Genomic DNA, 115,343 nt, shown 5'->3' with positions numbered 1-115,343 from the left:
TGTCCGCGACCGGCGAGGAACTCGACGACCGGCGGCGGGGCCAGATGCTCGACGAGGCACTGGAGATTCTCACCGCCGCGTGGTCCGGCAGGCCGGTGCACCATCCCAGCCGGCACTACACCGTCGACGGCATCTCCTTCCTGCCCCGACCGGTTCAGCGCCCCGGCGTGCCGGTGTGGGCCGCGGGACTTCCCGGTAACGTCAAACCACTGCGGCGCGCCGCCCGGCACGACGGTTTCGTCCCGGTCAATCTCGAACACCCGGACCAGCTCGCCGACGTCGTCACCACCATCAGCGGTCTCCGCCGGCCAAGGACGACCTCGTACGACATCGCCGTACCTCTCCCACCCGGCGCCGATCCTGGTCCCTACGCAAAGGCGGGCGCCACGTGGTGGCTGGCGGAGTTCGCACCGGAGACAGTGTCACTGGACCAGGTGAGAGGCGTACTCCACGACGGTCCGGTCGACATCGACATCGACATCGACATCGAGAGGATCAGGTGACGGTGATGTCCGACCTGTTCGACTACGACGCGGAACTGCGCCCGCACAACGGACTCTTCCGCGCCGCTGCCCGCGTCGGTCCTGGTGACCGTGTGCTCGACATCGGCTGCGGCACAGGTCAGTCCACGCGCGAGGCTGCCCGCGCCACCATCACCGGAAGCGCGGTAGGCGTCGATCTCTCCGCACCCATGCTCGAACGGGCCCGTCGGCTGAGCGACGAGCAGGGACTGACCAACATCACCTATGAGCAGGCGGACGCCCAGGTTCACCGCTTTCCGCCGACGCACTTCGACCTCTGCATCAGCAGGTTCGGCACGATGTTCTTCACCGACCCGGTCGCCGCGTTCACGAACATCGGGCGCGCTCTGCGCCCCGGCGCGCGCCTGGTGCTGCTGGTCTGGCAGGAGCGTGACCGCAATGAGTGGGCCACCGCTATCCGCCGTACCCTCACCGGCACATCAGCCGCACCCCACGGTCCGGACCCGTTCTCGCTCGCCGACCCGGCCGTCACGGAGGGCATCCTGACGGCGGCCGGCTTCACGGAGGTCAGCTTCACCGACGTGCACGAGCCCGTCTGCTACGGCCCGGACAGCGCCACCGCCTTCAACGCCGTGCTCCGCCTGTGGGAAGTCAAAGACCTCCTTGCCGCACTCGACGCCACGGCCACCGAGCAGGCACGCACACGGCTACGCACCATCCTCGACGCCCACAACACCGACGGCGGCGTGTACTTCGACTCGCGTGCCTGGATCGTCACAGCGCGCCACAGTCGCTGACCATCGGCACCTGAGGTGCGAGGAGTCCACCACGCACCGGGCCCGGTCCAGCCGTGAGTCCACGTTCAACTCGGCCTCCAACGCCTCACGTCACGCCCGGGCCGAAACCCTGTACCAGGGCTGCGCGGTCAGGCCGCTCAGGTGCCGGCGATCAGCGTGCTCCTCGTCGTCGCGCAACCCCCTGTCACACCGCTGGGGCCAGGTGTTACGTCCACTGGTGGCCGGGGGGGTCCAGGGCGAAGCCTGGTTTCGGTTCGGCGTGGACGTCCGCGCCCCTCCCCCACTCCCTGGACGAGTGCATCCGGAGTCGGGGATGATCAGTGGCATGCGGACGGTCCTGCGCGGAGCCCTGGTGACGCTTCGGCCGGCGACGGTGGACGATATCCCGTCTCTGGTCGCTATCCGGAGCACGCCCGAGGTGTACGCGCGTTGGCGGGGTGGCGACGACCTGACGGCCGCCGTGGCCGAGGAGCTCGAAGATCCCGGGGCGCAGACCTTCGCGATCGAGCACGGCGGCCGGGTGGCCGGCGCGGTCCAGTGGGGCGCCGAGGACGAGCCGGACTACCGGCACGCCAACATCGACATCTATCTCGACCCCGCGGTGCACGGGCGCGGCCTCGGCACTGACGCCGTCCGTACCCTGGCACGCCATCTGATCGATGATCACGGATTCCGCCGGCTGGTGATCGACCCGGCCGCAGACAATGCCGCTGCGATCCGGTGCTACCACAAGGTCGGCTTCCGCCCGGTGGGCATCATGCGGCAGTACGAGCGCGGCCCGGACGGCAGCTGGCACGACGGGCTGCTGATGGACCTGCTGGCGGAGGAGCTGGAGTAGGTCTGCCGTTCGGCCATGGTCCGGCCAGCGCGACCTGCGACGGCCACGGTGTACCAGTGGACGCCCCCGCGTGCTTGTCGGCCCGTGGGAGCAGTCCGCTGCAGGAAACGGTCAGGCGAGTCATCGCCCGGGGGTGGTCCGTCCCGTTCCTGACGCTCGTGAGGCGTCGGTGAGGTCGGCTCCGGTTGCCGCGTCACGATGGGAGTGGACGGTGCCGTGCCAGTCCAGGCACATGACGGTCGCGTCGTCCTGCAGGTGGCCGTCGTTGGCGTCGACGATCGCCCCGATGAGGGTGCGGGCGGCTTCGCGTGGATGCAGTGCGCGGGTGCGCACGATCAGGTCGGACAGATCGAGGCTGCCCGCGTTGCGCTCCAGCATGCCGTCGGTCAGCATCACCAGCCGGTCGCCCGGCCGCAGGTCCAACGACTGGACCTGGTAGGTGTGTGGGATGGGGAAGCCGAACGGCGTGTCGATCTTCGGGGTGATTTCCTGTACCTGTCCATCTCGCATCCGCAGCGGCCAGGGGTGCCCGGCGTTGACGAACTCGGTCTTGCCGTCGATCAGGCTGATACGCAGGAGTTGGCCGGTGACGTAGCCCTGGCGGCCGTGCTCGTGCATGGCCTGGTCGGCCTGGCGGGCCTGTTCGGCGAGGTCGGCACCGGCTCGCCGTGCCCGCCGCAGGGCGCCCACCAGGAGGCTGGCCAGCAGCGCGGCGTCAACATCGTGCCCCATGGCGTCGGTGACGGAGAGCTGAACACTGTCCCGGTCGATGACGTAGTCGAAGGTGTCGCCCCCCACGTGGTCGGCCGGTTCCAGCGCCCCGGCGACCGCGAACTGCGCGGCCTCGCACGCCAGCGAATCCGGGAGCAGCCGGTGCTGGATCTCCGCGGCCAGGCTCAGCGGAGTGGTGCGGCGGCCCCACTGGTACACGTCGGTGTAGGACCGGTTCGCGATGACGATGTACGCCAGCGCGTGAGCGGTCTCGCCGATCTCCCGCATCACCTCCGCGTCCGGCGCCACGGGCAGGAACAGTTCGAGGAGCCCGATGGCGTCCCCGCGGTTGGTCACCGGGGCGACGATCCGCACCAGCGCGCCCTCGCCCTTGTCCTCCAGGCTCGGCCTTTGGGTGCGGATGACGTCGTCGTACAGGGTGCCCCGCAGCTTGATCCGCCGGGCGGGTTCGTCGGTATCGACGCTGCCGGCCGCCCCCAGCCGTACGACTGAGCTACCGGTGAAGTCGGTGATCAGGAACGACACCGACACGGCCCCGATGTGCTCCTTGAGCATGCGCGCGACCACGTCGAGGGACTCCACCGGCGCCGCGGCCTCCGCCGCCTCCAGCGTCCCCGCCAGAGTCATCGCCCTGCCCAGGCGACTATCGTCTTCGGGAAGACGAAAGACCTGCCCGCCGTCCGGCGCTCTTGCGGTCACAGCGACTCCCTCAATTGCTCGATCACGCTCGGGACGCTGCCCCGCATACGCGAAAGAGCTGTGCCAAGCCCCATGCCGGACAGGTCAATTGCACCATGGGCCCCGGGTCCGCTCCGCCTGCCGTCCAGTCTCGGGCCATGTGCGGCCAGGTCCCTGCCAGGCCCGAGTCCTGCGCTTCGGCATGCCTTGGACGCCGTCATGTGACTGCGAGGAGAATGGCGGTGTAGTGCGCGGTGAAGGCTGCGATGGTCAGGGCGTGGAAAACCTCGTGGAAGCCGAACCAGGCCGGTGAGGGATCGGGGCGCTTGAGTCCGTAGACGACGGCGCCCGCGGTGTAGAGCAGACCGCCGACGATGACGAGTACGACGACCGCGGTGCCGCCGGTGCGCGCGAAGTCGGGCAGGTTGAAGACGGCCACCCAGCCCAGGGCGATGTAGCACGGGGTGTACAGCCACCGGGGAGCCCCGATCCACAGGATACGGAAGGCTATGCCGGCCAGGGCGCCCGCCCACACCACGACCAGCAGCACCAGCTGCCGGTGCGCGGGCAGCAGCAGTACCGCCAGCGGCGTGTAGGTGCCGGCGATGATCAGGAAGATGTTCGCGTGGTCCAGCCGCCGCAGGACCGCTTCCCCGCGCGCACCCCACGTTCCGCGGTGGTATACCGCGCTGGTGCCGAACAGCAGGCAGGCGGACACCGCGTACACCGAGCAGGCCGCCACTGCCGCCGCCGAGCGCGAAACGGCGATCAGGACGATGCCGCCGACCAGCGCGAGGGGGAACACGCCTGCGTGCAGCCAGCCGCGCAGCCTCGGCTTCAGCACAGCAGCCGCGCGCTCTGCGACGCCTTCCAGACCGGCGGCTGCCTGTCCGCCCGTCAGCCGTCCGGTCGCGCCGGAAGGCACGTTGACGGGCTGGCCGCGCGGGGTGTCGGGCGTGGGGCCGGGGACGGGCTGGGAATCCCGTCCGGGTGCCGGCGGCTCAGTATCTTCGGCGATCATGCGCTCATATTCTCGCATCGGCGGATGGGGCGGTCCGGCACGTCTCCGCGGGCCCAGGGGCGGATAAAGGCTGTGTGTCAGGATGCGGCGCGACGGAATTCGGCGTTGATGCGCTGGGCTTCCTCGAGTTGGTCTTCGAGGATGATGATGCGGCAGGCGGCCTCGACGGGGGTGCCCTGGTCGACGAGTTCCCGGGCCCGGGCGGCGATGCGCAGCTGGTAGCGGGAGTAGCGGCGGTGCCCGCCCGCGGAGCGCAGCGGGGTGATGAGGCGCGCTTCGCCGATGGCGCGCAGGAAGCCCTGCGTGGTGCCGAGCATCTCGGCGGCCCGGCCCATGGTGTAGGCGGGGTAGTCATCGTCGTCGATACGGCCGTACGAATCCTCTGCTGTCACGTACACCTCTCTGTCGAGTATCTGTCGAACGCGTGGAGGGGCCCTGGCGCCGTACGGCGCCAGGGCCCGAAGGAACTGCTACACCATCTGCCGACCTTTGTACCGCATCGGCCTTCTGCCTCCGCTGACCCGACCGGGATGCTGTCGGGTATGCGGGGATCGCGGTTGCTCGACCGGAGACCACCTCACTATCGATGTCCTGCGGTACCCGGGCTCAAGACTCCGCCCGGGCGATCCTGATGGCGCTCGGCTCCTCCGCTCTTCCCTGGGTGATCAACTGCTTGCCATACGGGAACTGCGTACTGCTGGGTACTGCGAACTGCGACCACGTGTACTGCTGCCCGCCAGTTCGTGTCTGCCGGGCCCTGCTGTCTCTCTGAGCTACGAGAGAAACCATAGCTACACAGCCGCCCCATGTCTACTCTCGCCAACATAGATTTTCGCTTGTCGGTGCTGAGGTATGGCCTCGTGGAACCGCGCGCCCCGGGTCAGGCGCGAGGAGGTCGTGGCTGCTCGCCCTCTGCGGACAGGGCGATGCGAGCCGTGATGCGCTTGCCGACCGGCTCCTGCTCGATGAACAGGTCCTCGGTGACGGCTTTGACGATCTCCAGTCCGTGCTGGCCGACCCTGCCGGGATCGGCCGCCCGGGCCGCGGGAACGGTGGGCTCGCTGTCCCACACGACGACGTCCACAGCGCGGGCGTCGATGCGCAGTTCGAGCAGAACGGGGCCGGGGGCGTACTTGCGGGCATTGGTGACCAGCTCGCTGACCACCAACTGGACGAAATCCCTCACGCGTGCGGCCACTGGCAGGTGATGGTCCGCGTGAGCCTGATCGAGAAAGGCAAGGGCATGGTGGCGGGCCTCGGCGATACAGCCGTCGTCCCCGCCCAGGGCGAAGCCGGCGCGCATCAGGTATGCGTTCGGCGCCGTACAGGCGCCATCGCCGGCATGACATCCCACGTGTTCGACCTCACTCCCCCGTTCACGCATGCCAGTACCCGCGACGGCGTCATGCATGCCACCAGGGATGTTGTCCGGCACCGCTCGCGCCGGGGGCAGATGTCGAGCGGCTCAGGGCCGTCTCCGCCGCGCGGTCTCCTTTGGGGTGACGCGGCTCCACGGAGGGCCTGGCAATGCGCGCAGGCCATCGGCTGCCTGCTTTGCGGCGGTCAGATCCTTGCCGAGGGCCGAAGGCGGCGCCATAGGGCTTGGCCATCGGCTGGATGTCGAACGTCCACAGCCGAACGGTCGCTTCCCAGCACAGTCGCACCAGGTGATCCAGCGCGGTGCATCCTCGTTCGTGTCGATTGTTCAGGCGTTCGAGCTGAGCGGCGCCGAGTTCCACGGCGTCGGCGGCGGTGTTCTCCTCGACGCGCGAGACGCGCCGGGTGCCGGGGATGGGGATGGGGATGGGGGCGATGTCGTCGCCGCGGGTCAGCAGCCATGAATCGCGCGACAGGAACTCCGCTCACATCTGCGGGACACTGGAAAGCGAGGGCCGCCATAAAGTCCGTCCAGGCCATGGCATCTCGGTGCCCACGGTTCGGCGCCCAACGGCGGAACTGCCTTCTGCCCGCTGCGATGGCGCTTGTACCCGACCAGGGAGCCTGCTGGCCTGCTGAGACAGGGGTGTCCGGATGACGTCTCGCCGGGCACACGATGAACGACCTGCTCGGCCGTATGCAGCAGCGGCACAGGCAACCGGGCGCCACGCGGCCGATGCTGGGCGTACCCCTCCCCCGGCCCGCCCGAGGAGTTCCCATGCCGCTGTCCCGTCTCCCCCATCTGCATCTGCCGGTCAGCGCCGTGCTGGCCGGCGCCTGTCTGGCAGCCCTGGTGTACGCACCCGCCGAAGCCGACACGCCCCGCCCCGGCCCTGACCGCGCACTTCAGAGCCAGCTCGAACAACTGGTCCGCGCGCCGGGCGGCCCGCCCGGCGTCATCGCCGTGCTCCAGCGAGGGGAGTCACGCCGGATTCTGCGGGCCGGAGTCTCCGACGTCGATACCGGCAGGCCGGTTGAACCGACCGACCACATGCGTATCGCCAGTACCGCGAAGGCGTTCAGCGGCGCTGTGACACTGCGGCTCGTGGACAGAGGCGCGCTCGGACTCGATGACACCATCGGCCGAAGGCTGCCCGCGCTCCCACGTGCCTGGCACTCGGTGACACTGCGCGAGCTGCTGACCCACACCAGCGGCCTGCCGGACTTCAGCCGGAGTCCGGACTTCCTCAGGATCCTCAAGGCCGATCTGCACCATCGCTTCGACTCCCGGCGGCTGCTCGACTTCGTGGCCGGCGAGCCGCTGCTGTTCCGCCCCGGTTCGCGGTACCAGTACTCCAACTCGGACAACATCGCCGTGGCCCTGATGGCCGAGGCGGCGACCGGGAAGCACTACGAGGAGCTGTTGCGGCAGTTGGTGTACCGCCCGCTCGGCCTGCACGACACAAGCCTCCCCCAGGGCTTCGAGATGCCGGAGCCGTACATGCGCGGCTACGACGTCCCCGTCCAGCCGCCGGCCGCGCCGGAGGACATCAGCGAGCTGGTCGGCGCCTCAGGAGTGTGGGCGTCGGGCGGAATCGTCTCCACTCCGAGGGACATGACCAGGTTCATCCGCGGTTACACGAGCGGCGCGCTGATCTCCCGGGCGACACTGCGCGAGCAGCGCCGTTGGGTCGACGGCGCCTCGGAACCGGCGGGTCCGGGCAGGAACAAGGCGGGGGCGGCGATCTTCCGCTACACCACGAGATGTGGCGTGGTGCTCGGCCACACCGGAAACACACCCGGCTACACCCAGCTGATCGCCGCGACACCCGACGGTGAGCGGTCGTTGACGTTCTCGCTCACCACGCAGGTGAACAAGGCGACGAAGCCGCAGCTCCTGGAGAAGCTCCGCGAGGTCGAGGAGAACTTCGTGTGCGCGCTGCTCCGGGACTGACCGCTGCCTGGGGTCATGTCTCTCCCCGCCCTTCCACGGCTCCGCCGCCCGAGAGGGGGCTACGGCCGACGACCCGGTGCGGCCACACAGCCACTCCAGCCGGGCAAAAGCCCCTGGGTTCAGGGATCCCGAAGGCAGTCGGCGGCGAGGCCCATGTCACGCCAGGGGACAGCGACTCGAACACGGCAAGGTCGCAGAACCCATGGGCTTCACCCGCTACCCACGTTGCCCGTAGCGCCGCCAGCCGCGTCCGCCGTCGCGGGAGATCCAGAGCCCTTCGCCCTTCACCAGGTCGTACGTCGACGTCGTCGCGTCCGCGACGCCGTAGAGGGTCGTGCCGTCGACGGTGAACGACGTGAACTCCACCGGCGTCCTCAGCTCGTGGAAGGCGCTGTTGGTGCGGTCGTCGGCGAGCCAGTACCGGCCGCCTTCCTCGCCGACGAGCAGCCGTCCGTCCGTAAGCAGTTCCAGGACCAGCGACTCTGGACCACCTTTCAGGTCCTTCCAGCCAATGCCGCCCGCGAGGACCGTCCGCCAGTTCGCGCCGTCGTCCGTCGTCAGCCACAGGCCCCGTACGCCCTCGCCCCTGATGAGGGACAGCGCCGCGGTGCCACCCCGCGCGGCAAGGACGCCTCCCGTGTACAGCTTGGGAACGGCCACCGAGCCGAGGGTCCGGGCGCCGCGCTGCCATACGACGCGGTTGGGGTCAGCGGTCAGGGGCTGGTCGAGGCTCCAGACCGTGCCCCGCTCGTCGACGGCGAGGCGGATGGCGTCGTCCGGCACTCCGGCCGGGGGCGCCACGGTGCGCGTCGCGGGGCGGTATACGAGGGTCGGCTCCAGCTCGGCGAGCAGAATGTCGCCGGCGCGGGTGCGCAACGGGGTCTCGGTGAGGACTGTCTGGTGCTGCTTGCCGTGTACGTCGAGGCTCCACGCTCCGTCCGCCCCCTCCCCCTCGTCCCGCGGGACCCGTACGAAGCCTCCGCCTATCCCCTTGAACGCGGGCGGCACGTCCTCCGCGTTCGCGTGCTCCGCATGCTCGGCGACCGTACGGCCGTCGGCGTCGACGATGCGCCAGGCGGTGGCAGCCGGCCCCTCGTCGTCCTCGACGTTGTCGGCCTCGTACGTCAGAAGCAGCGAGCCGTCGTCCGCGCGAACCACGCCGTAGGGTGCGCCGGCCATTTCGATGACGTCGGCGGGGCGCGGGTGGGGATCTTCGATGACGCGCTTGTACTTCGCCTCGCGGCCCTCCGGCTCCCCGTCGCCGGAGCCGCCCGTGCCGCAGGCGGTCATCAGCGCCAGCGCCGTACCCGCCACGAGTCCGATCGCCCGCGCCCGGCGTTTCCTCAGCCACACCATTGCCGCATCCTCACATGAGGCGGCGGGCCGACTTCACACCGCGATGATCTGCCACTGCTGCTGGGCCGCCCGGTTGTACGTCTCCTGCTCGATGCCGGCGCCATTGGCGGTCGAGGCGCCGTCGACGTTGAGTGACAGTCCGCTGAGCCGGTTGCTGAGGTAGAAGTAGCCGTCCCCGGTGGGGGTCACGGCCCAGTGCTGCTGGAAGACGCTGTCGTCCGACCAGATGCCCACCCTGCCGCCGTCCACGCGCGAGAGGCCGGCCACCTCCATGAGCTTGCCGCTGCCGACACTCCTGATCTTGTAGTAGCCGTCGCCGGTGGAGACGAAGGTCCACTTCTGGTTGGCCTGGTTCAGCCAGGGCCACTGGAGGACGTCGGTCCCGTTGGCGGTTCCTGCCCCGCTCACGTCGGCCACCTGGCCGCTGTTGCGGTTCACCAGGCGGTAGACGGTTCCGTCCCCCGGCAGGACACGCGACACCAGGGCCGGTTTGGCCGCCCTGCCGCCTATCCGGACGGCGCCCACGTTGACGTATCCGCCGGTGCCGGCGGTGGCCTGGATCCGCACGAAGCCAACGTTCCTGGCGCTCCACTCGGCCACCTTGGTGACGCGGTCGGCGGCCCAGGAACCGGTGGCGACCTGGGTGAAGGTCGTAGCGTCGGTGCTGGTGGAGATGGCGTACGAGGTGATGTCGCCGTCGGTGGAGTTGTTGCGGTTCCACTGTTTGGGCAGGTACTCCAGGGTGGAGACGTCGCTCCACACCCCGCCCAGGTCGATCGTGATCGAGTGCGGCTGGGACGGGGACAGTCCCCAGGTCGACCAGCAGGTCTCGAAGTCCTTGTCGCTCAGCCCGTCGATCGCGTTCATCGGGCCCTCGCCGGTATGGAATCCGGTCGCGTAGGCGCTGACGGGTGTCACGGGGTGCTCGGCGCGTGGCGGTTGCGCCGGCAGGGGCGCCCTGGAGGTGTCGGGGCTCCATGCTGCCCCGGCTTCGGCGAGCCGGTTGACGACGTTGGTGTCCAGCTTGCCGTCGCGGTTGGGCGGGCAGTTGAGGATGAAGGAGGTGTACTTCGGTTCCAGGTCCGACAGATGGGTCAGGATCGACGCCTTGCTCATCAGGCTTTCGGACGGCGTGGACGGATGCCAGAACCATCCGTTGCTGATCGTCTGCCCCTGCATGGAGGCGAAGGTGTTTCCGGTCGGCGAGGTGATGCCCAGCGGCTCCTCGAAATAGATCGCGTCGCCGAGGAACGGTACGGCCAGCCCACCATGGTCGATCATGACGATGTCCGGCTGGAGCGACTTCACGTGCTCGCGGATCCGCTGGTAGGACACGGCCTGCTGGCCCATCTGCCACGCGTAGCCGTCGGTGATGAACATGTCGATGGTGCCGTAGCCGGTGAGCAGTTCGGTGATCTGGTTCAGCATGTAGGTGAGGTCACCGGGCTGGATCGTCTGGTCGGCGGCTACGCCGTGCCGGCTGTCGTACGCCTGCACACTGTAGGTGCGGTCCCAGATCGAGTAGTAGAGGCCCACTTTCAGTCCCTTGGCCCGGAACGCGTCGACGTACTGGGCGACGATGTCCTGCTTATATGAGCTCTGGGCGACGTTGTAGCTGTTGTACGCGGTCGGCCACAGGCAGAAGCCGTCGTGGTGCTTGGTCGTCAGCACGCCGTAGCTCATCTTCGCCGCCGCTGCGGCTGCCGCCCACTGGGCACAGTCCACCGCCGTGGGGGCGAACAGAGCGGGGTTCCGGTTCGGGGCCGCCCACTCCTCGTTGGTGAACGTGCCCATGTTGAAGTGGTTGAACATGCCGAACCGCATGTCCACCATGTCGCTCAGGTTGGTCCGGGCCTCGGCGGCTGCCGCCTCGGACACCGGGCCCGAGAGGGCGGGGACGACGGGCAGCACCGTCGCGGCGGCAGCGGCTCCGGCCGCCCCGAGCACCGTGCGGCGGGACAGACTTCCTGACGACATGCGCTCACTCCCAGTCCTGTGGCCTCACCGCCATGTGGGCCGTGCCGCGCGAGACGTTACGCATGAAGTTCGACCATGTGACAGCAGCATGTCAACGGTTTGAATGGATGAAAAGCCAATGCCGCAGAGCGCATTAGTCGCTATAGCCGATATTGAGGCACTAAATTGCCGACATACATGGCATGTTTATCTCTCGGTCGCACCCTCGTCCGGCAGGGACTGCTCGGCCCAGATCGTCTTGCCGGCGGCCGTCTGGCGGCTGCCCCAGCGCTCGGCCACCTGAGCGACGAGCAACAGTCCGCGGCCTCCCTCGTCGAAGGTGCGGGCCCGCCGCAGATGCGGGGCGGTGTTGCTGCAGTCGGAGACTTCGCAGATGAGGGCATCGGCACGGATGAGTCGCAGTTGGATGGGGCCTTCGCCGTAACGGATGGCGTTGGTGACCAGCTCGCTGACGATCAGCTCGGTGGCGAACTCGAGCTCGGCCAGCCCCCAGTCGGCCAGCTGTCGGCCCGCCATGCGGCGGGCCCCGGCGACGGCCGCGGGGTCCATCGGCAGCTGCCAGGTGTGTACCTGGTCCACGCCGAGGGCCGAGGTGCGGGCCAGGAGCAGGACGATGTCGTCGGCAGGGGGATCGGGCTGCACCTTGCGCAGCACCTCGTCGCAGGCTTCCTCCAGACTCGCGGCGGGGGCGCGCAGCGCTTCGCTCAGCAGGTCCAGCCCGACGTCGATGTCGCGGCCCGGGGCCTCGATGAGGCCGTCGGTGTAGAGAGCGAGCAGGCTGCCCTCGCCCATGTCGATCCGGGCGGACTCGAAGGGCAGTCCGCCCAGGCCGAGCGGTGGCCCGGCCGGCAGGTCCAGCACCTGCGCGGTGCCGTCGGAGGTCACCAGGACAGGCGGCGGATGCCCGGCCCGCGCCAGGTCGCAACAGCCGGTGACGGGGTCGTAGACGGCATAGAGGCAGGTGGCGCCGACCTCGCCCGAGGCCCGCTCCGCCTGCCGTCGCGCATCCGGGCCCTCCTCCCGGTCGAGGCGGATCACCAGGTCGTCCAGCCGGGTGAGCAGTTCGTCGGGTGCGAAATCGGCGTCGGCGAGAGTCCGTACCGCGGAACGCAGACGGCCCATCGTGGCCGAGGCGTGCACACCATGGCCCACCACGTCGCCCACCACCAGCGCGACCCGTCCCCCGGACAGTGAGATCACGTCGAACCAGTCCCCGCCGATCTCGTCCCCCGGGCCGGCGGGAAGGTACCGGTAGGCGAGGTCGACCGCGTCCAGCTCCGGCAGCCGCTCGGGCAACAGGCTGCGCTGAAGCGCGAGCGCGGTCCGGCGCTCACGGGTGTAGCGGCGCGCGTTGTCGATACTCACCGCCGCCCGGGCGGCGATCTCCTCGGCGAGCAGCAGGTCGTCCGGGCCGAAGGCGTCCGCGGTCCGGTGCCGTATGAGGTGCATGACACCGAGGGTGATCCCCCGCGCGCGCAGTGGCACCATCATCACCGAGTGGATCTTGAACCGCCTCACGCTCTCGGCTCGGGCCGGGGAGGCCGTCGACCACGCGCTCAGCAGCGGGTCGCCCGCACGGTAGTAGGCGCCGCGGCCGGTGATGAGCGCCTCGGCCGGTGGTGAGCCGGGAGGGTAGACGTCGGTGCCGCCCGCGGAGACGACGGCTTCCGGACATCCCGGAAGCACCGACCGCTGCGCGGTACGGCGGCAGACGACCGGTGTGGCGGGCGGTACCGGTTGCGGCTCATGTCCCTGGACGACCGATTCCAGCAGGTCGACGGTGACGAAGTCGGCGAATCCCGTCACGGCCACCTCCGCCAGTTCCTCGGCCGTCCAGGTCACGTCGAGAGTGGTGCCGATGCGCACACTGGCGTCGTTCAGCACCGCGAGGCGACGCCGCGCCAAGTACTGCTCGGTGATGTCGATCACCAGCGCCGACACTCCCAGCACCGCGCCGGCCGGGTCCTTCAGCGGGGAGAGGAACACCGACCACGCGTGATCGCGGATCTCACCGGAGGCACGAAAAGGCTGCTCCTCGCGGAAGATCGTCTCACCGGTGCGCACCACCTCGCGCTGAAGGCGGTCGATCTCGTCCAGGGGCGGAGTGGGATAGATCTCCCACAACGTCCGGCCCCGCATCTCCTCCGGGCTCAGCCCCATGGCCTGGCTCATCACCTGGTTGCAGGTGACGAACCGCGCCTCACTGTCGTAGATGGCCACGGGCAGCGGGAGCTGTGCGAGCGTGAGGTCCCACAACTCCGCCGCGTCTGCTTCCGTCGGCCCGGAGGGGTGGGTGACCGCCGCCGGGGTGACGACCCAGTGCGTCCTGCCTCGCCCGTCTGCCAGCGGCGTGCCCCGGAGCTGCACGGTGACACTGTCTCCGTGCCTGTCTCGCAGCGCCAGATCGCACGTCCACAGCTCCCCGGCGGCAAGGCGCGGCCTCATCGCGGAGGGCAGCTTCGCGGCAAGCAGGCCGAGGGCCCGGCGGCCCAGCACCTCCTCGGGCTCGTACCCGAGCAGTCGCCCGGCTCCGGCACTGCACGCCATGACAGTCCCGCGGGCGTCGATCACGACCGCGAAGTCCTCGGGCGCTCCTGCGCCCGCTCCGTCTGTGGTCGTGTCGGGCTCGTTGTCCATAGGCGTATCCCGACCTCGTACCTGCCGCGAACCGGCACCGCGCCGCGCCGCCCGTCAGGGGCGCTGTTCCCAGCATCCCGCTACGGCACACAGCGCTCAACCCGACCACGGCGGGCCCGCCGACCGGCGGGATGTCGTCGCCGCCCCGTCCGACCTGTGGGTCGTCCCGCGGGCGCGGTTGCTGGACGGGCCGAGGTGGGAGGCATGGCCGAGGCGGCGGACGACTTCGGTGGCGTGCACGTGGCGGAGCAGGCGGGGAGGTGCCGCGTCAGGCCGGGCGGAGGACGCAGAACTCGTTGCCTTCCGGGTCTCCCAACACTCCGTTCTAGCGGTTCTGGAGTGTCGGCATGGTGGCATCGGTCCTGGTCAAGCCCCGTAGCGGGGAACCGTCCGTCCCTACCGAGGGGATGACGACCACTCGCAACCCCCTAGCCGGGACGGTCTACACCGAGACGCTACGGGGCGTGCGGTGCGTCCGGCTCTCGGTACTCACGGACGAGACCACCAGCCCCGAGCGGCAGCGCGAAGCCGACGACATAGCGGCGGGCTCGCTCAATATCGCGTTCGGCGAGGGTGACGGGCTCCGCGAAGCCGTGGACCTTGACGTGTCCGCGAGCAAGGTTTCCCCGTTCGACCGTCCCGCGCTCGGGCAGTGGCTCGCCCGTCCCGACGAGTTCGACGCGCTTGTCTGGTGGCGCTTCGACCGTGCCATCCGGTCCATGAGCGACATGCACGACCTAGCGAAGTGGGCGAAGCAACACCGCAAGATGTTGGTCTTTGCCGAGGGCATCGGCGGGGGTCGGCTGGTGTTCGACTTCCGCAACCCCATGGACCCCATGTCCGAACTCATGATGATGATGCTTGCCTTTGCCGCCCAAGTGGAGTCGCAGAGCATCAGCGACCGAGTAACCGGAGCCATGGCAGCCATGCGCCGGATGCCGCTTCGGTGGCGGGGTGGCGGCAAGCCCCCGTACGGCTGCATGCCCGCCCCCATGCCCAAGGAACATGGCGGGGTCGGCTGGACGCTCGTACCCGACCCGGACGCCGTACTGATCATTGAGCGAATCGTTCGAGAGCTGTTGGAAGGCAAGACCGCTTCCGCCGTGGCAATCGGGCTCAATGAGGACCAGGTTCCGAGCCCGCGTGATCACTGGGCAGTGAAGCAGAACCGTGCCAAGGGTGGACGGCCCGGCGGAGCCAAGGGACTCATCCGAGACGCGTTCAACTGGAACCCCACCGTGCTAACCCGGATGCTCAAGAACCCGACGTTGCTCGGCTGGAAGATGCACCAGGGCAAGCCAGTCCGGGACGACCAGGGCAACCCGATCATGAGCACCGAAACACCGATCATGACCCGCGAGGAGTTCGACCGTATCGGCGCACTGCTCGGCTCCCGCAGCATCGAGAACGGGGACCGCACGGACACCGACGCGCTTTTGTTGCGCGTGATCCACTGCGACTCGTGCGGGGGCCGCATGTACCTGAACAAACAGAAGAGCAAGAAGAACCAAGCCCCTGTCTACAAGTGCAACTTTCACGCGCGGGGCGGCAACTGCGACGCTCCCGCGCACATCCGGGGTGACTGGGTGGACGAGCACGTAACCGCCGAGTTCCTGCGACTGGTCGGACCGATCCAGACGAAACACGTAGTCGAGATTCCGGGCTATGACCCCGAGCCCGAGCTACGCGCCACCCTCGCCGAGTTCGAGGAACACCAGAAGCAAGAGGGACGCCAGAAGTCCCGGCACGCGCGGCAGGCATGGCAGGAACGTGCGGACGCGTTGGACAACCGCATAGCCGAGCTGGAGACCCGCGAAAAGGTCCAACCGCAACGCGTCGTGACCCCCACGGGCCGCACGTTCGCGGACGAGTGGACAGCCGCAGACACAGCGGGCCGACGAGCCATGCTCATTGAAGCGGGGGTGCGGCTGGACGTCCGGCGCGGCACCCGTGGTGGATGGCGGAAGCTGGACACGTCCCGCGTGGACTTCACCATGACGGGTGAGCTGGACCCCGCCGCGGAAGGTGTGGCCGTAGCCGCTGCGGACGTGACAGCCGAAGCCAACCGCACGGACATGCCCGCAATACCCGGTGTCGTGGCACGGCTCGCGCAGACCACGGCCGAACCGGTGCACACCCTCGCCGACCGGGTTCCGGTCCTCGCGTAGCCCCTGTACGGCCCCGAGACGGCCCCGGTAGTCCACGTGACTGCCGGGGCTGTCTTGTGCCCGCACACGGACGCTCGGGGGTCTGGGACGGCAGCACGACCAGCGGGCAGCCCATGACGGTATGACGGATAGACCTACTTTTTTGAATGCACATAGAAAAATAGAGAGAAAACCAAAACGGCATCCGAACCGTCATCCCGTCATGGCCCCGAACGGCGGGGAGACCTTCCGTCCCTACTACTCCCGGAAGCAAGTAGACGAGCGGGAGCAACGCCCCGAGGGCGGGAGACCTTCCGTCCCTACTACTTCCGAGAGAGGGACCAGGGACTACCGCGCACCCCGCTAGCCCGGAAACGGCGGACCGAGTGCCCACCCTCACCAACAGCTCTGCCCGTGCACCACGCACCCGTTCGGGGTGGCCGCAGGGGTCGTGAGGCAGAGCGCGGGGAGATCACACCGCCCATGAGTAACCGGCTCGTCCGCGAGTCGCTGAAACGGGTTGTAAGCCCGTGTGGTCTCCCCAACATGTCCGGACCGGCCGAGCCGGCGAGGACGAACGCCAAGCCCACTGACCCAACGGAAGAGGTGCGCGGTACCGGCCCCGACTCGGGGATGTCGGCCGCAGAGTTCCCCGGTTCAAGTCCGGGGGTGGGCACGCAATAACGAGCACCAGGACGACGACCAGGGGGTGAGCATGCGGTGTGTTGACTGCACCGAGCCCGCCACTCACCGGGGCCGCTGCGAGGGTCACCACCAGGTCTACGAACGGCGTGCTTCGGTTCGTGCTCGGCGGGTCCGCCGTGCGGTGCTGGTCCGGGTGTTCTCGGGGGCTACTCGGCTCCGTGCTCTGGTCGGTGCCCATGGTGGTGCCCGCTGTGCACGGTGCGGGTCGCTCGTCCTCGCGGACCTGGTGGACGTGGACCACGTGCAGCCGCTCGCCCTCGGTGGCGAGGACACGGACACGAACGTTCAACCCCTTTGCCACGGCTGCCACTTGGCCAAGACTGGCGAGGACTTTGGGGCTGCCACGCCCCGCACAGACACCGCCCTAGACCCGCCCTAACCCGGCTCGTCCTGGTGCGGAAGGGGTGCGGTGTAGGCGTGCACTCTGCCCCGAGTAGGTGCGGGTGGTCCCCGTGCTGAAACCGGGCGGTAGAGACGGTTCGATTCCGTCCATCCCGCTCATTGATGAGTCCACCATGCGCCACCGAATCCGACCGCTGTAGCGATCAGCGAGACGAGCCACACGGGCACGCGCTGAACAGTCAAGTGCAGCCCCCCGCAGCGGAGTTCGAAAGCCGGTTGTGTCGCCCTGTTGCCTGCCATGAGTCAAGCGCACCACGCGCACTAGAGGCACGGCCAGAGCCCCGGTGTTACATCGCTGTTGTGACATTCCCGTCTGTCTGACGCGATACCCCCGCCCGGAGGTGATCCCCCATGCCCCGCAAGCCCCGCCCCCCTTGCTCGGTACCCGGCTGCCCGGAACTGACCACGGGCGGACGCTGCCCCAAGCACGCCAAGGAAGCGGAGCAGCAGCGCGGGACGACCACGGCCAAGGGATACGGGGTCAAGTGGGAACGCATCCGGGCGCGCTACCTCTACAGGCATCCGTGGTGCGCGCTCTGCTCCGTTGTTGCGACGGTTGCCGACCACTTCCCCGAGTCTCGCCGTTCGCTGGTCGCACGTGGTGTGTCCGATCCGGACGCGTGGTCTCGGCTCCGTCCGCTGTGCACAACGTGCCATAACCGCGAGACCGCGAAGCACCAGCCCGGCGGATGGGCTGCCGAACGGGTCAAGCCGCGCTTGCCCGAGCCCCCGACCAGGGCGTGACCCCCCTCCCTCGCCCCAAAAGAACGGCAGGGAGGCAAAAAACTTGCATGGATCAATGAACTAAAACGGTGGGCGCAAGGAATTCGAACCTAGGTCCCGCCATGCCATTTTCGGGGGGAATTGGTGTCGAAGGATCTAAAGAAAGCATGCATTAAGTGCGGTGCAGTCCGCCCGTTGGGGGATTACTACTCGCATCGAAAAGGTGGCATACGTGGCGAGTGCAAGCCGTGTGCACGAACGTACGGCGTTGCCCGATATGCAGCGAAGGTAGGTCGGCCGATATGGAAGCCTGACCCGCCTAGGGCTGTTCAATGCGGGCATTGCGGGACGGAGTTCGAGACTCGCAGATCTGTTGCGGTTTATTGCTCTGTCCCGTGCTCCACCAGGGGAAGTCAAGCGCGCCACCGAGTCAGAGCAGAGCGCAAGATGCGGGTAGCTGCTGCGGGCAAGCGCGGAAAGCGTGTCTGGCAGTCAGGGCAGTGCGTGCGCTGTTCGGCTCCGTTTGTGTCATCTGCCAAGTATCAAGCCTATTGCTCGAACGAGTGCCAACGCAGTGATGCACGGGACGTAAGGCGAGCGCGAGAGCGTGCCGCATTCGTAGCCCCCGTTTACAGAGCCCGGGTATTCACTCGGGACAAGTACACCTGCCAACTCTGTGGAGAGTCATTGGAAATGGATTCCCGAGTCCCTTCCCCTATGGCGCCGACCCTCGATCACATCGTGCCGCTTGCTCGTGGTGGGTCTCACGAACCGGCCAACGTTCAAGCGGCTCACTTTCTCTGCAACAACAAGAAGAACGATCGCTAGCCGAGGAGGTCCAGGAATGAGCGTTCCGGGGCGAAAGCCGAAATCTCACATGCAAGCCGTCCGTGAAGGCACGTTCCGCGAGGACCGCAATTCCGAGGGCGCGCGTTTCGCCCCGCTGGAACCCGTCGAACCAGACTGGTCCGAGTTGCTGCCCGGCTCGCTCTCGGTGGATGTGCGAGAGAAGGCAGCGGACGTATGGGCGAGGACGATTCCCGCCCTGGTGGTGGCAGCCGGCCTAACCGACTCGCAGCGGGAAACGGCCATTGAGTATTGCGTAACAGTCGCTCGTCTGTGGCAGGCAGAGCGGGAGCTATCTCGAACCGGACTGGTAGTCGAGACAGAGCGCGGGAACGTTAAGAGTCCATGGGTGACGATTGCCCACCAGTATCGGAGTCATTTCCGCTCGCTGGTGGGAGAGTTGGGGCTTAGTCCCGCGTCGGCAACCCGGATCACCCCGCCGGAATTCAGCGGGGGCGACGATGGAGACATATTCGACTGACGATCTGCCCGTCCCGCTGGACGCGCTGTACGAACTCGGCTTGTCCGAGGACGAGATAGCCGAAGCGCGGGAGTCCCGCCCGTTGGTCGTTGCTCATCAGGCAGCGGACGCACCGGGCGCGTATTTCGACGTGGCAGCCGCTCGGCGAGCCATTGACGCTATCCAGTCGTTCAAGCACACCAAAGGCCGTTGGGGTAACGCGAGGCTGCGGCTGGCACCCTGGCAAGTGGTGTGGGTGATCGCCCCGATCTTCGGTTGGCTCGCGTATGAACCCGAGTTGGGGCGTGCGGTGCGGGTCATCCGCTCGGCGTGGATTGAGGTTCCGCGGAAGAACGGCAAGTCCACCTTGTCCAGCGGTATCGGTCTGGTGCTGTTGCTCGCGGATCGGGAGATCGGGGCGGAGGTATACGCGGCTGCCGGATCGCTTCCACAAGCCGAACGCGTCTTTGACGACGCTAAGCGTATGGCTCTGACTTCCCGAGCCGTACGGGGCCGCGTAGAGGTTCTGCGGGGGCTTATCCGAGTCCCGCGGACCGGCGGTATCTTCCGCGCGCTGTCCAAGATTGCCGAGACTGCCCATGGGCTGAACGTGTCCGGCGCGATTGTTGATGAAGTCCATGTGCACAAGCGCCGGGACCTTATCGACGCTATCGAGACCGGGACGGGTGCCCGAGATCAGCCGTTGGTCATCTACATTACGACTGCCGATGAGGGCACCGAGGGCAGCATTTACGACGAGAAACACACCTACACCCGCCGTTGCGCGGACGGGATCGTTACCGACCCTGGTCACTACGGGGTCATTTGGGCTGCCGAGGAGAAAGACGACCCGTTCGCCGAGAGCACGTGGCGGAAGGCGAATCCGGGGCTTGGCGCTTCCCCCTCGCTCGCCTACATGCGGCGGGAAGCCAACAAGGCCAAGTCCACCCCGAGTTACTTTCCTACGTTCTGCCGCTTGTCCCTCAATCGCCGTATGCGAGCTGCTAGCCGTTGGCTGCCGCTCTCACTGTGGGACGAGAACAACGGGGCGGTCAATGACAAGTCGTTCCGGTACCGGCGGGCCTGGGGCGGGGTGGACCTATCCGCAGTGTCCGACCTTTCGGCTTGGGTCCTCGCGGTTGAATCCCGTGTGCCTGGTGTTGAGTTGGAACTGATCTCTCGGTTCTGGTTGCCCGAGGAACGCGCGGACGAGTTGGAGCAACAGCTACAGGTTCCGATCCGGCAATGGGCTTCGGACGGTCTGCTCACGCTCACCGAGGGCGACGCGATCGATTACGACGCGATTGAACAGCAGATCATTGCGGACTGTCGCCGGCTGGACGTCCAGCGGATCAGCTATGACCGGATGTTTGCCGGGCAGCTCGTCCAGCGCATCGAGGCCAAGACGCGCGGGGTCGACGTGGTTCCGATCGCACAGACCTACTTGGGCATGTCGCCCGGTTGCAAGGAACTTGAACGACTCTTGCGCGAGGGGCGGATACGTCACGGGGGTAACCCGGTGCTCCGCTGGAACGCGTCCGTGGTGGAGGTCTATCGGGACGGCAACGACAACATGCGACCGGTCAAGCCGGACCGCGGGAAGTCATCCGCCCGTATCGACGGCATCGCCGCTGCGGTCATGGCACTGGACGGCTACGTGCGAAGACCGCTGAAACGTCCTCGCGCTGCGAGTGCCTAACACCCCGTTCGGGTTCCTGCCGACGGGGCTTTTTCATGCCCAAGGGGGGATGCATGGCGGAGACTCCGCTACAGATGACGGTCCGGCTCCGCGCGAAGATTGAGCGCCGGAAGAACGAAGCCCGCAAGTGGTCGGACGCGTACGAGGGTAGACGGCCGCTGCTGTTCGCGAGCCCCGAGTTCAACGCCCAAGCCGGGGAGCTGTTCAAGGATTTTTCCGATAACTGGTGCGCGACCGTACCGGACGCCACTGTTGAACGGCTTATGCCGATCGGCTTCCGGCTGGAAGACGGGTCTATTGATCACGCCGCGGGGAAGGCGTGGCGCCGCTCGGAATGTGATGTTGAGATTGGTCTAGCGCTGCTGGAAGCGCTGATTACCGGTCGGTCCTATGCCCTGGTGTGGAAGCCGGACGGCATCAACACAGAGATCACGTTCGAGCATGCCGCGAATGCGATTGTCGAGTATGTGCCTGGTCGTCGTCGGCTCCGCTCGGCGGGTCTCAAGACGTGGCGTGACGGGCAATGGGAGTTCGCAACGCTGTTCACCCCGGACATGGTGTACCGGTGGCAGCGGCGAGGACGTAGTCAGGAGTGGACTGGCCGCACCGTGGGACTGTCCCGCGGCGAGCCGTCGCACATTCCCAACCGGCTCGGCGTGGTGCCGCTGGTCGAACTCCCCAACCGGGCACGGCTGCACGGGAAACCGCGCTCCGAGCTTGTGACGGTGCTGCCGCTACAGGATGCGGTCAACACCTTGTGGGCCCACCTGATGACCGCGAGCGACTACCTAGCGCTTCCGGCTCGGGCAGTGCTCGGCATGGACCGGCCCGTACGGGAGATCGTTGACCCGGAGTCCGGGGAAGTCGTCGGCGAGGAGGACGAGCCGCTAGACCGGTTCCGTTCGGACCGTCTGCTGTGGCTGGAGAAGGACACCGCGCGTATCGCGGAGTTCTCTGCCGCTGATCTCGGCAACTATCTCAAGGTCATTGACGCTGCGGTTGAACACATCGCTTCGCAGACTCGCACCCCCGCCACGTACCTGACGGGGCAGCTCGTCAACGTCTCGGCGGACGCTCTCGCGGCTTCCGAAGCCGGTCTAGTCGCAAAGGTCATGGAGCGCCAACGGCACTTCGGTGCGGGGCTCCGCGAGATCATGCGGCTTGAAGCGCTGGCAGCCGGCGAGGACAAGCGCGCGGCTTCCCTCGCGCTCGGTTCCGTGGTGTGGCGTGACCCCCAGTTCCGTTCGGACTCGCAGTACTCGGATGCCCTGGTCAAGTTGAAGTCCATCGGTGTCCCGGACGAGGCGCTGTGGGAGCGGATTCCCGGTGTCACCCCGGACGAGATCGACCGGTGGAAGCGGATGCGCAACGACCAGGCCGCGGCAATTCTCGGCGGAAGCATCGCCGATCTGTACGGCCCGAAGCCCGACCAGGACGAGCCCGCAGACGAGTTGCCGGACGCCGCGTAATGAGCCGTGCGTCAGAGCTAGCGGCAGCCCGGTACTTGGAGACGCAGAGCATCGCGCGGGGCGTTGTGGCAGCCGTCCAAGCTCTTTGGCGGGACGTGACTCCGGACCGCATCTTGTCCGCCATGCAGGGCGAAACCGGGCGGCAGATCCTCGCCGCTGTGATGGCGGGGCAGCTCTCCGCGGCACAAGGGGCGCAAGCCTTTGTCACGGCTTCCATGCTCGCCCAAGGTGCGGCAGCCGGACCGGTCGCCATGCTCAATCCGGGGGCTCTGGTCGGCATTGCGTCGGACGCTCGTCCGCTCGCAACGCTGCTGTACCTTCCGGCGATTCGCACCGCGCAAGCCCTCGCGGCAGGACAGTCCGCGGAAGTCGCTTCCCTTGCCGGGCTGAATCAGATCGCAACCATGGTGGGCACGCAGATAGCGGACACCGCGAGGGCGGCAACGTTCGTGTCCATGGCTGCCGAGCCCCGGTGTATCTCGTATGTGCGGGTGGTCAAGCTGCCCGCATGCGTCCGCTGCATTCTGCTGTCCGGTCGTCAGTACAGCTACTCAACAGGCTTCAAGAGGCACCCCCGCTGTGACTGCGGTATGGAGCCCATGACGGATGCCGAGTGGAAGCAGACGAGCACCCCGGAAGCCCTGGTGCGGCAAATGAGCCCCGAGGAACAGCGGAAGCGGCTCGGACCCGCAGGGGTCAAAGCCCTTGAATCCGGGGCGGACTTGGGGCAGATCGTCAATGCCCGCCGAGGAATGGCTACGGCTGTCACCGGACGGGGACCGCTAAAGGTCACCACGGAAGGCACCACGAAACGCGGGATCGGCGGCAAAGCGTTCAACTCGGGTTTTGAAAAGACCCCCGGCAACCGATACGAGCGGGCTAAGGAAGCCCGGTTGATGCCGGAAACCATCTTCAAACTCGCTGGTGACAACCGCGAGCACCAAATAGCCATGTTGAAGAAACACGGATACATCACATAGGAGGGGCACCCATGCCCAACGACCCAAACCCGAACGGTCCGGAGCCGAAGCCCGGCGAGGGCGACCAGGGCGAGCCCAAGAACGACCAGGGCACCAAGCCCGGCGACCAGGGCGAACCGAAGCCGGGCGACCAGGGCGGGGACGAGTTGTCCGCCGAGCGCACCGCGCGAACGGCTGCCGAGAAGCGCGCCGAGACCGCCGAAGCGGAAGCAACTCGGCTCCGCCGGTCGAACGCTGCACAGAAGCCGGGCGACCTTGACGCGCTCCGCGAGGAGATCCGAACCGAGTTCACGGGGCAGCTCGTCCGCGCCGAGATTCGAGCGGCTGCCGCTGGTCGGCTCCGTGATCCGGCGGACGCTCTCGCCCTGGTGGACGTCGCCGGACTGATCGGCGAGAGCGGGGACGTGGACACCGCCGCGGTAACTGCCGCGCTGGACCAGCTCGTCAAGGACAAGCCGTATCTTGCGCTCGCTGCGGACACCGCTTCGACGAGCCCGGCCCCGTGGGGTGACGTGGGCTCGGGGCAGCGCGGAAGCACCGAAGCGAAGGACGAGCCCGCCACCCCGTTTGACCGGCTCCGGGACGCGTACGGCACGGCCGGCTAACTCCGCATCACACCAATTCCGAGGGTCACACGCAACGTGTGCCCCTTTTTTCATGCCCAAATGGAGGGGTAATCCATGGCGCTTTCGCTCGCCGAGTCCGCCAAGCTCAGCTCCACGAATCTCCAGCGTGGCGTAATTGAGCTGTTCGTTCAGGAGTCCAGCATTCTGGACCGAATCCCGCTGATGCCCATCGAGGGCAACAGCTACAGCTACAACGAGGAAGCGACGCTGCCGGGCGTGGCTTTCCGAAGCGTCAACGAGGCGTACACCGAGAGCACCGGCACGGTGAACCAGAAGTCGGAAAGCCTGGTCATTCTCGGCGGGGATGCCGACGTTGACCGTTTCATCGTCCAGACCCGCGGCAACCTGAACGACCAGCGGGCCGTACAGACCCGCATGAAGGTCAAGGCAGCCGCGTACAAGTTCCAGGACACGTTTTTCAACGGTGACGTGGCGACGGACGCCAAGTCCTTTGACGGTCTGCGTAAGCGACTGACCGGCGCTCAGGTCATTTCGTCCGGTGTCAATGGGCTCGGGCCGGTCGCTGGTGGTCACGAGTTCCTTGACCTTCTGGACACTCTCGTTGGCTCCGTGCCGGGCCTGAACAGCTCGAACGGCGCTCTGTACGCCAACCGGCAGATCATCGCGAAGATTCGTTCCAGCACTCGCCGGCTCGGCGGCTTCGACATGGTCAAGGAGGCGATTACCGGAAAGCTCGTCGCCACCTACAACGGCGTTCCGCTGCTCGACCCCGGCCAGACTGCCGCGGGTGCGGACATCCTCCCGCAGACCGAGACGCAGGGCACGGCAGCGGACGCGTCCAGCATCTACGCCGTGCGCTTCGGCCAGACCGAGGACGACCAGGCCGTGACCGGTCTCACCAACGGCGGGGTCATGGTCGATGACCTCGGACAGCTTGAGACCAAGCCCGCCTACCGCACCCGCATCGAGTTCTACTGCGGGCTCGCCGTGTTCGGTGGCAAGGGTGCCGCGCGCCTTAACGGCGTCCTCGCCAAGTAGCCGGAAGGGGTACGGAATTGCCGCCGCGTAAGCGTGCCGCAGCGTCCGCCCCGAAGATCCCGCACACGGATTCGTGCAACGCCCCGACCCGGATCGAGAGCTTCCCGGTTCTCGACTCGGACGGGGTGGCACGAACCGTCACGCGGTGTCTGGCGTGCGCCGCTCAGACAGTCAAGTAAGAGGGGGCCGGTATGGAACTGCCCGCCCTCGCCACGTCGGGCCAGTTGGCCGCGTGGATGCAACGCGAGCCGGACGAGCTGCCCGCGTCGGCTTCGATGGTGCTGGACGTGGCGTCCGCCATCGTGCGCCGCGAAGCCCGGCAGTCATTCACCAGGGGCACCAGCTCGGCACTGCTGTACCCGCGCGAGGGGTGGGCGGTGCTTCCGCAACGTCCCGTGGTCTCCGTACAGGGGGTCACGGTCGCCGGTAAGCCGCTCGCCCCGGACCGGTGGCAGCTCGTCCGGGACCGGTTGCGCGTGCCCGACGACCAGCCCGTGACCGTCACGTACACGCACGGGTATGCAGCCGTGCCCGGTGACGTGCTCGCGGTTGTGCTCACCCTCTCGGGCCGAGTGCTCACGAACCCCGCCGATCTCCGTCAAGAGTCGGTCGGCTCCGCGAGCGTCACCTACTCCGCCGAGACCATCGGGGCATCCCTCGCCCCCGCGGACCGGGACCTACTCGCCCGGTACCGCAAGCGCGTATCGGTGGTGGGGCTGCGGTGAGCGTCCACTACTCCCAAACCGTCGTGCTCGTACGCGCGCCGTTCGTGGTGGACCGGTACGGCAACACCACGTCCGTACGCGATTGGGCGAACGCCACCAGGACGACCGTCCGGCGGGTTGCTGTCCAGCCCGACGCGTCCACCGAGGACGGCGGAGACCGCCCCGTTGTGGTCTCCGGGTGGCGGCTGATCACCCGCCGCGGAGTCGATATCGACCTAGCACCAGGGGACCGGGTGGTTGCGCTCGGGCGGTTGCTGGACGTGGACGGAGACGTTGCCCGCTGGACGCTCTCGGGCCGACACCACCACACCGAAGCCCGCCTAAAGGAGGTGTCCGGATGAGCCGACGCTTTCGCCCGAACCGGTCTGGGATCAACAGCCTTATGCGCACGCCCGAAACCGGGGCCGAAGTGCGCCGTATCGCCGAACGCATCGCGGAATCTGCGGGCTCGGACGGGGGCGGCTTCCGCACCGACTCGGCACTAGGCACCCGCCGTTGGCGTGCTGCCGTGATCGGCAACTACGAGAAACAGCGGGATGCGGAAGGCACTCGGCGGGCACTGCTCCGCGGGCTGGACGGTGCCGATTGAGCCGCCCCGTAGTCGTCATGCCGGATGCCGTGGCCGTGGTGACGGGCTATCTCCGATCTGCTCTCGCGGCAGCCGGCGAGCCCGTCCCCGTGGTGTCCCGCATCCCCTCGCCCCGCCCCTCGCGGTTCGTCCGCGTGGAACGGCTCGGCGGACTGCAACAGACGGTCGTGTCGGACCGGGCCCGGCTGGACTTCCACGCGTGGGCAGCCACCGAAGCGGACGCGCACGACCTTTGCGCCCTGGTCCGCGGGTTACTCGGGGCGATTCCCGGTGTCCGTGACGGGGTGACGGTCTACACCGTGACGGAAGTCGGGGGCCCGCAGTGGCTTCCCGACCCCGAGTCGACACAGCCTCGCTATGCGTTCGCTGCGGAAGTCCACATGCGCGGGGTTCCGCTTAAGTGACCCCGGCTTAGGGAACTCCGCTTCCGTCGTTGCCTATTGCTATCTGTGCCGCTTCGGAGAAATCCACCAGAGTCACAGCTAGTTCCATACTCAATTGCTCAACTTCTCCGATAAGCCGTAGGTAGTGCTGGTATGCACTGTTGGGATTTGCGGTTTCCTCTGATGCCCCAGGCAGTTCGCCAGTTCCAGCGCAGCTTTCAATCTTGAATACGAGCGCTTGCGACTTTCGGTGAACAGACCGACTCACGGTGAGCACAGATGCTGGCCCGAGCAGGCTGATCTCTAGCCATGCTTCCTCGATGTGCGTCAACTTTTCGGCCGCAGCGTCAGCCATATCTGAATCGTAAGCGCCCATGAGGAAGACGTTCGATAGGGCGTCGCCATGGCGGATGAGCGACTTATAGGCGTCATAACGGGGCTGCCGCTGATCCTTGCGATATGCGGCACGGGCGGTTATTCGCGTGTTCTCGCGTTGCCACCAACCTGTTGCAAATGCCGCCCCGATGGTTGCCACCGAGCCAGCCAGTGCACCGCTTACCGCGGCTATTCCTGCGTCCATAGGGCAACTCTATCGCTTGCCGGACGAGCGCATTCCACCTATTACCACACAAAGGGACACCCATGCCTCTAAACGCTAACGCCGTGCGCGTTGCGATTACCGGTGCCGCGTACGTGGCTCCGCTTACCTCCGTCAAGCCGACCGACGCAACAACCGCATGGCCGAGCACCGCAACCGATATCGGCTGGATCTCGGATGACGGCATTACCGAGTCCAACTCTGCCGACACCACGGAAATCAAGGGATGGCAGGGCGGGCAGACCGTCCGAAAGGTCATCAGCTCGTCCGAGATGACGTTTCAGTTCACCGCCATCGAGACGAGCAAGACCGTTCTTGAGCTGTACCACAAGGGTTCCAAGGTGGTCACCACGTCCGGCAAGTCCGTGCTTGCGGTCAAGGCACCGGGACCGGACCGGCGACAGTTCGGATTCGACGTGATCGACGGTAATTCGCATGTCCGCATTGTCGTCCCGGACGGCGAGGTTACCGAGACCGGCGATATCACGTACAAGGGTGACGAAGCCATTGCGTACGAGCTGACCATTACCGCCTATCCCGGTACGGATGGCGTGGTGGCAATCAAGTACAGCGATGACCCGTCCTGGGGTGCGGAACCCGCAGCTTAAGCGACCCGCCGAGCGTTCCTTTATCCCTAGGAGAAAATCACAGTGAGCGATACTTTCAACCTTGACGTATGGATCAATGAGGCTCGGCGTGAGCCTTTCCGGTTCGAGGTTTCCGGCCGTACCTTCGCGCTTGTTCCGGCGGGTGAGCTGGACAAGAGCATTCTGAAGAGTGTCAACGTCAGTGCGCCGAGCCCCGAGGACATTGAGTCCTTGCTTACTGCGGGTCTCGGTGACCAGTGGGCCCGCTTCGATGAACTGCCCCTGCCCCTCGCCGCGCTCGGTGAACTGTTCCGGCAGTGGCAGAACCATGAGGGTGCCCCGGTGGGGGAATCGCCGGCCTCTGCCGACTCCTGACAGAGCACGGGGAGGCCATAGAAGCCGACTTCCAACGCTACTACCGCACCGATATTCGAGACCTGTTCCGGCCCGATTCCGGGCTCACATGGCGGCGGGTGCGCGCCCTGGTGGTGAACCTTCCCGCCGATTCCGCGCTAGGTCGGGAAATGGCCGGAGAAGATTCCGGCTGGACCCTGGAAACACAGCTACTCGCCGCACTGCATGACCGGCTCGCCGAAGCCAATTGGCAGCGAGGGAATGCCGGGGCCAAGTCCCCGAGCCGTCGCCCCCTGCCGATTCCGCGGCCCGGTATCCGTTCGGATCGCATCGGCCGGACCACACGAAGCCCCCAGGAAGTTGCCGCATATCTCGTGCAGTTCCAGCCGGGAACGGGGGGCGACTAATGGCCGTGGAAGTCGGAATGGGCTATGTGTCGCTCGTTCCGGAAGTACAGGGATTCGCCGGGGAACTGCAAAGGCAGGTAACCGGCCCGTCCGAAGCGGCGGGACAAGAGGGCGGGCAGACAGCCGGCGAGGGCTTCACCGGGGAAATGGGTGGAGTCCTTAAGGGCGGGCTTGCTGCCGTAGGTATCGCGGCGGCGGCAGTTCTCGCAAAAGGGTTCATGGATGCGCTGGACCAGACAGCCATTAACGGCAAGATCCAGGCATCCCTAGGCAGCACACCAGCCGAAGCGAAACGTTACGGCGAAGCTGCCGGACAGTTGTACGCCCATGGCATCACGGATTCCGTGGAGGATGCCGCGGCGGCGGTCTCCGGAATCATGCGAGCGGGCATCCTTCCGCCGGAGGCGACTAACGCCCAAATCGAAGAGATAACCGGCAAGGTGTCAGACCTCGCCGATACCTTCGAACTGGACCTAGGGCAGACAAGTAATGCCGTCGGGCAGATCCTTAAAAACGGTCTGGCAAAGGACGGCACGGAAGCCCTGGATATCCTCACGGCGGGGATGCAAAAGATGGGTCCGCGTGCCGATGACATGGCGGACACGTTCAACGAGTACAGCACCAAATTCCGTGATCTCGGGTTGTCCGCTGCGGATGCCGTGGGGCTCATGTCCCAGGGAATGCAGGCGGGTGCGCGGGATACGGATACGATCGCTGACTCGCTGAAAGAATTTCAGATCCGGGCGACGGATGGCAGCGCGTCCAGCACGGCGGCATACGAGGCAATCGGACTTAGTGCCGAGGAGATGACCCGCAAGATAGCCGCGGGAGGTCCCGGTGCCCGCGAGGGATTGCAGCAAGTCCTAGACGGCATCAAAGCCATAAAGGACCCCGCCGAAAAGAACGCGGCGGCTGTCGGGCTTTTCGGAACGAAAGCCGAGGATCTCGGGCAAGCCCTTTACGCTCTGGACCCGTCCACTGCTGTCAAGGCAATGGGTGAAACCGCCGGGGCTGCCGACCGCATGGGCGACGCGCTACACAACAACGCGTCGGCCAAGATTGAACAGTTCAAGCGGACTGCCCAAGTTGCTCTGTCGAATTTCATCGGCAACGAAGTGTTGCCGCCGCTCATATCCTTTGCGTCGACCGCCAAGGATGTACTAGGGCCCGCTCTCAGCACCGCAAAGGATGTGGTCGGGGGGTTCTTCGGCTCGTTCGCTTCGGGTGCCGGGGGTGCGTCCATAGCCGGGCTCGGACAGATGGTCATGGGGCTTGGTATCTCCATTCGCGATACTCTCGCACCGAGTGCGTCCGCGCTGGTGACGCAATTCCAAACCAGCGTTCTCCCCGCTCTGCAAGGCGTTTGGTCCGTCGTGTCCGGGCAGATCATCCCGGCAGTCATGGCGCTTTACGGGGCCATTTACGGGGCGCTCGCTCCGGTCTTTACGAACCTTGCCCTGATCTTCACACAGTACCTTTACCCCGCCGCTATGCGGATCTATACGGCGATCCTGGAGAACCTACAGCCGATCCTTTCGGCACTGGCCAAATTCGTGACCACACGGGTTGTGCCCGCCGTGCAGATGATCGGCCAGAAACTTTCTGATCTCGTACAGAAAGCACAGCCCGTCATTGCCGTAGTGGCCACGATCATTACGTGGGTCGCACAGCTTGCGGCCAAAATTCTTGGGGCCGCCATTCCGGTCCTGCTGCGGCTCGCCGGCCCGGTGTTCTCAGCGTTGTTCACGGCGTTGGGTACCGGTATCGACTGGATCGGCAACGTCATCGGGTTCGTCGGAAAGCTCGGCACGGCGTTCGTCGACAGCGTTCGTTTCATTGCCGAGTTCGGACGGCAGTCCCGTAAGAAGATCGGGGAGTTCACGGACTATATGCGCGGGCTGCCGGGCCGGATCGGAAAAGCGCTCGGCAGCTTCGGGCGACTTCTGGTCGACCAGGGCGCGGACCTGGTGCGCGGTCTGTGGGAAGGCGTCCGCAATATGGGCGGATGGCTCCGGGACAAGCTGATCTCTTGGGCCAAGTCTTCCATCCCCGGACCGATCGCCGACGCACTTGGGATCAACTCTCCGTCCACGCTCATGCGGGACCAGATCGGCAAGTGGATTCCCGCGGGTGTCATCGATGGAATCGACCAGGGGCAGCGGAAGTTGGACGCTCGCATTCGCATGATGGTGCAAGCCCCGAGCCACTTCCGCGTGCCGAAGTGGACAGCCCCCGCACCGAAGTACGACCCAACGCAGCATGAAGATTTCTGGGACTTCCTGACGGAGGTCAAGAAGCTGAATATGCGGGACATCGTGTTGCGCGTCGGGGAGCAGGAACTAGCCCGCGTTGCGGCGCTCGGAAAACGTCAACTCGACAGGAGGTGAAGGCAGTTGAGTATGTGGATCGGTCGTCCCGGAAGTCTGCGTGAGATCCGGGACGGTGCGTCCAGGTTCGAGCGTTCGCCCGATCTCGGGGTGTCGGAGTTCCGGGCGCTGGGCGGGGGTGTGACCACGTGGGTTGCGCCCGTCAAGCCCCGGCGGCTGGTGCTGTCCTGGTCGGCCATGGAAGGGGACGACGTGGCGCACCTTGACCGGCTCGCCCGGCGGATCGGGGGGAACGGTCCGATAGCCGTGCTGGACCCGCTCGCCGGGAATCTGTTCAAGCCCGCTCAGGCGGACGCCACTACGGACGCGTTGATCACGGCGTGGTTCCTGGCGTCCGCTGCGGGAACGGGCTCGGTCGCATTCGACCCCGGGGCGCTGGTGTTCACGTTCAAGCCCACCACGGCAGACGGGTCGGTCGGGTGGGCGGGGACCGTGTTCGGAAACTATCCGGCTGCCCCCGGCATGCGGGTGAGTCTCGCGGCTCCGCCCGCCTTTCCTGCCACGTCCACAGTCAAGATCGATTGGAAGACGACGAGCGGAACCTACGTCGCCACGTCGTCGGCAGTCGGACGGGTGTTGAACGCGGTTGCTCCCGCGGGGGTGGGCTCGTTCACGCCCGTGGTGGTGCCCGGAGCCGTGGGGACGTACTCGCTCGCAGGTGCGTGTGTGGCCGTCGACAGTACGGCCGTGGCGGGCCGACCGGGCGAGGGCTGCCCCGGTTACAGCATTACCGACTACACCCATGCGGCAACACCGGGGAACGGCGCTTACCGGGACATCGGGTTGACGCTGGTGGAGGTGACCGGTGCGGCCGGCTGACAGTGCATTGATCGCTGCGTTGAAGACGGGCGAGCGGCAGCTAGCGCAGCAGACGCGATTGGGAGGCAAGGACATGTCCGCGCAAGTCCAGTCGTGGTCTCTGGAACAGAGTTACGGCACCGACTTGCCCGACGCGATGCGCGCATTCAGCGGCTCGTCCAGTGCGTCACTGTCGCTGACGCTCGCCGGGACCGACACCACCAGTGCACCCGCGCTGTACGGGCCGTGGGCTCCGCGCTCGTCGGGGGATGCTGTGCGCCCGGGACAGTCGATCGTCCACCGTTGGGGACTCGGGGGCAGCACTATTCCGGGCTTCCGCGGCAGTCTCCGGGCCCGCTCGGCACAGTCCGGATCGGACGCCGTACAGGTGTCTGCGCTGGACGGAGCCGAGCGGCTACGGATGCCCGCACAGCTTCCGCGCCCCTCGGGGGGCATCGACTCGGACACGCCGTTCGGGGCGTCAACCAACTGGGTTGCCAGTCCCGGATGGTGCGTGGACCACCTGCTACGCAACGCGGGAATCCACACGTGTCCGCCCCCGCGTACGGGTGCACTGCTGTACGCGAGTCTGCACGGGGGCGCAGCGGCCAACGTCGGCTATCTCAAGAGCCTTTCGGGCGACTGGTCGCAGTGGACCAAGACGAACGCACCATGGGAGTGCGCCGTACAGGGCTCGTCCGCCGGAACGACCAAGGCGGAGTACGCACCGCTGGTGCGGGCGGTCAACCGCAACCACACGGACGGCTTCTGGTACGAGGTGTGGATAGACAACACCGGGGTCACGTCCGGGGACCGCAGCGTTGACCTTTCTCTGTCGTGGGTGCCCGCCATCCTGACCCCGGTTTACACCACGCTCCGGGCCGACTTTGCCGCTGGAACGGTGACGTTCTTCAACGGCACCAGCGCCACCCCGGCAAGTAACTCGTCAACGACGTGGACAGTTGCCGCGCTGACGCAGCAGTCCGGGCGCTGGCACTTCGGCATGTGGCTCACGTTCTCGTCCACGGGTGTCCCCACCGTTGAAGGGACGGTGCAGTACCCGAACGGCAGCGGTCTCATCCTGCTGCCGGGAACCGTCGGCAGCGCCGTGCCCGCGGGTGCCATGGGAAACGTGATCCTGCGTATCGGCGGGATGCGGGTGGAAGCCCTACAGGTCTCGCAGTTGGCCGCGAAGCCAGCGACGCGTGACGAGATCATGCAGAACGGGACGTGGAAGAGAACGGCCACCCTGGACGTGCCGGACATTCCCTTGCGCGTGATCCCCGTAGTCAACGGGAGCGCATGGGAAGCGATCACGTCGATTGCTCGGGCCACGCTGTCCACGGCGGAGTTCGACGGGGACGGCATCTTTCGGTGGCGTAGCCGTAGCCGCTGGTCGACCGCCCCGAGCGCGGAAAACCTCACGGTGACGTCGGAACGCGAGTTGGCAGCGCTGACGATCACGGAGGAGATTGACGCGTGCCGTAACCACTGCTCGGTGAAGTGGGCGAACTGGTCCAAGGTCAAGGCCAACAAGGCATGGACCAAGGCAGCCGCGAACGTCTTTCAGATTCCCGCCGGGGGCTCGTTCAGCATCGCGTGGAGCATCGGGGACGACGAGTTGGACACTCCGCCCCCGTTCACGTACACCGATGCACTGCCCGACTGCATACGGTTCGTCAACGCCAACACCGACGCTGCGGCCATGGTCTACGGGGCGGTGGAAGTCGGGACGCGTCGGGAGAACGGCACGCTGGTGCTCTCGATGCGCAACCGCAGTGCTTCCGCGGTGTGGCTGCGTGGGGCGACCAGTGGCGCGGCTTCGGTCGTGCTGCTGACACCGAGCATCGACAGTGGGGCAGCACCCGCAGACAACTGGTCGGCTGCCTGGAACACGACCAGCCAACAGGCGTACGGGGTGCAGGCATTCGAGCACGACCCCGGCGGTTGGGTGCAGGACTCGGCTTCGGCCGCATCCCTTGCCACGGCGTTGCGCACGGCGGGTGCGTATCCGTATCCGCTGCTCGGCAACGTGGAGATCCTGCCCGACCCCCGGCTACAGCTCGGGGACGTGGTGCGCGTGGTCGATACGACCGGGGCCGCGCTGAACACGCTTGCGTGGGTGATCGGGATACGGACAGCCGGCGAGGGGACCGCCGTGCGACAGACGTTGACGCTGCGGGCTACCGCGTACAACGGGGTTCCCGTGGATGCCGGACTGACCCCGGACCCGCCCGTTGATCCGGCGGTGACTGTGTAAAGGGGGGATGGATGACACAGGAAGAGATCGAGGCACTGGCCCGGCAGATTGCCGCGTTACTGCCCGGCTATCTGCTCTACCGGGACCCGCCGCAAGTGGCGGTCGGCTCGCCGGAATCGGAAGTCGGGGCGGGCTCCACGGAGATCACGGCCGTGGAGGTGGACCAGGTGGCGCCCGATGAGTGACGACCAGGACGAGCCGCTAGGGGTCCGGATCGGTGCGCGCGAGATCTACGACGAAGTGGTGGGGCTCCGCGAGGACGTGCGCTCTCTCGGGCAGGCAGGGGAGAACGTGACCGAGACGCTAGAGGATCACGAGACGCGCATTCGGGACCTGGAATCCGAGCGGGGGAAGTTCGTTCTTCCCGTCGCCGTGGTGACCGCCGTTGCGACCGTGGTTGCCGCCGGGCTCGCCGTGGCCAAACTCGCGCAGTAGGCAGCCGACCGGCTGAACAAGTCGAAGAACACCAGCCCCGTCCGGGCGATATCCGGGCGGGGCTTTTTCATGCCCTGGAGGGGACAGCATGGCCAAGTTTTCGGGTGCCACGTGGCGACCGATTCCCATCAACTACACCGAGGGTGGACAGAGTTCGGTCCGTGGCCTGGTGGTGCACATCATGGCGGGCACGCTCGCCGGAACCGACTCGTGGTTCCGCAACCCCAAGGCGCGCGCGTCCAGCCACTTCGGCACCGGTAAGGCGGGTGCGCTCTATCAGTGGGTGGACACCGCGGACCGCGCATGGGCTCAGGCGGGTGGCAACACGTCGTGGCTGTCCATCGAGGACGAGGGGCAGGGCGGGGACGAGCTGACGTCCGCGCAGATGGACCGGATTGCGGAAGTGTTCGCATGGGTCCACAAGACGTACGGCGTGCCGCTTCAGGTGGCGTCCGGCCCGAACGGCAAGGGGCTCGGCTATCACGCCATGGGCGGTTCCGCATGGGGCAGTCACCCGAGCTGCCCCGGCTCGCGGATCATCGCTCAGCTTCCCGAGATCGTGACGCGCGCCAAGCGCATTGCCGCGCCTGCGGCCCCGACGTTCGCCCCGTTCCCCGGTGCCGCGTTCTTCAGGAACGCTCCCCGTTCGGCGCTGATCACGGCCATGGGCAAGCGGCTCGTTGCCGAGGGATGCGGCAAGTACGCGACCGGTCCCGGTCCCCAGTGGACCGAAGCCGACCGGAAGTCCTACGCGGCTTGGCAGCGCGAGCGCGGGTTCACCGGATCGGCTGCCGATGGCTGGCCCGGCAAGACCACGTGGGACGCACTGCGGGTTCCGAGGGTCTGACAACTCCCCGTGAGCGGTGCCCCGTCCGGCGGGGACCAGCTCGGGAACGCAAATCCAAAACGTTCACGCACAGCAACAACAGGGGGAACCCATGCCGCAGTTCATCAAGACCCATCCGGCCCGTATCTACGCCGTATTCGTCGCCGCTCTCGCGCTTGTCGTCCACTACGTGCCGGATCTTCCGTCCGCGCTGATTCTCGGTCTCGCCGCTGCGGTGCTCGGTACCGGTGAGGCTGTCCAGCGCACCGAGGACGCCAAGACCGCCACGGCCGGCGAGCACCAGGGCGACGACCAGGCGACCGCCGAGTGAGCTTCCGCCATGTAGCACTCATGGGCCGGGCGGGTTCCGGTAAGGACGCCGTGGGGGCTCGGCTCGTCTCGCGGTTCGTGTTCGCTCGCGTCGCGTTCGCGGACCCGTTGCGGGACATGGCTCTGTCCGTGGACCCGTTCATTGGTTACGAGCCCACGGGTTACGGGCCACTGCCGATCCGGCTGTCTGACGACGTGCGCCGCCATGGGTGGGACCGAGCCAAGCAACGGCCCGAGGTGCGACGCACGTTGCAGCGGCTCGGGCAGTCCGTCCGGGACCAGGACGAGGATTTTTGGCTTCGGCTCGCCCTCGCAAAAGTGGACGTGGCCGAGCGGTGGAACCTGCCCGTGGTCGTGACGGACTGCCGGTACGAGAACGAAGCCGAAGCGCTCACCGCTCGCGGGTTCCTTCTGGTCCGCGTGGACCGTCCGGGCGAGCACGGACCAGCCGGCGAGGACGAGCGGCAGCACACCAGCGAGACCGAGCTAGCCGACTATCCGGCGGACGCCGTGCTCACCAACGGGGGCACCCTCGCCGAGCTGCACGCACTCGCGGACCGGCTCGCGGTTCCCCGCTGACACCAGCGCGAGGGATGACGGGATGACGCTCCGACCCCCTCTTTGGTTTTCTCTCTATTTTTTTAGACGCATACCAAAAAAGGGTCCTAACCGTCATCCGTCATCCCTCGCCGATCACCCACCAGAACGATTACGAGGGGACAGCCATGCCCGGAGCCATCCGGACTATCAAGCGCGGGGGCTCGCGCTTCTACATAAGCCCCGAGACCGCCGAAAAAGTGCCGGGCGTAACGTCCGTGGTCGGAATGCTTCCCAAGCCGTTCCTGACCTTCTGGGCGGCTCGCATGACCGCAGAAACGGCAGTCGAGAACCTGGACGCCGTACGGGCTATCGCCGGGCGCGACCCCGCCGGGGCTGTTGACTTCCTGCGGAACAGTCACACCCGATACACCAATCTGCGGGCAAAGGTCGGCTCGGATGCGCACGACCTTTTCGAGCGCATGATCCGGCTGGAGGAGATCGGCCGAGTCCATCCGGACATGGAGCCGTACCGGCTCGGTTTCGCCGAGTTCCTGCTAGCTGTGCGTCCCGAGCTGATCAGAGCCGAAGACGTGTGCTGGTCGGACGAGCACGGCTACGCGGGCAGCTTTGACGCGATCATTCGGCTACGGCTCGGCGAGGACGGAAAGCCCGACCACGAAAACGGCGAATGGCACACGCTGTTGGTGGACTGGAAGACGAGCAAGAGCGCGTATCCGGACGTGGCACTACAGCTCTCCGCGTACGCCCATGCCGACCGGGTTATTTCTGCGGACGGACAGTCCGAGCCCATGCCCAAGGTGGACGGCGCGGCGGTTCTCCACATCACACCGGACGGTTGGGTTTTCAAGCCAGTTCGCATTGACGAGGAAATCTTTAACGTGTTCCTCACGCTGCGGCACGTGTTCCAGTGGGACCGCGAAATCTCCAAGACCGTGTTCGGCAGCCCGATTGCGCAGAGCGTCCGACGACTCATCACCGGGACGCAGCGACGCGGCTAAATCCCGCACCAGCACCAGGACGAGCACACAAATGGCTCGTCCTTTTTTCATGCCCAAAATCAGGGGGAATTCACAGTATGGCTATTCGCATCTTCGAGACCGACCCGGACGCGCTGCCGAAGGGCACGTTTTCGGATGACACCGTGGGCCGATTCCACTCGGGCCGGTCGGTCAACGGTATTCCGGAAGCTCTCGCTGACTGGAAGGTGACGACCGGTGACCCGGACGTTGCCGCGGCTATCGCTCAGCTCATGGGCGGGCAGCCGGAAGAGACGGACAGCACGTCGGAAAACTACATCGAGATTCTGACGGGTACGAACCGCGTAAAGGTGGTTCTGTCCGGGGCTTCGGCGGTCTCGTCCGATATGAAGCTCTGGAACGGCAACGTCCTTATCCATCACTGTGACGGGGTGGAGTTCCTTTCCCCGGAGACCGACATGGGTAAGCCGTGCGGTTGCCCGCCGCTCATGGAGGACCGGAAGGCGGCTCACAAGGCAAAGCGGGGTCCGGGGCCGAGCATTTCGGTTCTGTTCCGGCTCGCCGAGGATTACGACCTTGGCCTTTTCCGTTTCCAGACGGGCTCTTGGAAGCTCGCCGAGGTCCTGCACGAAATCGCGAACGCTCTGGACAAGGTGGACGGCGAAGCCCTCGCCGAACTGTCCATTGAGCTGGTGGAGTACACCACCAAGAAGGGGCGGGACGTCTCGTACTTCAAGCCGGTAATCAAGGTTCTGAAGTCCTGGAACGACGCCATTGCCGAGCCCAAGACGCTCTGACCGGGCGGCCGGCTAGGGGGCTCCGAGACGTTCTCGGGGCCCCTTCAATGGGGGAGAAATCACATAGCAATTCTAGAACTGTGCGCCGGTTACGGCGGAATCGGGCGGGCTGTCGAGGCTCTGACCGGCGACAGGATCAAATACGTTGCGGAAATCGACCCGTACGCGTCCCTGATCCTCGCGACCCGCTACCCGCACGCACCGAACATCGGGGACATTACCGAATTCGACTGGTCCACCCTCGCGGGAAAGGTGGACATCATCACGGCGGGGTTTCCCTGCCAGGACATCAGCAATGCGGGGAAGCGGGCGGGGATTCATGGCGAGAGGTCGGGTATTTGGGAAAGCGTCCTCGGGGCCGTTCGCGTTCTTCGACCACGGCTCCTTTTCTTGGAGAACGTATCCGCCATCCGAAACCGGGGCTTGGCGCACGTACTCGCGGGATTGGCCGCGAGCGGGTACGACGCGCGATGGTGTTGCTTCCGCGCGTCCGCAACTGGAGCCGCCCACCATAGAGATCGATGGTTCTGCATCGCTACCCCTGCTACCGACTCCGTTGGCATCCGACGCGTCTAAGGGTCCGGATTTCGCGCGAGACGGGAGACAGGGAAGCGGCGGGCAGGATCTCGTTACCGCGGTGGCAAGGCTTTTCGACAAGGACCGTGCAACACGGCTTTTCAAGACACCCACGGCCAATTTGGGGACCAATGGTGCCCCGCAGCATCCGGACAAGCGCCGCGAGGGCGGGCATGGGCCGACACTCGATGACGAGGTTTCGTTCCTTCTGCCCGTTGACCCGGAAGTTGCCGAGGAAACCCCCGGGGCTTTCCATTCCCCGCCGGAATGGTGGGCCGAGTTTGGGCCCGCAGTACACCGCTGGGAAACCGTCATGGGCTCGCCGGCTCCGATTCCGGTGGAGTTCGGCCCCCGTGGCGGTCGTCGGCTCTCGTCCGTTTTTGCGGAATGGCTCATGGGGTTGCCGCGGGGCTGGATCACTCACATTCCGGGACTCAACCGTGCCAGGCAGCTAAAGGCAGCCGGTAACGGTGTCGTGTCGCAACAGGCGTTCACGGCGTATCTGCATTTGCTGAATCACAAGGAGGGAAAGACGGATGGGTAAGCGGGGGGTCGTTACCGATTACGCGGGCGAGGAGGTTTACCGGGGTGACCTGGTGGCCTACGCGGCACGGCAGGGAAACCGCGTGCGCCTCACGGATGCCGTGGTTGACAAGGTGACTACGCGGCTTGTGGACGGACGCTTGCGCGCCATGCTGCGAGTCCAGCCGACCGGGGTGGAGTCGGGTTTCACCAAGCGTCGCTCTCTCCGTAAGGAGTGGATTTCCGCCGAACACGTCCGGCTCATCATTCCGAGCGTGACGGACGAGCGCGTTTAAGCAACAGACCAGGCAAGGGCCGGGCGACCGATACGGGTTGTCCGGCCCTTTGCTGTGTGGGGGGACCAATGGAACTTGAGATAACTGCCGAACGTGCCCCGGCACTTGGGGACGTGCGGCAGCTCGGGCGGGGCGACACGCTTCGACTCCGGGCCGGATGGATGACTCGGGCGGACTGGCTGCGCTACCTCGCGGCAGCCGCTCACGCCGTGGCACGTGGTGCACGCGTCCACCAGGGGGCCGACCATGGCTAACCCGAACAAGGCGCGCGGGACCATGTGGGAATCCGCAGTGCGGAACTTCCTTAACGCTTTCCTTGACCTGGTCGACGGCAACGGGGTGTTCCGCGACCCGTTCGACGGCATGAACGTCCGCAGACCCGCGCAGGAAGGCGCACGCGATATCGGGGACGTGCACGCTGCCCCGTTCATTCTCGAATGTAAGGACGTGCGGAGTCCCGCCGTACCGACGTGGCTTCGGCAAGCCCGAGTGGAAGCCGTGCATGCGGGCTTCCCGTATGGCGTGGTCGTGCACAAGGTGCGCGGGCTCGGGGTCCGCTCGGGACGTGTGCATTTTGACGTACGTACGTGGACCCGGACACGTACAGCGCTCGGGCTGTCCTCGCGGGACATGTGCGACCGGTACGGGTTCACCGCTTCGCTGCGGGGTCTCGACTCGGGCCGCTGGTATCTGACGACCGATGTTGAGCGGTTCGCGCGGCTACTCGCCGACATACGGGCGGGGGTGGCTGGTCGTGCTGTTCGCTGATCTGCTCTCGCGCTTCGGCTCCGCCGACGAGCACCAGGACGGCGGATACTCCGCGCTCTGCCCCGGACACCAGGACTCGCGCCCGAGCTTGCGCATATGGCGCGGCGAGGACAACAAGGTTCGGATCACGTGCCGGGCCGGCTGCCGCACCGAGGACGTCATCACAGCGGTACGGCTGTCCTGGTCCGATCTGTTCGACGTGACGGGCCCCGGTGCCACGGTGTCCGCCGAGCGTCCCGAGCTGGTCCCCGCGCGACTGGTCGCCGGGCTCGCCGCGTACACCGACCGAACGTCGGCAGCTCTCGGGGACTACTCCGCCGAGTGGGCCGGGAAGGCTCGGGCCTACCTCGCCGACCGGTTCGGCCTCGACCTGGAGACCGCCGCAGAACTTCGGATCGGCGTGGACCAGGGCGACCAAGGCGACGGCTTCCCCTACCTCTCTCGCCAGTACCGGACGCACCCTCGCGTGACCGTGCCCCTGTACGGGTTCGACGGGATAGCGCGAGGGCTACAGGGGAGGGACCTTTCCGGGCAGTGCCCGGCACGGTGGCTGTCTCTGATCAATCCACGCGGTCACCGCTGGTCCCCGTTCGGGGTGTTCCGCGGTGCTGGGGGATACGGGACGGTCCTGGTCTGCGAGGGACCGGGGGACGCGCTCACCGCTGTTGCGTGCGGCTATGACGCCGTGGCGATTCGGGGGGCTGCACTCGCCGGCTCGCCCGAGCTGGTTGCCGAACTCGCCGAGGGTCTGCGGGACTCGCTCGTCATCCTCGCCGGGGACGCCGATACGGCGGGCAACGGCTTCTCTGCTCGGCTCGCTGCGGGTCTGGCCGGACACGGCGTGAACGCGCTACGGCTCGAACTGCCCCGCGAGGGCGACGACTTGACCGCATGGCGCGAGCGGGACCCCGAGCGGTTCGCGCCCGAGCTGCACCGTGCAGTCAAGGCAGCGAAGCCCGTTCGCGACACCGCCGATGCGGAAGCCGAAGCACGGTCCGCCGAGCTTGCCGAGCGCACCGGGGCCGACACCGTGACGCGCGACCAGGGGGCCGAAGCCGCGGAGATCCTTGCCCGCCTGGTGGGACAGCTCGGCGAGTCCGACGCGATGAACGCTCACGCGCTCGTCGCCTGGTGCGGGGGACGCATCCGGTACGCGCCGGGGCTCGGCTTCTATTCGTGGGACGGCTCGGTGTGGGTGCGCTCTGACACCCGCGTACGGCAGGAGATCCACCGTATGGGGGCCGCGCTCGTCCTCGCCGGGCAGACGCAAGCCGCCCGCGGGTTCACCATGACGAGCCGAATAGACGCGCTCATGACGGAACTTCGGTCGGTGCCCATGGTCCGTGTGGAAGCCGTGGATTTCGACAACCGGCCCGATCTGCTCGCGTTCCGCAACGGTGTGGTTGATCTCCGCACGGGGCATGTCCGTCCGCACGAAATGCGCGACATGCTGACGTACGGACTGGATATCGACTACCGGCCCGAAGCCGAGTGCCCACGGTGGGAATCCTTCCTCGCCGAGATCTTCCCCGGCATGCCGGACATGCCCGCCTACATTCAGCGGCTCATCGGCTACGGGATCACCGGGCACGTCACGGAACAAGCCTTTGCGGTCATGTGGGGGAAGGGGGCGAACGGTAAGAGCGTTCTGGTGGACACTCTCACGGCCGTGTTCCGGGCTATCAGCAAGACCACGCCGTTCGCCACGTTCGAGGCAAAAGCGAGCGGCGGAATTCCGAACGATATTGCCTCGCTCCGCGGTGCTCGGCTCGTCATGGCGTCCGAGGGTGAGAGCGGGGCACCCATGTCCGAAGCAATCTTGAAGCGGGTCACCGGTAAGGACATGATCAGTGCCCGCTATCTCCGCCGTGAGTTCTTCGAGTTCAAGCCGAGCTTTCTCCTGTTGCTCGCCACGAACCACAAGCCCAAGTTCAAGTCACAGGACGAGGGGCTTTGGCGACGCGTCAAGTTGCTGCCTTTCGTGCGTTTTTTCGCACCCCATGAGCGGGACCACTCGCTAGACGTGCGCCTGTTGGCGGAAGCCGAGGGCATCGCAGCGTGGGCCGTACGCGGCTCCGTCCAGTGGTACGCGGGCGGGCTGCAAGACCCGCAGGTCATCACAGGTGCAAGCCGCGAGTACCGCGAGACGTCGGACCAGCTCGCCGGCTTCTTTCCGGGGGTCTTGGAGCGCACCGACGACGACCAGGTGATGAACGGGACCGAAGCGTTTAACACCTATTTGGAGTGGTGCGAAGCCGAGAACCTTCCGGCTCGCGAGCGCTGGACTCGGCGCACCTTTTACGACGCCATGGAAGAGCGCGGGGTGTCTCGCCGAAAGACCATGCTGGGAATCGCTCTGGTCGGTCTCCGCGCTGCCGACGAAAGCCCGGATGTTGCCGGTCCGGGAATCTTCGGAAGCTGATCACTGACCATTTACGCGGGTCGTCCACCTAATTCCGGTGGGCGGCCCGTTTTGTTTTAGGGGGAGGAATGCGCGAGTTTCGCCATGACATAGCCGGCGAGCGGGTCACGGTCCACGTTCCCGAGGACACCGCGGACCTGAAAAAGTTTTGGGAATGGCTGTACCAGGCGCGAGAGCGGGGACCGATCGCGCTGGACACCGAGACAACCGGGCTGGATATCTACTCGCCCGGCTACAGGCTCCGGACCGTCCAGTTCGGGGACGCACACGATGCGTGGGTATTGCTGTACGAGCGTGGGGGTTACTTCGCGTCGTACGCGCGGGAAGCAATCCAGCGTTGCCGCCAAGTGCTCATCCATAACGCTGCGTTCGACTGGTTGGTTTTGGATCGGCACGCGGGCATTCCGCTGGAAGATCTCGCACCGTGGACGGTCGATACCCGCATTTTGGCAAGCCTGGTCGACCCGCGGCAGCCGCAAGAGGGCGGCATAGGAACGGGGTTGAAGCCGCTTTCCGCTCACTGGGTGGACCCCGCGGCACCGGACACACAGAGCGGGCTCACAGCAGTGTTCCGCTCCCTCGGTCTCACCAAAGAGACAGGGTGGGCGGGCATCCCGCTCACAGAGCCGACGTACCTCCTGTACGCGGGGCTGGACGTGATCCTGACGGCTCGTCTCGAACCGGTGCTACGGCGAGAGCTTGCCCGGCTGGAAGTGCGGGACCAGCTCGTCACGTACGAGCACGAGATAGCTCGGCTCTGCGCCGTGATGATGCGCACGGGCCTGGTGCTCGATACGGAGTACACCGCAGACCTTGACCGCCGGTTGGGCGAGGACGCGAGCACGTACGCGGACCGGGCCCGGCGGTACGGAGTCGACAACGTCAACAGCACGGCCCAACTCGCCGAAGCGTTCGCGGGCATGGGGGAAGTGCTCACCGAGCACACCGCGAGCGGGTCCGTGAAGGTGGACAAGAACGTCTTGCTCGCCCTCGCGGACATGTCGTTGCAGTGGCAGCCGCTCGACACCCGCACGCCCAACCCGCTCGCCCTCGCCGTGCTCCGCAGCAAGCGGGCCGGGAAGTGGCGCAAGGCGTACACACGGACGTTCCTGGAAACCGTGGACGGCTCGGGCCGGGTTCACCCGTTCATCAACTCGCTACAGGCGAGGACCGGCCGCATGTCGATCACCCGCCCCGCACTCCAGACTCTCCCGAGTTCCGATTTCATGATCCGTCGGTGTCTGCTCGCCGACCCCGGACACGTGATCGTTTCAACGGACTTCAAGGCTGTTGAAATGCGGGTGCTCGCCGCCCTCGCCGACGTCAAGCGCATGAAAGAGGCAATCGCCAAGGGTGAGGACTTGCACGACTTCACCGCGCGGCTCGTTTTCGGCGAGAGCTTCACCAAGGCTCACCGAAAGCTCTGCAAGGGCGTCGGTCTGTCGAAAATCTACGGTGGCGGAGCCGAGACGACTGCCCGGCAGACGGGTGCACCCATCGAGGATGTGCGAAGCGCGTTCCGGGCTTACGACCGGGTGTATCCGGAGATTCGCCGGGCGGCTTCCCGGTGGCAGCGCGAAGCCTTCCAGACGGGAATGGTATTGGTGTCTGTCACCGGTCGCCGGCTGCCGCTGGACCGGGACCGCACATACGCCGTGACGAACTATCTGTGCCAGAGCACCGCACGGGACGTCCTCGGGCAATCCATGCTGAACATGGAATCGGCCGGGCTGCTCGAATACTGCCGCTTGCCTATCCATGACGAAGTATTGGCGTCGGTGCCCGAGCGAGAAGCCAAAGAATTTGCTCGCGAATTTGAGGCTGCCATGACGTTCCCGATTTTCGGAGTCCCCATCGATGCGGAAGCCGAGATAGGTGGTCGGTCGTGGGGTTCGCTGTACGGGGCCGACCACTAGTCACACCCCGTGATTTTCCCACGCAGAGTAATCGAGAAAAACCGGCAAGCGACGCGCCCGTTTCCTCTTTAGTTGCACGCGCATGGATCACGGAGTGGTGACGGTATCCGCCACCCCTTCACAATTGCGCACTCGGTGCAATCAGTTCAGGTAACGAGATGGCCGAGCGTTACAAAACGTTGCGGCTGGTGCGTCAATCTCCCAGTTAAGTACCGATACAAGTAGATACATCCCTCTTATGTGCTTTGTTGTGCCGCTGGCATATCCATAAGTTCGTTGCCATGCAGTGATTTGGCAATGCGCAAGCCCCGTCCTGCTAATCCGGGACGGGGCATTTTCATGCCCTTTTGCAAGGCGCATTGCATTCGAGCCGTAGGGCCCTTTGGCGACCCCTCGCGCTCCGTTCCGGGAGACCCTCCGTCCCTACGGAGGGGCAACCAAATCTTCCACCCGGAACGGTGCCCCTTGACTCAGCTCACCCATGACCAGATTTCCGCCGCGAAGGAAAACGACCTTGACGCGGTGACCGCAGTAATACGCGAGACCGAAGCGCTTGTTTCTGCCCGAGGGCGGAAGATAGCCGGAATCAACGGCGACAGCGATTTGATTGATGATCTGACCCAAACCGGGCGTATCACGGTGTGGCAGGCAATCGGCACCTTTACCGGAACCGAACCTGCACAGTTCATGGCGCACATTGACCGTGCTGTGACTCGGTCCATGGAAGATGCCCGGCGGGAAGCCATCCGCCCCGGTGTCGCCACTCGCGTTTCCAAGGCTTTCGAGGACGCCATTACAAAGGCCGGTGGTGACCCGTACGACGCCGAGCGAATAGCGACCACGGACGCCATGGGGAGCGACAAGATGAGCCCCGAGCTTGCGCGAGCGGCACGGCTTTCCTGGCTCGGTCTCGATTCGTTGGACCGGCCGTTCAGTGGCCCTCTGTTGGGTCCGGGCGTGACGCTCGGGGACGTGGTGGCGGGCGAGATGGAAGCCCCCGCCGAGTTGGTGAGCGCGTCCGATGTGGCATCGCACCGCCGGGAGGTGATCCGGGACCAGGTGCACCGCTCGTTGGGTCTGCTGTCCGAACGGCAGCGCCACGTACTCAAGGCGGACCACGGGATAACTCCCGTCCCTCACTTCGGGGACGGTCCGGATGCGCTGCTTGCCGACGACATGGGCGTGACCGTTGACCAGGTCAAGAGAACCCGATTCAAGGGCAAGACTCGGTTTGCCGAGCTGTACCGAGCTGGTGCGCGCACATGGTGACCATGACAACCGGCGACGGGGGCACCGTGACCGTGACCCGCTGCGGTGAGCTGGTGGACATCCACGTTCGAGACAGCTCGGGGCGGACCGTCGCGACCGTGACCCGCCGAGCCGGCGAGGCTGCGCTACTACTCTCAGGCTCTCGCAGAAAACCCCAGAACCGGCCGATCCTGTGAACGTATACATGCCCACGGACGGTTACGACTCTGCGCCTCGGAGGGGTCCCCGCCGCACCCCTCAAAGTGATTGAGTGACGCAAGTAATGGTTCACATCACGGTGCGACCACAACCAAATCAGTGGTCAACGCGTCGCAGTAGGGGCAGAGTTGGCCAAAGTGTCGGATGTGAACCGACCGGTAGTTTGCCCTTCCTATACTCGAACGTCTGTACTAATGTGACTACATGGTTACGCACAGCAAGGAGTTCTACGTACGAACGACTGTGATCGTTCCCATGCTTGAGGGGAACAACGGCGGGTGGATGGCTTGTCCTGAGCTGCCCGACGTGTTGGGGGAAGACACCGTGCGGTCATGTGACGACCTGCGGTTGATCGTGGAAACACAAGGGGGCGTCGTGGCGAGACTGCTACGCGTAATAGCGCAGTACACCGGGTTTCGGCTGTTGGTCCGGGATCGCCGCACGGGGGCACTCGCCGGCTCCGTCGAATGGGTACGCAACGACGCAGGGGTGTGGGTCCAGTGGGACGAACCCGTGACCGCGTGTGCCTACGGACAGCACCGCCCTCCGGTGCTGCTCGCCGCATGAGTACGAGTGCCCGCAGATTTGTGGACAGCCGCGAGGAACGCACAGACGCTGACGCGCTTGCCGTCCGCATGGCTGCCGTGCTGGTCCGGGCCTAACTCACCGAGCGGTTCGGCGTGTTCGTGCAGCGCATCCCCGTTGCGCGTCTTGAGGAAGGCTGGGGGGTCTACCTCACGGACCGCATGCCCGACCAGGAACCACCCGCGGGGCTGACGTTTCGCGCCCCTACGCGCGTAGCGTTCGACCGCGCTGCCTAGCCGCGGTAGTTGCCCCGCCATGTCCCTTTCCCGGGGGTGTGGCGGGGCTTTCGCCGTTGCGTACGAGGGAACAGCGAAGCCCCACCATGCCGAGCACGATGGGGCTGCCTTGACCGGATCGGGCGGACCGACTTGTCAGACGGCCCCGAACTCTCCAGCTTTGATGCTCGCCACGAAGGAAGCGAACGAACCAGCGGGGAAATCCAGTACCGGACCAGTCGGGTTCTTGGAGTCACGGACGGGGACCACGCCGCACGTGGCGACGAGGTTTGCGGCGACCTCGATGCACTGGCCGCCGTTGCTGCTGTATGAGGACGTGAACCACTGCGAGTCTTCGGTCGTCACGGGGTGCCCTTTCGTAACTGTTCGATCATGGCCACGGACACCGCCTGTGAAGCGGCTTCGGCCTGTAGCTGATGGTAGGCGGTCAGCATGGGCTGTACGAACCGCATATCCCGCTCTAGTCGCCCTTGCTGGGCAGATTCCGAGTACGCGATTTGGGACCGCTCCGGGAGCGTCAGGAGGGTAACCGGCAGGTCGAACGACCGTCTCTCTCCAAGATCGAACGGGGCGACCTGAAGCACGGTGTTCGGCAGCTCGGCAAAGGCAACGAGCTTGTCCAACTGGGTGTCCATGGCTTCCGGGCCACCGACGGACCGACGGATGCAACTTTCGTCCAACACGGCGTAGACGAACGGCGGGGGTGTCCGTACTAGCGACGCTTGCCGCTCGGCAAGAAGAGTTAGCCGTTCTTTTGCCTGTTGCTCCGTGATCGCCCCACGCCGTACGGCACCCCGCGCGATAGCTGCCGCGTACTCCGGTGTCTGGAGCAAGCCCGGAACGATCCCGAGTTCAAAGAGTCTGATCTCTGTGGCTCGTACCTCTTGCCTCACGTACTCCGGGAACCCCTCCAGTAGGGCGGTGTTCTGTAGGGCGTGCACCATGCGTTGGAACATGTCGCCCGTCCCGAACGCTCTGTCAGCACTCATCGCGAAGCGCTCAGTTGGAGGGCGCCGACCAGTTTCGACCGCAGAAATATGCGTCCCGGTGCAGCCCATGCGCGTCCCTAGCTCGTCCTGCGTCCACCCGCGTTCGTCGCGAAGCTGCCGTAGACGCTGGCCGAAGCGTGCGGAGGGGGATTCCTCGGGGTCGAGTTCCTTCCGGTTCACCATGCAGAGTCCTAACTCTCCGAGCAAAACGCGCAAGTTGAAGACAGCGCGACACTAGGCCACGCTGGGCCGCCCGAGTAGCTGAAGCGCTACGGAGAGGAGCGGCGGTGTCTGCGCAGAACGTTCCCACAGATGGGCCGGAACCCGTCCACGTTCCAGAGCCCGGCACGCTCATGGTGGACGCGCAAGACCGGATCGGCGAATTTCGCGGCGCGTGGTGTGGGCTCTGGTCTCTTCGGCCGGTCACGGGCGGTACCGAATGGACCGTGAACCCTGGGGACGTGCAGCCGGCGAGTCCCCAACAGCGATTGCGGGCCGAGACTTCCCGGGCGAACGCGCGAAGCCGGGGTGAGCGGTTGTGACCACTGCGACCGCTCGCGTGTTCCGGTTTGTCCAGTGGACGTTACGTCCCGACCAGGACGACGACGCCCGACCGCTCTTGTACGCATTCCGCTGTCTCGGTCTTATCGAACGCCCGTGGGTGATGTGGCGGGAGGGTTCGATGTGAACAGGACACCGGTGCTGGCGGACTACCGGTGTGAAGTGCTCGCCGCAGGGCTTGTGTATGGCAAGGGCTTCGAGATGCCCTACGTCCTAGCCGCCTTCCAGACCATTTCACCCGTGCTGGCGCTTCGGTGGCTCCGCGGCGAAGCACTACACATTGCGGACCGACTCGACCCCGACCCGACGCGTTCGGCGTGGGTACAGCCGACCATGCGTCAAGATTCGACGCTCGCCCCGGACTGCCCGACAGAACTCCGTTTCTGGTGCGCAAGCCGTGAACAGCAACGAGCCGCCCGCGAGCGGATCAAGAGTGGCGACCCGTTGTTCGTCGTCGTCCCCGACATGGACTGTCGATTCACGTTTTCTGTGTGGCCTGTCCGGGTGCCCCCGCCGGAAGGTTCTCCCCACCAGCCCCCGCCCTGGTCGTCCGAGCTATCCAAGGACCGTGCGTGCGGTCTGGCTCCCTCCCCGTCTGCGACCAGGGCGGGTCACCTCTGCGGGGCTCTGCCGCTTTGAGACTCCGCCTCCTGCCATTGACTCGCGCTCTGGGGCAGGGGGCGGGCACTACCCCGGTCGGCTGTCTGTATGACGGCGGCAGCCGGCCGGGCTGTACCAACTCACACCAGCAGACGGAGAACTGAGCCATGGGCAAGGGCAAGAACACCGTTGCGGCTGCGGCGGCAGCCATCAAGCGAGACACGGTCACGAATCCGGCACCCCGCCCCGACCAGACGCAGGGGGCGTTAGCGGATCGCCACATCCGCCATCACACCCCGGACAGCCTGTATGGCGACGACTCGGCAACCGACAATAAGAAGGGAACCGACGCATGACCACGATCATCGAACCGCCCGCCGTATCCCCGCTCGCCGGAATCCAGTCCCTTGAACTGGAGATCACCGGAAAGTGCCAACTCACGTGCACGCACTGTCTGTCCGAGTCCAGCCCGCAAGCCACGCATGGGGTGATGACTCCCGCGGACTGGCGAGCGGTCATCCTCGATGCTGCCGCACTCGGCATCCGAACCATCCAGCTCATCGGCGGAGAGCCGACCGTCCACCCGCAGTGGCGCACGTTCGCCGACCTGGCACTCACGCTCGGGCTCCACGTGGAGATCTACAGCAACCTTTTCTACGTGCGCGAGGAATGGTGGGACCTGTTCACTCGCGAGGGGGTCACGCTCGCGACGAGTTACTACAGTGACGACCCTGAGGAACACGACCGGATCACGGGCCGAACAGGCAGTTACGTCCGGACCCGGTGCAACGTCCGGGAAGCGATCAACCGTGGCGTCACGTTGCGGGCCGGAATCGTGGACATCCTGCCGGGACAGCGGGTAGCCGAAGCCCGCGCCGAACTGGAGTCCATGGGGGTCCAGCGCATCAACACGGACCGGGTGCGGGCGGTCGGGCGTGCGGCACTGCCCGGTTGGAAGCCGACCCTTGACGAGATGTGCGGGCGGTGCACGCGTGGACGAGCCGCAATCCTGCCTAACGGAGACCTCGCCGGCTGCGTGCTTTCGCGCGACTTCCCGGCGGGCAACGTACGGGAAACCCGGCTCGCCGAGTTGCTCGGCGGGAAGGCTTGGGCGCAACTCGGCGCGAGTATCCCGATGCCCGTCCGCAACGCGTGCGGGCCCGACGACTCGAACGACTGCGATCCGGCGAGCACTCCGTCATGTGATCCGCAGTGATCACGCTCACCAGCAAAGGGACCCCGATGGACACATGGCAGCACCATGCGGAACGGCTCGCCTCTCAGGTGACGGACCCCGACTCCCGATGGCTTGCCCCCGTAGCGAGGGTGGCCCGTCACGAGTTGGTGCCGCGCTGGTGGGAGCGGGACAAGACGGGAGGGTGGCAGCTTCGCGACGGAGCGACCGACCATGAGGCATGGATGCGAGCCGCGTACGCGGACCGCTCGCTGATCATCCGGGTTGGCTCGCTCCACGCTGACGACGCGAAGCCCGGAGACCGCCCCGAGGGGCTGCCCACGTCTTCCGCCACGCTGCCGAGCCTGGTGGTTCGGATGCTGCGGCATGGGCGACTCGGGCCGGGACTGTCGTTCCTGGACTTGGGCACCGGAGCCGGCGGGCTCACCGCGTACGCCTGTCATCGGCTCGGGGATCAGCACGTGACAAGCGTGGACGTCGACTCCTACCTGACCAACGCGGCGGGGGCACGACTCGCCACCATGGGGTTACACCCCGAGTTCGTCACTGCGGACGTGACCGACCACCTACCGGGCGCGTACGAGCGGATCGTTTCCACGGTCGGGCTGCCCGCTGGTCGGGGGCTCGCTCCCGTTGTCGGTGCTCTGATGCCGGGCGGACGCATCGCCACCACCCTCGGGCGAACCTGCCTGATCATCACCGGGTGGAAGCACGGCGACGGGGACGTGATCGGACAGGTGGAACGGGACATGGCCGGGTTCATGCTCACCCGGTCCGGGGACGACTTCCCGCCCGCCCTCGCCGAGTTGTTCGCCCTCGCGCGTGACGCTGGTGGAGAGGAGACAACCACGGGCGGCTATCCCGTGGTGGACCTGGACAACGCCTGGGAACTGCGCTCCATGCTGGAAGTCACGACGCCCGGTGTGGAACTCGCCTACGAACAGCGCGACCGGACCCGTACCGCCTACATGGTCCATCCGGACGGTTCATGGGCCCGAGCATCCGCCGATGGAGCCAACCCGCCGGAAGTCCACCAGGGCGGGCCGCAACGTCTGTGGACTGCGCTAGAGCGCATCCGCGACCGGCTCAACGCGGAAGGCTTGTTGCCGTTGCTCGGCGCGCGGGTTCGCATCACGCCCGATGGTGTGTGTCATCTGTCCCGCGGGAACTGGCACGCGACCATGGGCGCGCAATAGTCCACGTGCGCTGAACGTCCCCCCGACCGTTCGGCGCACTTTCCCGGCGACGTCCACGAGCGTCGCCGCCCGCCCCGCTCGTGCGCTGCCCCCTGTAGCGCATGGGCGGGGCTCCCTCTTTTTCTCGCCCCCGCCAAGGAAGACCCCGCATGTTGCAGTGCACGGCCGTTGCCGTCATACCGCCCCCGTCTGTCTTTGCTGGAGACCCCTCGGAACCTTCCTATGTCTCGTGTGCGCTTGCGGAAGAGCACGACGAGATGCACGCCAGTTTCTTAGACGTCATAGACGGATCGGCAGTGTGGTTCGTGTGGCGGAGTCTCTGCGGGCGGTTCCTGCTCATGCCCTGGTGCGAGGCACCAGCCGAGAACGGCGACGCGTGCACGTTGTACCGAGACCACCCCGCGGGGCACTCGTGGGAAGTAACTGACCCGACGATTGATGCACTGTGCGACGAGTTGGCGCGCCAACACCCGCACTTGTTCCCCGACCGGGAGACGAACGAGGACTAGCCGTCCTGACTATTGCCTTCGCCGGACGCCGAGCGTTCCACCACGAACGAACCCTTCCCCCACACGGTTTCGACGAGCCCCCGTTCCCGGAGCACCCGCACGGCTCGGCGGGCAGTCTCGCGGGCTACGCCGAACCGCTTGCACAACTCGGCATCGGACGGGATCGGTTCGCCCGGCCCGTATTCCCCCGCCCTGATTTCTGCGGTGAGCGCGTCCAGAACCCGCATGTAGGGGGCGTGCGGAGTGTGCGGGTCAGTCGGTCGCTCAGGCATGAGGCAGAGCGTAGACAAGCGGCCAAACTTGGGCGACTTAGACGTGCAGACCAGTTAGACAGGTAGACGAGTTAGACGTGTTGGCTTAGCGTCGTCCCTGAAACAAGAAACGCCCCGACAAACCGCGTAGGACCGGTTCGCCGGGGCTCCGACCGAACAGCTATCTAGGAGCTGAACGACGTATGCGCGACTCTATCGCCCGCGCCCTGGTGTGGGCCCTGCGGTTGCTGCTGCCCGCCCGGGGACGCCACCGGACCGCACAGCCCGCCCCCGTCACCGAGCCCGCCCCTACGGAAAACCCGTGGATGAAGCCGTGGACCGGACCGAGTTCCGCCGAAGTCCGTGAGATCTTCCGAGCGGAAGAGACCATGCGACTCACTCCCGTGCAGCGCGAACGGTCCTGGGCTGCCGAGTTCGCAGCGCGCGGAGTGGACTACGACTACCGGTATCCCGGCGACCACTTCGCACAGTTCGGGGTGACGGCATGACCGCCGAGGAACTGTTCCCGGAAGTCTCGCCCACCCCCTCGGGGGCTCTGTGCTGCCACTGCGGCCGTTGGTCAGTAGCTGCCGTGGCGTGCCGTCATATCGAGCGTGTGAGCGGCCCTGGGGTGACCCTGTACGCCTGCCCCGAGTGTCTGCCAGTCGTCGGCGTAGGCCCCACGGTCAACGAAGTGATCCACGGCATCCCATCGCTGCCCAAGCGCACGGCGTGATAGGCAAGTCATGATCGAGACCCTTGGGAGGGGCCGCATGAAGCGGAAGACATGGATCATCACGGGCGTTGCCGTCCTCGCGTTCGGCGGGGTGCTCTCGCTGTTCGAAGACGAGCCCGCCAAGACTTCGGCCGAGAATGCGAAGCCGACCGCTACGGCATCGGCAACACAGGACGCGAAGCCGTCGACCAGCACGCCCGAACCGAGTTCGGGGATTCCCTCGCCGGACACAGCACAGACCGCAACACTCATCCGAGCATTGAACGCCATAGATCCGGGGTTGGCCGCGAAGGAAGAGAGAGCCGTTAACCGGTCCCGCAACGTGTGCTTAGACGTCAAGGGCGGCAAGGAAGCCGCAACCGTCCAGAGCAACGCCAAAGCCCGCTTCGAGGGTGGCACGGTCCCGAGCCTCACCGAGGACCAGGCGGCGGACATCGTGACCGCCGTGAAGTCGTCGTTCTGCAACTGACCAGACAGCAAAACGCCCCGCTCGGACACTCGTCCGGGTGGGGCTTCTGCGTTACCGGTCATACCGCATGTCCGCCCCGCTACCGTGCCCCCCATGACTGTCACCGCCTATGAAGCGCTCGCCGTTGACATGCTCCGCCGGACAGAGACGGCAATCGACACAATCGCCGGTCTGTCCGTGGACACCGGCATCACGTTCAAGATCAGTGACATCGTGCAACGGGTCGAGGACGAGCTACCTGCCGACTACCCGGAGAGCAGCACGGGCGACTACACCCGCCGGGACATGCTCGCGGAAATGGCGCGCGATCTCCTGTCGGGCGAGGCGTACGACGAGTGACCCGCAGACAGCAAAACGCCCCGTGCGGCCCAAGTGCCGTGCGGGGCTTCTGTGTTCTCTGACGTGCGCGTATGCTCAGAACTGGTAGTTAGCAGTGTTGGGGTCGGTCAGAATCTTCCACGGGAAGTCGCCACGGCCTACGTCGGCGAGCCTCGCGCCGAGGGTTTCGAGCCGGGCCACCTCCGCCGCTTGATCGTCACCGAGGGAAGGCACCACGTCGAGATGGACGCGGTGCCACACGTCCTTCAGGTGGGGCGTGCGGAGCAACTCCAGATACGGGCCGACCCCCTTGGCGGAGCGCAGCAGCGCACGATCGGCTGTCACCTCGTGCAGGGTCCAGTCCATCGCCTCCTCCCAGAACCGGGCCATGGCCCGCGGGTCGGCGCAGTCGACGACCACCGCGGCGATCGGCCCGGTGTCCCGGTAGACCTCCCGAGGCTCCAGGACGCAGAACACGTTGCCCTCCGGGTCGGCGAGAGCTGTCCACGGGTGGTCGTCCCGGCCCGCGTCGGCGGGCGTCGCGCCGAGCTCCTTCAGGCGTGCGACCAACTCCGCTTGGTGGGCCGAGGAGTTGGTGGCGAGTTCGATGTGCACACGGTCTTTTACTGTTTCCGGGTCCGGGACGGCGATGACATCGACGCAGATGCCGGCCGGGTCCGACCAGGTGAAACCCGCAGGCTTCACGCTGGTCGCACCGGGTTCCGCGCTGGAGACACCCCAGCCGAGCGCCTCCCCCCAGAACCGGCCCACCGCCGAGTCGTCCCGGGCTTTGAAGTTCACCTGAACAAGTTGCAGCGCCATGCCGCCAACCCTATGTCCGACGTTTGAACTGACAGCCCCGGTAGCCGAATTCACACGCCTGCTGTCCCGTTCGCGTCGTCCCTGTCCGGGAGCGTGCCCGTGCGGGCCACGTCGGCGTACCAGCGCGCGCTGGCCTTGGGGATGCGCTTGCCGGTCGGGTAGTCGACGTAGACGGCACCGAAGCGCTTGCTGTAGCCGTAGCCCCACTCGAAGTTGTCAAGCAGGGACCACAGGAAGTAGCCGCGCACGTCTACGCCGGCCACGATCGCCTGCCGTACGGCCGACAAGTGGTCGTGCAGATAGGCGATGCGTTCGGGGTCGGCCACCTCGCCCTCCGGGTTCACGTAGTCGTCGAAGGCGGCCCCGTTCTCGGTGATCATCAACGGCATCGCGGGGAAGTCCGCATGCAGGCGCGTCAGCAGTTCGTACAGGCCGCTCGGGTCGACCGCCCAGCCCATCGCCGTGGTGTTGCCCGGGGGCCGGTGGAACGCGACCCGGTCGGCGCCCGGCCAGGGCGTGTGCTCGCTCGCCCCGTGGCCGTCGGAGTTGTGGCCGGCCTCGTCGGCGGCGGAAACGAGGGTGGGCGAGTAGTAGTTGACGCCCAGGAAGTCCAGTGGCTGGTGGATCGTGGCGGTGTCGCCGTCCCGTACGAAGGACCAGTCGGTCAGACCGGCCGTGTCCTGGAGGAGGTCCACCGGGTACTCGCCCTCCAGCACGGGGCCGGTGAAGACGCGGTTGGCCAGCGCGTCGATCCGGCGGACCGCGTCGAGGTCGGCTGCGGCCTCGGTCAGCGGACGTACGTGGTGGACGTTGAGCGTGACGGACGCCCGTGCGCCGGCGGGCAGTTCGGCGCGCAGTGCCTGAACGGCCTTGCCGTGGGCGAGGTTGAGATGGTGCGCCGCGCGCAGGGCCGCGACCGGGTCGGTGCGGCCGGGCGCGTGGACGCCCGAGCCGTACCCGAGGAAGGCGCTGCACCAGGGCTCGTTGAGGGTGGTCCAGGTCTTCACCCGGTCCCCCAGCGCGCGGGCCGCCAGGGTCGCGTAGTCGGCGAACCGGTCGGCGGTGACGCGCTCCGGCCAGCCGCCCGCGTCCTCCAACTCCTGCGGCAGGTCCCAGTGGTAGAGCGTGACGACCGGCTCGATGCCCTTCTCGAGCAGCGCGTCGGTCAGGGCGCGGTAGAAGTCGAGCCCCTTCTCGACGGCCGGGCCCCGGCCGGTCGGCTGCACCCGCGGCCACGACAGGGAGAACCGGTAGGCGCTCACGCCGAGGTCGGCCATGATCTCGACGTCCTCGCGCCAGCGGTGGTAGTGGTCGGTGGCGACGTCACCGGTGTCACCGTTGCGCACCATGCCGGGTGTGTGGGAATAGGTGTCCCAGATCGAGGGGGTGCGGCCGTCCACGGCGGCGGCGCCCTCGATCTGGTACGCGGCGGTCGCCGTGCCCCAGGTGAATCCCGGCGGGAAACTGGTGACGGTGGTGTTCTCCGGGGCGGGCGCGACACGTCGGGCAGTGGTGGTCACGTGGGTCCTTCCAGCTGTACTGCGGGGCGGGAACGGCGAGTTGGGGTGCGGTGGCGGGCGTGGGCGGATCCCGGCTGCGGGGTGACGGCGAGGCGCTCATCCCTTGACGGCTCCCTGCATGATTCCACCGACGATCTGACGGCCGAAGACGATGAACATGGCGAGCAGGGGCAGCGTGCCGAGCAGGGCGCCCGCCATGATGAGTGACTGGTCGCGCACGTATCCCGCGCTGAGCTGGGTGAGCGCGACGGGGACTGTCGGATTGGACATGTCGAGCACGATGAACGGCCAGAAGAAGTCGTTCCAGGCGTGCACGAACGTGATCATGAACAGGACGGCCATGGGCGGCCGGGCGATGGGCAGCACGATGCTCCAGAAGATACGCAGGGAGTGCGCACCGTCCACCCGCCCGGCCTCGACGAGTTCGTCGGGCAGCGCTTCGGTCAGGTACTGCCGCATGAAGAACACGCCGACGGCGCTGACGAGCGTGGGGAAGATGACGGCGGGCAGCTTCTGGCCCAGACCCAGCTCGGTCATCATCATGAACAGCGGTACGACGCCGAGTTGGGGCGGCACCAGCATCGTGCCGATGACGAGCATCAGCAGGATGTTGCGGCCCTTGAAGCGGAGTTTGGCGAACGCGAAGCCGGCGAGGGTGGCGAACAGCACCGTGGACAGGGCGATCACTCCCGCCACGATCAGGCTGTTGAGCATGGCCTTGCCCAGCGCGGCGTCGTCCCATGCCTTGCCGAGGTTCTCCAGGAGGTGGGGACCGGGCAGGAACGGCGGCGGTGTCTGGGTGACGCGCGTGTTGTCGGTCGACGCCGCCACCATCGTCCAGTAGAGCGGGAAGAGGGAGAACAGCGCCGCGACTCCCAGCAGGATGTAGGCGACGGGGCCCGCGTGGTGCTGTCGTCCGGCGCGCGGGTGCGCGAACAGTCGCCGGCTGCGTCCGCCGGACGGGGTGGCCCCGCGGCTCTTCCGCGCGGTTTCGGGGGGTGCGTCCGCCGCCCGGACCGGGATGCTGTCAGTGGTCATGGAGATCTCCCGGTCAGGCCTTGCGCGCCACGACGCGCTGGACCACTCGTTGGACGACGAACACGACAATGAGCAGCAGGAACATCGCCCAGGCGACCGTGGCGGCCCGGCCCATCTGGTAGTTCTTCCAGCCCTCCTCGTACAGCAGCAGTCCCAGCGTCTGGTACTGGTTGTCCGCTCCCCCGGTGATGCCGTTCGGGCCCTGGCCGAAGATCAGGGGCTCACCGAAGAGCTGGGTGGCGCCGATCGTGGACAGGACGATGGTGAACACGATGGTGGACCGGATACCGGGGACGGTGACCATCAGGAACTGCTGCCACCGCGAGGCGCCGTCGATGGCCGCGGCCTCGTACCGGTCGCGCGGGATCGCCTGCATCGCGGCGAGGTAGAGCAGGGCGTTGTAGCCGGTCCAGCGCCAGATGACGATCGAGGAAATGGCCGTCTGCGCGGCCCACTTGTTGTTCTCCCAGTCGATGTTGTCGACACCGAACAGGCTCAGCATCCAGTTGATCATGCCGAAGTCGCGCTCGAAGAGCATCGTGAACACGAGGGCCGCGGCACCCACCGACGTGGCGTACGGCGTCAGGGCGGCGACGCGGAAGAACGTCGAACCGCGCAGCTGGTAGTTGAGCAGATGAGCCAGTCCGAGGGCCATCAGCAGCTGTGGCACGGTCGACAGGACGCCGATGGTGAGGGTGTTGAGCAGCGCGTTCCAGAAGCGGTCGTCGTCCCACAGGGCCGTGTAGTTGTCGAAGCCGACCCACTCCATGAGGTTCAGGGTGGACAGTTCGACGCGGTGCAGGGAGATCCACGAGGTGTAGATCAGCGGATAGAAGCTGAAGGCGGCGAAGACGACGAAGAACGGGGCGACGAAGGCGTACGGGGCGCCCCGTACGTCGAGACGGTGCAGTAGCGTGCTGCGCCGCCGGCGGTCCCCGCCGGTGCCGGTCCCGGCCGGCGGGGCGGTGCCGGGCGCACCGTCTGAGGGTGTCGAGGTGGAGATGGCCACCGGAGGGCGTCCTTCCTGGACGGTGAGGGAGGCGGTCGGGGGCCCGGCGACCCACACGGGCAGTGCGTGGGGCGCCGGGCGGCTGCGGAGACGGGTGGCAGGTGACGGGCGACGGGACCCGAGGTCAGCCGATGGCCTTCCCGATGCGCTTGTCAGTGGTCTTCCACGCCTGCTCCGGGCTCTTGTTCTGTGCCTCGATCAAGGTCAGCCCCTGGGAGAAGATGTCCTTGATGGTGCCGTCCTTGCGGCCGAGGACCTGCTCGTCGGGGATCTCCTGGGCCGCGGCGGCGAAGATCTTCCCGATGGGCGCGCCGCTGAAGTAGTCCGACTTGGCGTCGACCACGTCGGGCAGCCCCAGCGCGGTCTGGGACGAGGGGAAGTTGCCGATCTCCTTGAAGAGGTAGGCCTGCTGCTCAGGGGCGGTGAGCCAGGCGACGAGGTCCTGCGCCTCCTTCTTGACGGGACTCTTCTCCATCACTCCGAGGAACGCTCCGCCCCAGTTGGCGCCTTTGGGTGCCTTGGCGACGTCCCACTTGCCCTTGTTCGCCGGGCCCGCCTTCTCGCTGATGTGCGCGAGCATCCACGCCGGGCAGACGGCCGTGGCGAAGGTGCCGTTGGCCAGGCCCGGGTCCCAACCGGGCTGGAACTGGCGCAGCTTGGCGGTCAGACCGGAGGTGGCCGCCTCGGAGGCCAGCTTCCACGCGTCCTTCACGACGGGGTTGGTGGCGTAGATCAGCTCACCCTTCTTGTCGTAGAACTGCTGGGAGTTGCCGTAGATCATGGCGTTGAACAGCCCGCTGGACGTGTCCATGAAGGCGACCTTGTCGGCCTTCGAGTCCTGCTTGAACCGCTTGCCCACGTCGACGTACTTCGACCAGTCGCCGTCCCACAGCTTGGCGACCTCCTCGCGGTCGGTGGGCAGGCCGGCCTGTTCGAAGAGGTCCTTGCGGTAACAGACCGCCATCGGGCCGATGTCGGTGCCGAGGCCGATGACCTTCTTGTCCGCGGTGGTGACCTGGCTCTGCTTCCACGGAAGGAAGTGGTCGGTGCCGGGCACACCGGCCAGATCGACGAACTTGTCCTGCTGGGTGTCGGACAGTTCCTTGGCCCGACCAATCTCTATGCCCTGGATGTCCTTCAGTCCGCTGCCTGCGGCCAAGTGGGTCTGCAGGGCGGTGTAGTAGGTCTGCTCGTCGCCCGCGACGTCGGCCTTGATGACGACGTTCGGGTGCTCCTTCATGTACCTGTCGAGCAGCCCGGTCTCCTTGAAGCCCATGACGCCGAACAGGCCCATGGTGATGGTGACCTTGCCGTCCTTCTTTCCCCCGCCCGTCCCGCCGCTGTCGCTGCCCCCACAGCTCACGATCAGCCCTAGAGCCGACACAGTCGACACTGCGGCGACGACTCTTGTGTGTAACTTCCTTCGGAACTTGTCCATTTGGTCCTCCTGGCGGCGGCGCTGACGCACCGGAGTTCGAGTCCCACGGTCCGCCCCGTAGGCACTATTTGTCCGTTGGGCACGTTCCCAAAGCGCGATGGGAACGTGCCCACTCGGAAGCCCGAAGCTTCGTCGCCTCGAAAGACGTCTGTCAAGAAGTTGAACTCACTTGGTTGCCGAAGGGTGTTGTACCGCTTCGTTCGGGATCTGCGGGCGCATTCCGGGGGTCTGGCACAATGCGCAGGTGAAAGCCGCCAGGCAGCGCGCGAGCGAGGGAGACGTCATGGGGGGCCGGCAACGTCCGACCATCAAGACCGTGGCCGCGCGCGCCGGCGTCGGACGCACCACGGTTTCACGAGTCATCAACGGCTCGGAGCTCGTCAGCGAGCAGGCCCGGGCCGCCGTGCTCGCCGCCATCGCCGAGCTGAACTACGTACCGAACTCGGTGGCCCGGGGGCTGGTGACGAGCAGGACGAACTCCGTGGCCCTGGTGATCCCCGAGTCGGCGAGCAGGCTGGGCTCCGAACCCTACTTCGCCGCGGTCATCCGCGGGGTCAGCACCGCCCTCGCGGAAACCCGGACGCAGCTCCAACTGGTGCTCGTACGCGACCAGTCCGAGCGCGACCAGCTCACCGAGTCGGTGGCGGAGCGGCGCGTCGACGGCGTGCTCCTGGTCTCGGTGCACGAACACGACCCGCTGCCGGGGCTGCTGGAGGACATGGGGCTGCCGACTGTGCTCGCCGGCCGCCGCTCCCCCGCCGAGTCGCTCAGCCATGTGCACTCCGACAACGCGGGTGGAGCCGCGGCTGCCGTCAGGCACCTGCTCGCACGAGGGCGGCGGACCATCACCACGATCAGCGGTCCCCTCGACATGGACGTGGCGCGCAGCCGGCTCCAGGGCTGGCGGGAGGCCCTCGAGAAGGCAGGTCACGAGGTCACCGATCGGCTGGTGGTCTCGGCCGACTTCACCGAGGAGGGCGGCGAGGCCGCGATGCGTTCACTCCTTGGACAAGTGCCGGGACTCGACGCCGTGTTCGTCGCCTCGGACGTGATGGCGGCGGGTGCGCTGGCGGAGTTGCGCAGACAGAAGCGCGGTGTCCCCGACGACGTGGCGGTGGTCGGATTCGACGACTCCATCATTGCCCGGCACTGCAGTCCGCCCCTCACCAGCGTGCGTCAGCCCATCGAGGAGATCGGCAGCATGATCGCCCACATCCTCCTCAGGGAGATCGGCGATCCTGAGCAGCCGCGTCAGCATGTCGTTCTTCCCACCGAACTCGTGGTGCGCGAATCTTCATGAGTTCGCCAGGAGTGGCCGTAGTTGATGCCCTCCGGGGGCGCCGGGCGGCCGTGTGCCGCCCGGCGCCGTGACACCGTCATCCTCGCCGCTGATCCTCCAAGTCACGTTGGCGGACTCCCGTAACGGCGCAGGCGGTGCCGTTGAGGGTGTACGAGTCCGGAGAGGCGGTGTTGCCGGTGTGGGTGGCCTGGAAGCCCAGGCCGACCGACGCGCCGGGCGCGATGGTCCCGTTGTGGGAGACGCTCGTTGCCGTCACCCGGCCGGAGGCGGGCGAGTAGCCGGCGTTCCAGCCGGAGGTGATGGTCTGGCCGCCGGGCAGGGTGAAGGCCAGGGACCAGCCGTTGATCGCGGTGGCACCGGTGTTGGTGACGGTGAGGTTCGCCGTCAGACCGGAGTTCCAGGCACTGACGGTGCCGGTGACCTGGCAGGTCGCGGTGTCGGGCGGCGGGGTGGAGGTCTGGAACTGCGTGAAGAACTTCCACACCTCCGCCGGCAGCCAGGTCCTGGAGCCGCTGTCGCCGCCTGCCCCGTCCTGCGGAGCGGCGATGTGTCCTTCGTCGAACGCGGCCCAGGCGACCGGGTGCCCGGCCGAGCACCCCGAGTAGGTGGTGATCCGGTGTGTCAGGCTGCCCTGCGCCGGCTCGGGCGGGTTCTGGGCGGTGCAGCCGTTGTTCCTGACGAACCTGTCCCGCAGGGTCCGTCCGCCGGCGATGCTGAGGACGCTGTCCCTGAGGCCGTGCACTCCGAGGTAGGCGATGGGCTGAGTGCCGCCGCTGCAGCCGCTGAGCAGCCCGCCGCTCTGGACCGCGACCGCGCGGAAGACCGTCGCCCGGGAACAGGCGAGGGAGTACGACATGGCGGCTCCGTAGCTGAAGCCCAGGGCGAACCGCTGTGTCGTGTCGACGCACAGGTCGGCCTCGATGCGCCTGAGGATGTCGTCGACGAGGGTGACGTCCTCCCCGCCTGCGTTGCCCCAGCCGTTGTTGAGGCCCTGGGGTGCGACGAAGACGGTGCTGTTGTTCGCCAGCCGCTGGAGCCCGTAGTAGGCCCAGGTGCCCGTTTCCACCGTCCGGCCCGTCGCGACGTCGGTGGAGGTGCCGCCCAGCCAGTGGAACCCGAAGACCAGCCGGTACGCGCGGTTGCGGTCGTAGCCGTCCGGGATCCGCAGGATGAAGGTCCGGTTCTTGCCGTTGCTCTGGATCGTGTACGTACCGCTCGTCAGGGTGGGGGCCTTGCCGCACCCTGCGGTCGGGGCAGCGGCTCCGGCGCGCGCGGCGGCCGTGCCGGATGCCATGAGTCGTGGGTTCGCGCCGTGGTCGCCACCAAGTGCCGTCCCTCCCATGGTCAGGACGAGCAGCACAGCCATCACGGCGCCCCGTAAGTGGAACCATGTCCGTGTCATCGTCAACTCCCCTTTCTCTGTTGGATCATCGCCATGTACAGACAGGAGGTACCGGTCAACGCCGCGTGGTCACAGCGACGTCGGGGGCGCGCTGCCACCAGTTCGTGTCGAGCAGGTGGCCGCAGCCGCCGGAGAACGAAGGTGGAGGTCCTGGGTTCCCGTCGCGCCGCTGACCGGGTAGGTCAGCGTCGTCCAGACCTGCCGGCCACCGGTGTTCGGCACGCCGCACCGGCCAACGACCGGCCCGCTCGGACCGCCCAGGCGCACTTCGACGGTGCCGCCGCCGGTGGTCGAGGCGACGCGCGCGGTGAAGGAGGCGGCACCGGCACCGAAGGCCACGCCCTTGACCTTGATGGAGTCACCGAACGCCAGGACGAGGGCCACGGTCCAGGCGAACACCCCGCTGAACCTCGTGCGGATGACGGATGACGGATGGTGGATGGCGGGTGCGGTCCGGATCAGGACCGTCACCCCCTCCGGGAGGTCATGGCCTACAGGTGATCGCCGCCGGTCGGGAGAAGAGCGCGACTCCCTCACGACCGGCTCCACTTCTGGCCCGCCCGGCCGTCGCAGGCCCACAGGACCAGCGGGGTGCCGTTGGCTGCGCCGACCCGGTCGACGTCGAGACACAGTCCGGCGTGCACGTTGCGGACCGATCCGTCGGACCCGACGGTCCACTTCTGGTTGTTCTGGCCGTTGCAGGACCAGATGATGACCCGGGTGCCGTTGACCGTGCCCTGGTCGTAGGCGTCGAGGCACTTGTCTCCGAACACGCGGATCTCGCCGGCGGCCCATGTGGTCCACAGCTGGTTGGCGGCCGTATGGCAGTCCCAGATCAGTACGGTGGCTCCGGTGGCCGTGGAGGCGTTGTCCACGTCCACGCAGCGGCCGGAGCCGGTGCCGCGCAGCCTCGAGGTGGTGGCGGCCTGCGGGCTGCCGCCGGTCACCCGGTACACGGCGACACCGTGCGCCGGCACGCTCGCGGAGATCTGTCCCGACGTGCTCGACGTGCCGCCGGTCCATAGGTCGGTGAGGGTGAACGGCCCGCCTGTCAGGCCGACTTGAGCCGCTGTCGTGCTGACCGTCGCGGCGCTGCCTCCCCGGTTGAACAGGCCCACCGCGACCGAGCCGTCGGCGAGCGGCTTGGCGAACACCTCGGTGCTGCCGTCGTCGCGCACCCTGCGCCCGCCCGCGCCCAGCACATCCTGGTTCACCGCCAGCAGTCGCGGGTTGCGAAGGATCGCGCTCACGTCGGCCGACATGGTGCGGATGTCGTTGCCCGCCATCAGCGGAGCACCCAGCAACGCCCACAGAGCGAAGTGGGAACGGGACTCGGTCAGTGACAAGCCGGGACGGCCGACGACCAGCATGTCCGGGTCGTTCCAGTGACCCGGACCCGACTGGGCCGCCAACGGCGCGGTGACGTCCAGAACATTGCCGACGCCCATCGGATAACTGTTGGCGTTGCCGTTCTGCCAGATGTCGAGCAGATCCTCGGTCGTCCGCCACAGATCCGCCACCTCACCCCAGTTGTACGTGGCACCGGTGATGGCGTGGAAGCTGTTGGGGTTGATGCTGTAGACGATCGGCCGGCCGGTGGCACGCAGAGCGTCGCGCATGAGCGTGAACCGCGCGACCTGCTCGTCCCGGGTACCGCTGGAGGAACACCAGTCGTACTTGAGATAGTCGACGCCCCATGAGGCGAACGCGGCGGCGTCCTGGGCCTCGTGCCCCCTGCTGCCCGTGGAACCGGGGTAACTGCCCACGGACTGGGCACAGGTGCGCTCCCCCGGCACCTGGTAGATACCGAATTTCAGGCCCTTGCCGTGGATGTAGTCCCCGAGCGCCTTCATCCCACCCGGGAACTTGGCGGAATTGGCCCGCAGGTTGCCTGCGGCATCCCGCTGCGGATCGAACCAGCAGTCGTCGACCACCACATACCGGTAACCGGCATCCCGCATACCCGAGGCCACCATCGCATCGGCCGCCGCACGGACCTGCGCCTCCGTGACCCCGCACCCGAAGCTGTTCCAACTGTTCCACCCCAGAGGCGGAGTCAGCGCCGGACTGCCCGGCGCGGCCGAAGCAATGGAGTGGGCGGAAGCTGTCACGGACGCGGCGACCGTCAGCACGATGGTCGCGAAGAGACGGAGCAGCCGTCCGCCTGGTCGTCTGGGCACGGTGGGCTCCTTTCCGGGTGGGGCACCACGGGCTGGACACCCAGGGTGCTTGCGAATGGCTCGTTGGGTGATGCGGGGCGATGCGATCGTCGGCGGGGCGATTCGCTGTGCGGTGCAGATGTAAAGGTGAAGGGAGCGGAGCGCACGCTGGACTCTGGCATCAGACATTGGATGCCAGCTGCAGAAGGTCGGTCAATTCCCTGGGTTCACGCATGCACAACGTTCGAAATTTCGAGCTGATTTCGGATCGCCGATGTCACGGATGCTAGACATACTCCTGGACATGTCAACAGCACGCGGCCGGTCAACTACCCGCCTCCGTCTCGCCAACCGTCAACACGAGAAGGTCGTCGCGACATCGAGAGTTCCGATGCCCTGCTGAGCTTCGAAATATTTCGATATCCGTAACGCATCATGCGAGGCATATTGACGGCAGCTGTCGACCTCCTAGCCTCCAGAGAGGAGCCCGGCGAATCAGTCGCGTTCGCAATCTCGAACATTGAGATCCCCCCTGCCAGCCGAGCGCTCGCTCCTTCACAGAGAGAACGACACATGACCACTCCATGCCCTCGACGATCCATACGGAGCCCCCCCCGGTTCACCGCACGGCTGTCGAGTAAGTACGACCGGGGTCTCGTCGCGTGGCGGGGACGCGATTCCGCGTTCGCTACCGCGTCGGTCCACGACAGTCCTGATCATCGGGGGCAGTGGTTACCTGGGCGGCGAGCTGATCCGGCAGGCAATCGCCTCGGGACGGGAGACGTCCGCGCCGTTCACTTTCCCGCCCCGGCAGAACCTCGGGGGCGGCCTGGTATCCGCTCGACATCCGCAACCCTGCCCATGTCACCGACCTCGCCGCCGCGTTGCGGGAGATCGCACGGTCCGGTACTGCCGGCGCGTTCCACCTCGCCGGGCCGGACGCGCTGAGCCGCCACGATCCCGGAGTGCCGATCGCCCGGCGCGACGGCCGTCCCGGGTTCCCGCAGACAGCCGTCGCCCTCGCCGACCGATCCCCGCCCGGCACGTGTCTCCGGACAAGCCAAGACGCATTCCTTGACACGAATATTCTTCTTGAGGAATACTTGCCGTCATGGACGCACTCCTCGCCGCACTGGCCGACCCGGCCCGCTGGCACCTCGTGAGCCTGCTGGCCGAGCGCCCCCGGTCGGTCGGCGTTCTCGCTCAGCTCACCGACGCACGCCAACCGCAGACGACCAAGCACCTGCAGACCCTTGAGCGCTCCGGCGTCGTGACTTCCCAGCGCACAGGTCAGCGCCGCGTCTACACACTCCTGCCCGGTCCCCTGCGGGACCTGGCAGCCGCGCTCAGTCAACTCGCCGACACCGCAGACCAGCCCGACGGCCCACGTGCGACTCACGACCGATACGGGCTGAGTGTCGACGCGGAGCGGCTCGCCGCACAGGAGCCGGGGTGGGCCGACGGCCGCTCGTTCACCTTCCACCGGTCACTGGCAGGGCGTCCCGAACTGGTCTGGCGCCACCTGACCGAAGCCGCACTGCTCACGCACTGGTGGACCCCCGAGGACCTCCGTGCCTCCGAACTCGTCTTCGAGGCCCGTCCCGGAGGGCGGATCGTCCAGGAGTACCGCGATGCGGAAGAAGTCGCCGACTCCGGCCTGGTCGTCGGGCGCGCGGAGGGGGTCGTCGACGACGTACGACCCGGTGAGCACCTCGCCTACCGGCTCTCCCCGCTGCTTCCCGACGGCCGCCCTGCTTTCACCGCCCACGTCGCCATGGGCCTCGGCCCCACCGACACGGGCACGGACCTCGACGTCCGCTGGCGAATCACCGACAGCACGGTCGACTCCGCGGGCTTCATCGCGGGCATCGAGATCGGCTTCGGCCAGAGCCTCGACAAACTCGCGGCGGCCCTCACCGCGTACGCACACGACACCGACAACACCGACAACACCGCCACCAGGAGCATGAAATGACACAGCAGACCGTCGGCCGCCGAGTTGTCACCAACATGGCCCTCTCCCTCGACGGCCACTACGCCGCACCCGACAACCCGCTGGACATGCGCTGGGTGATGCCGTACGCCGTGACCGATGTCGCCCGCGACCATCTGACCAGTCTCTGGGAGCCGGCGACGACGGCCCTGCTCGGTCGGGTCAACGCCGAGGGCTTTCTCGGATTCTGGCCCACCGTCATCGGCATGGAGGGTGCCGACCCACGCGACGAAGCCTTCGCGAAGTGGCTCGTCGACACCGACAAGGTGGTCCTCTCCTCCACCCTCGACACCGCGCCGTGGGAGCGCACGACGATCGCGAACAAGCCGACCGTCGAGGTGGTCACGGACCTCAAGGCCACCGAAGGCGGCGACATCCTCGTGCTCTCCAGCGCGAGCGTCGTCAAGGCTCTTCTGGTGGCCGACAAGGTCGACCGGCTGGCGCTCACGGTCTTTCCGGTCTTCCTCGGCGGCGGACCGCGCCTCTTCGACGACGGCCTGCCCGCGAGCCAGTGGACACTCGTCAGCCAGTCCGCGGGCGAGCACGGCACATTGGCCCTCGTCTACGACCGAGTCCGCTGAGTCGTCCGATCAACCCCGTCTTCCGACGGGCGCCCAGGGAGAAGGCCGACCTGACGTGCCGGATCCGCCGGGGTCCGCCCCTCAGCAGAGCCAAGGGGCGGATCCCGGCGGTCGCTCACCGCCTCAGCAGGTCATGACAGCGGCGGGTAGGCGTTCCGGACCAGCTGCTGGAACTGGGCGGAGAACCAGCGTCCGGCCAGCGGCGAGTTCGGCAGTGCGCCCGTGAGGTTGTTGCCGTTGCGGGCGTTGCCGCCATACGTCGGGTCGCACATCCGGTCGAAGCCCTTGCCCTCGTCGTTGGGGATGGCCGTGCTGTTGCCGTCCGACTCCCCCGGCGGCTTGACCCACACGTAGGCGTCGATACCGGCGGCCGGAGCCGCGGTCGGCCGTTCGCCGATGCCCGCACCGCTCTGGTTGCACCAGTTGCCGGCGTGGATCCGCCGGTCGATGCGGGTGGCGTCGACATAACCGTCCACGGTGGTCTGCGTACCAGGACCGGTGGGCCGGGCGGAGCCGCCCCAGCCGTTGCGCGAAGTGTCGATCAGCATGCCGAGTCCGGAGTTGAATCCGGCCGCGACGAGCTTGTCACGGAACGCCTGGGCGAAAGACTGCTCGTCCACGTACTGGTTCCAGTCCACCCACTTCGACTGGCGCACGGTCTGACCGCCCACCGTGTCGGTGGCCTTGAGATACGGCTCCTTGGTGGGGCTGTAGTTCGCGGTGTTGACGATGAAGCCGGCCACGTCGTTTACGCTCGCGCCGTTCGTCGTCGCGACCTTCTGGAACTGTGTCACCGCGGGAGCGAGGTTGCTGTCCCAGCCGAGCCAGCCGTGGTGGGCGGCGTCGATGTAGTTGTAGACGCCGGGGATGTTGCCCAGCTTGTCGAGGGCGTAACTGACACCCTTCTCGTAGTTGCCGTTGGCCTTCATGGTCACGCAGACGTCGGTGGAGGTGGCGGTGCCGCCGGCGTTGGTGACCAGGTTGGGTAGCGAGTCCGGCTCAATGATGGTGGCGATCCGCAGGCCGGCGTACTTGGCTTCGGACATGATCGACACGATGGGGTCGATGTACTGGGTCTTGTACTTGTCGAGGTCGTTGGGCCCGAACTCGCCGTTGGAGGCGAGGGCGGCGCAGTCGCGGCCGGGCAGGTCGTAGATCACGATCTGGACGACGAGTTCACCGGAGCCCTTCTGCTTCAGCGCCTCGTCGAGGTGGGCGCGCAGACCCATGCCGCCGCTGACGCCGTTGATGGCGGCGATGCGGTCGAGCCAGACGGCGGTGGGCTGGCTGGCGATGCTGCTGCCGCCCGGCTCGGCTGCGGCCTTGGCGGACCACTCCGGGTTCACGTACACCTTGGCGCCGGTGTAGGGGTTGTCCACACGGTTGCCGGTGCCGCCACCGCCGTCTCCGCCGCCTGTACCTCCGCCGGTACCACCTCCGGTGCCGCCACCGGTACCACCGCCAGTACCGCCTCCGTTGTCGACGTTGCAGGCGACACCGTCGAGCGTGAACGTGGCGGGCACGCTGTTGGTGCCGCTGTAGGAGCCGTTGAAGCCGAAGCTGACCGAACCGCCGCTCGCGAGCGTGCCGTTGTAGTTCTCGTTGGCGGCGTTGACGTCGGCGCCACTCTGGCTGATCTTCGCGTTCCAGCCGTTCGTGATCCTCTGATTGCCGGCGTACGACCACTTCACCGACCAACCCGTCTTGGCAGCCGCGTTGTTGGTGATGGTCACGGCGGCGGTGAAGCCGGTGTCCCACTGGCTCTGCACCTTGTAGTCGACGGTGCAGGGGATGGACGACGTGGCAGCGCCGGCCTGGCCGACGATGAGCGCCGTCCCCGACGTCCCGGCGACCAGCGCCAGGGCGGCGAGCAGCGATGTCCTGGTGTGACTCATGAGTGCGGGCTTCCTTTTCTTGATGTGGACGTGCGGATGCGGGCCGCGCGAACGGTCGCGCGAGCCGACGCACTACGGGTGGCAGTGCCTTCGCAGACGGAGATCAAGGACGGATCGGAGGAGCGGTCCTGCACGTTCCGGGTCCGGCCGGACAGGACGGGCTCACGGTCGTCGCACCACGTCATGCCCCGGTCGACAGGCGACCGCGGGTTGGTGTGTCCGTCGAGCTCGGACTTCATCGGTGCGGGATCGCTCGCCGGCGTCACGGCCACTGATCGGCTCAACGCCCTGGAAGGGGCTGTCCCACTGGCTGGTGACGGTGTGTCCCACTGTGCGCGCGGCCGTGGCTCCCCTGGCCGAGAACACAGGTGGAACAGCGCTCAAGAGAGCGTCGCTGACTAAAAGTACTGAATGCGGGGGGTGTCGCATGAGCGAGTCCTTACATCCTGGCGCACCCCTACGGACACGTCGAGTGATGGAACCGCTCCCACTGGTGAGGGGGAAGTTAGCGTCAACTGGCGGGGTTTCATAGGGTCCTTGCGAAACTTTCGCTCTCTCAGGGTCAGTTCGAACTTTGAAGTCGTCGGCATCTTGACCGATCCCTCCTCCATCTCCACGATGGGAGCGCTCCCACTGGATTCCCCCCTCGGCATCTCTCCCTGAGTCACGTGACGCAAGGAGGAACAGCACATGGATCCCGGACGCAAACGCAGAGCGGTGCGGCGGTTCTGGACCTCAGCCGCCGCTGTGTTCGCTCTACCCCTGTCGATACTCGCCAGCGGGACGACCACCGCGAACGCGGCGTCCGTGCAGTGCAGCGTCGACTACAAGACCAACGACTGGGGCTCCGGCTTCACCGTCGACCTCACCCTCACCAACCGCGGTACCGCCGCACTCGACGGCTGGACCCTGACCTACGGTTACACCGGAAACCAGAAGCTCGCGAACGGGTGGAACGGCACATGGTCCCAGGCCGGCGAGGCCATCACCGTCAGGAACGCCCCGTACAACGGCACCGTCGCCCCGGGCGCCGCCGTTTCCGCAGGCGCACAGTTCAGCTACAGCGGCAGCAACGCCGCGCCGACCAACTTCGCGGTCAGCGGCACCAGTTGCATCGGCGCCCACCAGCCGCCGATCACCGTGCTGACCAGCCCGGCCGCCGGCGCGGTCTACTCGCTGGGTGACGCCGTGCCGCTCGCGGCGACCACGGCTGCCGCGGACGGCGCGACGATCAGCAAGGTGGAGTTCTACGACGACACCACGCTGCTGGGCACGGACACGAGCGCGCCCTACACGCTCGCCGCCTCCGGTTTGGCTGTGGGCAGTCATTCCCTGCTGGCGAAGGCGTACGACAGTCTGAGCGCGTCGGCGGAGTCCACCCCGGTCGGCATCACGGTCGCCGCAGGGCCCGCCGTGGTGGCCTCCACCGGCCAACTCGCCGTCCAGCAGGGCAAGTCGGCGACGTACGACGTGAAGCTGTCGACCCAGCCGTCGGCCAACGTGACCGTGACGACCGCCCGGACCGGCGGCAACACGGGACTGTCGGCGACCGGCGGGGCGTCGCTCACCTTCACCCCGTCGAACTGGAACACCGTGCAGAAGGTGACCGTCACGGCGGACTCCTCCGGCACGGGCGCGGCGACCTTCGAGTCGACAGCCACCGGACACGGCAAGGCGGCGGTGACGGTCACCCAGATCGCGGCCTCCAAGACGTACGACGCCCGGTTCCTGGAGCTCTACGGCAAGATCACCAACCCGGCCAACGGCTACTTCTCCCCCGAGGGCATCCCCTACCACTCGGTGGAAACGCTGATCGTCGAGGCGCCGGACCACGGCCACGAGACCACGTCGGAGGCGTACAGCTACCTCCTGTGGCTCCAGGCCATGTACGGGAAGATCACCGGCGACTGGACCAAGTTCAACGGCGCCTGGGACATCATGGAGAAGTACATGATCCCCACCCACGCCGACCAGCCCACCAACTCCTTCTACAGCGCCTCCAAACCGGCGACCTACGGGCCCGAGGAGGACACGCCGAACCAGTATCCGACCGCGCTCGACCCGTCCGTGCCCGTCGGCTCGGACCCGCTCGCCGGTGAGCTGAAGTCGGCCTACAGCACGGACGACGTCTACGGCATGCACTGGATCCAGGACGTCGACAACACCTACGGGTTCGGCAACACCCCGGGCGGCAAGTGCGAGGCCGGCCCGACGGAGACCGGACCGTCGTACATGAACACCTTCCAGCGCGGCCCGCAGGAGTCGGTGTGGGAGACGGTGCCGCAGCCGACCTGCGACGCCTTCAAGTACGGCGGCACGAACGGCTACCTGGACCTGTTCACCGGGGACAAGTCGTACGCCAAGCAGTGGAAGTACACCACCGCCCCGGACGCCGACGCACGCGCGGTGCAGGCCGCCTACTGGGCGGACCTGTGGGCGAACGAGCAGGGCAAGGGCTCGGCCGTGTCGGGCACGATCGCCAAGGCCGCCAAGATGGGCGACTACCTGCGGTACGCCATGTACGACAAGTACTTCAAGAAGATCGGCAACTGCGTGGGGCCCTCGTCCTGCCCGGCCGGTACCGGCAAGGACGCCTCGCACTACCTGATGTCCTGGTACTACGCCTGGGGAGGCTCCACCGACACCACTGGGGGCTGGTCCTGGCGCATCGGATCCAGCTTCGCCCACAGCGGCTACCAGAACCCCCTGGCCGCCTACGCGCTCAGCTCGTACGCCGACCTGAAGCCCAAGTCGGCGACAGGGCAGGCGGACTGGACGAAGTCGCTGCAGCGGCAGATGGAGTTCTACCGCTGGCTGCAGTCGGACGAGGGCGCGATCGCCGGCGGCTCGACGAACAGCTGGGCAGGCCGCTACGCGACCCCGCCGGCCGGGAAGTCGACGTTCTACGGCATGTACTACGACGAGCAGCCCGTGTACCACGACCCGCCGTCCAACCAGTGGTTCGGTTTCCAGGCATGGTCCATGGAGCGGGTCGCCGAGTACTACCAGCAGACGGGCAACGCCGCCGCGAAGGCGGTCCTCGACAAGTGGGTCAAGTGGGCGCTGTCCAAGACCACGATCAACCCGGACGGCAGCTACCAGATTCCCTCCACCCTCAAGTGGTCGGGCCAGCCCGACACCTGGAACGCGTCAACTCCCGGTGCCAACAGCGGACTTCACGTCACCGTCGCCGACTACACCAACGACGTCGGGGTGGCGGCGGCCTACGCCAAGACACTCGCGTACTACGGCGCCAAGTCCGGTGACGCGGCGTCGAAGTCGACGGCGAAGGCGCTGCTGGACGGCATGTGGAGCCACTACCAGGACAGCCTCGGTATCGCTGTTCCCGAGACCCGCACCGACTACAGCCGGTTCAACGACAGCCTTTACGTGCCGAGCGGCTGGACCGGCAAGATGCCAGGCGGCGAGACCGTCGACTCGTCCTCGACGTTCGCCTCGATCCGGTCCTTCTACAAGAGCGACCCTGCCTGGTCGAAGATCGAGTCCTACCTCAAGGGCGGCGCCGCGCCCGTCTTCACCTACCACCGGTTCTGGGCCCAGGCGGACATAGCCCTGGCCATGGGCTCGTACGCGGAACTCCTCGAGTAGCCCCCGCCGGCGATCCGCGTACGCGACCCCGTCGCCTGGTGACGGGGTCACCAGGCCGGGCAGCCCCTACCCCTCACGGGGGCTGCCCGGTCCTCGCGCGCGATTCCGGCACGGAGACACCGCGCCGTAGTGCCCGAAGCACGTCCCGGCCACTCTTCCGACCCTCCCAGGCCACCCGAGCCGCCCGCGGAACGGCACGGATTCCCCAAAGCAAACGCAGGTCCACGGAACCCCGACCAACGGGTTCCGCATTCGACCACCAGCGATAACACCCATACCTCCCTACTCGGTTCGGGAGCGCTCCCAGTTCGCGGGTGCACGGCACTCGCTCCGCTCCTGAAGTCGTGTGCTCGGATGCCTCCGGCCGGTAAGATCGGTGATCTCTTGGGGAGGCGGTCATGGGCAGACGACGCCCGGGCACACCGACGCTGGAGGAGGTGGCCGTCCACGCGCGGGTGGGACGGGGCACGGTCTCCCGCGTCATCAACAACGCGGCGGGCGTGAAGGACTCGACACGTCGGGCCGTCCAGCGTGCCATCGAGGAACTGGGCTACGTGCCCAATCTCGCAGCCCGTTCCCTGGCCGGGCGGCGGGCCGACGCCGTCGCCCTGGTCATGACGGAGCCGGACTGGCGACAGTTCGCCGAGCCCTTCTTCTCCGAGATCGTCCGCTCGCTCGGAGACGCGCTGACAGACACCGGGATCCAACTCCTGCTGACCCTGGTCCGCTCGGACACCGAGCGGCAGCGCTTCCTCGAGTACGCGCGCGGCGGCCGGGTCGACGGAGTCCTGCTGATGTCCGTGCACGCCGGTGATCCGCTGCCGGACATGCTCGCCGAAGCCCGGTTGCCGACAGTGCTGCTGGGGCGCCGCTCGGGCGAGGAGTACGTCAGCTACGTCGACGCGGACAACATCGGCGGAGCTCGCAGCGCCGTCTCCCACCTGCTGCGACAGGGCCGCAGAGTGATTGCGACGATCACCGGGCCGCTCGACCTGTACGCCGCCCAGTGTCGACTGCGCGGCTACGAGGAGGCCTTGGCGATGGCGGGCCTGGAGGGCGAGCCGACACGTGTCGCCGAGAGCGACTTCACGGCGGAGAGCGGACGCCGCGCCATGGCCGAACTCATCGAACGGCATCCGGACATCGACGGCGTCCTCGCCGCGTCTGACACCACGGCCGCGGGGGCCCTGGAGGCGCTGCGCGCGGCCGGCCGTCGGGTGCCCGCGGACGTCGCCGTGATCGGTTTCGACGACTTCTCACTGGCCCAGCGGACCGAACCACCACTGACCACGGTGCGCCAGCCGATCGAGGAGATCGGGCGGGCCATGATCCGACTGCTCCTGGAGGAGATGGAGGAGGGCGCCGTGGCCTGGCGTCACGTCATCCTCCGTACGGAGCTGGTGGTCCGCGAGTCGACCTGACCCTTCGTCGGGAACTCGTTCGGGGAGCGCTCCCGGAGCCGGAGTGCTGTGTCTCGGTGCACCCGTCTGACCTGCGTCTCCGAAATCGGTTGGGCAGGTTCATGCCGACAGTCTTGTCAGGGACCTGAGCGATCCCTACAGTCCCAGCCGAAGCCAGGATTGGGAGCGCTCCCATTCACAAAGTTGTGGGAGCCCTTCCGTACCCCCCATCCTTCGGAAGAGGATCCGCATGCGTCCTTCCCCGCACCATGCCCGCAGCGCGCGTGGCCTGTTCGGCGCGCTGCTAACCTCGCTCGTCTCACTGGCCGCGCTTTTGACCACGGCGTCAGTGGCACAGGCCGACACCACGATCTGCCAAGCCTTCGGTGCGACGACCATTCAGGGCCGCTACGTGGTCCAGAACAACCGCTGGGGTACCAGCGCCGCCCAGTGCATCTCCGTCACCGACTCGGGGTTCAGGATCACCCAGGCCGACGGATCCGTCCCCACGAACGGCGCTCCGAAGTCCTACCCGTCCGTCTACAACGGCTGCCACTACACCAACTGCTCGCCCGGAACCAACCTTCCCGCTCAGCTCAGCACCATCTCCAACGCGCCCTCAAACGTCTCATTCAGCTATGTGAACGACGCGATCTACGACGCCGCGTATGACATCTGGCTCGATCCCACGCCCCGCACCGACGGCGTCAGCCGGACCGAGATCATGATCTGGTTCAACAAGGTCGGATCCGTCCAGCCCATTGGTTCCCCGGTCGGCAACGCCAACGTGGGCGGGCGCGACTGGCAGGTGTGGTCCGGCAGCAACGGCTCGAACGACGTGCTGTCGTTCGTCGCGCCGTCGGCGATCACCAGCTGGAACTTCGACGTCATGGACTTCGCCCGGCAGGCGGTCTCCCGGGGACTCGCGCAGAACAACTGGTACCTGACGAGTGTCCAGGCAGGGTTCGAGCCCTGGCAGAACGGCGCGGGCCTCGCCGTGACCTCGTTCTCCTCCACCGTCAACAAGGGCACCCCCAGCGACCCGGGCGGCCCCGGTGGCCCGGGCACCCCCGGAGGATCCACGGCCTGCAAGGTGGCGTACGGGACGAACGTCTGGCAGGGCGGCTTCACCGCGGACGTCACCATCGCCAACACCGGGTCCTCCGCCGTCAACGGCTGGAAGCTCGCGTTCACCCTCCCCTCAGGGCAGCAGATCACCAGCTCCTGGAACGCGAACCTGTCCGGGTCGTCAGGAGCGGTCACAGCGAGCAACGTGTCCCACAACGGCCAGGTGGCGGCCGGCGGCCAGGCGACCTTCGGGTTCCAGGGCTCCTCCAGCGGCGCTTTCACCAAGCCCACCGCCTTCAGCCTCAACGGCACTGCCTGCACAACCGCTTGACCTGCGTTCGCCTTCCGGGGCCCGCCTGATTCCTTCACACGGACCGGTGGGCCCCGGCTGCTGGCGGCGGGGTCAGTGCCGTGCGAACTGGACCCCTGTCGACTGCACGACATCCGGGCGCACAGCGATCCCGTTGACGGTCAGCCGCTCTCCGTAGATGTCGGTGATCCTGATCGCGCCGCCGCACCCGCTGCCGTCGGGGGAAAGGAAGTAGTTGTAGCCGGTGCGGGTCAGCCGGCGCCAGCCACCGCTGGTGCGGACCTCCAGCCGGGCGAGCGGGTTGCGGTGACCGATCGCCTGGATGCCGCACCAGTAGCGGCTGGATCCGTCCTTGTAGCGGATCGAGATCGTGCCCACCGCGTCGGAACTCAACAAGCTCCAGGTGATCGCGATCCGGCCGGTCGAGATGGGAACCAGTTTAGCGAAGGCCTGTTCGCTGAGGTCGAGTTGCCCGGGTGCACAGGGCAGGGGGCATTCGTTGGTGATCTTGACCGTGACGGAGGCGCCGTTCGCCGTTCGGACGAGCACATATGCACCACAGGCCGCGGACGTCTCGTAGTCGGTGGCGTTCATCGCGGCGATCATCATGTCGTCGCTCGGGCCGAAGGAGCAGGCACCGTCCCCCACCCCGGCCTTGTAGACCGTGGCGACTCCCTGGTAGGTGACCTTGGGCCGGATCCGTCCGGCCAGGGACGACGTGGCGGGAGCCGTCCGCGGGGCGGCCGACTTCGGGGCCGCCGACGGGGTCGCCGAGGCCTTCGGGGCCGGGGCGCTCGGCGACGGGGACGCGGTGCCGGCCGAGGGGGTCGGGGAGGCCGCCGACGGAGACGCGCTGGCGGGTTTCGTCTCTGGCGGCGTCGGCGCGGGAGTCTCCGGGGAGTTGGCCACGGCGGTGGCGGCGGCCTCCCCGGCATCCGCCGCGCCGTCGGGGTTCATCGTCGTGAACAGGCCGACGAGAAGACCTGTGACGACCACTCCCGTGGCGATGCCCACCATCAGACCGCGTCTGCGCCTGCGCTGCCGCGCGGCCCGGCGTGATTCTTGCATGTCCATCCGTTCGGAAGAGCGTGTTGCTGTTGCACCACTCAGTGGCCGCAGGCGGCGAAAAGGTTGCCGCCGACTTTTCGGTCGGTCGCGCGCCGGGAATGGGCAGCCGGGCGGAGGGATCTGGGCGCGGTCTCTGTGGCGTCCCCTACCTCGGCCGACAAGTCGTGTCAGGCGGGTTCGAAGCGGGTGGTGGGGTTCTCAGCCGACGGGGACCCCGGCCCCGTGGTCCCCGTAGCCCTCGTGGTCCCGCCCCAGCGCCTTCAGGCGGGAGCACGGCTCGCTTCGGCAGCAAGGCACTCGTCTGTGTGACCCGGGGTGGCGGGATCCAGGCGCGTCACCCCGGGGCCGCTCAATACAGAACACATGGGATGTCTACCGAGGTACGGTCGGAGATCGATCAGGGAACGCGCCGAGGTCGGTCTCACATGGACTCACGGGCCGACACCTGGGTGTTCAGCGTGCCGGGCCAGTCGGCGAACGGGCCCGGCAGGGGCGCCGATCCGGCAGTCACCGGCCACCGGCCGGGCAGCCTCGCCCGCACGGAGGGGGACCCGCGACGCCCCGAGGTGTCCCCAGGTGCCAACGGTCGCGGGAACGCCCTACGTTGGGCCGAGATCGGTGAACAACAGATGGTGGTCCGAGCTCAAGGTGGGTTGCACCCGGTGCCGGAGCGGAGTGATACCTCGTAGGAAGACGTAGTCGAACTTGCTCTGCCAGTCGGTGGTCGGCTCACACGTGCCGCCGGACGAGGGACGGCACTGGGCATCCGTGTCCGCGGCCAGCGCCCACATCGGGGCTAGTTCGGGAGAGTCCGGCACCGCGTTGAAGTCGCCGAGAACGATCGCTCGCTCGTGCCTCGCGACAGCTGCCGCGAGCACCCGGGTCTGTCCTGCCCGGAACTCTTCCTGACGTCGCTGGGCGAGGTGTGTGTTGAAGACCCGGACGGGCCGCCCACCCACCTCGGTGGTGACTGCCATGTACCCACGGTCCTCGGATCCACCGTCGGGGTATTCCACATTGACGCGGTCTGTCATCGGTGCCGCGGAGAGAATCGCCTGGCCGAAGCCTCCAGGACTCCACGGCACTCCCCCGCAACGGCCCCAACTCTGAAGCACCGAGCCATACTTGACGTGGTAGACCAGCCCGTATCGGCGCTTGAGATAGTCCCGGATCCCCTCGACGTCACGCACGCATGCTTCTTGCATGCCGATGACCTGGGGCGCATAAGTGGCGATGTCCGCTGCCCGGTCTGCGTTGCTCTCGTCGCAGGGGTTGCAGATGTTCCAGGTCATGACCCGGTTCGGTACGACATCCCGCACGGCACCGACAAGAACTGACCTCGCGAAGAGAGTGTCGCTCGGCGCGCTGGGGCCGACGAGCACCATGCAGGCCAGGGTCAATGCACCCGCGAGCAACCGCGTACCCCTGCCGAGCATCGTCGCCTCCTCAATGCGCTCCAGCCGTCATCCGGCGTCTTCCCGCACGAGGTTAGACGACGGAGCTGTCAGCATCACGCGGCCACGGATCGCATCCGGTTCATCACTACCGACCGCACTGACAGCATCCCGCCGAGGTCCTGCCCGCGGATGCCTCGCAGAGCCGCGACGTGAAGGCTGCCGAGCAGACCAGGATCGAGTACGGCGACGCCATCCCGCACATCGAGGCCGCATCGACCGAGAACCGCGTCCTCGGCCAGCCAGAGTCCGTGGAGGTGACCGTCCTGCCCGCCGGCTCCAGCGTCGAGGCAAAGACGGCCGGCGCGGAACTCCGGGGCCTGGGACGGCTCGGTGACGTCACCCACGAGAGCGCGCAGGGCACTCGTAGGGCACGGTCAAGCTCGACGGGACCGCCAGCGAGGCGCCTCGTCGTCAGGCTTGTCCGGGCTCGCGAAATGGAAGGGCACACCGAAGCGTGCGGCCAGGGCGGTGCCGACCAGCAGGGCTTCCTGTGCCTCTGGCCAGGGCGGTACCCGTCCGTTGAAGACTCGGAGGTCCGAGCCGTGCCGGATCACCGCCAGCTCGACCTCGTCCTGTGGGTCGTCCAGGACAGCGACGAGGACCACGACCCAGCCGCCCGTGTCCCCGTCCCACATGGCCTCGATCGCGGCCGGTTGCCCGGGCAGTTCACCGATACGGGCGGCCAGCGTCTCCAGATCCCTCGGCGGCTCGGGCAGCCGGACGACTCGGTCCGCCAGAGCCTCACAGCGAGCCATGACCACACGCCGGCAGTCGTGCAGACCGGGATGCGGTGTCTGGGCTCCCTCACCCAGAACCTGAACCGCTTTCATCGTCAACGCGATCGCCTCCAGCCGACGGTCCCTCACTACGAGACCGTCCACCTGCTCACGCACCGACTCCGGCAACGCTTCCCACCACCATGTATCCACCACGGCATTACAGCCGACCGGGCAGCGCGTACGCCACGAGGGCGCTCTGCGGCCGGGTGGGAAGGTGAGCCGAAGCCGTGCACGGAGTTCGTTTTGTCCCAGGTTCGTCTTCGTCGGAATGGGAACTTGGCTGTGAACCGAGTCAGGACTCCTGGAGGTGTGACGTGGCGGTACGACATCGTCTGATCAAGGTGAGTCCGCAGACCGTGTGGGCCGTCCTCGCCGACGGCAGCCGCTATGCGGAGTGGGTGGTGGGCACGTCGGAGTCCAAGCCGGTGCGGGGGCAGTGGCCGCAGGTGGACTCGGCGATCTGTTACGAAGTCCGGGTAGGCCCGCTGCGGCTCACCAACGAGACAGTTGTCCGGCATTGCGAGGAGGGCTCCGAGCTGGAAATGGAGGCGCAGGCAGGCATCCTGGGCACGGCGCGGATCTCCCTCGAGCTCCGCCCCTGGGGAAAGCACTGCCTGGTCATCGCGGACGAGCACCCGCTGCAGGGAGCGGGCGGACTGCTCCACAACGTCGGAGTAGATGCGCTGATCCAACTACGGCACCGCGCGATGCTGGCCCGGCTCGCCCGGGTCTGCGAGGCGCAGGAACAGGCTGAACAGTTGGAAGGTTTCCGGGGACGCAACAGGCCCGCAGCTCTCGGCGTCCACGGCGGTCGCGCCTGACCGACACTCGTCTCCCCCTTCCACGCCCCGGAAGTCGGAGTCGGCACAGGTGCGGGCCGCGTATCCGAACTCCCGCGCCAGGAAGGGCCGTACGCCCGGCAGCCTCCCCTGAGGCCGCCGGGCGGAGCCGGTTGCATGCCGGTCGCGTGTTCCCTGTCGTGAACGGGCTCCTGCGGGGATCCAAACCGCCCATGTACGGCAGCGCCGCACCTGTGAATGAACGTCCAACCTCTCGACAAACCTGGGGTGACCGGCGGTAACTTCTGGCACGTCCCCACCGCAACCGCTTTCCCTCCCCAGGAGACACTCCCCCATGCGCAGACTCTTCGCCGGCCTCGTGGCCGGCGCCGCCGTTCTCGGCGGGCTCACCGTGGCCGCTCCTCCCGCCTCGGCCGCAGACTCGGGCAGCTTCAGCGTCCTGAGCTACAACGTGGCCGGCCTGCCCGAGGCCATCTCCAGCGCGCCCACACCCCGCGAGTCCAGCACCACGACGATCGGCCAGCGCATAGCGCCGTACGACATCGTCAATGTGCAGGAGGACTTCAACTACCACTCCTACCTCTACGCGGCCGACACCGCGCATGCCTACCGCACCGCCACCAGCGGCGGCGCCGGCATCGGCAGCGGGCTCAACACACTGTCGAAAGTCGCCTACGACGAGGACGACTTCGAGCGGGTCGGCTGGAACTCCTGCACCTACGGGTCGGGTGACTGCCTGACACCCAAGGGCTTCACCTTCATGCGTGAGCGTCTCGCCGAGGGCGTCTACGTCGACTTCTACAACCTGCACACCAACGCCGGCACCAACGACGACGACCTCGTCGCCCGCGCCGACAACCTGAGCCAGCTCTCCGGCTTCATCGCCACCCACTCCGCCGGCAACGCCGTCGTGGTCATGGGTGACACCAACACCCGCTACACCCGCTCCGGCGACACCATCGCCGAGTTCACCGCCGCCAACGGGCTGACCGACGCCTGGGTCCAGCTGATCCGCGGCGGCAGCGCGCCCGCCAAGGGCAGCGACGCCCTGGTCTGCGACCAGACCGGGACCACCGTCCCCAACACCTGCGAGGTCGTCGACAAGATCCTCTACCGCGGCAGCAAACTCGTCTCCCTCAACGCCACGTCCTACAACAACGAACACGCCAAGTTCCTCACCGACGCCGGGCTCATGCTCTCCGACCACGACCCGCTCACCGCCGGTTTCACCTGGTCGCGCAATGCCGCCTTCCAGCTCAGCGACCAGTTCGGCGGCCCGCACGGCGACTACTACAACGACATCGGCAGTGTCACCGCCGGCGCCCGTGCCACCACCATCGCCCTGCGCGCCGGCTCCCGGGTCGACCAGCTGAGCGTGACCCTGGCGAACGGCACCACGCTCGCCCACGGCGGAACGGGCGGCACCGCGTCCTCGCTGACGCTGGGCAGCACCGAGTACGTGACGACGGCGTACCTGTGCCAGGGCGTCAAGGACGACCACACGCGGATCTTCTACGCCAAGTTCACGACCAACCTCGGCCGCACCCTGGCCGGCGGCACCACCACCTCCGACTGCGTCACCCGGACCGCGCCGACCGGCTGGCAGATCGCCGGGTTCCACGGACGCTCGGGCGACGAGGTCGACAAGATCGGCTTCATCTACACCCAGCGCTGAGCGAGCGACGGGCGTGGCCTGTGCGCACAGACTTCACCAATGATGTCCGAGGTGATTGACGCGTGCATGGCCACGCCCTACCTTCTGATCGATTCACCGAACCATGTTCGGTATATCGACCGACGCTTGCCGTCGCAGGTAGTGCCACCCACAAGGTGAGGGCACGCCGACGGGCGACTTCCACGGCTGGCGCCACCACCACAGACCGGCGGTACGCGACCTCCCGCATCGCGTACTGATCAGGAAAGGCTCTCCATGTCGTACCTCCTCGCCGCGCGAGGCTGGGCCGGACGCATCACCGTTCGCGTCCTCGCCCTCGCTCTCGCGCTGGCCGGCCTGACGGCCGTGGCCGACCGCGATTCCTCGGTGTCACCGGCCACCGAGCCGACCGCCGTCAGCACCACCCAGGCCGCCGTCACTCCGCCGTCGATGGGCTGGGCGTCCTGGAACAGCTTCGCCAGCAGCATCGACTTCGACGTCATCAAGCAGCAGACCGATGCCCTGGTCTCCTCCGGCATGGGGGCGGCCGGATACCAGTACGTCAACCTCGACGACGGCTGGTGGCAGGGCGACCGCGCCTCCGACGGCACCATCACCGTCGACGCGGATCTGTGGCCGACCGGCATGAAGGCCGTCGCCGACTACATCCACAGCAAGGGTCTGAAGGCCGGCATCTACAGCGACGCGGGCAAGAACGGCTGCGGCTACTACTACCCCACCACCCGCGCCGCGGCCCCCAACACCGGTATGGAGGGCCACTACCAGCAGGACCTGGAGACCTTCCAGCGCTGGGGCTTCGACTACGTCAAGATCGACTGGTGCGGCGGCAAGGTGGAGGGCCTCGACCCGGAGACGACGTACAAGGCGATCGCCGCCGCCAACGACGCCGCCACCGCCGTCACCGGCCACAAGCTGGTGCTGTCCTTCTGCGAGTGGGGCACCGGACTTCCCTGGAACTGGGCCTCCGGATACGGCGACCTGTGGCGCACCAGCACCGACGTCATCCTGTGGGGCCAGACCGCGACCACGGGCATGATGCTCACCAACTTCGACCGCGGCCTGCAACCGGCCGCCCAGCACACCGGGTACTACAACGATCCCGACATGCTGATGGTCGGCATGAGCGGTCTGAGCGCCGCCCAGAACCGGCTGCACATGGGCCTGTGGGCGATCTCCGGCGCCCCGCTGCTCGCGGGCAACAACCTCGCCACGATGAGCACCGCCACCCGCGACATCCTCACCAACCGCGAGGTCGTCGCCATCGACCAGGACACCCGCGGACTCCAGGGCGTCAAGGTCGCCGAGGACACCCGCAACCTTCAGGTGTACGGCAAGGTCCTCGCCGGTACGGGCAAGCGCGCGGTGCTGCTGCTCAACCGCACGTCCTCCTCGGCGTCGATGACCGTACGCTGGGCGGACCTCGGCCTGACCAGCGCCTCCGCGTCGGTGCGCAATGCCTGGACGGCGACCAACGCCGGTTCCTACGCCACGAGTTACTCCACCACCGTCCCGGCGAACGACGCCGTCCTGCTCACGGTCTCCGGCACCGAAGCGGCCGGGTCGACCTACGAGGACACGACCACGGCCACCACGCCCACCTTCAGTGCCGTCACGACCGGCGCGGCCGGCACCAAGCTGGTGGACATCACCTACGCCAACGGCGGCAGCACCGCCCGCAAGGCCACCGTCCAGGTCAACGGCCAGTACAGCCAGGTCGTCGCCTTCCCGCCGACCGGCTCGGCCACGACCTATCGCACCGTGTCCGTACTGGCACACCTCGCCAAGGGCACCAACACCGTGCGCTTCGCGGCGGTCTCCGGCAGCACCGCGCCCGACATCGACGCGATCCGTGTCCAGGGCATCCCCGGCACCAATGGCGTCGCCCTCGTCAGCGTCGCCTCGAACCGCTGCGCCGGCCTGGAGAGGAACACCATCACCGACGGCTCCCAGGCCATCCTGTGGGACTGCTTCGGCGGGCGGAACGAGACCTTCACGCAGACTTCCCGCGGTGAGCTCGTCGTCTACGGCAACAAGTGCCTGGACGCCGACGGCGCCGGCACCACCAACGGCACGAAGGTCATCATCTGGGACTGCACCGGCGGCACCAACCAGAAGTGGACCGTCCACTCCGACGGCATCGTCACCAACGACCTGTCGGGCCTGTGCCTCGATGCCGACCTGGCGGCGACCACCAACGGCACCAAGCTGCTCCTGTGGACCTGCAACGGCCAGACCAACCAGCAGTGGACCCTCAACTGATCCTCAGCTGACCCGCACCACCACCCCGCCGCCCGTCGCCGAGCCGGTCGTGAACCGGTCCCGGCGACGGGCGGTGTCGTCTGGGGAAGCCATCGTTCGAGGCGTCTGCTCACACCCGGAATCAGCCGGGGGAAGGGCCCGGCCAGACAGCCGAGGCGTCGTCGCGGTCGGGGTCGGGCAGACGGATCGGGCGCACGGGGACAGTGCGCGTACTGACCTCCGACGTGAGCGTCCACGGGGCGGGGTGGCCCGAGTAGCACAGGGTGGTCAGGGCGAAGACGCCGTCGGCGTAGACCTCGACGTATTCGCCGATGGTGAGGATGCGCAGGGTCGCGGCCGGGTCGGTCAGCACCGTCTCGGCGAGCCGGTCCCCGTGTGGGCCGGTGATCCAGAGGTTCTTGCCGTCGCAGCCGACGAGCAGCGCCGGACGGCCGCCGTCCGGGGTGTCGGTGCGCAGGGTGATCTCGACTCGGCCGGTGAGGGCGAGGTCGCCGACCGCGTGCAGTGCGGCCTGTTCGGTCTCCTCGCCGAGCCAGGTGTCCAGGCCGGGCCACCATTCCAGACGGGGTGCCTCGTCCGGGGCGGTGACCAGGAGTTTGGGCTGGGCGAGCATGCCGCGACAGCGTTCACCGGAATCGGTGAGGTTCACGCGTCGGGGCGTGGTGTGCAGCACGACACGGGAGCCGTCAGGGGCGTGGACGACGCGGGGGGCGTAGGAGCCGGTCGGGCCGAGCGGGCCGCGGCGGGTCCACGGGCCCCGCAGGCGTGGCGCGGTCCACGCGTCGAAACCGCGCGTGGCGCCGATGGCGCCCAGCAGGAGCCAACTGCCGTCGTCGAGACGCTCCAGGACGGGGCACTCCAACTCGTCGACGTCACCCGGAGAGATGAGCGGCGGCTGGACGGTCCAGTGCTCCAGGTCGTCGGAGGTGGCCCAGGCGACACATCCGCCGACCTCGACGGGCAGTGAGGCGTCGGCGGCGCAGACCACCATGACCCAGCCCTCGGACTCGTCGTCGCGCACGACGAACGGGTCGCGCCAGCCCATGCGTTCACCGGTGCGGTACCACCGCGCGTCCGCCTCGACGACGGGCCCGGTGCCGTGCCGGCGCCAGCCGGTGCCGTCGGTGCGGTCGGAGTACGCCAGACCGACCGACTGCAACGGCCAGCCACCCGGGGTGAGGCCGAGGACACCGGTGTAGAACATGGCCATTCCGTCGCCGTGCCGCACGGGATGCATGGTCCACACGGCCTGCTGGTCGAAGCGGCCGGGCAGGCCGTTGCCGAACGCGGTGCCCCGGGGCTGCCAGGAGACCAGGTCCGTGGACGTGGCCCGCCCGTAGGAGGTCTCCATCCGCAGATGGTCGAACTCGGCGGTCCAGGGGCCCTGCAGATGCAGTACGGCGTAGGTGCCGTCGTCGTCGCGCAGCAGGGCGAAGTCGTTCACGCAGAGGCCGGGCGGGGCGTATCGCATGCACAGTTCCTGTCGGCTCGCAGCGCTCAAACGCATGCGCTGAGCATTGACCTCGAAGGTCTCGCTTGAGAATCGGCCCCAGTAAAACCGAACGCAAACGCTTGCGCAACAACGAGGGCGGGTTTACGGTCTCGTCACCCGCAGATCACATCGGTGTGAAGCCGAGGGAGGAAGAAGCCGTGACGGTCAGCATTACCGACGTCGCCCGCGTCGCCGGGGTCTCCGCATCCACGGTGTCCCGCGCATTGCGCGGCCGGACAGGAGTCTCCGACGAGGTGCGGGCGCAGATCGCGGCCGTCGCCGCCCAACTCGGCTACACCGCCTCGCGGTCGGCCTCCAGCCTGGCCAGCGGGCGCACGTTCACCATCGGGGTCGTCGCCCCGCACATCGGCCGCTGGTTCTTCGGCACCGTGCTCGACGCGGCCGAGACGGTGTTCAGCGCGGCCGGTTACGACGTACTGCTGTACAACCTGGGTTCACCGGAGGCACGCAAACGCTTCTTCACCAGGCTGCCGGTGCGCAAGCGGGTGGACGCCGTCCTCTCGCTGCTCATCCCCGACCTGGAGGAGGAAGAGGCGCTGCGCTCCCTCGGAGTGCCGCTGGCCACCACCGTCGGCGGCGCCCGGGACGGCTTCACCGTGGTCGGCATCGACGACCACGCCGGTGCCGGCAGCGCCGTACGACACCTGGTCAACCTCGGCCACCGGCGCATCGGCATGATCTCCGGGGAGAGTGAGCCGCTGCACTGGACCACTCCGATCGCCCGCCGTCAGGGATACCTGGACGTGCTGGCCGAGGCCGGTATCGCCCACGACCCGGCGCTGGAGGCGGACGGTGGCTACACCGTCGGGGGCGGCGAACGGGCGATGACCGAGCTGCTCGCCGTCTCCCGACCGCCGACCGCGGTGTTCGCACAGTCCGACGAGATGGCGATGGGTGCGCTGCGCGCCCTGCGCCGGCATCGGCTGAGGGTTCCCGACGACGTGTCGGTGATCGGCTTCGACGACCATGAACTCGCCGAGGTCATCGGTCTGACCACCGTCGCCCAGCCGGTGCCGGCACAGGGCGCGGAGGCCGCCCGGCTGCTGCTGCGACAGCTCGACGAGCCGGATGCCGAACCGGCTCCGGCAGGGCAGGTGCGGATGCCCATCCGCCTGGTGCTGCGCGAGACCACTGCCCCGCCGAGCCCTCGCAGTCCCCTGTGATCCCGGCCGTCCGTCAGGCACCCGCACCGGCCCCCTTCGAACCCCACTCCCACTCCCACTCCCGCTCCCCACACCCACGCACCCGCGCAACCCGCGCAACCCGCAGCGTCGAGTACCCGAACCCTCACCCAGCACGGAGGCAGCGCCCATGAACGCCGGAAGCAGAAGGTTCCGCCGCACGGTCTGTACGAGTCTGGCCCTCGCCCTGCCCTTGGCCGCGCTGGCCGCCTGTGGTGGAGGCGGCGGCAGTGGCGCCTCCGCCGAGGAGGGCAGCGGCAAGGGGACGATCAGCGTCTGGGCCCACCAGGGTCAGGCGAGCGAGGCCGCCGCACTGCAGAGCGCGGTGAAGTCCTTCAACTCCGCGCAGAGCGACATCAAGGCCGAGCTGAAGCTGATCCCCGAGAACGACTACACAAAGACCATCACCGCCACCAGCGCCTCCGAGCTGCCGGACGTGATGGAGTTCGACGGCCCGACGATGGCCAGCTTCGTCTACAACAGCAAGCTCGCCCCGCTCGACGACCACGTCTCCGCGAAGACCCTCGACAACGTCACCGACGCCGTCAAGGCGCAGGGCGAGATCGACGGCAAGCACTACGGCCTGGGCATGTTCGACTCCGGCCTCGGGGTGTGGGGCAACAAGAAGCTGCTCGACGCGGCCGGTGTGAAGTACCCGACCGGCCTGTCCGACGACTGGACCGCCGCCGAGTTCACAGCCGCGCTCAAGGCGCTCAAGGCCAAGGACAGCGACGGCAAGGTTCTCGACATCTCCGAGCAGTACGGTCTGGCCTCCGAGTGGGGCACCTACGGCTTCTCCCCGATCGTGTGGTCGGCCGGCGGTGCCCTGCTGAAGGACGGAAAGGCCGAGGGTGCCCTCGACAGCCCGGCGGTGGTCTCGGCGATGAAGACCTTCCAGTCCTGGAAGACGGACGTCGACGCCAACACCGACGGCAACGCCTTCGCCAAGGGCAGGGTGGCGCTGAGCTGGGTCGGCAACTGGACGTACCCCGCCTACAGCGAGGCCCTCGGCGACGACCTCGTCGTCCTGCCGCTGCCCGACTTCGGCAACGGTCCCAAGACCGGCCAGGGCTCATGGGCCTGGGGCATCGGCGCGGACACCAAGAACGCCAAGGCCGCGGGCGCCTTCATGGACTACCTCCTTGGCGACACCAGCGTCAGTGCGATGACGAAGGCCAACGGCTCGGTACCCGGCACCAAGTCCACGCTCGCCAAGAGTGAGCTGTACAAGCAGGGCGGTCCGCTCCAGCTCTTCGCCGACCAGCTCGCCAAGCCGTGCGGCGACACCGACATCACCAAGTCCTGCGTCGCCGTCACCCGCCCGGTGACCGCCGGATATCCCACGGTCACCGCGAAGTTCTACCAGGCCCTGAACTCGATCTACAGCGGTAAGGACCCGAAGTCGGCGCTGGAGAAGGCCGCCCGCGCCATCGACCAGGACTACTCCGACAACGCCGGCTACAAGATCCCGTAGGAACCGACGCCCGGGGCGGGCACGCGACATGCCGTGTCCGCCCCGTCAGGAAAAGGACCCACACCCGTGAAAACCGTGGAACCCGCGCACACCGCGGCACCGGGCGCGGAGCAGGCCTCCTCCGGGCCGTCCGTGAAGCTCCCGAGGGCGGGGCGCAAGAACCGGGACTGGCTGCACGGACTGCTCATGGCCGCCCCGGCCGTCGGCGGGCTGATCGCGTTCGTCGGCATCCCCTTCTGCTACGCCGTCGTGCTCTCCTTCTACAACGTGCGACTGGGCTCCCCGCTGGAGCCGTCGTTCTTCGGCGTGGAGCACTACCGGCGCCTGTTCACCGACCCCGACCAGTCCGGCCCGTTCCTGCGGGCGCTGCTGAACAACCTGACCTTCGCCGCGGTGGTCGTACCGCTGCAGACGGGCCTCGCCCTCGGCCTCGCGATCCTCCTCAACCGCAAGCTGAAGGCCATCGGCCTCTTCCGGTCCCTGTTCTTCATGCCGGTGGTCTTCCCGATGGCGCTGGTCGCCGTGATCTGGCGCCTGATCCTCGCCCGCAGCGAGCAGGGCATGCTCAACTCCCTGCTGGACATGGTGAGTTTCGGCAACTGGGGTGCTTTCGACTGGCTCGGCGACAGTGCCACCGCGATGGCCTCGATCATCGTGCTGTCGGTGTGGCAGGGCGTCGGTTTCCAGATGGTCATCCTGCTGGCAGGCCTTCAGCAGATCCCGGGTGAGCTGTACGAGGCCGCCGACCTGGACCGTGCGAGTCGCCTGCAGCAGTTCCGGCATGTCACCCTGCCCGGCATCCGCGGCACGCTCGTCTTCGTCGCGCTGCTGACCTCGGTGATGTCCTTCCGGGTCTTCGACCAGGTGTACATCCTCATCCGCGGCGGCGGTCTGGCCGAGGACGCCGCCCGCACGGTCATGTACCAGGCCGTGACCACCGCCTTCGACCAGAACAACGTCGGCCAGGCGTCCGCGATCACCGTCGTGTTCTTCCTGATCGTCCTCGTCCTGACGATCGTCCAGCGCCGTCTCGTCCGGCCCGACAACGAGGACTGACAGACATGGCCATGACCCGTACCCCCGTCCGTCTCGTCCTCGACTACACCGTTCTCAGCGTCCTGGCGTTCGTCTTCGCACTGCCCGCCCTCTACCTGTTCCTGGGCAGCCTCAAGCCGTCCGACGAGGTTCTGAACGGACTGTCAGGCTTCCTGCCCACGCACCTGTCCTTCGACAACTACTCCGCCGTCCTCGACAGCCTCAACTCCGACAGCACCGGCTACTTCTGGCAGTTCATGGGTGTCTCGGTGCTGCTGGCCTTCGTGGTGGTGACGGGCGGTCTGTTCGTCAACTCGATGGCGGCGTACGGCCTTTCCCTGCTGACGGGGCGCGGGCGGCGGGCCCTCTTCACCCTCGTCCTGCTGCTGATGCTGATCCCGTTCGAGTCGGTGGCCGTCCCGCTCTTCTACATGTTCAACGGCCAGCGCAACACGACCTATATCCAGGCGCTGCCGTTCATCGCCAACGCCTTCTCCGTCTACCAGTTCCACACGTTCTTCCGGCAGATCCCGCCGAGCATCGAGGAGGCCGCCAAGCTGGACGGCGCGGGCCCCTGGCGCACCTTCTTCGCGATCATCGTCCCGATGTCGAAGCCGGCGTTCGCCTCGGTCGCGATCCTCACCTTCCTCATCCAGTGGGGCTCCTTCCTGTGGCCGGTCCTGATGGTCTCCGATCCCGCGGTACGCCCACTCCCCTTGGAGATCAGCGTGTTCCAGGGCCAACAGCCCCCCGACTGGGGCCAGATCCTCGCCTTCGGCGTCCTGCTCGTCCTGCCCGTACTGGTGGTCTTCGTCTTCTTCCAGCGCTGGTTCGTCCAAGGCGTGGCCAGCTCCGCGGTCAAGGGCTGAGAGAGCGCTGACGTCTCCCGTCCCGTCCCGTCCCCTCGCCGAGCGACGCGGTATGTGTACGGGTACGGGTACGGGTACGAACCAGGGCGGCTCCACTGTGCCCGAGATGGCGAACCGGGGGATGGGTCGGCCCGCTTTCCATCAGCGCGATCCATCCCCCGGTCGGTCCCGTCAGGCGTAGGGGTCGAACGTGATGTCGCTCGGCTTGGCCTTGTCGAGGTGGCCGGCGAACTTGGAGTCCTGCAGGGGGAAGTTCGCGTCGCCCCAGTCGGAGGCGTTCAGGGTGTCGCGCAGGTTCGACGCCAGGTTGTCCCAGGTGAGCAGGTTCTCCTGGTGCCAGGCGCCGGTGTCGTTCTCCGGAGTCTCGCCCCACTTGGCGAAGCGGAAGGCATGGGTGCTCACGCCGTCCTTGTGGTAGACCGCCTCGACACGCTGACCGCTCATCGGGACGTCGGCGATCGGGTGGGTGCTGAAGCCGCCGTGGGCGGAGGCGGACAGGTAGGACGGCATGTCCGCGCCCTGCTGGACCCAGACGACCATGCACTCCCAGTCGTGCCGGTGCCCGATGCCCGGTGAGGCCTCGTCCTTCTCGAAGTAGCTGGCGTAGACGATCCCGCACCAGCCGTTGTTGCACTTGGCCCGCGAATAGGTGTTGGCAAGGCCGAGGTGACCGTCGCGGCACTCGCCGGTGACCGGGCCGGTCGGCTTGAGACCGCCGTTGAGGTTCCCGGCCGCGTTGATGGCGGCGGCCGGGTAGCAGCTGTCCGTGTCGTAGTCGTACACGGGCTCGAAGTACTTCTGGAAGGTGGTCGCGTTCTCGGGGAGATTCTGCAGAACGCCCGCGGAGGCGGTGAAGGGCAGGGCAACGGTCAGGACGACAGCGCTACCGGCGACGGCGGCGGCTCTGGCGAGACGGAAGGTCCGTCCGCTGCTGACGGCTCGGGGCAAGGGGTGCTCCAGTCTTCGGTCCGTTCATCCCGGACATGACATCCGGGTCGGGATGGAGACTGGCAGGCGGAGCGATCACTGGAAGGGCTTTCTGCCAAACTCACAGCGGCTCTTGACCCAACTGATCGGGACGGGCGACGCGCGGCGTCCGGGCGGGACGGCGCGGCTACGACCCCAGGATGGCCGCGGCGCCGGGAGTGGCCGACACCAACAGCGAGGCGGAAGCAGTCACCGGCAGCGACCTCGTCCTCAGCGTCAACAGCGCCTCGCACGCAGAGCACGCCCTCCGGGCAGGCCTGGCCGGCATGTCTCCCGGCACCCTCTGGGCCGACCTCAACACCGCGTCCCCCGCACTGAAGCGACACCTCGGCGAGATCGCGGGGGTCACCGGTATCGCCTTCGCCGACGTGTCCTTGATGGCAACCGTGCCCGGCAGGGGGCTTCGAACGCCCCTGCTCGTCTCCGGCGTGGGGGCCGGCCGCTACGCCGCGATGCTCCGCTCACTCCGCGCCGACGTGGACGTGCTCGACGGGCCGGCCGGTCTGGCAGCCGAGCGCAAGCTGCTACGCAGCGTGTTCTACAAGGGCCTGGCAGCGGCTGCCGTCGAGGCTCTCGACGCGGCGCGGGCCGCGGGCTGCGAGGAATGGCTGCGGCAGATCATCGCTGAGGAGCTGACCTGTGCGGATTCCACCACCCTGGACCGACTGGTCCGGGGCAGCCACCGGCACGCCGTACGCCGGACCGCTGAAATGCAGGCCGCGGCCGACATGCTCGGCGACCTCGATGTGCCCCCGCTGATCGCCACGGCCAGCAGAGACCTGCTGCATCGGCTGACTCGCGAGAGGAAGGCGGGGAGCAACGTGTCGCGCCATGACACGAACGGGCCGAGAGCCCTTCCGACACGGCGGTCCCGGCGTCAAGGGGGCACCCCCTACGGGCAGCCGGCCTCCCGTGCCGTCACCGAAAGGGATGAGCGGCGCTCCGTGGCGGACCAGAGACATCCACGGCTTCCTCGGCGGCGACCACACCGACCCGGCATACCGGGGTCGCCGGTCCGGTGCCTCCCGCAGGACCTCCTCAGCCCGGTCATTCGGCTGCGCGACGACCGCGGCCCGAGCCACCCCGCTTTCACTCGATCGCAATCGAACCGGTTCGATGAACCTAACACTGAGAGAACAGGCCGACAATCCCCTCGACACAGGCCTCCCGGACCTCCGACGGTCGGCGCCTCCAGCACGGCCCGGACGTCCCGTCCGCCGAAGCCACCAGCGACCGGCCGGTGAACAGCAGCACACCTGGACAAGCCAGGCACCACAGCTCCGCATGCAGACGTTTCCGGGCCGTTACGGGAAATGCGGTGCGAGGCGTTGACACCCACCCGCGTTGCTCCTACCTTCACTTCACGCGAACCGGTTCGACGATCGGCACTTGGTCGATTTCGTTCCCCGGAATCATCGAACCGGTTCGACTTATTCGACCGATCTTGGCAAGGAGTCCCGTGAACATCGGTGAGATCGGCAAGCGGGCCGGTGTCTCGCGGAGCACCGTGTCCTACGCCCTGAGCGGCAAACGCCCCGTGTCCGAGGACACCCGCCGGAAGATCCAGCGCGTCATCGACGAACTGGGCTACCAGCCCAACGCGAGTGCGCGGGCCCTGGCCAACGGCCGGACCAACACCATCGGTCTGGTCTTCCCGCCGGCCGGGAACCACTACACCGGCATGCAGCTGGACTTCATCGGCAGCGTCACCGAGGCCGCCGCGGCCCACGACTACGACGTACTACTCTCCCCGAGCGGTGTGGACAGCGACCGCTCGTTCCAGCGGCTGCTGGGCGAGCGGCGGGTCGACGGCGCGATCCTCATGGAGATCAGGCTCCAGGACGACCGGCTCGACCATCTCACCGCAGTGGATTTCCCCTCCGTCGCCATCGGCCGCACCGCCCGGCCGGAGGGCACCTGGTGGGTGGGCCTGGACCACACGGCACTGGCGGCGGCCTGTGTGCACCACCTCGCCGATCTGGGACACCGCCGGGTCGCCTTCGTCAACCGGCCCGAGCAACTGCTGCGGGCCGGGTACGAGTCGGCCCAGCGCGGGCTGGACGGCTTCACCAAGGCCGCGGCGGAACGTGGCCTCACCGTCCGGACGTACTGCTGCGGGGACGACGCCGCCTCGGGCCTCGCCTGTCTGGAACAAGTCCTGCACGACGCCCCCGCCACCACAGCGCTGGTCACGCTCAACGAGGCCGCGCTCGGCGGCCTCTACCGGGGGCTGGCCCAGGCCGGCCGCCTTGTGCCACGCGACTTCTCCGTCACCGGAGTGGTGGCCGGCAGATGGGCGGAGACGGTGACCCCGCAGCTCACCGCGGCGGACGTGCCCGCGGAACAGATGGGCCGCCTCGCCGTCGACCTGCTCGTCCAGCGGCTCGACCACCCCGACCAACCGGCCCGGTATCACCTGTTGGCGCCGCCGATCTCGTTGCGAGCGAGCACCGCACCCGCCGGCACCGGGCCCGCCGACCAGGCTCCGGACTTCGGTACCCCCACGCACCCCTGACCTCCGCCCCGCGCACCGCCCTCCACCCTCCGCGCCCCTGTTCCGGCCGCCGAGCCAGTCACTGATCCGGCTCGGCGATCCCAGCAACTCCAGATCAACCCTCCTACGGCACACCTGTGCCGATCCCAGGGCACACCCGTGCCAAGAGCCATGAGGAACACGCCATGAACCGATCCGCCAGACGGCGTCTCACCGCCGCAGCCCTGACCGTCGCCGCCGTCACCGTCGGCGCCACCGCCTGCTCCTCCGGCTCCGGCGGCACCTCCACGAAGGCCGCGGACGGCGGCACGTACACGATCTGGGACCCGTACCCGCAGTTCGACAAGAGCTCGGCGTGGGCGAAGCTGCTGGACGGCTGCGGCACCGAGGCCGGGGTGAAGATCAAGCGGACCTCGTTCGACACCAGCGATCTGACGAACAAGGTGCTGCTGGCGGCGCAGCAGGACAACTCCGCGGATGTCCTCATCGTCGACAACCCGGTCGTGTCGACCCTGGCGGAGGCCGGCGTGCTGACCACGACCGACGACAACAAGCTGGACACCTCGCAGGCGAGCCCCAACCTCCTCGCGGCCGGCCAGTCGGGCGGGAAGACGTACGGCACACCGATCGGCGCGAACACCCTTGCCCTGTACTACAACAAGGCGGTGCTGAAGGAGGCCGGGGTGGACATCTCCTCGGTCAAGGACTGGAAGTCGTTGACCGCGGCGCTGGCGAAGGTCAAGGCGGCGGGCAAGAAGGGGATCACGTTCTCCGCGATCGGCACGGAGGAGGGCAGCTTCCAGTTCCTGCCCTGGTTCTGGGGCTCCGGCGCCCAGCTGACCGCACTCGACTCCGACGAGGCCGTCTCCGCGCTGTCACTGTGGAAGAACTGGCTGGACAAGGGCTACGCCCCCAACTCGGTGATCAACAACACCCAGACGACCAGCTGGCAGGAGTTCGCGAGCGGCGACTACGCGTTCAGCGAGAACGGCACCTGGCAGCTCGCCAACGCGGACAAGGCCGGCTTCGAATACGGGGTCATCCCCGTCCCCGGCGCCACGGGAGGCGACGCCGCGGCCCCGACAGGTGGTGAGTTCGTCACGATCCCCGTGCAGGGTGACACCGGCCGATACGCCACCTCGCAGAAGCTGGTGTCCTGCCTGACCAACAGCCAGAACCTGCTCGACACCGACACGACGCTGTCCTACGTGGCCCCCACCACCGAGGTCCAGGACAAGCAGGTGACCGCCAACCCGAAGCTCAAGCCCTGGGTCGACGCGGTCAAGGCCGCCAAGGGACGTACCAGTGACGACCTGGGCACCAAGTACCCCAAGATCTCGGAGCAGTTGTGGAAGGCGGTCCAGTCCGCCCTCAGCGGGTCGGCGTCGCCGAAGGACGCGCTCGACTCGGCACAGTCCGCCGTCAAGTAGCCAGGACTCCGGCCAGCCGATGAAGCACATGACACAGTCGCCGGACCGCCGGCCGGTGCAGAGCCGGAACGGGGCGGCGACCGCCGCCCCGTCTCCGGCCCGCACCACGCCCCGGCGCCGTCCAACCTCGCAGCAGTGGGCCGCCTGGGCCTTCCTCGCCCCGGTCACCCTCTACCTCACGCTCTTCTACGCCTATCCCCTCTACCGCAACATCGACCTGAGCCTGCGCAACTACACGGTCCGCTCCTTCGTGCAGGGCGACGCGCCGTTCACGGGCCTGGCCAACTACCGGACCGTCTTCGACGACCCGACCTTCGCCCCCGCCCTGCTGCACACCGTGGTGTTCACCGCCGTGTGCCTGGTCTTCCAGTACGCGATCGGCCTGGCCCTCGCTGTCTTCTTCAACCAGCACTTCCGACTCTCGGCCACCCTGCGCGCCCTGTTCCTGGTGCCCTGGCTGCTGCCGCTCATCGTGTCGGCCTCCACCTGGTCGTGGATGCTCAACAGCGACTCCGGCATCGTCAACGCCACCCTGCACGCCGTCGGCATCGGCCCGGTGAACTGGCTGACCTCGCCGTCCTGGGCGCTGGCCTCAGTGATCATCGCGAACATCTGGATCGGCGTCCCCTTCAACCTGGTCGTGCTCCACAGCGGTCTGCAGTCCATCCCGGGCAGCCTGTACGAGGCGGCGGCGCTCGACGGCGCGAACGCGTGGCAGCGCTTCTGGCGCATCACCTTCCCGCTCCTGCGCCCGGTGTCCGCCATCACCCTGCTGCTGGGCCTCGTCTACACGCTCAAGGTCTTCGACATCATCTGGATCATGACCAAGGGCGGCCCGGCCGACTCCTCCACCACCTTCGCCACCTGGTCCTACCAACTCGGCTTCGGCAACCTGCTGCCCGCCTTCGGCCCCGGAGCGGCCGTCGGCAACCTGCTCGTCGTCGCCGCCCTGGTCTTCGGCCTGGTCTACGTCCGGGTCCAGCGAAAGCAGGCGCTGTCATGACGAGTGTGCGGACTGTCCACAACCGGCACCGCCGTACGTGGTGGAAGACAGCCATCGGCCTCCTGCTGACCGCGGTCATGCTCTTCCCGGTCTACTGGATGCTCAACGTGTCCTTCACCCGCGACCAGGACATGCGCAAGAGCCCCCCGGACCTGTTCCCCGCCCACGCCACCCTGGAGGGCTACCGGGCCGTCGTCGACCAGCAGTTGCCCTACCTCGGTACCAGCCTGCTCATCGGCCTGGGCACCGTGGTCCTGACCGTGGCGCTGGCCGCACCCGCCGGCTACGCGCTGGCCAAACTGCGCCCGCGCGGCGGCGGAATCCTCAACTTCGTCCTCCTGGCCGCCCAGATGATCCCCGGCATCATCATGGCGATGGGTTTCTACGCCATCTACCTCAGCCTCGGCCTGCTCCAGTCCGTCCCCGGCCTGATCGTCGCCGACTCCACCCTCGCCGTCCCCTTCGCGGTACTCATCTTCACCGCGTTCATGTCCGGCATCCCCGGCGAACTCCTCCAGGCCGCCAGGACGGACGGCGCCGGGCCGCTGCGCACCTTCTGGTCGATCGTCCTGCCGATGAGCCGCAACTCGATCGTCACCGTGTCCCTGTTCGCGTTCCTGTGGTCCTGGTCCGACTTCATCTTCGCCAGCACCCTGGTCAACGGCGGCGCCCACGAGCCGATCACCCTGGGCATCTACCACTACATCGGCAACAACAACCAGCAGTGGAACGCCATCATGGCCACCGCCGTCGTGGCCTCGCTGCCGGCCGCGGTGATCCTCGTCCTGGCGCAGCGCTATGTCGCCGCCGGTGTGACCGCCGGTGCCGTCAAGGACTGACCCCGAACCGTCCGCATGCAGCCGCGCTCTTCATGAGCCGCCGTGCGAGCGCCGCCGCCCCACCCGGCGGAACGCCGTCCCCTCCGCTGAAGAAACGAGTACCGCTTCATGACCGCCGCCCCGACCGGCCCGCCCTTCTCCGTGGATGACATCCCCTTCAGCGCGCACGGCTCCTGGTTCGGAATCTCTCCCGTGCTGGCGGAGAAGACGCGCGCCGAGGACCTCCATCTCGTCTCGCACCAGAACGGCATGCACGCCGTCCTGCGCCTCGTCCCGCTCGACGCGGCGACGGGCGCCCGCGCCGAGACCCGTGTCGAGGCGACACCGGGCCTGCTGAGCTGGACCGGTACGGAGGGGCGTGTCGACCTCGCCTACGCGTCGCCGGACACCGTACGCGTGCACGGCACCGGTCTCGGGTTCGGCATCAGCGCGGCGGCTCACGCCCTGACCCCGTTCAGCGGGACCTACTTCTACCGCGACCCGGTGGACGGGGCGTATGTGTTCACCTCCTACGAGACCGGGCGCCGCTACCGGATCACCGTGCTGTCCGGCACGGTCGCCGAGGTGTCCGGCTCCGGGGATGTGGGCGCCGGCGACCGCGGTCTCACGGTCATCGGCGGGGTCGACGGCTCGTGGGAGGTCGCGGTCGAGGAACTCGACAGTGCGCGAGCGCCCTTCCGCTCGGCGGTGACGTTCGGCGAGGTCAGGGAGGCCGCGCGGCAGTCGTTCGCCGGGCTCGTCGAGGCGGTCGCCCCCTGGCGTTCGGCCACCACCCCGGCCGCAGAACTCGCCGCCTATGTGGTGTGGTCGGCGACCGTGCGCCCGGCGGGTCTCGTCACCCGGCCCGCCGTACTGATGTCCAAGCACTGGATGGACAAGGTGTGGAGCTGGGACCACTGCTTCAACGCCCTTGCCCTGGCCCCCGGTTGCCCGGACCTGGCCTGGGACCAGTTCTCCCTCCCCTTCGACCACCAGGACGAGAGCGGCGCGCTGCCCGACTCCGTCACCCACTCCGAGGTCCTCTACAACTTCGTCAAACCGCCCATCCACGGCTGGGCCTTCGGCCACCTGCGCCGACGGCTCCCCGAGCCGCTCACCCCGGCGCGGCTGACCGAGGCGTACGACAGACTGACGCGCTGGACGGACTTCTGGCTCACCGCGCGGCGCGCACCCGGCGCGGCCCTGCCCCACTACCAGCACGGCAACGACAGCGGCTGGGACAACGCCACCACCTTCGACCCCGGACGCGTGGCCATCACCGCCGACCTCGCCGCGATGCTGATCCTCCAGCTCGACGAACTGGCCCTGCTGGCAGGCGAGCTGGGCTTCCCGGACGACGCCCGACGCCGAACCGAGACGGCCGACGCCATCCAGGCGGCCCTGCTGGACGAACTGTGGGACGGCGAAAGGTTCCTGAGTCGCCCGGCAGACGGCGGGGCCCCCACCCGGAGCGCCGGCCTGCTCGACCTGATGCCGATAGTGCTCGGCGACCGCCTGCCCGCCGAGGTCCGCGACCAACTGGCCGAACGGATCGAGGCCCACCTCACCGAGTTCGGCCTGGCCACCGAACACCCCGGCTCCCCGCACTACGAGCCCGACGGCTACTGGCGCGGCCCGATCTGGGCCCCCGCCACCGTCCTCATCGAGGACGGCCTGCGCCGCGCCGGGCACGAACGCCTCGCGGACGAGGTCAGCGCCCGGTTCCGCGCCCTCTGCGAATCCTCCGGCTTCGCCGAGAACTTCGACGCCCTGACCGGCGAGGGACTCCGCGACCGCGCCTACACCTGGACCGCCAGCAGCTATCTGCTGCTCGCCCGCGACCACCTTCGCCGCGCACACACGGGGACCGACACCTCTGTCACCACCGCCGTCTGACCCGCGAGCGACAACCCACCCAGACGTCCGGCACGGGGGCCGGTGCAGCAACAACCAGCCGCATCCCTGAAGGGACATCAGCACATGACAGGAATCGGGCAAAGACGCTCGACCACGAGACGCCTTCTCCACGGCATCACCAAGTCGCTGCTCGCGCTGACCGTCACAGCCGGCGCCACCACCGCGATGGTGACGCCGGCCTCGGCTGCCACCCCCACCCTCACCGTCGACCTGGGCACCACCACCGGAGCCTTCCACGGCGGCGCCTCCGGAGCGCTGTACGGCCTGTCCGCCCCGGAGGTGCCGACAAACAATCTCATCGAGGGGATGGGACTCCAGACCACCAACACCAAGTACCAGGACGGCCAGCAGCACCCCGGTTCGGACGCGTTGGAGGTCGCCAAGCCCTTCGTGGACAGCGGCGGCAAGGACGTCTTCATCTACATGACGGACGTGTACCGCACGTTCTCCTACGAACGGACCAACTACGCCGCCTATCAGGCAGCGATGAAGACCCAGGTCGAGCAGGCGATGGCCAGCCCCTACAGGACAGGATCGTCTTCGTCCCCTACAACGAGCCCGACGGCATGTGGTACCCGGGCATGCGCACCAACGGAGGGTCGCTGGCCGCGTTCAACGCCGAGTGGCTGCAGACCTACGACTTCATCAAGGGCATCTGGCCCGAGGCACGGCTGGCCGGCCCCAACGTCTCCAGCTACACGAACTCCGCCCTCAACGGCTTCCTCACCTACTGCAAGGCCAACAACTGCCTGTCCGACGTCATGACCTGGCACACCCTGGGCAGCCCGGCGGCCGTACGCAGCACGGTCGACGCCTACCGCGCGCTGGAGACCGCGGCGGGGATCACCACGCCGTTGCCGGTCAACCTCAACGAGTACGCCTACCGGTACCACCTCACCGACCCCGGTCAGATGGTGCAGTGGATCTCGGCCATCGAGGACGAGAAGGTCGACGGGAACCTGCCGTACTGGAACATCAACGGCACCCTCGGCGACTCCGCCGCCGGCCAGAACACTCCCAACGCCCAGTGGTGGCTGTACAACTGGTACAGCTCCATGAGCGGCAACACAGTCCAGGTGACCGGCGCCCCGAACAACGACGCGTACACCCTTCAGGGCCTGGCGAGCCTCGACACCGCCAAGAAGCAGGCTCGCGTCATCCTCGCCGGGGGCGGCACCAGCGGTGACTCGAACACGGTCATCAGGAACATCAGCTCCTCGGTCTTCGGCAGCACCGTGCACGTGAGCGTGTTCCAGGACCGATACAGCGGCTACACAGGCGCTGCCGCCACCCCGACACGGCTCTCCGACGCGGATGTCGCCGTCGGTTCCGACGGCTCGATCACCCTCCCCATCAGCCTGGACGCCATGTCCGCGTACCAAGTGATCGTCTCCCCGGGCGGCACCGGCAGCCCCAGCGCTTCCGACAACACCTGGTCGGCCACGTACGAGGCCGAGAACGCCACCCTCAGCGGCAGCGGATACAACATCAACACCGAGGGCACCACCAGCAGCATCGCCAAGTTCGCCACCTCCGGCACCAAGGACGTCGGCGGTCTGCGCACCGGCTCCACCACGATGATGTCCTTCCCCGTCTCCGTCCCCACCACGGGTGACTACAACCTGTCGGTGCTCGGCAACAGCTCTGCCGCGTCGACCTTGGTCAAGGGCCCGACGAACGTGTACGTGCGGGTCGACGGCGGCCCCTCGACCAGGGTCGACATACCGGTGGGCTTCCAGTGGGTGGTGTGGGGCCACAGCGACACCACCGTGCACCTCACCTCGGGCAGCCACACCATCACGCTGGCCACCACCGGCGACAACAGCGCGGCGACCGTCGGCGACGCCATCATCGACAAGATCGACCTCCAGTACAAGAACGCCGCCGTCCAGGGCACCACGCTCTACGAGGCCGAGCAGGCCTCCCTCTCCGACAGCGGCACCGCCACCTACACCTCCCAGGGCCAGTCCGGCGCGGGCGCGGTGAACCTGACCTCCGGCAAGTCCGCGACGTTCTGGGTCTACTCCGCCCGGGACGGATACGCGGACCTGACATCCCGCTTCCGCGACACCGGCCAGGCCGACCTCACCGTCAACGGCAGGACCGTCAAGGACCAGACCCTCTCCGGCGCGACGACCAACGCCTGGTCCACCTCCGCCAACCGGGTCTACCTGGCCTCCGGCATCAACAAGGTCAAGGTGACCGACACCAGCGGCACCCTGGCCCTGGACGACCTGGCCGTCACGCCGTTCAGCGCCACCAGTGCCGTCACCACCGGCAACGTCGTCACCTACCAGGCCGAGAACGGCACCCTCACGGGCACCGCGGCGGCCGACAGCACCTACAGCCAGGCGGACGGCGGCGTCGTCACGGGCATCGGCGACGGAACCGCCAACTCCCTCACCCTCAATGTCAACGCGCCCTCGGCCGGCACCTACGCCATGACCATGCGCTACGCCAACGGCGAGAAGATGACCGTCAGCCGCGGCAACCCCGACATCCTGGTCGAGCACGCCGACGTCAGCGTCAACGGCGGCGACGCCACCCGCGTCAACTTCGCCAACACCCTGCACTGGAACCAGTTCGCCGACTACACCGTCCCCGTCCCCCTCACCGCCGGCGCCAACACGGTGAAGTTCACCGCCTCCCAGCTCTACAACTACGACGGCACCACCATCGGCCTGGTCTACTCCGGCGGCGGCGCCGACATGGGACAGCCCATGCGCTCCAGCTCCGCGCCCCACCTCGACGAGGTCTCCTTCGCGCCCCAGAACCCGCACATCGGCGCCTCATCAGGCTTCTCGTCCACGGCCGTCGCCCAGCACAGTGCGCTCTGCCTCGAAGACCCCTCCCAGTCCACCATCGACGGCACCCAGTACCGGCAGAACACCTGCGGAAGCGGCCAGGAACAGGTCTTCGACTTCCACCCCGTCAGCGGCGCCACGGACACCTACACCGTCGTCAACCACTCCAGTGGCAAGTGCCTCGACATCTCCGCCTACTCCACCGCGGGCGGGGCCGCCGTCCAGCAGTGGACCTGCCACGGCGGCACCAACCAGCGGTTCGCCCTCCGCGCGGTGACCGCGCTCGGCAACAGCCACGACTACCAGCTCGTCGCCGTCAACAGCGGCAAGTGTGTCGACGTCAGCGAGATCTCCACTGCGGCCGGCGCACTCGTCCACCAGTGGACCTGCGACGCGGCAAGCGCCCTGACCACCAAGAAGAACCAGATCTGGCGCCTGCTCGGCAAGGCGTGACCGGCACCGGATCCCGCTGAGTCTCCCGGCCCCACCGACAGGAACAGGCCACTGACGCACCGGGGTCCGGTGACACGCGACGCCGTGGAACACCGCGAGGGGCAGCCGGATGATCCCGGCTGCCCCTCGCGTCTGCTTCAGGTCGGGCAGATGGGGCCGACGACGAGGGAGCAGGAGGCGAGTGGCCCGAGCCCGGTTCGGTGGCCTGGCGGATCGCCGTGGACCCGGACGAGAGCTACAAGCCTTGGGAGGAGGCCTTCGCCCGCACGGTAGGCTTCGCACGCGCGTTCTGTTCGGCAGTGGCCCGACGTAGAGAGTCGACCAAGGGGAAGGACACCATGCCCGCCTACGCCATCGCTCATCTGCAAGAGGCCGCCCCGCACCCGGACATCGCCGAGTACATCGAGCGCATCCCCGCCACCTTCGAACCGTACGGCGGACGCTTCCTCGTGCATTTCACGCAGCACGAGGTCAAGGAAGGCAGCTGGCCCGGGAGCGTCGTGGTGATCGGCTTTCCCGGGATCACCGAGGCGCGGACGTGGTGGGACTCACCCGCGTACCAGGAGATCGCGCCGTTGCGTTCGCGGCACGTCCAGGGCGACATCGTCCTGGTCGAAGGCGTACCCGAAGGCTACGACCCGGCCGGCTCCGCCAAGGCACTGCGGGACGCTCTGCGTTCCGACTAGCCCGCAGGTGCGGTCCGGCTCTGAGGTCGGTCACCTGAGTCGATGGCGAACCTGTCCAGCACCGTTCGTACGTCCGTGGGCTCCTGATGGACCTCGGCCTGCTCTCGCTCACGTGGTCCGAGGTGTCGTCTCATACGGCTTGAGGACGTCGTAGATGAACTCGCCGCCGCCGGGATACGGAGCTGCTCCCGTGCGGTCGAGCGCGCGCTCCAGCACGGCCGGCATGGCCTCAAGGGTCAGGCCAGGGTTCGGCTTCGTCGCGGTGGTCTGGCTGATACAGGCCTCGCTGACCGCGCCACCGGCCGCGTCGATGACCTTGCCGGAGACCGTGCAGCTCTCGTGGGCGAGCCATGCCGCGACCTGGTGCCACCACGTCGGGGGTCAGTCCTGATGCCTGCTTCTGTTCGCTGAACTCCTGCGTGAGCATCGTCCGCAGGGCGACGGTGTCGGCGAACGGCGCGATGGCATTCGCCACGATCCCGTGCTGTGCTCCCTCGGCTGCCGGCGAGCGGGTCAGGCCCACGACGCCGAGCTCCCGGCCCGGGCCACGGCCGCGCCGACGCTCACAGACCCTGGCCGCCGTCGCCACCGCCCTGCCGGCGACCGAACCGGCCGCATCGGAGAGTAGGCGGCCGACGTAGCGAGCAGCATCCTCGGCAATGGCGCCACGCCCCGATAGATCGTCACCCAGAAGGCCCTGACGGGCCTGGAACAGCCCCTGGCGGTCCAGCGGTCCAGTATGTCGACTGCTCTCGCCCGCCGTCCGAGGTGACCTCTGAGCCTTCTGCCACACCAGCGACCGGTCCGCTCCGCGATCACCGCCCGGCTCGGCGTCATCCTGTCGACAGTCGTCGCGGTGCCGGGCACCTCGTCGGACGAGCCGGACCGCACGCCGGGTTCTGTCGCTGATCGATATCGAGTTCGACCGGGAGAGGGTCATAGCCCTCGGCTTCACCCACGGCCCACGCTTTGGTCTTCTGTGCGAGGAGGGCAGTCGCGGCCAGGGCGCGAACTCAGGTGGTGGGGCGGATGTGCACGCTGACGGCATAGCCGCAGCCGTGGTGGTAGGGATCGCCGTTCCAGGTGGCGTAGCGCTGCCGCAGGGTCAGTCCGGCCCCCGTGCACCAGTGGTCGAACTCCGCAAGAGTCACGGGCGGTTTCGGCAGCGGCAGGTGCGCCGCGTCCAGCCCCATGCCTGTGACCAGCAGCCCGCCGGGGCGCAGTGTGTCGGCCAGTTGCCGGACGACGGCTGCTTCGGTGCCGGGTGCCAGCAGCGGGATGACGTTTCCGGCGGCGAGTGCCAGGTCAAAGCCCGGATGCAGGCCGAGTGTGTCCAGCCGGGCCAGGTCACCGAGGAGCCACTCTTGCGTAGGGGCATCGCGGCGGGCCACGGCGAGCATCGAGGGGTCGACGTCCACGCCGGTGCAGTGGTGGCCCAGCTCGGCGAGCCGGATCGCGATCCGGCCGGTGCCGCATCCGGCGTCGAGAATCCGGGCGGTGTGCTTCAGCAGTGCGGCACAGAAGGCGGCCTCGCCGTGGATGTCGTGCCCCGACTCGGCGAGCCGCGCGAATCGCGCAGCGTATTCCTCTCCGGCCTGTCCGCCGGTCAGTTCCGCCCAACGGTCGCGTTGCCCGGTCATGTTCGGCTTGCCTTCCGATCAGCCTCGCCCATCAGGGTGAGGACGGTGCCATCGCACTTCCACCCTCGCAGGTGTGGACTTCGCGGCCTGCCACGAAGGTACACAGGGCGAGGCTCGAACAGCCGCCCGGCCGGGCTCTGCCTCAGCACCCATACCTGGTCGCCCGCCTGCCGGAGCGCCGTGCAACCAGTGGTGAACTCCCCCGTGCCGCGTGGAGGAGGATCTCCCTCAGGACAGCGGGGCACTTCTCTGAGGCCCCGGTCGACCCCTGGCCACCGGCGCAGCGCCGTCTCGTCAAGCAGAGACCACGCAGCTCAGGCTCGGGGCTGCGGAACCGGCCCGCTGGTCCCCCTGACCACCAGTTTCGGGTCCAGCACAGCCTCCCGCGGTGCCACGCCCTGGCCCTCCAGCCGCTCCACGGCGAAGCGCACCGCGTTCTCCGCCATGAGGACCGCGTCCTGGCGTACCGTGGTCAGCCCGATCGGCATCAGGTGGGACAGATGACTGTCGTCGTATCCGACGACCGACACGTCCCCTGGGACTTCGACCCGTGCCCGCGTCAAGGACATCAACAGCCCCCACGCACACCGGTCGTTGCCCGCGAGGACCGCGGTCGGCAGAGGCTGTCCCCGCCCGCGCTCGGCCAGAAGCGACTCCCCTGTCTCGATACCCGACAGTTCGGTGTGGTCACCCGGAATGACCCGCGCCTCGGACTCCAGCCCGTGGCGGCGCATCGCGGCCCGATAGGCGCGCCGCCGCTCCGCCGACCCAGGGCCGCTGCCGCCGTCGATGTGCACGATCCGACGGTGCCCCAGCTCGACGAGATGGTCCATCGCCTGCCGCACCCCCTTGCCCTCGGCCGAGTGTACGAAGTCGACATTGGCGTGGGGCACCCGGCGACTGACCGACACGGTGACCGTACGACGCCCCAGCTCGTCGAGGTACTCAGCCTTCGCGTCGGAGCCGAGCAGGATCACCGCCTCGCAACGGTGACCGAGCAGAGCCTCGACAGCTTTGGTCTCCTCCCGGCTGTCCGTGGCCGCGGAGAGCAGGACGTCGTAGCCGAGTCGTTCGGCCTCGGGGTAGATGCCCGCGATGAGGTCCAGGTGGAAGGTCTGGTGCACGGTGAACATCACGCCGAGCGTGCGGCTGCGGCCCCGGGCGAGCAGCCTGGCCGCGTTGTCGGGGTGGTAGCCGATCTCGTCGGCGACGCGCAGGACCCGCTCACGGGTCTCCTGACTGGCCCCCGGCCGACCACGGAAAATGATCGATACGAGCGCCCTGGACACGCCTGCCTTCGCGGCTACGTCCGCCATCGTGGGCCGCTGCTTGGCTGACGCATCCACCTGTGAAAACCCCCTTTGACGCACCCCACCCCGAGGGCGGTCGCGAAATCTCCCGGCAACAAGCTATTGACATGACATTTGGACGGGGCCCATCGTACTCACCTAGAGCGCGCTAGTAGAGCGCGAGAGCGAAACATCCCCCGAGGGACTCCCCGGTACCTCCGGAGCGAAGGGAACCCAGCGATGCCGTTCGATGTAATGGCCATGGGCCGTGTGGGAGTGGATGTGTATCCGCTGCAGACGGGCGTGGGGCTGGCGGAGGTCACGTCGTTCGGCAAGTACCTCGGCGGCAGCCCCACCAACGTCGCCGTGGCCGCCGCCCGTTACGGGCACTCCGCGGCCGTGATCACCAGGACGGGCCGGGACCCCTTCGGCGACTTCGTGCGGTCGGCCCTGGAGGGCTACGGCGTCGACACCCGCTTCGTCGGTACGTCGGACATCGCGCCGACGCCGGTGACGTTCTGCGAGATCTTCCCGCCGGACGACTTCCCCCTGTACTTCTACCGGCTGCCCAAGGCTCCCGACCTGGACATTCGTCCGGAGGAGCTGGACCTTGCGGCCGTACGCGACGCCCGGATCCTCTGGGTCACCGGCACCGGTCTGAGTGAGGAGCCGAGCCGCTCGGCCACGCTCGCGGCACTCGCCCACCGGGCGAAGGCGGGGCCGACGGTGTTCGACCTCGACTGGCGGCCGATGTTCTGGAGCAACCCGGCGGACGCCCGTGCGTACTACGCCGAGGCCCTTCGCCACACCAGCGTCGCGGTCGGCAACCTCGACGAGTGCGAGGTCGCGACCGGCGAGCGTGAGCCGTACGCCGCCGCGAAGGCGCTGCTGGCGGCCGGCGTGGAGCTGGCCGTGGTCAAGCAGGGCCCCAAGGGTGTGCTGGCGGTGGGCCGTGACGGCTCGGCCGCCGAGATCCCGCCGGTCCCGGTGGACGTCGTCAACGGGCTCGGCGCGGGTGACGCCTTCGGCGGCGCCCTGTGCCACGGCCTGCTGTCCGGCTGGGACACCCGCCGCACCATCGCATTCGCCAACGCGGCCGGCGCGATCGTGGCTGGCCGGTTGTCATGTTCCGACGCCATGCCGACCCGGGCCGAGGTCGAGGCCAAGCTCCGCGAGGCGTCCATCGCCGCCTCCGCCGTCCAAGGAAAGGTGTGACGACGTGCTGTCCGACAACGTGAACCGGATCGTGGCAGCCCGGGTCGGCGACCCCGGCGCCATCGCGGTGGCAGCCGAACGCCGGGTGAGGGCAGCCTCGCCCCTCGGCGAGCACGGCAGGGCGATGATCATCGCCGCCGACCATCCCGCACGCGGCGCCAACGGCGTGGGCGGCGACCCGAACGCCATGGCCGACCGCTTCGAACTCCTCGACCGCCTGTGCACCGCCCTGGAACGGCCCGGAGTGACCGGGGTACTGGCCACCGCCGACATCCTCGAAGACCTTCTCCTGCTCGGCGTACTGGATGGCAAGAGCGTCTTCGGTTCCATGAACCGCGCCGGACTGGCCGGGTCCGTCTTCGAGATCGACGACCGGTTCACCGGCTACGACGCGGCGACGATCGCGGCGATGGGCTTCGACGGCGGCAAGATGCTCACCCGGATCGCACTCGACGACCCGGCGACACCGTCCGCGCTGGAGAACACGGCGCGTGCCGTCAACGAGCTGAACGACCGTCAACTCATCGCCATGGTCGAGCCGTTCCTCAGTTCCTGGCGGGACGGGAAGGTCCGCAACGACCTCTCGACGGATTCTGTCGTCAAGTCGGTCAGCATCGCTGCGGGGCTCGGTCGGCGTACCGCCTACACCTGGCTGAAGCTGCCGGTCGTGGACGACATGGAGCGCGTACTGTCCGCCTCCACGCTCCCCGCACTGCTGCTCGGCGGCGAGGTCAAGGATGCCGCCGCCGCGTTCGCGTCCTGGGGCAGGGCGCTCAAGCAGCCGACCGCGCAGGGCCTCGTCGTGGGCCGCTCCCTCCTCTACCCGTCCAACGGCGATGTCGCCGGGGCGGTGGACAGGGCGGTGAGCCTGCTGTGAGCGCCACGGGCAGGTACCACCTGGCAGGTCCGGGTCAGGACCGTGCGTGGCTGATCTGCGACGACCCGGCACCCGGGTGGGTGCGCACGATCTGGGACACGCAGGACATCGACGACCGGCTGCCCTTCGGCGCCGAGGAGAACCAGTGATGGAAACGATCCGGCTCACCACCGCGCAGGCCCTGGTCCGCTTCCTGGCGAACCAGCACAGCGAGCGCGACGGCCAGGAGCAGCGGCTGATCCCCGGCGTGTGGGGCATCTTCGGGCACGGCAACGTGGCCGGTCTCGGGCAGGCGCTCCTCCAGGCCGCCGTCACCCAAGAGGCCGATCTCCCCTACTACCTGGCCCGCAACGAGCAGGGCATGGTCCACGCGTCGGTGGCCTACGCGAAGATGCGCGACCGGCTGGCGACCTTCGCCTGCTCGGCATCGACCGGCCCCGGCTCGACGAACATGATCACCGGCGCCGCGCTGGCCACCACCAACCGCATCCCGGTGCTGCTGCTGCCGTCCGACATGTTCGCCACTCGCGCCGCCGACCCCGTGCTCCAGCAGCTGGAGGACACCCGGGGCGGGGACATCACCGTCAACGACGCCTTCCGCGCCGTGTCGAAGTACTTCGACCGCATATCCAGGCCCGAGCAGCTGATCCCGGCCGCGCTGGCCGCCATGCGGGTGCTCACCGATCCCGTCGAGACCGGCGCCGTCACCCTCGCCCTGCCACAGGACGTGCAGGCTGAGGCGTACGACTGGCCCGTCGCGTTCTTCCGGCGGCGGGTGTGGCACGTGGGCCGCCCGGTGCCCGAGCCGGCCGCCGTCGAGCGGGCCGCCGCCCTTCTCCGCAGCGCGAAGAAACCCCTGATCGTGGCCGGCGGCGGCGCCGTCTACTCCGGTTCCGAGACCACGCTGCGCGCCTTCGCCGAGGCCACCGGCATCCCCGTCGCCGACACCCACGCCGGCAAGGGCGCGGTGCCGTGGGACCACCCGTACGCGGTCGGGGGCCTCGGCTCGACCGGCTCGTACGCGGCCAACGAGCTGGCCCGCGATGCCGATGTCGTCCTCGGCATCGGCACCCGGTACTCGGACTTCACCACCGCCAGCCACACCGTCTTCGCCAACCCCGACGTCACCTTCGTCAACCTCAACATCGCCCGCCTGGATGCCGTGAAACACTCGGCGGAGCCCCTCGTCGCGGATGCCCGCCTCGGCATCCAGGCCCTCGCCGGAGCGCTGGCGGACTGGGATGTGGACCAGGAGTACCGGAACCGGACACGCCAACTCGTCGCCCGTACAAGGGAGATCGAGGAGGAGTGCTTCGCACCGGAGCGCACCACCGGCCGCCTCCCCGCCCAGACCCAGATCCTCGGCGCCCTCAACGACGTCCTCGGCGACCGTGACGTCGTCATCAACGCGGCCGGCTCCATGCCCGGCGACCTGCAACAGCTGTGGCGGGCGCGGGATCCGAAGGCCTACCACGTCGAGTACGCGTACTCCTGCATGGGCTACGAGGTCGCCGCCGGCCTCGGCGCGAAGATGGCCGACCCCTCGCGCGAGGTCGTCGTACTCGTGGGCGACGGCTCGTATCTGATGATGGCTCAGGAGATCGTGACCATGATCTCCGAAGGCCTGAAGGTCATCGTCGTCCTCGTCCAGAACCACGGCTTCGCCTCCATCGGGGCGCTCTCCGAGTCGCTCGGCTCGCAGCGGTTCGGCACCAAGTACCGCTACCGCGACGGCGATTCGGGACAGCTCGACGGCGATGTCCTCCCCGTCGACCTCGCCGCGAACGCCTCCAGCCTGGGCGCGGACGTGCTGCACGCCACCTCCGTCGACGAGTTCCGCGCCGCGATGGAGAAGGCCAAGGCAGCCACCCGCACCACGGTCGTGCACGTCGAGACCGACCTCTACGGGCCGAACCCGCCCGGCCACGGCTGGTGGGACGTCCCCGTCGCCCAGACCTCCGCCCTGGACTCCACCCGCGCCGCGTACGAGACGTACGCCTCCCACAAGCTCGACCAGCGCCACTACCTGTAAGGACACCCCTGACATGACCACCATCCAGCACTGGATCAACGGGTCCCCGGTCACCGCAGGCACCTCCGCCACCGCGCCGGTGTTCAACCCGGCCACCGGCCAGGAACAGGCGCGGGTCGTGCTCGGCGGCGCCGCCGAGGTCGATGCGGCCGTGGTGGCCGCCACCGCCGCGTTCGAGACGTGGTCGGAGTCCTCGCTCGCGCAGCGCACCCAAGTGATGTTCGCCTTCCGCCAGTTGCTCGTCGAGCACGAGGAGGAGCTGGGCCGGATCATCTCCGCCGAGCACGGCAAGACGGTCGACGACGCACGCGGCGAGATCACCCGCGGCCGGGAGGTCGTCGAGTTCGCGTGCGGGCTCGGAGACGTACTCAAGGGATCCTTCTCCGACCAGGTGTCGCGCGGCGTCGACGTGCACGACTTTCGGCAGCCGCTGGGTGTCGTCGCGGGCATCACGCCCTTCAACTTCCCTGCCATGGTGCCTCTTTGGATGCATCCCATGGCTATCGCCACCGGCAACACCTTCATCCTCAAGCCGAGCGAGCGCGACCCGTCCGCCGCCAACTTCGTGGCCGGGCTGTACAAGAAGGCAGGCCTCCCCGACGGCGTCTTCAACGTCATCCACGGCGGCAAGGACGCAGTCGACGCGATCCTCACCCACCCCGACATCGAGGCCGTGTCCTTCGTCGGCTCGACACCGATCGCCAAGTACGTGCACGAGCAGGCCACTTCGCACGGCAAGCGCGTACAGGCCCTCGGCGGCGCCAAGAACCACGCCGTCGTCCTGCCCGACGCCGACCTCGAGTTCACCGCCAACCACATCACCGCGGGCGCCTACGGCTCCGCCGGCGAACGCTGCATGGCCGTCTCGGTCGCCGTGGCCGTGGGTGACGCCGCCGACTCCCTCGTCGAGGTGCTGGAGCGCAAGGCCCGCGAGGTCAGGGTCGGGCCCGGTGACGTGCCCGGCACCGAGATGGGGCCGCTCGTCACCAGGGCGTCGCAGGAGCGCGTCGAGAACGCCGTCGGCGTCGCGGCGACGCAGGGCGCCTCCGTCGTCGTGGACGGACGCGGCCTCAAGGTCGACGGCCACGAGGAGGGCTTCTTCACCGGGCCGTCCCTGCTCGACCGGGTCACCGTCGAGATGGACGCCTACAAGGAAGAGCTGTTCGGACCGGTCCTCGCCGTCGTCCGGGTCGACTCGCTCGACGAGGCCATCGACCTCATCAACGCCAATCCGTACGGCAACGGGACCGCCCTGTTCACCGGCAGCGGCGAGGCCGCGCGCCGCTTCCAGCGCCGGGTCAAGGTCGGCATGATCGGCATCAACGTCCCCGTCCCGGTGCCCATGTCGTACTACTCCTTCGGCGGCTGGAAGGACTCCCTCATCGGTGACTCCCCCGTCCACGGCCCCGAGGGCGTCCGCTTCTACACCCGCCCCAAGGTCGTCACCACCCGCTGGCCCCAGCCCAAGCAGCAGGTGAACGCCGGCTTCAACTTCCCCACCTCCAGCTGAAGGACGTACACCATGGCAACGACGGCATCCCTCCGTACCACCGTGGGCAACCTGTGTCTCGGCTCCGCGCCCGACTCCTGGGGCGTGTGGTTCTCCGATGACGAGCACCAGGTCTCGCCCACCCGCTTCCTCGACGAGCTGGCAGAGGCCGGCTACAAGTGGCTGGAGCTCGGCCCGTACGGCTACCTCCCCACCGACCCGCAGCGGCTGAAGGAGGAGCTCGACGCCCGCGGCCTGCAGGTGTCCGGTGGCACCGCGTTCGGCGCGCTGCACCGTCCGGAGGCATGGGACGAGATGCTCGCCCATGTCCGCCAGGTCGCCACGCTCACGGCTGCCGCGGGCGCCCACCACCTCGTCCTCATCCCGCCGATGTACCGGGACGAGAAGACCGGCGCGTTCACCGAGTCGCCGGAACTGACCGCCGAGCAGTGGGCCGGCTTCGGCCGCGCCGCCGACCGGCTCGGCCGGCTCCTCCTCGACGAGTACGACGTACGGCTCGTCGTCCACCCGCACGCCGACAGCCACATCCAGACCCAGCCGGAGATCGAGCGCCTGCTCAACGAGTCCGACTCCCGGTACACCAACCTGTGCCTGGACACCGGCCACGTGGCCTACGGCGGCGGTGACAACCTCGACCTGATACGCCGGTTCGGCGAGCGCGTCGGATACGTCCACATCAAGCAGATGGACCCGGCCGTCCTCGCCCAGGTCGCCGCCGAGGACCTGTCCTTCGGGGAGGCCGTCAAGCGCGGGGTGTGTGTGACGCCGCCCGCCGGCGTGCCCGACCCCGCTGACGTGGTCGCCGAACTGAGCAAGCTCGACGCCGAGTTGTTCGTGATCGTCGAGCAGGACCTGTACCCGTGCGCGCCCGAGGTGCCGCTCCCCATCGCCGTACGCACCCGGGAGCACCTGGCCGAACACGGGCTCAGCGGGGCTCGACGCCCAGTGCTCGGACGGCAGTTCGCGCCCATGCGTGCCGGTGACTGCACAACACCGCCCACGGTGGCATGAGCCCGCCTCTCCCGCCCCCTCGATTAGGACATGACATGACTGTACGTGTAGGCGTCATCGGCGCCGGAATGATCGGCCAGGACCACATACGACGCCTGGCCGAGGTCGTCACAGAGGCGCAGGTCTCCGCCGTGACCGACATCGACGCCGAGCGTGCCGCGGAGGTCGCCGCCCGGCTGGGCGCCGTCGCGCTGCCCACCGGTGCCGATCTGATCGCCTCCCCCGACGTGGACGCCGTCCTCGTCACCTCCTGGGGCCCGACCCACGCCGAGCATGTGCTCAACGCCATCGCGGCCGGCAAGCCCGTTTTCTGCGAGAAGCCGCTGGCCACCACCACCGAGGACTGTCTGCGCGTCGTCGAGGCCGAGCGCGCCCACGGCCGCCGTCTGGTCCAGGTCGGCTTCATGCGCCGCTTCGATCCCGGCTACCGGCAGATGAAGGCCGTCCTGACCTCAGGATCCCTCGGTACGCCTCTGATCGTGCACTGCGCGCACCGCAACCCGACCGTCCCGGACGCGTACACCTCCCCGATGGCCGCGCAGGACACCGCCGTCCACGAGATCGACGTACTGCGCTGGCTGCTGGACGATGAGATCGTCTCCGCCCAGGTGATCACTCCGCGCGCCACGAGCAAGCGGTTCGAGCACCTGAAGGACCCACAGATCATGCTCTTCGAGACCGCGAGCGGTGTCCGGATCGATCTGGAGGTCTTCGTCAACTGCCAGTACGGCTACGACATCCAGTGCGAGGTGGTCGGCGAGGACGGTCTCGTGCGGCTGCCCACCCCGGCAGCCGTCGCCGTCCGTACCGCCGGACAGCACAGCAGCGCCGTACCGCAGGACTGGAAGGCCCGCTTCGCCGAGGCCTTCGACACCGAGTTCCGTGAGTGGATCGCCGGCGTCGCGACGGGTGCCGAGCCCACCGGGCCTTCCGCCTGGGACGGTTACGCGGCGACTGTCATCACCGACGCGGCCGTCTCCTCCCTCCAGTCCGACGGCGCCGTCGTCGCCGCCGACATGAAGCCCAGGCCCGCGCTCTACGGAGGTGCCGCGTGAAGATCTCCCTCGACCCGTACATGTTCCGCCACCTGCCGATCGACGACATGGTGCGCACGGTGGCCGAACTCGGCTACGAGTACATCGAGTTGTCGCCGCGCGACGACTTCATGCCGTTCTTCCTGCATCCGCGCGCGGACGACGAGCGGATCGCGGAACTGAAGAACTCCCTGCGCACACACGGAGTTCAACTCTCCTCGGTGCTGCCGCTGTACAAGTGGTCCTCGCCGGACGAAACCGAGCGGCAGACCGCCATCCGCTACTGGAAGCGGATGATCGAGATCACCGCCGACCTCGAATGCCCACTGATGAACTCGGAGTTCAACGGCCGCCCCGAGCGCGCCGCCGAGAGCGAGGCCGCCTTCTGGCGCTCACTGGAGGAACTGCTGCCGCTGTTCGAGCGGGAGGGCATCGCACTGAACCTGGAGGCGCACCCGGACGACTTCTGCGAGGAGAACACCCCAGCGGTCGACCTGGTTCGCGCTGTCAACAAGCCCTGGGTGAACTACCTTTACTGCGCCCCGCACTCCTTCCATCTGTCCGGAGCCGATCCGTCGGCCGACATCGCGGCGATGATGCGTCATGCGGGCGACAAGCTCCAGCATGTGCACATCGCCGACTCGTTCAACCACAAGGGATCCTCGGGGCTGCGCTACATCCTCAACCCGCCCGGCACCACCGCCCGTATCCATCAGCACCTGGACATCGGCCAGGGCGAGGTCGACTGGAACGCCTTCTTCGGCACCCTGCGCGAGCTGGACTTCGACGGTGTCGCCACCGCCTGCGTCTTCGCCTGGGAGGAACGAGCCCACGAATCCTCCGCCTTCATGCTCGACCGCATCCGCAAGGAACTCGCTTCCTGAGCGAAGCCTTGGCCGACCGACCCCGGTCAAGCGGTGACGACCGGCGCCCCACCGTGCCCAGCGTTCCGCCTCCGCCCTGGCACCACTCACACCGCTCCGTGGCACCGTGGCGACCCATGCGGTGCCCCTGTCAGGGCCAAGCACCTCGGCAGCAACGACCGGAACGTCAGAGCGCACAGACCTTGTCGATACGTCCTGACAAGGTTATTGACATCACTGGTGGCCGGATCCATAGTTACGCCAACTAGAGCGCGCTAATAAAGCGCTCTAGTGAGTTAGCCGGGTGGTCCGCACCAAGACCACCGAGCGCGACGCTCCGCCGCCGGCAGGCGCTCCCGCCCACCGGCCCCGCGGCCCGAGGGCACATCCGCTGACCGCGGCCGCCGACCCGCCGGCTCCGGCCATCACCGCGGAGTCATCCCACACCCTCAGCCGGTGTCTGTCACACGCTGCGGACACCGGCCAGGCACATACCCGAAGCCGCTCCACACCGCCCGACACAAAGCCATCCTTACCAGCACAGCGAGGTGCGAGGGACATGTACAGAAACCACCGAGCCGCCACTCTGGCCGCCGTCGCCATCACCGGGGCCCTGCTTGCCACCGGCTGTTCCAGCAGCTCCGGCGGCAAGAAGTCCGAGGAAAGCGGTGCCGCCGCTTCCGCGGGCAAGGCCGACACCCCCCGGATGACGGTCGCGATGATCACCCACGCCGCCCCCGGTGACACCTTCTGGGACCTGATCCGCAAGGGCGCCGAAGCCGCTGCCGCCAAGGACAACATCAAGCTCATCTACTCCAGCGACCCGAGCGCCGGCAACCAGGCCAACCTTGTGCAGAACGCGATCGACCAGAAGGTCGACGGCATCGCGCTCACCGCGGCCAAGCCCGACGCCATGAAGGACGCCGTGGCCAAGGCCACCGCCGCGGGCATTCCCGTCGTCGGCTTCAACGCGGGCCTCGACGACTGGAAGAAGCTCGGCATGCTGGAGTACTTCGGCCAGGACGAGAACATCGCCGGCCAGGCCTTCGGCGAACGCCTCAACCAGCTCGGCGCCAAGCACGCCCTGTGCGTCGTCCAGGAACAGGGCCATGTCGCCCTCGAGGCCCGCTGCGCCGGCCTGAAGAAGGGCTTCGCCGGCAAGACCGACAACCTCTACGTCAACGGCACCGACATGCCGTCCGTGAAGTCGACGATCACCGCGAAGCTCAACCAGGACAAGTCCATCGACGAGGTCGTCACCCTCGGCGCCCCGTTCGCCCTGACCGCGATCCAGTCGGTGTCCGACGCGAACAGCAAGGCCAAGATCGCCACGTTCGACCTCAACAAAGACCTGGTGACGGCCGTCCAGGACGGCAGCATCCAGTTCGCGGTGGACCAGCAGCCCTACCTCCAGGGCTACCTCTCCGTCGACTCCCTGTGGCTCTACAAGACCAACGGCAACTTCAGCGGCGGCGGCACCGCACCCGTCCTCACCGGCCCGGCCTTCATCACCAAGGACAACGCCGACGCCGTGGCCGCGTTCGCCGCGAAGGGCACTCGGTGATGTCGAGTCAGGCAACGGCTCCGGCGGCGAGTTCCTCGCCGCCGGCTCCGCCGGCCGCTCAGAAGGACGGGCGCACCAACCAGCGGTCCCTGGGGCGCAGGCTGCTCGGTCGCCCCGAGGTGGGTGCGTTGATCGCGGCGATCGGTGTGTACCTGTTCTTCTTCGCGGCGGCGCCTTCGTTCCGTGAGACGAGCGCGCTGGCGACGGTGCTCTACCAGGCGTCCGTGATGGGCATCATGGCGTTGCCGGTGGCCCTGTTGATGATCGGCGGGGAGTTCGACCTGTCCGCCGGTGTCGCGGTCACGACCTCGGCGCTGACCGCCGCGATCCTCAGCTTCCAGCTGTCGATGAACGTGTGGACCGGCGTGTTCGTCGCCCTGATCGTCTCCCTCGCCGTGGGCGCGTTCAACGGCTGGGTTCTGATCAAGACCGGACTGCCGAGCTTCCTGGTCACCCTGGGCTCGTTCCTGATCCTGCAGGGCGCCAACCTCGCCGTCACGAAGATCTTCACCGGGAACGTGGCGTCCGACT

General features: G+C 67.6%; 98 protein-coding genes and 4 pseudogenes (1 of these 102 running past the window's edge). 73 read left to right on the top strand and 29 right to left on the bottom strand.

What is annotated here, in order from left to right:
- The 3 genes from G3I56_RS15430 to G3I56_RS15420 form a co-directional block, all read left to right on the top strand.
- Window positions 1-503: the 3' portion of an LLM class flavin-dependent oxidoreductase gene (locus tag G3I56_RS15430; RefSeq protein WP_343239948.1), read on the top strand. It extends 289 nt beyond the left edge of the window; only the last 503 of its 792 coding nucleotides appear in the window; its start codon lies off the left edge, out of view; the stop codon is at window positions 501-503.
- Window positions 504-508: 5 nt separating this feature from the next.
- A complete protein-coding gene (locus G3I56_RS15425) occupies window positions 509-1,279 on the top strand; it encodes a class I SAM-dependent methyltransferase (protein WP_164409548.1) in 771 nt (256 codons plus the stop codon).
- A gap of 325 nt (window positions 1,280-1,604) precedes the next feature.
- The gene (locus G3I56_RS15420) at window positions 1,605-2,117 is read left to right on the top strand and encodes a GNAT family protein (protein WP_164409679.1); all 513 of its coding nucleotides are present in this window, start codon (window positions 1,605-1,607) and stop codon (window positions 2,115-2,117) included.
- Window positions 2,118-2,237: 120 nt separating this feature from the next.
- Here the strand turns inward: G3I56_RS15420 and G3I56_RS15415 are convergent, their stop codons facing one another.
- From G3I56_RS15415 to G3I56_RS43825, 5 genes and pseudogenes are all read right to left on the bottom strand, one after another.
- Window positions 2,238-3,476, bottom strand: a complete 1,239-nt coding sequence (locus G3I56_RS15415) for a PP2C family protein-serine/threonine phosphatase (protein ID WP_164409678.1) — start codon at window positions 3,474-3,476, stop codon at window positions 2,238-2,240.
- A gap of 268 nt (window positions 3,477-3,744) precedes the next feature.
- Window positions 3,745-4,548, bottom strand: a complete 804-nt coding sequence (locus G3I56_RS15410; protein ID WP_203689945.1) for a hemolysin III family protein — start codon at window positions 4,546-4,548, stop codon at window positions 3,745-3,747.
- A gap of 77 nt (window positions 4,549-4,625) precedes the next feature.
- Entirely contained in the window at window positions 4,626-4,940 is a 315-nt protein-coding gene (locus G3I56_RS15405; protein ID WP_164409547.1) for a MerR family transcriptional regulator, read from the bottom strand.
- A gap of 488 nt (window positions 4,941-5,428) precedes the next feature.
- Window positions 5,429-5,851 carry an ATP-binding protein gene (locus G3I56_RS15400; protein WP_164409546.1) on the bottom strand — a complete coding sequence of 141 codons (423 nt, stop codon included), beginning with the start codon at window positions 5,849-5,851 and terminating at the stop codon, window positions 5,429-5,431.
- A 397-nt stretch (window positions 5,852-6,248) separates the two neighbouring features.
- A pseudogene (locus G3I56_RS43825) lies at window positions 6,249-6,389 on the bottom strand (aldo/keto reductase); the annotation flags it as partial.
- Between the two features lie 314 nt (window positions 6,390-6,703).
- Between G3I56_RS43825 and G3I56_RS15390 the strand changes: the two are divergent.
- Entirely contained in the window at window positions 6,704-7,879 is a 1,176-nt protein-coding gene (locus G3I56_RS15390) for a serine hydrolase domain-containing protein (protein ID WP_164409545.1), read from the top strand.
- Between the two features lie 216 nt (window positions 7,880-8,095).
- Here G3I56_RS15390 and G3I56_RS15385 read toward each other — a convergent pair whose 3' ends face one another.
- The 3 genes from G3I56_RS15385 to G3I56_RS15375 form a co-directional block, all read right to left on the bottom strand.
- The gene (locus G3I56_RS15385) at window positions 8,096-9,235 is read right to left on the bottom strand and encodes a hypothetical protein (RefSeq protein ID WP_164409544.1); all 1,140 of its coding nucleotides are present in this window, start codon (window positions 9,233-9,235) and stop codon (window positions 8,096-8,098) included.
- A 33-nt stretch (window positions 9,236-9,268) separates the two neighbouring features.
- The gene (locus G3I56_RS15380) at window positions 9,269-11,212 is read right to left on the bottom strand and encodes an alpha-L-fucosidase (RefSeq protein WP_164409543.1); all 1,944 of its coding nucleotides are present in this window, start codon (window positions 11,210-11,212) and stop codon (window positions 9,269-9,271) included.
- A 186-nt stretch (window positions 11,213-11,398) separates the two neighbouring features.
- The gene (locus tag G3I56_RS15375) at window positions 11,399-13,849 is read right to left on the bottom strand and encodes a SpoIIE family protein phosphatase (RefSeq protein ID WP_164409542.1); all 2,451 of its coding nucleotides are present in this window, start codon (window positions 13,847-13,849) and stop codon (window positions 11,399-11,401) included.
- Between the two features lie 407 nt (window positions 13,850-14,256).
- On the opposite strand from G3I56_RS15375, the gene G3I56_RS15370 reads away from it, so the two are divergent.
- The 12 genes from G3I56_RS15370 to G3I56_RS15310 all read left to right on the top strand — a co-directional run bounded on the left by G3I56_RS15370 (window position 14,257) and on the right by G3I56_RS15310 (window position 26,623).
- Window positions 14,257-16,017 carry a recombinase family protein gene (locus tag G3I56_RS15370; RefSeq protein ID WP_164409541.1) on the top strand — a complete coding sequence of 587 codons (1,761 nt, stop codon included), beginning with the start codon at window positions 14,257-14,259 and terminating at the stop codon, window positions 16,015-16,017.
- A gap of 694 nt (window positions 16,018-16,711) precedes the next feature.
- Entirely contained in the window at window positions 16,712-17,080 is a 369-nt protein-coding gene (locus tag G3I56_RS15365) for an HNH endonuclease signature motif containing protein (protein ID WP_164409540.1), read from the top strand.
- Between the two features lie 1,590 nt (window positions 17,081-18,670).
- The gene (locus G3I56_RS15355; protein WP_164409538.1) at window positions 18,671-19,153 is read left to right on the top strand and encodes a P27 family phage terminase small subunit; all 483 of its coding nucleotides are present in this window, start codon (window positions 18,671-18,673) and stop codon (window positions 19,151-19,153) included.
- On the top strand, window positions 19,134-20,831 hold the full coding sequence (locus tag G3I56_RS15350) for a terminase TerL endonuclease subunit (RefSeq protein ID WP_164409537.1): 1,698 nt from the start codon (window positions 19,134-19,136) through the stop codon (window positions 20,829-20,831). The genes G3I56_RS15355 and G3I56_RS15350 overlap by 20 nt, the downstream gene beginning before the upstream one ends.
- A gap of 53 nt (window positions 20,832-20,884) precedes the next feature.
- On the top strand, window positions 20,885-22,300 hold the full coding sequence (locus G3I56_RS15345) for a phage portal protein (protein ID WP_164409536.1): 1,416 nt from the start codon (window positions 20,885-20,887) through the stop codon (window positions 22,298-22,300).
- A 122-nt stretch (window positions 22,301-22,422) separates the two neighbouring features.
- On the top strand, window positions 22,423-23,280 hold the full coding sequence (locus G3I56_RS15340; RefSeq protein WP_239134908.1) for a hypothetical protein: 858 nt from the start codon (window positions 22,423-22,425) through the stop codon (window positions 23,278-23,280).
- An 11-nt stretch (window positions 23,281-23,291) separates the two neighbouring features.
- A complete protein-coding gene (locus tag G3I56_RS15335) occupies window positions 23,292-23,885 on the top strand; it encodes a hypothetical protein (protein WP_164409534.1) in 594 nt (197 codons plus the stop codon).
- Between the two features lie 75 nt (window positions 23,886-23,960).
- Complete coding sequence (locus tag G3I56_RS15330; RefSeq protein ID WP_164409533.1) at window positions 23,961-24,905, top strand: major capsid protein; 945 nt, start codon at window positions 23,961-23,963, stop codon at window positions 24,903-24,905.
- A 191-nt stretch (window positions 24,906-25,096) separates the two neighbouring features.
- Window positions 25,097-25,630, top strand: a complete 534-nt coding sequence (locus G3I56_RS15325; protein WP_164409532.1) for a hypothetical protein — start codon at window positions 25,097-25,099, stop codon at window positions 25,628-25,630.
- Window positions 25,627-25,971: a hypothetical protein gene (locus G3I56_RS15320; RefSeq protein ID WP_164409531.1), complete on the top strand. Its 345-nt coding sequence runs from the start codon at window positions 25,627-25,629 to the stop codon at window positions 25,969-25,971. Before G3I56_RS15325 ends, G3I56_RS15320 begins: the two co-directional genes overlap by 4 nt.
- Before the next feature lie 41 nt (window positions 25,972-26,012).
- Window positions 26,013-26,219, top strand: a complete 207-nt coding sequence (locus tag G3I56_RS15315; protein WP_239134907.1) for a hypothetical protein — start codon at window positions 26,013-26,015, stop codon at window positions 26,217-26,219.
- Between the two features lie 17 nt (window positions 26,220-26,236).
- A complete protein-coding gene (locus tag G3I56_RS15310) occupies window positions 26,237-26,623 on the top strand; it encodes a hypothetical protein (RefSeq protein ID WP_164409529.1) in 387 nt (128 codons plus the stop codon).
- 7 nt (window positions 26,624-26,630) lie between these two features.
- Here the strand turns inward: G3I56_RS15310 and G3I56_RS15305 are convergent, their stop codons facing one another.
- Window positions 26,631-27,182 (bottom strand): hypothetical protein, encoded by a 552-nt coding sequence (locus G3I56_RS15305; protein WP_164409528.1) that lies wholly within the window; start codon window positions 27,180-27,182, stop codon window positions 26,631-26,633.
- 83 nt (window positions 27,183-27,265) lie between these two features.
- Between G3I56_RS15305 and G3I56_RS15300 the strand changes: the two genes are divergently transcribed.
- The 19 genes from G3I56_RS15300 to G3I56_RS15210 all read left to right on the top strand — a co-directional run bounded on the left by G3I56_RS15300 (window position 27,266) and on the right by G3I56_RS15210 (window position 45,688).
- On the top strand, window positions 27,266-27,808 hold the full coding sequence (locus G3I56_RS15300) for a hypothetical protein (protein WP_164409527.1): 543 nt from the start codon (window positions 27,266-27,268) through the stop codon (window positions 27,806-27,808).
- A 42-nt stretch (window positions 27,809-27,850) separates the two neighbouring features.
- On the top strand, window positions 27,851-28,162 hold the full coding sequence (locus G3I56_RS15295; RefSeq protein ID WP_164409526.1) for a hypothetical protein: 312 nt from the start codon (window positions 27,851-27,853) through the stop codon (window positions 28,160-28,162).
- A 385-nt stretch (window positions 28,163-28,547) separates the two neighbouring features.
- Window positions 28,548-30,935 carry a phage tail tape measure protein gene (locus tag G3I56_RS15290; protein ID WP_164409525.1) on the top strand — a complete coding sequence of 796 codons (2,388 nt, stop codon included), beginning with the start codon at window positions 28,548-28,550 and terminating at the stop codon, window positions 30,933-30,935.
- Window positions 30,936-31,055: 120 nt separating this feature from the next.
- Window positions 31,056-31,754, top strand: coding sequence for a hypothetical protein (locus G3I56_RS15285; protein WP_203689944.1), 699 nt, complete (start codon window positions 31,056-31,058; stop codon window positions 31,752-31,754).
- Window positions 31,741-33,993, top strand: coding sequence for a hypothetical protein (locus G3I56_RS15280; protein WP_164409523.1), 2,253 nt, complete (start codon window positions 31,741-31,743; stop codon window positions 33,991-33,993). Before G3I56_RS15285 ends, G3I56_RS15280 begins: the two co-directional genes overlap by 14 nt.
- Before the next feature lie 11 nt (window positions 33,994-34,004).
- A complete protein-coding gene (locus G3I56_RS15275; RefSeq protein WP_164409522.1) occupies window positions 34,005-34,178 on the top strand; it encodes a hypothetical protein in 174 nt (57 codons plus the stop codon).
- Window positions 34,171-34,428: a hypothetical protein gene (locus G3I56_RS15270; protein WP_164409521.1), complete on the top strand. Its 258-nt coding sequence runs from the start codon at window positions 34,171-34,173 to the stop codon at window positions 34,426-34,428. Before G3I56_RS15275 ends, G3I56_RS15270 begins: the two co-directional genes overlap by 8 nt.
- An 88-nt stretch (window positions 34,429-34,516) precedes the next feature.
- Window positions 34,517-35,275: a peptidoglycan-binding protein gene (locus G3I56_RS15265; protein WP_164409520.1), complete on the top strand. Its 759-nt coding sequence runs from the start codon at window positions 34,517-34,519 to the stop codon at window positions 35,273-35,275.
- A 91-nt stretch (window positions 35,276-35,366) separates the two neighbouring features.
- Entirely contained in the window at window positions 35,367-35,585 is a 219-nt protein-coding gene (locus G3I56_RS15260) for a hypothetical protein (RefSeq protein ID WP_164409519.1), read from the top strand.
- A 50-nt stretch (window positions 35,586-35,635) separates the two neighbouring features.
- The gene (locus tag G3I56_RS15255; protein ID WP_203689943.1) at window positions 35,636-36,163 is read left to right on the top strand and encodes a hypothetical protein; all 528 of its coding nucleotides are present in this window, start codon (window positions 35,636-35,638) and stop codon (window positions 36,161-36,163) included.
- A gap of 146 nt (window positions 36,164-36,309) precedes the next feature.
- Window positions 36,310-37,143, top strand: coding sequence for a hypothetical protein (locus G3I56_RS15250; RefSeq protein ID WP_164409518.1), 834 nt, complete (start codon window positions 36,310-36,312; stop codon window positions 37,141-37,143).
- Between the two features lie 77 nt (window positions 37,144-37,220).
- On the top strand, window positions 37,221-37,919 hold the full coding sequence (locus G3I56_RS15245) for a hypothetical protein (RefSeq protein ID WP_164409517.1): 699 nt from the start codon (window positions 37,221-37,223) through the stop codon (window positions 37,917-37,919).
- 63 nt (window positions 37,920-37,982) lie between these two features.
- Complete coding sequence (locus G3I56_RS15240) at window positions 37,983-38,495, top strand: DNA cytosine methyltransferase (protein ID WP_164409675.1); 513 nt, start codon at window positions 37,983-37,985, stop codon at window positions 38,493-38,495.
- 61 nt (window positions 38,496-38,556) lie between these two features.
- The gene (locus tag G3I56_RS15235) at window positions 38,557-39,039 is read left to right on the top strand and encodes a DNA (cytosine-5-)-methyltransferase (RefSeq protein ID WP_164409516.1); all 483 of its coding nucleotides are present in this window, start codon (window positions 38,557-38,559) and stop codon (window positions 39,037-39,039) included.
- Window positions 39,032-39,313, top strand: a complete 282-nt coding sequence (locus G3I56_RS15230; RefSeq protein WP_164409515.1) for a hypothetical protein — start codon at window positions 39,032-39,034, stop codon at window positions 39,311-39,313. The genes G3I56_RS15235 and G3I56_RS15230 overlap by 8 nt, the downstream gene beginning before the upstream one ends.
- A gap of 246 nt (window positions 39,314-39,559) precedes the next feature.
- Window positions 39,560-40,081 (top strand): hypothetical protein, encoded by a 522-nt coding sequence (locus G3I56_RS15225; protein ID WP_164409514.1) that lies wholly within the window; start codon window positions 39,560-39,562, stop codon window positions 40,079-40,081.
- A 220-nt stretch (window positions 40,082-40,301) separates the two neighbouring features.
- Window positions 40,302-42,503, top strand: coding sequence for a phage/plasmid primase, P4 family (locus G3I56_RS15220; RefSeq protein ID WP_203689941.1), 2,202 nt, complete (start codon window positions 40,302-40,304; stop codon window positions 42,501-42,503).
- Window positions 42,504-42,571: 68 nt separating this feature from the next.
- Window positions 42,572-44,419 carry a DNA polymerase gene (locus G3I56_RS15215; protein ID WP_164409512.1) on the top strand — a complete coding sequence of 616 codons (1,848 nt, stop codon included), beginning with the start codon at window positions 42,572-42,574 and terminating at the stop codon, window positions 44,417-44,419.
- A 465-nt stretch (window positions 44,420-44,884) separates the two neighbouring features.
- Window positions 44,885-45,688 (top strand): hypothetical protein, encoded by an 804-nt coding sequence (locus tag G3I56_RS15210; RefSeq protein ID WP_164409511.1) that lies wholly within the window; start codon window positions 44,885-44,887, stop codon window positions 45,686-45,688.
- 1,154 nt (window positions 45,689-46,842) lie between these two features.
- On the opposite strand, the gene G3I56_RS15205 is transcribed toward G3I56_RS15210, so the two are convergent.
- Together G3I56_RS15205 and G3I56_RS15200 are read right to left on the bottom strand one after the other, a co-directional pair.
- On the bottom strand, window positions 46,843-47,052 hold the full coding sequence (locus tag G3I56_RS15205; protein WP_164409510.1) for a DUF397 domain-containing protein: 210 nt from the start codon (window positions 47,050-47,052) through the stop codon (window positions 46,843-46,845).
- On the bottom strand, window positions 47,049-47,879 hold the full coding sequence (locus G3I56_RS15200) for a helix-turn-helix transcriptional regulator (protein ID WP_164409509.1): 831 nt from the start codon (window positions 47,877-47,879) through the stop codon (window positions 47,049-47,051). The genes G3I56_RS15205 and G3I56_RS15200 overlap by 4 nt, the downstream gene beginning before the upstream one ends.
- 1,145 nt (window positions 47,880-49,024) lie before the next feature.
- Between G3I56_RS15200 and G3I56_RS15195 the strand changes: the two genes are divergently transcribed.
- From G3I56_RS15195 to G3I56_RS15185, 3 genes are read left to right on the top strand one after another with little or no spacing between them, the layout of a single operon-like run.
- Window positions 49,025-49,213 carry a hypothetical protein gene (locus G3I56_RS15195; protein ID WP_164409508.1) on the top strand — a complete coding sequence of 63 codons (189 nt, stop codon included), beginning with the start codon at window positions 49,025-49,027 and terminating at the stop codon, window positions 49,211-49,213.
- A complete protein-coding gene (locus G3I56_RS15190; RefSeq protein ID WP_164409507.1) occupies window positions 49,210-50,073 on the top strand; it encodes a radical SAM protein in 864 nt (287 codons plus the stop codon). Before G3I56_RS15195 ends, G3I56_RS15190 begins: the two co-directional genes overlap by 4 nt.
- A gap of 26 nt (window positions 50,074-50,099) precedes the next feature.
- Window positions 50,100-51,248, top strand: coding sequence for a methyltransferase domain-containing protein (locus G3I56_RS15185; protein ID WP_164409506.1), 1,149 nt, complete (start codon window positions 50,100-50,102; stop codon window positions 51,246-51,248).
- 505 nt (window positions 51,249-51,753) lie between these two features.
- Here the strand turns inward: G3I56_RS15185 and G3I56_RS15180 are convergent.
- The gene (locus tag G3I56_RS15180; protein ID WP_239134906.1) at window positions 51,754-52,029 is read right to left on the bottom strand and encodes a GntR family transcriptional regulator; all 276 of its coding nucleotides are present in this window, start codon (window positions 52,027-52,029) and stop codon (window positions 51,754-51,756) included.
- Window positions 52,030-52,211: 182 nt separating this feature from the next.
- Here G3I56_RS15180 and G3I56_RS15175 point away from each other — a divergent pair, with 182 nt between their 5' ends.
- From G3I56_RS15175 to G3I56_RS15165, 3 genes are all read left to right on the top strand, one after another.
- On the top strand, window positions 52,212-52,517 hold the full coding sequence (locus G3I56_RS15175; RefSeq protein ID WP_164409505.1) for a hypothetical protein: 306 nt from the start codon (window positions 52,212-52,214) through the stop codon (window positions 52,515-52,517).
- A gap of 264 nt (window positions 52,518-52,781) precedes the next feature.
- Window positions 52,782-53,213, top strand: a complete 432-nt coding sequence (locus G3I56_RS15170; RefSeq protein WP_164409504.1) for a hypothetical protein — start codon at window positions 52,782-52,784, stop codon at window positions 53,211-53,213.
- A gap of 93 nt (window positions 53,214-53,306) precedes the next feature.
- Entirely contained in the window at window positions 53,307-53,552 is a 246-nt protein-coding gene (locus tag G3I56_RS15165) for a hypothetical protein (protein WP_164409503.1), read from the top strand.
- Window positions 53,553-53,627: 75 nt separating this feature from the next.
- Here the strand turns inward: G3I56_RS15165 and G3I56_RS15160 are convergent, their stop codons facing one another.
- The 5 genes from G3I56_RS15160 to G3I56_RS15140 form a co-directional block, all read right to left on the bottom strand.
- Window positions 53,628-54,353 (bottom strand): VOC family protein, encoded by a 726-nt coding sequence (locus G3I56_RS15160; protein ID WP_164409502.1) that lies wholly within the window; start codon window positions 54,351-54,353, stop codon window positions 53,628-53,630.
- Window positions 54,354-54,403: 50 nt separating this feature from the next.
- On the bottom strand, window positions 54,404-55,873 hold the full coding sequence (locus G3I56_RS15155) for a GH1 family beta-glucosidase (RefSeq protein WP_164409501.1): 1,470 nt from the start codon (window positions 55,871-55,873) through the stop codon (window positions 54,404-54,406).
- Between the two features lie 96 nt (window positions 55,874-55,969).
- Window positions 55,970-56,911 (bottom strand): carbohydrate ABC transporter permease, encoded by a 942-nt coding sequence (locus tag G3I56_RS15150; RefSeq protein ID WP_164409500.1) that lies wholly within the window; start codon window positions 56,909-56,911, stop codon window positions 55,970-55,972.
- 13 nt (window positions 56,912-56,924) lie between these two features.
- Window positions 56,925-57,920, bottom strand: a complete 996-nt coding sequence (locus G3I56_RS15145; protein ID WP_164409499.1) for a sugar ABC transporter permease — start codon at window positions 57,918-57,920, stop codon at window positions 56,925-56,927.
- Between the two features lie 124 nt (window positions 57,921-58,044).
- The gene (locus tag G3I56_RS15140; RefSeq protein ID WP_164409498.1) at window positions 58,045-59,358 is read right to left on the bottom strand and encodes an extracellular solute-binding protein; all 1,314 of its coding nucleotides are present in this window, start codon (window positions 59,356-59,358) and stop codon (window positions 58,045-58,047) included.
- Window positions 59,359-59,641: 283 nt separating this feature from the next.
- Between G3I56_RS15140 and G3I56_RS15135 the strand changes: the two genes are divergently transcribed.
- Window positions 59,642-60,658: a LacI family DNA-binding transcriptional regulator gene (locus tag G3I56_RS15135; RefSeq protein ID WP_164409497.1), complete on the top strand. Its 1,017-nt coding sequence runs from the start codon at window positions 59,642-59,644 to the stop codon at window positions 60,656-60,658.
- Window positions 60,659-60,734: 76 nt separating this feature from the next.
- On the opposite strand, the gene G3I56_RS15130 is transcribed toward G3I56_RS15135, so the two are convergent.
- From G3I56_RS15130 to G3I56_RS15120, 3 genes are all read right to left on the bottom strand, one after another.
- Window positions 60,735-62,060: a cellulose binding domain-containing protein gene (locus tag G3I56_RS15130; RefSeq protein WP_164409496.1), complete on the bottom strand. Its 1,326-nt coding sequence runs from the start codon at window positions 62,058-62,060 to the stop codon at window positions 60,735-60,737.
- 69 nt (window positions 62,061-62,129) lie between these two features.
- A complete protein-coding gene (locus G3I56_RS15125; RefSeq protein ID WP_343239947.1) occupies window positions 62,130-62,531 on the bottom strand; it encodes a carbohydrate-binding protein in 402 nt (133 codons plus the stop codon).
- Window positions 62,532-62,593: 62 nt separating this feature from the next.
- A complete protein-coding gene (locus tag G3I56_RS15120) occupies window positions 62,594-64,240 on the bottom strand; it encodes an RICIN domain-containing protein (protein WP_164409495.1) in 1,647 nt (548 codons plus the stop codon).
- 821 nt (window positions 64,241-65,061) lie between these two features.
- Here G3I56_RS15120 and G3I56_RS43815 point away from each other — a divergent pair.
- From G3I56_RS43815 to G3I56_RS15110, 3 genes and pseudogenes are all read left to right on the top strand, one after another.
- A pseudogene (locus G3I56_RS43815) lies at window positions 65,062-65,208 on the top strand (dTDP-4-dehydrorhamnose reductase); the annotation flags it as partial.
- Between the two features lie 122 nt (window positions 65,209-65,330).
- Window positions 65,331-66,194, top strand: coding sequence for a metalloregulator ArsR/SmtB family transcription factor (locus tag G3I56_RS15115; RefSeq protein ID WP_164409494.1), 864 nt, complete (start codon window positions 65,331-65,333; stop codon window positions 66,192-66,194).
- The gene (locus G3I56_RS15110) at window positions 66,191-66,793 is read left to right on the top strand and encodes a dihydrofolate reductase family protein (RefSeq protein ID WP_164409493.1); all 603 of its coding nucleotides are present in this window, start codon (window positions 66,191-66,193) and stop codon (window positions 66,791-66,793) included. The genes G3I56_RS15115 and G3I56_RS15110 overlap by 4 nt, the downstream gene beginning before the upstream one ends.
- A 131-nt stretch (window positions 66,794-66,924) precedes the next feature.
- Here the strand turns inward: G3I56_RS15110 and G3I56_RS15105 are convergent, their stop codons facing one another.
- Window positions 66,925-68,688, bottom strand: coding sequence for a glycoside hydrolase family 6 protein (locus tag G3I56_RS15105; protein ID WP_164409492.1), 1,764 nt, complete (start codon window positions 68,686-68,688; stop codon window positions 66,925-66,927).
- A 690-nt stretch (window positions 68,689-69,378) separates the two neighbouring features.
- On the opposite strand from G3I56_RS15105, the gene G3I56_RS15100 reads away from it, so the two are divergent.
- The 3 genes from G3I56_RS15100 (at window position 69,379) to G3I56_RS15090 (ending at window position 75,096) form a co-directional block, all read left to right on the top strand.
- Window positions 69,379-72,297, top strand: coding sequence for a glycoside hydrolase family 48 protein (locus G3I56_RS15100; protein WP_164409491.1), 2,919 nt, complete (start codon window positions 69,379-69,381; stop codon window positions 72,295-72,297).
- 398 nt (window positions 72,298-72,695) lie between these two features.
- Window positions 72,696-73,718, top strand: coding sequence for a LacI family DNA-binding transcriptional regulator (locus G3I56_RS15095; protein ID WP_164409490.1), 1,023 nt, complete (start codon window positions 72,696-72,698; stop codon window positions 73,716-73,718).
- Window positions 73,719-73,947: 229 nt separating this feature from the next.
- Complete coding sequence (locus G3I56_RS15090; protein WP_164409489.1) at window positions 73,948-75,096, top strand: cellulose binding domain-containing protein; 1,149 nt, start codon at window positions 73,948-73,950, stop codon at window positions 75,094-75,096.
- A 72-nt stretch (window positions 75,097-75,168) separates the two neighbouring features.
- On the opposite strand, the gene G3I56_RS15085 is transcribed toward G3I56_RS15090, so the two are convergent.
- The 4 genes from G3I56_RS15085 to G3I56_RS15070 form a co-directional block, all read right to left on the bottom strand.
- Window positions 75,169-76,143 (bottom strand): RlpA-like double-psi beta-barrel domain-containing protein, encoded by a 975-nt coding sequence (locus tag G3I56_RS15085; RefSeq protein ID WP_239134905.1) that lies wholly within the window; start codon window positions 76,141-76,143, stop codon window positions 75,169-75,171.
- A gap of 599 nt (window positions 76,144-76,742) precedes the next feature.
- On the bottom strand, window positions 76,743-77,579 hold the full coding sequence (locus G3I56_RS15080) for an endonuclease/exonuclease/phosphatase family protein (protein WP_164409487.1): 837 nt from the start codon (window positions 77,577-77,579) through the stop codon (window positions 76,743-76,745).
- A gap of 74 nt (window positions 77,580-77,653) precedes the next feature.
- Window positions 77,654-77,944: a hypothetical protein gene (locus G3I56_RS45040; protein ID WP_164409486.1), complete on the bottom strand. Its 291-nt coding sequence runs from the start codon at window positions 77,942-77,944 to the stop codon at window positions 77,654-77,656.
- Between the two features lie 30 nt (window positions 77,945-77,974).
- The gene (locus G3I56_RS15070; RefSeq protein WP_239134904.1) at window positions 77,975-78,355 is read right to left on the bottom strand and encodes a hypothetical protein; all 381 of its coding nucleotides are present in this window, start codon (window positions 78,353-78,355) and stop codon (window positions 77,975-77,977) included.
- Window positions 78,356-78,693: 338 nt separating this feature from the next.
- Here G3I56_RS15070 and G3I56_RS15065 point away from each other — a divergent pair, with 338 nt between their 5' ends.
- The 3 genes from G3I56_RS15065 (at window position 78,694) to G3I56_RS15055 (ending at window position 83,113) form a co-directional block, all read left to right on the top strand.
- Complete coding sequence (locus G3I56_RS15065; protein WP_164409485.1) at window positions 78,694-79,200, top strand: SRPBCC family protein; 507 nt, start codon at window positions 78,694-78,696, stop codon at window positions 79,198-79,200.
- 313 nt (window positions 79,201-79,513) lie between these two features.
- Complete coding sequence (locus G3I56_RS15060; protein ID WP_164409484.1) at window positions 79,514-80,854, top strand: jacalin-like lectin; 1,341 nt, start codon at window positions 79,514-79,516, stop codon at window positions 80,852-80,854.
- Window positions 80,855-81,109: 255 nt separating this feature from the next.
- The gene (locus tag G3I56_RS15055; protein WP_164409483.1) at window positions 81,110-83,113 is read left to right on the top strand and encodes a ricin-type beta-trefoil lectin domain protein; all 2,004 of its coding nucleotides are present in this window, start codon (window positions 81,110-81,112) and stop codon (window positions 83,111-83,113) included.
- Between the two features lie 121 nt (window positions 83,114-83,234).
- Here G3I56_RS15055 and G3I56_RS15050 read toward each other — a convergent pair whose 3' ends face one another.
- The gene (locus tag G3I56_RS15050; protein ID WP_164409482.1) at window positions 83,235-84,584 is read right to left on the bottom strand and encodes a mucin-1; all 1,350 of its coding nucleotides are present in this window, start codon (window positions 84,582-84,584) and stop codon (window positions 83,235-83,237) included.
- A 179-nt stretch (window positions 84,585-84,763) separates the two neighbouring features.
- Between G3I56_RS15050 and G3I56_RS15045 the strand changes: the two genes are divergently transcribed.
- The 4 genes from G3I56_RS15045 (at window position 84,764) to G3I56_RS15030 (ending at window position 89,185) form a co-directional block, all read left to right on the top strand.
- Complete coding sequence (locus G3I56_RS15045; protein ID WP_164409481.1) at window positions 84,764-85,789, top strand: LacI family DNA-binding transcriptional regulator; 1,026 nt, start codon at window positions 84,764-84,766, stop codon at window positions 85,787-85,789.
- Window positions 85,790-85,937: 148 nt separating this feature from the next.
- Window positions 85,938-87,281 (top strand): sugar ABC transporter substrate-binding protein, encoded by a 1,344-nt coding sequence (locus G3I56_RS15040; protein ID WP_164409480.1) that lies wholly within the window; start codon window positions 85,938-85,940, stop codon window positions 87,279-87,281.
- Between the two features lie 66 nt (window positions 87,282-87,347).
- Entirely contained in the window at window positions 87,348-88,337 is a 990-nt protein-coding gene (locus tag G3I56_RS15035) for a sugar ABC transporter permease (RefSeq protein ID WP_343239946.1), read from the top strand.
- 5 nt (window positions 88,338-88,342) lie between these two features.
- On the top strand, window positions 88,343-89,185 hold the full coding sequence (locus tag G3I56_RS15030) for a carbohydrate ABC transporter permease (RefSeq protein WP_164409479.1): 843 nt from the start codon (window positions 88,343-88,345) through the stop codon (window positions 89,183-89,185).
- 171 nt (window positions 89,186-89,356) lie between these two features.
- Here the strand turns inward: G3I56_RS15030 and G3I56_RS15025 are convergent, their stop codons facing one another.
- On the bottom strand, window positions 89,357-90,133 hold the full coding sequence (locus G3I56_RS15025; protein WP_164409478.1) for an NPP1 family protein: 777 nt from the start codon (window positions 90,131-90,133) through the stop codon (window positions 89,357-89,359).
- A gap of 179 nt (window positions 90,134-90,312) precedes the next feature.
- Between G3I56_RS15025 and G3I56_RS15020 the strand changes: the two genes are divergently transcribed.
- From G3I56_RS15020 to G3I56_RS14985, 8 genes are all read left to right on the top strand, one after another.
- The gene (locus tag G3I56_RS15020) at window positions 90,313-91,416 is read left to right on the top strand and encodes an NAD(P)-dependent oxidoreductase (RefSeq protein WP_164409477.1); all 1,104 of its coding nucleotides are present in this window, start codon (window positions 90,313-90,315) and stop codon (window positions 91,414-91,416) included.
- A 215-nt stretch (window positions 91,417-91,631) separates the two neighbouring features.
- The gene (locus G3I56_RS15015) at window positions 91,632-92,687 is read left to right on the top strand and encodes a LacI family DNA-binding transcriptional regulator (RefSeq protein WP_164409476.1); all 1,056 of its coding nucleotides are present in this window, start codon (window positions 91,632-91,634) and stop codon (window positions 92,685-92,687) included.
- A gap of 164 nt (window positions 92,688-92,851) precedes the next feature.
- A complete protein-coding gene (locus G3I56_RS15010) occupies window positions 92,852-94,096 on the top strand; it encodes an extracellular solute-binding protein (RefSeq protein WP_164409475.1) in 1,245 nt (414 codons plus the stop codon).
- A gap of 19 nt (window positions 94,097-94,115) precedes the next feature.
- On the top strand, window positions 94,116-95,099 hold the full coding sequence (locus tag G3I56_RS15005; RefSeq protein ID WP_164409474.1) for a sugar ABC transporter permease: 984 nt from the start codon (window positions 94,116-94,118) through the stop codon (window positions 95,097-95,099).
- A complete protein-coding gene (locus tag G3I56_RS15000; protein WP_164409473.1) occupies window positions 95,096-95,938 on the top strand; it encodes a carbohydrate ABC transporter permease in 843 nt (280 codons plus the stop codon). The genes G3I56_RS15005 and G3I56_RS15000 overlap by 4 nt, the downstream gene beginning before the upstream one ends.
- A 108-nt stretch (window positions 95,939-96,046) precedes the next feature.
- Window positions 96,047-97,813 (top strand): glycogen debranching protein, encoded by a 1,767-nt coding sequence (locus G3I56_RS14995; protein ID WP_164409472.1) that lies wholly within the window; start codon window positions 96,047-96,049, stop codon window positions 97,811-97,813.
- 602 nt (window positions 97,814-98,415) lie between these two features.
- Complete coding sequence (locus G3I56_RS14990) at window positions 98,416-101,091, top strand: RICIN domain-containing protein (RefSeq protein ID WP_239134903.1); 2,676 nt, start codon at window positions 98,416-98,418, stop codon at window positions 101,089-101,091.
- Window positions 101,092-101,429: 338 nt separating this feature from the next.
- Complete coding sequence (locus G3I56_RS14985; protein WP_164409671.1) at window positions 101,430-101,777, top strand: DUF1330 domain-containing protein; 348 nt, start codon at window positions 101,430-101,432, stop codon at window positions 101,775-101,777.
- 1,013 nt (window positions 101,778-102,790) lie between these two features.
- Here G3I56_RS14985 and G3I56_RS14980 read toward each other — a convergent pair.
- Both G3I56_RS14980 and G3I56_RS14975 read right to left on the bottom strand, forming a co-directional pair.
- A complete protein-coding gene (locus G3I56_RS14980) occupies window positions 102,791-103,417 on the bottom strand; it encodes a class I SAM-dependent methyltransferase (protein WP_164409471.1) in 627 nt (208 codons plus the stop codon).
- A 314-nt stretch (window positions 103,418-103,731) separates the two neighbouring features.
- A complete protein-coding gene (locus tag G3I56_RS14975; RefSeq protein ID WP_164409670.1) occupies window positions 103,732-104,733 on the bottom strand; it encodes a LacI family DNA-binding transcriptional regulator in 1,002 nt (333 codons plus the stop codon).
- A 213-nt stretch (window positions 104,734-104,946) separates the two neighbouring features.
- Here G3I56_RS14975 and iolC point away from each other — a divergent pair, with 213 nt between their 5' ends.
- From iolC to G3I56_RS14925, 10 genes and pseudogenes are all read left to right on the top strand, one after another.
- Entirely contained in the window at window positions 104,947-105,921 is a 975-nt protein-coding gene (gene iolC / locus G3I56_RS14970) for a 5-dehydro-2-deoxygluconokinase (RefSeq protein WP_164409470.1), read from the top strand.
- Window positions 105,922-105,925: 4 nt separating this feature from the next.
- The gene (locus tag G3I56_RS14965; protein ID WP_164409469.1) at window positions 105,926-106,798 is read left to right on the top strand and encodes an aldolase; all 873 of its coding nucleotides are present in this window, start codon (window positions 105,926-105,928) and stop codon (window positions 106,796-106,798) included.
- A pseudogene (locus G3I56_RS14960) lies at window positions 106,789-106,947 on the top strand (5-deoxy-glucuronate isomerase); the annotation flags it as partial. The gene G3I56_RS14965 and the pseudogene G3I56_RS14960, both read left to right, overlap by 10 nt.
- Window positions 106,947-108,830 (top strand): 3D-(3,5/4)-trihydroxycyclohexane-1,2-dione acylhydrolase (decyclizing), encoded by a 1,884-nt coding sequence (gene iolD, locus G3I56_RS14955; RefSeq protein WP_164409468.1) that lies wholly within the window; start codon window positions 106,947-106,949, stop codon window positions 108,828-108,830. The pseudogene G3I56_RS14960 and the gene iolD, both read left to right, overlap by 1 nt.
- Window positions 108,831-108,843: 13 nt before the next feature.
- Window positions 108,844-110,340 carry a CoA-acylating methylmalonate-semialdehyde dehydrogenase gene (locus tag G3I56_RS14950; RefSeq protein ID WP_164409467.1) on the top strand — a complete coding sequence of 499 codons (1,497 nt, stop codon included), beginning with the start codon at window positions 108,844-108,846 and terminating at the stop codon, window positions 110,338-110,340.
- Between the two features lie 12 nt (window positions 110,341-110,352).
- Window positions 110,353-111,351 (top strand): TIM barrel protein, encoded by a 999-nt coding sequence (locus G3I56_RS14945; RefSeq protein WP_164409466.1) that lies wholly within the window; start codon window positions 110,353-110,355, stop codon window positions 111,349-111,351.
- A 35-nt stretch (window positions 111,352-111,386) separates the two neighbouring features.
- Window positions 111,387-112,406, top strand: a complete 1,020-nt coding sequence (locus G3I56_RS14940) for a Gfo/Idh/MocA family oxidoreductase (RefSeq protein WP_164409465.1) — start codon at window positions 111,387-111,389, stop codon at window positions 112,404-112,406.
- Window positions 112,403-113,269, top strand: coding sequence for a sugar phosphate isomerase/epimerase (locus G3I56_RS14935; protein WP_164409464.1), 867 nt, complete (start codon window positions 112,403-112,405; stop codon window positions 113,267-113,269). The genes G3I56_RS14940 and G3I56_RS14935 overlap by 4 nt, the downstream gene beginning before the upstream one ends.
- A 538-nt stretch (window positions 113,270-113,807) precedes the next feature.
- Complete coding sequence (locus G3I56_RS14930; RefSeq protein WP_164409463.1) at window positions 113,808-114,812, top strand: sugar ABC transporter substrate-binding protein; 1,005 nt, start codon at window positions 113,808-113,810, stop codon at window positions 114,810-114,812.
- Window positions 114,812-115,343 (top strand): annotated as a pseudogene (locus G3I56_RS14925) (ABC transporter permease); the annotation flags it as partial. The gene G3I56_RS14930 and the pseudogene G3I56_RS14925, both read left to right, overlap by 1 nt.

It is taken from the genome of Streptomyces sp. SID12488, assembly GCF_010548275.1.
Classification (GTDB): domain Bacteria; phylum Actinomycetota; class Actinomycetes; order Streptomycetales; family Streptomycetaceae; genus Streptomyces.
Note: the sequence above shows the minus strand (reverse complement) of the source record. Positions and strands in the feature narration are given on the sequence as shown.

Coding starts and splice junctions, on each gene's coding strand:
- G3I56_RS14975 (WP_164409670.1), bottom strand. CDS start 104,733: ATGGCGGACGTAGCCGCGAAGGCAGGCGTGTCCAGGGCGCTCGTATCG.
- G3I56_RS15330 (WP_164409533.1), top strand. CDS start 23,961: ATGGCGCTTTCGCTCGCCGAGTCCGCCAAGCTCAGCTCCACGAATCTC.
- G3I56_RS15070 (WP_239134904.1), bottom strand. CDS start 78,355: ATGGCTCGCTGTGAGGCTCTGGCGGACCGAGTCGTCCGGCTGCCCGAG.
- G3I56_RS15245 (WP_164409517.1), top strand. CDS start 37,221: ATGGCTATTCGCATCTTCGAGACCGACCCGGACGCGCTGCCGAAGGGC.
- G3I56_RS15215 (WP_164409512.1), top strand. CDS start 42,572: ATGCGCGAGTTTCGCCATGACATAGCCGGCGAGCGGGTCACGGTCCAC.
- G3I56_RS14930 (WP_164409463.1), top strand. CDS start 113,808: ATGTACAGAAACCACCGAGCCGCCACTCTGGCCGCCGTCGCCATCACC.
- G3I56_RS15010 (WP_164409475.1), top strand. CDS start 92,852: ATGAACCGATCCGCCAGACGGCGTCTCACCGCCGCAGCCCTGACCGTC.
- G3I56_RS15225 (WP_164409514.1), top strand. CDS start 39,560: ATGGCTAACCCGAACAAGGCGCGCGGGACCATGTGGGAATCCGCAGTG.
- G3I56_RS15175 (WP_164409505.1), top strand. CDS start 52,212: ATGCGCGACTCTATCGCCCGCGCCCTGGTGTGGGCCCTGCGGTTGCTG.
- G3I56_RS15265 (WP_164409520.1), top strand. CDS start 34,517: ATGGCCAAGTTTTCGGGTGCCACGTGGCGACCGATTCCCATCAACTAC.
- G3I56_RS15375 (WP_164409542.1), bottom strand. CDS start 13,849: ATGGACAACGAGCCCGACACGACCACAGACGGAGCGGGCGCAGGAGCG.
- G3I56_RS15345 (WP_164409536.1), top strand. CDS start 20,885: ATGGCGGAGACTCCGCTACAGATGACGGTCCGGCTCCGCGCGAAGATT.
- G3I56_RS15095 (WP_164409490.1), top strand. CDS start 72,696: ATGGGCAGACGACGCCCGGGCACACCGACGCTGGAGGAGGTGGCCGTC.
- G3I56_RS15400 (WP_164409546.1), bottom strand. CDS start 5,851: ATGCGCGCCGGCTTCGCCCTGGGCGGGGACGACGGCTGTATCGCCGAG.
- G3I56_RS15135 (WP_164409497.1), top strand. CDS start 59,642: ATGGGGGGCCGGCAACGTCCGACCATCAAGACCGTGGCCGCGCGCGCC.
- G3I56_RS15410 (WP_203689945.1), bottom strand. CDS start 4,548: ATGATCGCCGAAGATACTGAGCCGCCGGCACCCGGACGGGATTCCCAG.
- G3I56_RS15290 (WP_164409525.1), top strand. CDS start 28,548: ATGGCCGTGGAAGTCGGAATGGGCTATGTGTCGCTCGTTCCGGAAGTA.
- G3I56_RS15250 (WP_164409518.1), top strand. CDS start 36,310: ATGCCCGGAGCCATCCGGACTATCAAGCGCGGGGGCTCGCGCTTCTAC.
- G3I56_RS15140 (WP_164409498.1), bottom strand. CDS start 59,358: ATGGACAAGTTCCGAAGGAAGTTACACACAAGAGTCGTCGCCGCAGTG.
- G3I56_RS15050 (WP_164409482.1), bottom strand. CDS start 84,584: ATGCGATACGCCCCGCCCGGCCTCTGCGTGAACGACTTCGCCCTGCTG.
- G3I56_RS15185 (WP_164409506.1), top strand. CDS start 50,100: ATGGACACATGGCAGCACCATGCGGAACGGCTCGCCTCTCAGGTGACG.
- G3I56_RS15260 (WP_164409519.1), top strand. CDS start 35,367: ATGCCGCAGTTCATCAAGACCCATCCGGCCCGTATCTACGCCGTATTC.
- G3I56_RS15325 (WP_164409532.1), top strand. CDS start 25,097: ATGGAACTGCCCGCCCTCGCCACGTCGGGCCAGTTGGCCGCGTGGATG.
- iolC (WP_164409470.1), top strand. CDS start 104,947: ATGCCGTTCGATGTAATGGCCATGGGCCGTGTGGGAGTGGATGTGTAT.
- G3I56_RS15150 (WP_164409500.1), bottom strand. CDS start 56,911: ATGACCACTGACAGCATCCCGGTCCGGGCGGCGGACGCACCCCCCGAA.
- G3I56_RS15195 (WP_164409508.1), top strand. CDS start 49,025: ATGGGCAAGGGCAAGAACACCGTTGCGGCTGCGGCGGCAGCCATCAAG.
- G3I56_RS15305 (WP_164409528.1), bottom strand. CDS start 27,182: ATGGACGCAGGAATAGCCGCGGTAAGCGGTGCACTGGCTGGCTCGGTG.
- G3I56_RS15335 (WP_164409534.1), top strand. CDS start 23,292: ATGCCCAACGACCCAAACCCGAACGGTCCGGAGCCGAAGCCCGGCGAG.
- G3I56_RS15355 (WP_164409538.1), top strand. CDS start 18,671: ATGAGCGTTCCGGGGCGAAAGCCGAAATCTCACATGCAAGCCGTCCGT.
- G3I56_RS14945 (WP_164409466.1), top strand. CDS start 110,353: ATGGCAACGACGGCATCCCTCCGTACCACCGTGGGCAACCTGTGTCTC.
- iolD (WP_164409468.1), top strand. CDS start 106,947: ATGGAAACGATCCGGCTCACCACCGCGCAGGCCCTGGTCCGCTTCCTG.
- G3I56_RS15390 (WP_164409545.1), top strand. CDS start 6,704: ATGCCGCTGTCCCGTCTCCCCCATCTGCATCTGCCGGTCAGCGCCGTG.
- G3I56_RS15130 (WP_164409496.1), bottom strand. CDS start 62,060: ATGACACGGACATGGTTCCACTTACGGGGCGCCGTGATGGCTGTGCTG.
- G3I56_RS15110 (WP_164409493.1), top strand. CDS start 66,191: ATGACACAGCAGACCGTCGGCCGCCGAGTTGTCACCAACATGGCCCTC.
- G3I56_RS15200 (WP_164409509.1), bottom strand. CDS start 47,879: ATGGTGAACCGGAAGGAACTCGACCCCGAGGAATCCCCCTCCGCACGC.
- G3I56_RS15340 (WP_239134908.1), top strand. CDS start 22,423: ATGCAGGGCGAAACCGGGCGGCAGATCCTCGCCGCTGTGATGGCGGGG.
- G3I56_RS15365 (WP_164409540.1), top strand. CDS start 16,712: ATGCGGTGTGTTGACTGCACCGAGCCCGCCACTCACCGGGGCCGCTGC.
- G3I56_RS14940 (WP_164409465.1), top strand. CDS start 111,387: ATGACTGTACGTGTAGGCGTCATCGGCGCCGGAATGATCGGCCAGGAC.
- G3I56_RS15090 (WP_164409489.1), top strand. CDS start 73,948: ATGCGTCCTTCCCCGCACCATGCCCGCAGCGCGCGTGGCCTGTTCGGC.
- G3I56_RS15020 (WP_164409477.1), top strand. CDS start 90,313: ATGGCCGCGGCGCCGGGAGTGGCCGACACCAACAGCGAGGCGGAAGCA.
- G3I56_RS14980 (WP_164409471.1), bottom strand. CDS start 103,417: ATGACCGGGCAACGCGACCGTTGGGCGGAACTGACCGGCGGACAGGCC.
- G3I56_RS15315 (WP_239134907.1), top strand. CDS start 26,013: ATGCGCACGCCCGAAACCGGGGCCGAAGTGCGCCGTATCGCCGAACGC.
- G3I56_RS15100 (WP_164409491.1), top strand. CDS start 69,379: ATGGATCCCGGACGCAAACGCAGAGCGGTGCGGCGGTTCTGGACCTCA.
- G3I56_RS15040 (WP_164409480.1), top strand. CDS start 85,938: ATGAACGCCGGAAGCAGAAGGTTCCGCCGCACGGTCTGTACGAGTCTG.
- G3I56_RS14995 (WP_164409472.1), top strand. CDS start 96,047: ATGACCGCCGCCCCGACCGGCCCGCCCTTCTCCGTGGATGACATCCCC.
- G3I56_RS15085 (WP_239134905.1), bottom strand. CDS start 76,143: ATGCAAGAATCACGCCGGGCCGCGCGGCAGCGCAGGCGCAGACGCGGT.
- G3I56_RS15030 (WP_164409479.1), top strand. CDS start 88,343: ATGGCCATGACCCGTACCCCCGTCCGTCTCGTCCTCGACTACACCGTT.
- G3I56_RS15370 (WP_164409541.1), top strand. CDS start 14,257: ATGACGACCACTCGCAACCCCCTAGCCGGGACGGTCTACACCGAGACG.
- G3I56_RS15055 (WP_164409483.1), top strand. CDS start 81,110: ATGTCGTACCTCCTCGCCGCGCGAGGCTGGGCCGGACGCATCACCGTT.
- G3I56_RS15310 (WP_164409529.1), top strand. CDS start 26,237: ATGCCGGATGCCGTGGCCGTGGTGACGGGCTATCTCCGATCTGCTCTC.
- G3I56_RS15190 (WP_164409507.1), top strand. CDS start 49,210: ATGACCACGATCATCGAACCGCCCGCCGTATCCCCGCTCGCCGGAATC.
- G3I56_RS15230 (WP_164409515.1), top strand. CDS start 39,032: ATGGGTAAGCGGGGGGTCGTTACCGATTACGCGGGCGAGGAGGTTTAC.
- G3I56_RS14985 (WP_164409671.1), top strand. CDS start 101,430: ATGCCCGCCTACGCCATCGCTCATCTGCAAGAGGCCGCCCCGCACCCG.
- G3I56_RS15385 (WP_164409544.1), bottom strand. CDS start 9,235: ATGGTGTGGCTGAGGAAACGCCGGGCGCGGGCGATCGGACTCGTGGCG.
- G3I56_RS14950 (WP_164409467.1), top strand. CDS start 108,844: ATGACCACCATCCAGCACTGGATCAACGGGTCCCCGGTCACCGCAGGC.
- G3I56_RS15005 (WP_164409474.1), top strand. CDS start 94,116: ATGAAGCACATGACACAGTCGCCGGACCGCCGGCCGGTGCAGAGCCGG.
- G3I56_RS15080 (WP_164409487.1), bottom strand. CDS start 77,579: ATGCTCGGCAGGGGTACGCGGTTGCTCGCGGGTGCATTGACCCTGGCC.
- G3I56_RS15000 (WP_164409473.1), top strand. CDS start 95,096: ATGACGAGTGTGCGGACTGTCCACAACCGGCACCGCCGTACGTGGTGG.
- G3I56_RS15425 (WP_164409548.1), top strand. CDS start 509: ATGTCCGACCTGTTCGACTACGACGCGGAACTGCGCCCGCACAACGGA.
- G3I56_RS15170 (WP_164409504.1), top strand. CDS start 52,782: ATGAAGCGGAAGACATGGATCATCACGGGCGTTGCCGTCCTCGCGTTC.
- G3I56_RS15270 (WP_164409521.1), top strand. CDS start 34,171: ATGAGTGACGACCAGGACGAGCCGCTAGGGGTCCGGATCGGTGCGCGC.
- G3I56_RS15160 (WP_164409502.1), bottom strand. CDS start 54,353: ATGGCGCTGCAACTTGTTCAGGTGAACTTCAAAGCCCGGGACGACTCG.
- G3I56_RS15275 (WP_164409522.1), top strand. CDS start 34,005: ATGACACAGGAAGAGATCGAGGCACTGGCCCGGCAGATTGCCGCGTTA.
- G3I56_RS15060 (WP_164409484.1), top strand. CDS start 79,514: ATGCGCAGACTCTTCGCCGGCCTCGTGGCCGGCGCCGCCGTTCTCGGC.
- G3I56_RS15350 (WP_164409537.1), top strand. CDS start 19,134: ATGGAGACATATTCGACTGACGATCTGCCCGTCCCGCTGGACGCGCTG.
- G3I56_RS15420 (WP_164409679.1), top strand. CDS start 1,605: ATGCGGACGGTCCTGCGCGGAGCCCTGGTGACGCTTCGGCCGGCGACG.
- G3I56_RS15105 (WP_164409492.1), bottom strand. CDS start 68,688: ATGAGTCACACCAGGACATCGCTGCTCGCCGCCCTGGCGCTGGTCGCC.
- G3I56_RS15180 (WP_239134906.1), bottom strand. CDS start 52,029: ATGCCTGAGCGACCGACTGACCCGCACACTCCGCACGCCCCCTACATG.
- G3I56_RS15165 (WP_164409503.1), top strand. CDS start 53,307: ATGACTGTCACCGCCTATGAAGCGCTCGCCGTTGACATGCTCCGCCGG.
- G3I56_RS15115 (WP_164409494.1), top strand. CDS start 65,331: ATGGACGCACTCCTCGCCGCACTGGCCGACCCGGCCCGCTGGCACCTC.
- G3I56_RS15415 (WP_164409678.1), bottom strand. CDS start 3,476: ATGACTCTGGCGGGGACGCTGGAGGCGGCGGAGGCCGCGGCGCCGGTG.
- G3I56_RS15380 (WP_164409543.1), bottom strand. CDS start 11,212: ATGTCGTCAGGAAGTCTGTCCCGCCGCACGGTGCTCGGGGCGGCCGGA.
- G3I56_RS14990 (WP_239134903.1), top strand. CDS start 98,416: ATGCGCACCAACGGAGGGTCGCTGGCCGCGTTCAACGCCGAGTGGCTG.